General features: G+C 73.4%; 98 protein-coding genes, 4 tRNA genes and 2 pseudogenes (2 of these 104 cut by a window edge). 61 read left to right on the top strand and 43 right to left on the bottom strand.

The features are described from left to right. A protein-coding gene (locus tag IE332_RS02435; RefSeq protein WP_189913347.1) for a YciI family protein crosses the window boundary here: on the top strand, positions 1-325 show its 3' portion. Its footprint begins 35 nt before the window's first position; only the last 325 of its 360 coding nucleotides appear in the window; the start codon falls outside the window, past its left edge; it ends in the stop codon at positions 323-325. Positions 326-332: 7 nt separating this feature from the next. Here the strand turns inward: IE332_RS02435 and IE332_RS02440 are convergent, their stop codons facing one another. After that, the gene (locus IE332_RS02440; protein ID WP_189913348.1) at positions 333-1,013 is read right to left on the bottom strand and encodes a DUF4386 domain-containing protein; all 681 of its coding nucleotides are present in this window, start codon (positions 1,011-1,013) and stop codon (positions 333-335) included. Between the two features lie 104 nt (positions 1,014-1,117). Here IE332_RS02440 and IE332_RS02445 point away from each other — a divergent pair, with 104 nt between their 5' ends. The 22 genes and pseudogenes from IE332_RS02445 to IE332_RS02550 all read left to right on the top strand — a co-directional run bounded on the left by IE332_RS02445 (position 1,118) and on the right by IE332_RS02550 (position 30,978). Further along, positions 1,118-1,843 carry a TetR/AcrR family transcriptional regulator gene (locus IE332_RS02445; RefSeq protein WP_189913349.1) on the top strand — a complete coding sequence of 242 codons (726 nt, stop codon included), beginning with the start codon at positions 1,118-1,120 and terminating at the stop codon, positions 1,841-1,843. A 146-nt stretch (positions 1,844-1,989) separates the two neighbouring features. Beyond that, positions 1,990-3,297 (top strand): aspartate--tRNA(Asn) ligase, encoded by a 1,308-nt coding sequence (gene aspS, locus IE332_RS02450; RefSeq protein WP_189913350.1) that lies wholly within the window; start codon positions 1,990-1,992, stop codon positions 3,295-3,297. Between the two features lie 351 nt (positions 3,298-3,648). Beyond that, positions 3,649-4,113, top strand: a pseudogene (locus IE332_RS02455) (sigma factor); the annotation flags it as partial. Between the two features lie 245 nt (positions 4,114-4,358). After that, positions 4,359-5,147: a response regulator transcription factor gene (locus IE332_RS02460; RefSeq protein WP_229928230.1), complete on the top strand. Its 789-nt coding sequence runs from the start codon at positions 4,359-4,361 to the stop codon at positions 5,145-5,147. Positions 5,148-5,162: 15 nt separating this feature from the next. Next, the gene (locus IE332_RS02465) at positions 5,163-6,716 is read left to right on the top strand and encodes a sensor histidine kinase (protein ID WP_308437513.1); all 1,554 of its coding nucleotides are present in this window, start codon (positions 5,163-5,165) and stop codon (positions 6,714-6,716) included. Positions 6,717-6,889: 173 nt separating this feature from the next. After that, on the top strand, positions 6,890-7,840 hold the full coding sequence (locus IE332_RS02470; protein ID WP_189913352.1) for an LAETG motif-containing sortase-dependent surface protein: 951 nt from the start codon (positions 6,890-6,892) through the stop codon (positions 7,838-7,840). Between the two features lie 237 nt (positions 7,841-8,077). Beyond that, the gene (locus tag IE332_RS02475) at positions 8,078-8,689 is read left to right on the top strand and encodes a Uma2 family endonuclease (RefSeq protein WP_189913353.1); all 612 of its coding nucleotides are present in this window, start codon (positions 8,078-8,080) and stop codon (positions 8,687-8,689) included. Continuing rightward, positions 8,682-10,058, top strand: coding sequence for an EF-hand domain-containing protein (locus IE332_RS02480; RefSeq protein WP_229928231.1), 1,377 nt, complete (start codon positions 8,682-8,684; stop codon positions 10,056-10,058). The genes IE332_RS02475 and IE332_RS02480 overlap by 8 nt, the downstream gene beginning before the upstream one ends. A gap of 386 nt (positions 10,059-10,444) precedes the next feature. Beyond that, positions 10,445-11,989, top strand: coding sequence for a cytochrome ubiquinol oxidase subunit I (locus IE332_RS02485; protein WP_189913354.1), 1,545 nt, complete (start codon positions 10,445-10,447; stop codon positions 11,987-11,989). 35 nt (positions 11,990-12,024) lie between these two features. Further along, a complete protein-coding gene (gene cydB / locus IE332_RS02490; RefSeq protein WP_189913355.1) occupies positions 12,025-13,059 on the top strand; it encodes a cytochrome d ubiquinol oxidase subunit II in 1,035 nt (344 codons plus the stop codon). Positions 13,060-13,063: 4 nt separating this feature from the next. Then, the gene (gene cydD / locus IE332_RS02495) at positions 13,064-16,624 is read left to right on the top strand and encodes a thiol reductant ABC exporter subunit CydD (RefSeq protein WP_189913356.1); all 3,561 of its coding nucleotides are present in this window, start codon (positions 13,064-13,066) and stop codon (positions 16,622-16,624) included. A gap of 190 nt (positions 16,625-16,814) precedes the next feature. After that, a complete protein-coding gene (locus IE332_RS02500; RefSeq protein WP_308437517.1) occupies positions 16,815-18,482 on the top strand; it encodes a sensor histidine kinase in 1,668 nt (555 codons plus the stop codon). Between the two features lie 237 nt (positions 18,483-18,719). Further along, a complete protein-coding gene (locus IE332_RS02505) occupies positions 18,720-19,133 on the top strand; it encodes a YegP family protein (RefSeq protein WP_189913358.1) in 414 nt (137 codons plus the stop codon). Then, on the top strand, positions 19,123-19,527 hold the full coding sequence (locus IE332_RS02510) for a hypothetical protein (RefSeq protein ID WP_189913359.1): 405 nt from the start codon (positions 19,123-19,125) through the stop codon (positions 19,525-19,527). The genes IE332_RS02505 and IE332_RS02510 overlap by 11 nt, the downstream gene beginning before the upstream one ends. A gap of 437 nt (positions 19,528-19,964) precedes the next feature. Next, positions 19,965-20,999, top strand: coding sequence for a PstS family phosphate ABC transporter substrate-binding protein (locus IE332_RS02515; RefSeq protein WP_189913360.1), 1,035 nt, complete (start codon positions 19,965-19,967; stop codon positions 20,997-20,999). A 170-nt stretch (positions 21,000-21,169) separates the two neighbouring features. Further along, positions 21,170-21,766: a hypothetical protein gene (locus tag IE332_RS02520; RefSeq protein ID WP_189913361.1), complete on the top strand. Its 597-nt coding sequence runs from the start codon at positions 21,170-21,172 to the stop codon at positions 21,764-21,766. 296 nt (positions 21,767-22,062) lie between these two features. Continuing rightward, positions 22,063-24,747, top strand: a complete 2,685-nt coding sequence (locus tag IE332_RS02525; protein WP_189913362.1) for a hypothetical protein — start codon at positions 22,063-22,065, stop codon at positions 24,745-24,747. Between the two features lie 149 nt (positions 24,748-24,896). Then, positions 24,897-25,928 carry a phosphate ABC transporter permease subunit PstC gene (pstC, locus tag IE332_RS02530; protein ID WP_189913363.1) on the top strand — a complete coding sequence of 344 codons (1,032 nt, stop codon included), beginning with the start codon at positions 24,897-24,899 and terminating at the stop codon, positions 25,926-25,928. Positions 25,929-25,995: 67 nt separating this feature from the next. Then, complete coding sequence (pstA, locus tag IE332_RS02535; protein WP_189913364.1) at positions 25,996-27,225, top strand: phosphate ABC transporter permease PstA; 1,230 nt, start codon at positions 25,996-25,998, stop codon at positions 27,223-27,225. A 38-nt stretch (positions 27,226-27,263) separates the two neighbouring features. Beyond that, on the top strand, positions 27,264-29,111 hold the full coding sequence (locus tag IE332_RS02540) for a phosphate ABC transporter substrate-binding protein PstS (protein ID WP_229928232.1): 1,848 nt from the start codon (positions 27,264-27,266) through the stop codon (positions 29,109-29,111). Further along, the gene (locus IE332_RS02545) at positions 29,108-30,022 is read left to right on the top strand and encodes a class E sortase (RefSeq protein ID WP_189913365.1); all 915 of its coding nucleotides are present in this window, start codon (positions 29,108-29,110) and stop codon (positions 30,020-30,022) included. Before IE332_RS02540 ends, IE332_RS02545 begins: the two co-directional genes overlap by 4 nt. Positions 30,023-30,045: 23 nt before the next feature. Beyond that, positions 30,046-30,978 (top strand): phosphate ABC transporter ATP-binding protein, encoded by a 933-nt coding sequence (locus IE332_RS02550; RefSeq protein ID WP_189913366.1) that lies wholly within the window; start codon positions 30,046-30,048, stop codon positions 30,976-30,978. Between the two features lie 51 nt (positions 30,979-31,029). Here the strand turns inward: IE332_RS02550 and IE332_RS02555 are convergent, their stop codons facing one another. Continuing rightward, positions 31,030-31,875, bottom strand: a complete 846-nt coding sequence (locus tag IE332_RS02555) for an HAD family hydrolase (protein ID WP_189913367.1) — start codon at positions 31,873-31,875, stop codon at positions 31,030-31,032. A 177-nt stretch (positions 31,876-32,052) separates the two neighbouring features. On the opposite strand from IE332_RS02555, the gene IE332_RS02560 reads away from it, so the two are divergent. Continuing rightward, entirely contained in the window at positions 32,053-32,247 is a 195-nt protein-coding gene (locus tag IE332_RS02560; RefSeq protein WP_189913368.1) for a hypothetical protein, read from the top strand. Positions 32,248-32,342: 95 nt separating this feature from the next. Here the strand turns inward: IE332_RS02560 and IE332_RS02565 are convergent, their stop codons facing one another. The 3 genes from IE332_RS02565 to IE332_RS02575 all read right to left on the bottom strand — a co-directional run bounded on the left by IE332_RS02565 (position 32,343) and on the right by IE332_RS02575 (position 36,330). Next, positions 32,343-35,012, bottom strand: coding sequence for a S53 family peptidase (locus tag IE332_RS02565; protein WP_189913369.1), 2,670 nt, complete (start codon positions 35,010-35,012; stop codon positions 32,343-32,345). A 162-nt stretch (positions 35,013-35,174) separates the two neighbouring features. Continuing rightward, a complete protein-coding gene (locus tag IE332_RS02570; protein WP_189913370.1) occupies positions 35,175-35,567 on the bottom strand; it encodes a DUF4267 domain-containing protein in 393 nt (130 codons plus the stop codon). Between the two features lie 97 nt (positions 35,568-35,664). Next, on the bottom strand, positions 35,665-36,330 hold the full coding sequence (locus IE332_RS02575; RefSeq protein ID WP_229928233.1) for a hemerythrin domain-containing protein: 666 nt from the start codon (positions 36,328-36,330) through the stop codon (positions 35,665-35,667). A gap of 93 nt (positions 36,331-36,423) precedes the next feature. Here IE332_RS02575 and IE332_RS02580 point away from each other — a divergent pair, with 93 nt between their 5' ends. Further along, positions 36,424-39,852, top strand: coding sequence for an ATP-binding protein (locus tag IE332_RS02580; protein WP_229928234.1), 3,429 nt, complete (start codon positions 36,424-36,426; stop codon positions 39,850-39,852). 142 nt (positions 39,853-39,994) lie between these two features. Here the strand turns inward: IE332_RS02580 and IE332_RS02585 are convergent, their stop codons facing one another. The 3 genes from IE332_RS02585 to IE332_RS02595 all read right to left on the bottom strand — a co-directional run bounded on the left by IE332_RS02585 (position 39,995) and on the right by IE332_RS02595 (position 42,164). Further along, positions 39,995-40,666, bottom strand: a complete 672-nt coding sequence (locus IE332_RS02585) for a hypothetical protein (RefSeq protein WP_189913372.1) — start codon at positions 40,664-40,666, stop codon at positions 39,995-39,997. A gap of 95 nt (positions 40,667-40,761) precedes the next feature. After that, positions 40,762-41,622 (bottom strand): hypothetical protein, encoded by an 861-nt coding sequence (locus tag IE332_RS02590; RefSeq protein WP_189913373.1) that lies wholly within the window; start codon positions 41,620-41,622, stop codon positions 40,762-40,764. Continuing rightward, on the bottom strand, positions 41,619-42,164 hold the full coding sequence (locus IE332_RS02595) for an RNA polymerase sigma factor (RefSeq protein ID WP_189913374.1): 546 nt from the start codon (positions 42,162-42,164) through the stop codon (positions 41,619-41,621). Before IE332_RS02595 ends, IE332_RS02590 begins: the two co-directional genes overlap by 4 nt. Positions 42,165-42,251: 87 nt before the next feature. Between IE332_RS02595 and IE332_RS02600 the strand changes: the two genes are divergently transcribed. The 7 genes from IE332_RS02600 to IE332_RS02630 all read left to right on the top strand — a co-directional run bounded on the left by IE332_RS02600 (position 42,252) and on the right by IE332_RS02630 (position 48,636). Further along, positions 42,252-43,163 (top strand): serine/threonine-protein kinase, encoded by a 912-nt coding sequence (locus IE332_RS02600; RefSeq protein WP_189913375.1) that lies wholly within the window; start codon positions 42,252-42,254, stop codon positions 43,161-43,163. Between the two features lie 42 nt (positions 43,164-43,205). Then, complete coding sequence (locus IE332_RS02605) at positions 43,206-44,093, top strand: LLM class flavin-dependent oxidoreductase (protein ID WP_189913376.1); 888 nt, start codon at positions 43,206-43,208, stop codon at positions 44,091-44,093. A gap of 163 nt (positions 44,094-44,256) precedes the next feature. After that, positions 44,257-44,868, top strand: a complete 612-nt coding sequence (locus IE332_RS02610) for a hypothetical protein (RefSeq protein ID WP_189913377.1) — start codon at positions 44,257-44,259, stop codon at positions 44,866-44,868. A gap of 107 nt (positions 44,869-44,975) precedes the next feature. Further along, positions 44,976-46,007: an ABC transporter ATP-binding protein gene (locus IE332_RS02615; RefSeq protein ID WP_189913378.1), complete on the top strand. Its 1,032-nt coding sequence runs from the start codon at positions 44,976-44,978 to the stop codon at positions 46,005-46,007. Continuing rightward, positions 45,991-46,920, top strand: coding sequence for an ABC transporter permease (locus tag IE332_RS02620; protein WP_189913379.1), 930 nt, complete (start codon positions 45,991-45,993; stop codon positions 46,918-46,920). The genes IE332_RS02615 and IE332_RS02620 overlap by 17 nt, the downstream gene beginning before the upstream one ends. Positions 46,921-46,931: 11 nt before the next feature. Continuing rightward, entirely contained in the window at positions 46,932-47,849 is a 918-nt protein-coding gene (locus tag IE332_RS02625; RefSeq protein WP_189913380.1) for an ABC transporter ATP-binding protein, read from the top strand. A 70-nt stretch (positions 47,850-47,919) separates the two neighbouring features. After that, positions 47,920-48,636, top strand: coding sequence for an ABC transporter permease (locus IE332_RS02630; protein WP_189913381.1), 717 nt, complete (start codon positions 47,920-47,922; stop codon positions 48,634-48,636). A gap of 93 nt (positions 48,637-48,729) precedes the next feature. Here IE332_RS02630 and IE332_RS02635 read toward each other — a convergent pair whose 3' ends face one another. The 11 genes from IE332_RS02635 to IE332_RS02685 all read right to left on the bottom strand — a co-directional run bounded on the left by IE332_RS02635 (position 48,730) and on the right by IE332_RS02685 (position 61,184). Then, entirely contained in the window at positions 48,730-49,968 is a 1,239-nt protein-coding gene (locus tag IE332_RS02635; RefSeq protein WP_189913382.1) for a CynX/NimT family MFS transporter, read from the bottom strand. Between the two features lie 65 nt (positions 49,969-50,033). Continuing rightward, positions 50,034-50,765, bottom strand: a complete 732-nt coding sequence (locus IE332_RS02640) for a FadR/GntR family transcriptional regulator (protein WP_189913383.1) — start codon at positions 50,763-50,765, stop codon at positions 50,034-50,036. 160 nt (positions 50,766-50,925) lie between these two features. Then, the gene (locus tag IE332_RS02645; RefSeq protein WP_189913384.1) at positions 50,926-51,783 is read right to left on the bottom strand and encodes an HAD family hydrolase; all 858 of its coding nucleotides are present in this window, start codon (positions 51,781-51,783) and stop codon (positions 50,926-50,928) included. Positions 51,784-51,901: 118 nt separating this feature from the next. Then, the gene (gene serS / locus IE332_RS02650; protein WP_189913385.1) at positions 51,902-53,176 is read right to left on the bottom strand and encodes a serine--tRNA ligase; all 1,275 of its coding nucleotides are present in this window, start codon (positions 53,174-53,176) and stop codon (positions 51,902-51,904) included. A 563-nt stretch (positions 53,177-53,739) separates the two neighbouring features. Further along, the gene (gene pheA, locus IE332_RS02655) at positions 53,740-54,675 is read right to left on the bottom strand and encodes a prephenate dehydratase (protein WP_189913386.1); all 936 of its coding nucleotides are present in this window, start codon (positions 54,673-54,675) and stop codon (positions 53,740-53,742) included. Between the two features lie 135 nt (positions 54,676-54,810). After that, positions 54,811-56,082: an iron uptake transporter deferrochelatase/peroxidase subunit gene (gene efeB, locus IE332_RS02660; RefSeq protein ID WP_189913387.1), complete on the bottom strand. Its 1,272-nt coding sequence runs from the start codon at positions 56,080-56,082 to the stop codon at positions 54,811-54,813. A 29-nt stretch (positions 56,083-56,111) separates the two neighbouring features. After that, positions 56,112-58,136 carry a copper resistance CopC/CopD family protein gene (locus IE332_RS02665; RefSeq protein ID WP_189913388.1) on the bottom strand — a complete coding sequence of 675 codons (2,025 nt, stop codon included), beginning with the start codon at positions 58,134-58,136 and terminating at the stop codon, positions 56,112-56,114. Between the two features lie 13 nt (positions 58,137-58,149). After that, positions 58,150-58,641 carry a copper chaperone PCu(A)C gene (locus IE332_RS02670; RefSeq protein ID WP_189913389.1) on the bottom strand — a complete coding sequence of 164 codons (492 nt, stop codon included), beginning with the start codon at positions 58,639-58,641 and terminating at the stop codon, positions 58,150-58,152. Continuing rightward, positions 58,641-59,309, bottom strand: coding sequence for an SCO family protein (locus IE332_RS02675; protein WP_189913390.1), 669 nt, complete (start codon positions 59,307-59,309; stop codon positions 58,641-58,643). Before IE332_RS02675 ends, IE332_RS02670 begins: the two co-directional genes overlap by 1 nt. Positions 59,310-59,391: 82 nt before the next feature. Next, positions 59,392-60,156 (bottom strand): YcnI family copper-binding membrane protein, encoded by a 765-nt coding sequence (locus tag IE332_RS02680; RefSeq protein WP_189913391.1) that lies wholly within the window; start codon positions 60,154-60,156, stop codon positions 59,392-59,394. A gap of 185 nt (positions 60,157-60,341) precedes the next feature. After that, the gene (locus IE332_RS02685) at positions 60,342-61,184 is read right to left on the bottom strand and encodes a hypothetical protein (protein WP_229928235.1); all 843 of its coding nucleotides are present in this window, start codon (positions 61,182-61,184) and stop codon (positions 60,342-60,344) included. A 230-nt stretch (positions 61,185-61,414) separates the two neighbouring features. On the opposite strand from IE332_RS02685, the gene IE332_RS02690 reads away from it, so the two are divergent. Further along, complete coding sequence (locus IE332_RS02690; protein ID WP_189913392.1) at positions 61,415-62,053, top strand: ATP-binding protein; 639 nt, start codon at positions 61,415-61,417, stop codon at positions 62,051-62,053. Positions 62,054-62,116: 63 nt separating this feature from the next. Here IE332_RS02690 and IE332_RS42160 read toward each other — a convergent pair whose 3' ends face one another. Beyond that, positions 62,117-63,088, bottom strand: a complete 972-nt coding sequence (locus IE332_RS42160; protein WP_308437515.1) for an LAETG motif-containing sortase-dependent surface protein — start codon at positions 63,086-63,088, stop codon at positions 62,117-62,119. A 181-nt stretch (positions 63,089-63,269) separates the two neighbouring features. Between IE332_RS42160 and IE332_RS02700 the strand changes: the two genes are divergently transcribed. From IE332_RS02700 to IE332_RS02715, 4 genes are all read left to right on the top strand, one after another. Next, complete coding sequence (locus IE332_RS02700) at positions 63,270-63,500, top strand: hypothetical protein (protein WP_189913393.1); 231 nt, start codon at positions 63,270-63,272, stop codon at positions 63,498-63,500. Positions 63,501-63,520: 20 nt separating this feature from the next. Next, positions 63,521-64,828 carry an amidase gene (locus IE332_RS02705; RefSeq protein ID WP_189913394.1) on the top strand — a complete coding sequence of 436 codons (1,308 nt, stop codon included), beginning with the start codon at positions 63,521-63,523 and terminating at the stop codon, positions 64,826-64,828. Between the two features lie 73 nt (positions 64,829-64,901). Beyond that, positions 64,902-65,507: a TIGR03086 family metal-binding protein gene (locus IE332_RS02710; protein ID WP_189913395.1), complete on the top strand. Its 606-nt coding sequence runs from the start codon at positions 64,902-64,904 to the stop codon at positions 65,505-65,507. Positions 65,508-65,873: 366 nt separating this feature from the next. After that, on the top strand, positions 65,874-66,695 hold the full coding sequence (locus IE332_RS02715; RefSeq protein WP_189913396.1) for a protein phosphatase 2C domain-containing protein: 822 nt from the start codon (positions 65,874-65,876) through the stop codon (positions 66,693-66,695). Positions 66,696-66,804: 109 nt separating this feature from the next. Here the strand turns inward: IE332_RS02715 and IE332_RS02720 are convergent. Together IE332_RS02720 and IE332_RS02725 are read right to left on the bottom strand one after the other, a co-directional pair. Beyond that, a pseudogene (locus IE332_RS02720) lies at positions 66,805-67,561 on the bottom strand (pirin family protein). A 225-nt stretch (positions 67,562-67,786) separates the two neighbouring features. After that, positions 67,787-68,290 (bottom strand): SseB family protein, encoded by a 504-nt coding sequence (locus IE332_RS02725; RefSeq protein WP_373313668.1) that lies wholly within the window; start codon positions 68,288-68,290, stop codon positions 67,787-67,789. Positions 68,291-68,503: 213 nt separating this feature from the next. Here IE332_RS02725 and IE332_RS02730 point away from each other — a divergent pair, with 213 nt between their 5' ends. Both IE332_RS02730 and IE332_RS02735 read left to right on the top strand, forming a co-directional pair. Then, on the top strand, positions 68,504-70,333 hold the full coding sequence (locus tag IE332_RS02730; protein ID WP_189913397.1) for an acyl-CoA dehydrogenase: 1,830 nt from the start codon (positions 68,504-68,506) through the stop codon (positions 70,331-70,333). 349 nt (positions 70,334-70,682) lie between these two features. After that, positions 70,683-71,990, top strand: a complete 1,308-nt coding sequence (locus tag IE332_RS02735) for a M18 family aminopeptidase (RefSeq protein ID WP_189913398.1) — start codon at positions 70,683-70,685, stop codon at positions 71,988-71,990. Between the two features lie 106 nt (positions 71,991-72,096). On the opposite strand, the gene IE332_RS02740 is transcribed toward IE332_RS02735, so the two are convergent. Both IE332_RS02740 and IE332_RS42165 read right to left on the bottom strand, forming a co-directional pair. After that, positions 72,097-73,911 carry an NHL domain-containing thioredoxin family protein gene (locus IE332_RS02740; protein ID WP_189913399.1) on the bottom strand — a complete coding sequence of 605 codons (1,815 nt, stop codon included), beginning with the start codon at positions 73,909-73,911 and terminating at the stop codon, positions 72,097-72,099. 97 nt (positions 73,912-74,008) lie between these two features. Further along, positions 74,009-74,767, bottom strand: coding sequence for a GNAT family N-acetyltransferase (locus tag IE332_RS42165; RefSeq protein ID WP_189913400.1), 759 nt, complete (start codon positions 74,765-74,767; stop codon positions 74,009-74,011). 182 nt (positions 74,768-74,949) lie between these two features. Between IE332_RS42165 and IE332_RS02750 the strand changes: the two genes are divergently transcribed. Together IE332_RS02750 and IE332_RS02755 are read left to right on the top strand one after the other, a co-directional pair. Next, the gene (locus IE332_RS02750; protein WP_189913401.1) at positions 74,950-75,438 is read left to right on the top strand and encodes an LURP-one-related/scramblase family protein; all 489 of its coding nucleotides are present in this window, start codon (positions 74,950-74,952) and stop codon (positions 75,436-75,438) included. Between the two features lie 139 nt (positions 75,439-75,577). Continuing rightward, positions 75,578-76,000: a DUF350 domain-containing protein gene (locus IE332_RS02755; RefSeq protein WP_189913402.1), complete on the top strand. Its 423-nt coding sequence runs from the start codon at positions 75,578-75,580 to the stop codon at positions 75,998-76,000. Between the two features lie 25 nt (positions 76,001-76,025). On the opposite strand, the gene IE332_RS02760 is transcribed toward IE332_RS02755, so the two are convergent. After that, positions 76,026-76,373 carry a winged helix-turn-helix transcriptional regulator gene (locus IE332_RS02760; RefSeq protein WP_189913403.1) on the bottom strand — a complete coding sequence of 116 codons (348 nt, stop codon included), beginning with the start codon at positions 76,371-76,373 and terminating at the stop codon, positions 76,026-76,028. A 141-nt stretch (positions 76,374-76,514) separates the two neighbouring features. Between IE332_RS02760 and IE332_RS02765 the strand changes: the two genes are divergently transcribed. The 4 genes from IE332_RS02765 (at position 76,515) to IE332_RS02780 (ending at position 80,523) form a co-directional block, all read left to right on the top strand. Beyond that, on the top strand, positions 76,515-77,390 hold the full coding sequence (locus IE332_RS02765) for an imine reductase family protein (protein ID WP_189913562.1): 876 nt from the start codon (positions 76,515-76,517) through the stop codon (positions 77,388-77,390). A 23-nt stretch (positions 77,391-77,413) separates the two neighbouring features. Next, complete coding sequence (locus tag IE332_RS02770; RefSeq protein WP_189913404.1) at positions 77,414-77,983, top strand: GNAT family N-acetyltransferase; 570 nt, start codon at positions 77,414-77,416, stop codon at positions 77,981-77,983. Positions 77,984-78,440: 457 nt separating this feature from the next. Continuing rightward, positions 78,441-79,391: a hypothetical protein gene (locus IE332_RS40585; protein ID WP_229928236.1), complete on the top strand. Its 951-nt coding sequence runs from the start codon at positions 78,441-78,443 to the stop codon at positions 79,389-79,391. A 169-nt stretch (positions 79,392-79,560) separates the two neighbouring features. Further along, complete coding sequence (locus tag IE332_RS02780; protein WP_189913405.1) at positions 79,561-80,523, top strand: class I SAM-dependent methyltransferase; 963 nt, start codon at positions 79,561-79,563, stop codon at positions 80,521-80,523. A 65-nt stretch (positions 80,524-80,588) separates the two neighbouring features. Here IE332_RS02780 and IE332_RS02785 read toward each other — a convergent pair whose 3' ends face one another. Then, entirely contained in the window at positions 80,589-80,900 is a 312-nt protein-coding gene (locus tag IE332_RS02785) for an ArsR/SmtB family transcription factor (protein WP_189913406.1), read from the bottom strand. Positions 80,901-80,951: 51 nt separating this feature from the next. Then, complete coding sequence (locus tag IE332_RS02790; RefSeq protein WP_229928237.1) at positions 80,952-81,833, bottom strand: TIGR03620 family F420-dependent LLM class oxidoreductase; 882 nt, start codon at positions 81,831-81,833, stop codon at positions 80,952-80,954. A gap of 149 nt (positions 81,834-81,982) precedes the next feature. Here IE332_RS02790 and cutA point away from each other — a divergent pair, with 149 nt between their 5' ends. Continuing rightward, a complete protein-coding gene (cutA, locus tag IE332_RS02795; RefSeq protein WP_189913407.1) occupies positions 81,983-82,312 on the top strand; it encodes a divalent-cation tolerance protein CutA in 330 nt (109 codons plus the stop codon). A gap of 52 nt (positions 82,313-82,364) precedes the next feature. On the opposite strand, the gene metG is transcribed toward cutA, so the two are convergent. From metG to IE332_RS02810, 3 genes are all read right to left on the bottom strand, one after another. Further along, the gene (gene metG / locus IE332_RS02800; RefSeq protein ID WP_189913408.1) at positions 82,365-84,098 is read right to left on the bottom strand and encodes a methionine--tRNA ligase; all 1,734 of its coding nucleotides are present in this window, start codon (positions 84,096-84,098) and stop codon (positions 82,365-82,367) included. Positions 84,099-84,295: 197 nt separating this feature from the next. After that, positions 84,296-84,496, bottom strand: coding sequence for a DUF397 domain-containing protein (locus tag IE332_RS02805; RefSeq protein ID WP_189913409.1), 201 nt, complete (start codon positions 84,494-84,496; stop codon positions 84,296-84,298). Continuing rightward, positions 84,493-85,341, bottom strand: coding sequence for a helix-turn-helix domain-containing protein (locus IE332_RS02810; protein WP_189913410.1), 849 nt, complete (start codon positions 85,339-85,341; stop codon positions 84,493-84,495). Before IE332_RS02810 ends, IE332_RS02805 begins: the two co-directional genes overlap by 4 nt. 628 nt (positions 85,342-85,969) lie before the next feature. Here IE332_RS02810 and IE332_RS02815 point away from each other — a divergent pair. Further along, positions 85,970-88,144, top strand: coding sequence for a serine/threonine-protein kinase (locus tag IE332_RS02815; protein WP_189913411.1), 2,175 nt, complete (start codon positions 85,970-85,972; stop codon positions 88,142-88,144). 7 nt (positions 88,145-88,151) lie between these two features. Here IE332_RS02815 and IE332_RS02820 read toward each other — a convergent pair whose 3' ends face one another. Together IE332_RS02820 and IE332_RS02825 are read right to left on the bottom strand one after the other, a co-directional pair. Continuing rightward, on the bottom strand, positions 88,152-88,754 hold the full coding sequence (locus IE332_RS02820) for a GNAT family N-acetyltransferase (protein ID WP_189913412.1): 603 nt from the start codon (positions 88,752-88,754) through the stop codon (positions 88,152-88,154). Positions 88,755-88,901: 147 nt separating this feature from the next. Beyond that, positions 88,902-90,185, bottom strand: coding sequence for an adenylosuccinate synthase (locus tag IE332_RS02825; protein WP_189913413.1), 1,284 nt, complete (start codon positions 90,183-90,185; stop codon positions 88,902-88,904). Between the two features lie 126 nt (positions 90,186-90,311). Here IE332_RS02825 and IE332_RS02830 point away from each other — a divergent pair, with 126 nt between their 5' ends. From IE332_RS02830 to purM, 3 genes are all read left to right on the top strand, one after another. Then, positions 90,312-91,157, top strand: coding sequence for a diacylglycerol kinase family protein (locus tag IE332_RS02830; RefSeq protein ID WP_229928238.1), 846 nt, complete (start codon positions 90,312-90,314; stop codon positions 91,155-91,157). A 326-nt stretch (positions 91,158-91,483) separates the two neighbouring features. Then, complete coding sequence (gene purF, locus IE332_RS02835; protein WP_189913414.1) at positions 91,484-93,067, top strand: amidophosphoribosyltransferase; 1,584 nt, start codon at positions 91,484-91,486, stop codon at positions 93,065-93,067. A 96-nt stretch (positions 93,068-93,163) separates the two neighbouring features. Further along, a complete protein-coding gene (gene purM / locus IE332_RS02840) occupies positions 93,164-94,249 on the top strand; it encodes a phosphoribosylformylglycinamidine cyclo-ligase (protein WP_189913415.1) in 1,086 nt (361 codons plus the stop codon). Between the two features lie 153 nt (positions 94,250-94,402). Here purM and IE332_RS02845 read toward each other — a convergent pair whose 3' ends face one another. Both IE332_RS02845 and IE332_RS02850 read right to left on the bottom strand, forming a co-directional pair. Next, positions 94,403-94,660 carry a DUF3073 domain-containing protein gene (locus IE332_RS02845; protein WP_189913416.1) on the bottom strand — a complete coding sequence of 86 codons (258 nt, stop codon included), beginning with the start codon at positions 94,658-94,660 and terminating at the stop codon, positions 94,403-94,405. A gap of 386 nt (positions 94,661-95,046) precedes the next feature. Further along, on the bottom strand, positions 95,047-96,204 hold the full coding sequence (locus tag IE332_RS02850) for a Glu/Leu/Phe/Val dehydrogenase dimerization domain-containing protein (RefSeq protein WP_189913417.1): 1,158 nt from the start codon (positions 96,202-96,204) through the stop codon (positions 95,047-95,049). 207 nt (positions 96,205-96,411) lie between these two features. Between IE332_RS02850 and IE332_RS02855 the strand changes: the two genes are divergently transcribed. Next, the gene (locus IE332_RS02855; protein WP_229928239.1) at positions 96,412-97,386 is read left to right on the top strand and encodes a DUF8083 family protein; all 975 of its coding nucleotides are present in this window, start codon (positions 96,412-96,414) and stop codon (positions 97,384-97,386) included. 487 nt (positions 97,387-97,873) lie between these two features. Beyond that, complete coding sequence (gene bldC, locus IE332_RS02860; protein WP_014137253.1) at positions 97,874-98,080, top strand: developmental transcriptional regulator BldC; 207 nt, start codon at positions 97,874-97,876, stop codon at positions 98,078-98,080. A 350-nt stretch (positions 98,081-98,430) separates the two neighbouring features. On the opposite strand, the gene IE332_RS02865 is transcribed toward bldC, so the two are convergent. Next, positions 98,431-98,504 (bottom strand) — tRNA-Asp (locus IE332_RS02865). Positions 98,505-98,637: 133 nt separating this feature from the next. After that, positions 98,638-102,624: an ATP-dependent RNA helicase HrpA gene (gene hrpA, locus IE332_RS02870; RefSeq protein WP_189913419.1), complete on the bottom strand. Its 3,987-nt coding sequence runs from the start codon at positions 102,622-102,624 to the stop codon at positions 98,638-98,640. 301 nt (positions 102,625-102,925) lie between these two features. Between hrpA and IE332_RS02875 the strand changes: the two genes are divergently transcribed. Next, positions 102,926-103,090, top strand: a complete 165-nt coding sequence (locus IE332_RS02875; RefSeq protein WP_189913420.1) for a hypothetical protein — start codon at positions 102,926-102,928, stop codon at positions 103,088-103,090. 40 nt (positions 103,091-103,130) lie between these two features. On the opposite strand, the gene IE332_RS02880 is transcribed toward IE332_RS02875, so the two are convergent. Then, positions 103,131-104,090 (bottom strand): LysR family transcriptional regulator, encoded by a 960-nt coding sequence (locus IE332_RS02880; protein WP_189913421.1) that lies wholly within the window; start codon positions 104,088-104,090, stop codon positions 103,131-103,133. 164 nt (positions 104,091-104,254) lie between these two features. On the opposite strand from IE332_RS02880, the gene IE332_RS02885 reads away from it, so the two are divergent. Next, positions 104,255-105,175 carry a zinc-binding dehydrogenase gene (locus IE332_RS02885; protein WP_189913422.1) on the top strand — a complete coding sequence of 307 codons (921 nt, stop codon included), beginning with the start codon at positions 104,255-104,257 and terminating at the stop codon, positions 105,173-105,175. Between the two features lie 40 nt (positions 105,176-105,215). Next, the gene (locus tag IE332_RS02890) at positions 105,216-106,328 is read left to right on the top strand and encodes an alpha/beta hydrolase family protein (RefSeq protein WP_229928240.1); all 1,113 of its coding nucleotides are present in this window, start codon (positions 105,216-105,218) and stop codon (positions 106,326-106,328) included. On the opposite strand, the gene IE332_RS02895 is transcribed toward IE332_RS02890, so the two are convergent. The 6 genes from IE332_RS02895 to IE332_RS02920 form a co-directional block, all read right to left on the bottom strand. After that, a complete protein-coding gene (locus tag IE332_RS02895; RefSeq protein ID WP_189913423.1) occupies positions 106,314-106,835 on the bottom strand; it encodes a DUF3995 domain-containing protein in 522 nt (173 codons plus the stop codon). The genes IE332_RS02890 and IE332_RS02895 overlap by 15 nt on opposite strands. A 90-nt stretch (positions 106,836-106,925) precedes the next feature. Next, positions 106,926-107,471 carry a Uma2 family endonuclease gene (locus IE332_RS02900; RefSeq protein ID WP_189913424.1) on the bottom strand — a complete coding sequence of 182 codons (546 nt, stop codon included), beginning with the start codon at positions 107,469-107,471 and terminating at the stop codon, positions 106,926-106,928. Positions 107,472-107,588: 117 nt separating this feature from the next. Further along, a tRNA-Phe gene (locus IE332_RS02905) sits at positions 107,589-107,662 on the bottom strand. 27 nt (positions 107,663-107,689) lie between these two features. Continuing rightward, positions 107,690-107,763, bottom strand: a tRNA-Asp gene (locus IE332_RS02910). Between the two features lie 63 nt (positions 107,764-107,826). Further along, positions 107,827-107,899, bottom strand: a tRNA-Glu gene (locus tag IE332_RS02915). A 160-nt stretch (positions 107,900-108,059) separates the two neighbouring features. Continuing rightward, positions 108,060-108,401, bottom strand: a complete 342-nt coding sequence (locus IE332_RS02920) for a metallopeptidase family protein (protein WP_189913567.1) — start codon at positions 108,399-108,401, stop codon at positions 108,060-108,062. Between the two features lie 70 nt (positions 108,402-108,471). Between IE332_RS02920 and crcB (IE332_RS02925) the strand changes: the two genes are divergently transcribed. The 6 genes from crcB (IE332_RS02925) to IE332_RS02950 form a co-directional block, all read left to right on the top strand. After that, entirely contained in the window at positions 108,472-108,996 is a 525-nt protein-coding gene (crcB, locus tag IE332_RS02925; protein ID WP_189913425.1) for a fluoride efflux transporter CrcB, read from the top strand. Beyond that, positions 108,993-109,394, top strand: a complete 402-nt coding sequence (locus IE332_RS02930; RefSeq protein ID WP_189913426.1) for a DUF190 domain-containing protein — start codon at positions 108,993-108,995, stop codon at positions 109,392-109,394. The genes crcB (IE332_RS02925) and IE332_RS02930 overlap by 4 nt, the downstream gene beginning before the upstream one ends. Further along, entirely contained in the window at positions 109,391-109,765 is a 375-nt protein-coding gene (gene crcB, locus IE332_RS02935; protein ID WP_189913427.1) for a fluoride efflux transporter CrcB, read from the top strand. The genes IE332_RS02930 and crcB (IE332_RS02935) overlap by 4 nt, the downstream gene beginning before the upstream one ends. A 188-nt stretch (positions 109,766-109,953) precedes the next feature. Continuing rightward, a complete protein-coding gene (locus tag IE332_RS02940; protein ID WP_189913428.1) occupies positions 109,954-110,691 on the top strand; it encodes a hypothetical protein in 738 nt (245 codons plus the stop codon). 195 nt (positions 110,692-110,886) lie between these two features. Then, entirely contained in the window at positions 110,887-113,136 is a 2,250-nt protein-coding gene (locus IE332_RS02945; protein WP_189913429.1) for a DEAD/DEAH box helicase, read from the top strand. Between the two features lie 188 nt (positions 113,137-113,324). Further along, positions 113,325-113,705: the start of a TIGR02452 family protein gene (locus IE332_RS02950; protein WP_189913430.1), read on the top strand. 453 nt of this gene lie beyond the right edge of the window; 381 of the gene's 834 nt are visible here — the first part of the coding sequence; the start codon lies at positions 113,325-113,327; its stop codon lies beyond the right edge, outside the window.

Raw genomic sequence — 113,705 nt, forward strand, 5'->3', positions numbered from 1 at the left:
GGCGACGGCGGCGATGACCGGGGAGCAGCGGGCGGAGGTGTTCCGGCGGCACGAGGCGCTGCACCGGGACCTGGAGGGCTCGGGGGAGATGCTGAACGGGGCGGGGCTGGCGTTTCCGGCGGACACGACGACGCTCCGGTGGACCGGGGAGGGGGTCACGTCCTCGGGCGGGCCGTTGGTGGCGGCCGATGAGCACCTGACGGCGTACTACGTCGTCGAGTGCGCGAGCCCCGGGCGGGCGCGGGAGATCGCGGAGCGGGTGCTGGACTTCCATGTGGTGGCGGTCGAAGTGCGGCCGGTGCACGACCACTTCGGGATGGAGTGACACATGGTCAGGCGGTCGCGGTCGCCGTCGGGGTGAATCCCTTGGTGAGGAGCCGGACGGCCAGGCAGAGTTCCCAGGCGAACACCGGGACGGCGGCGAGCATCCCGGGTCCCGAGACCTGCTCGTAGGCCCCGAACAGGACGGCGATCGCGGAGGCGAAGATCAGCGCGCCGCCCGCCAGGCCGAGGACGGCGATGGGGCGCGGGACGAGCCGGCTGCGGTACAGCAGCAGGGCGAGGAGCGCGGTGTTGGCTCCGCAGATGAAGTTGGGGCCGAGCAGGAACGTCCAGTCGTGGACGGCGGCCAGGGCCTTGCCGGTGGTGAGGAGCGCGCCCGGATCGGCGCCGGTGGGTGGCTTGCGGCGGAGGGTCACGACGGCGAGCAGGCTGACGATGCCGACGGCGATGACGGCGGCTTCCAGGGTGCGGAGGGCGACGTAGCCGGTGGCGAGGGCTTCGTGGCGGCGCCGGGTGACGGGGTGCAGGGTGACCGCGGTGCCGACGACGGAGAGCGTGAGGAGCACTTCGAGCAGGGCGCCCAGGAGGATCCGGCTGTCGGTGCCGGCGCCGGTCACGTAGTCGGCGGTCTTCAGGAGCGGGCCATACAGGATGAGCCCGCCGATCGAGGTGACGTGGGTGGCGAGGAAGCACGCGCCCGCTGCTGTCGCGAGCGTTCTCGGTGTGGCCATGGGGGGCTCCTTGGATGCCGGGGCGAATGAGGTGTACGCCGTACACCTTCGTCGAGGACGCTAGGGTGTACCCCGTACACCTGTCAAGGGAGATCGGCGGGACCATGGCCCAACAGGCAGACACCGAGCGCCGGAAGCCGCTCAACCGGGACCGCGTGCTGCGGGCGGCCGTCGCGCGCGCCGACCAGTCCGGGTACGAGGGGCTGAGCATGCGCGGCCTCGCCCAGGAGCTGGGCGTCGTGCCGATGGCGCTCTACAAGCACGTGGCGAACAAGGAGCAGCTGCTCGACGGCATGGTCGAGCTGGTGGTGGGCGAGATCGATCCGCCGGCCGAGGGCCCCGACTGGCGGTTCGCGGTCCGGGCGCGCGTCCTGTCGGCGCGGCGGGCGCTGCTGCGGCACCCGTGGGCGCTGCGGGTCATCGAGTCCCGGGGCACTCCGACACCGGCCGTGCTGGACTACCTGGACTCGGTGATCGGGACGTTCCGGCGCGGCGGCCTGTCCGTCGACCTCACCCACCACGCGATGCACGCCCTGGGCAGCCGGGTCTGGGGCTTCACCCAGGAGCTGTCCGTCGCCTCTCCGGGGGCCGGCGGCGGCAGCGAAGGCGGCGACGTCGACGTCGACGAAAGGGCGTTGGCGGCCATGGCGGCGATGGCGGAGCGGTACCCGCACATCGTCGAGATCGCCACGGCCGGCCGGGCCCACGACGGGGCGTCGGTCGTCGGTGGCGGCTGCGACGACCAGTTCGAGTTCGAGTTCGCCCTCGACCTCCTCCTCGACGGCGTCGCACGGCTCCACGCGCAGGGCTGGACGTCCGAGCGGGGGTGAGCACCGGGCTGCCGGGAGAAACCGCCGGGAGAAATGCGGGCGACTGCGGCGAGCGGGACCGCCTAGGGTGGGCGCGTCCCCCGGGCGGCCGTTTACCGCCCGTCGTCGGCGCGACCAACGCGCCCGCAACCCAGGGAGTTGCCGCTATGTCGCGCACCCTCGTCGCAGACCTCCAGGCCCGGATCGAGGAGACGGTCACCGTCTACGGCTGGGTGAACACGCTGCGGCTGCAGCGGCGCATCCAGTTCGTCCTGGTCCGCGACCACACCGGCCTCGTGCAGGTCACCCATCCGCGCGGTGGTGAGGGTGACGCCATCGAGGCCGCCTTCGAGCGCGTGACGGTCGAGTCGGCCGTGAAGATCACCGGCAGGGTCGTCGCCAACCCGCAGGTCAAGCTGGGTGGTCTGGAGATCGTCCCGTCCCGGGTGGAGATCGTCTCGCTCGCCGAGCCGAAGCTGCCGATCGACGAGAAGACCGGCATCGACCAGCGGTTGGACTGGCGCTTCCTCGACGTCCGGCGCCCCGCCCAGCACCTGGTGTTCGACGTCCAGACGACCGTCGAGCGCGCGATGCGCGAGGTGGCCGCCGAGGAGGGGTTCACCGAGCTGCACACGCCGAAGCTCATGGGCACGGCCTCCGAGTCCGGCGCCGAGGTGTTCGAGGTCGGCTACTTCGGCCGTACCGCCTACCTGGCCCAATCCCCCCAGTTCTACAAGCAGATGGCGATCGCCGGCGGCATCGACAGGGTCTTCGAGATCGGGCCGGTGTTCCGGGCCGAGCCGTCCTTCACCTCCCGGCACGCCACCGAGTTCACCGGCGTCGACGTCGAGATCGCCTGGGTCGACGGCGTCGAGGACGTGATGGCCTTCGAGGAGCGGATGCTGCACCGCGTCCTCGCGGCCGTGGCCGAGCGCCACGGTGCGGCGGTCGCCGAGCACTTCGGCACCCCGGTCGTCGTTCCGGAACTGCCGTTCCCCCGGATCACGATGGCGGACGCCCTGGCCCGGCTGCGGGCCGCGGGCTGGGACCCGGCGGGGGTGAAGGAGGACCTCGACCCGGAGGGCGAGCGCACGCTGTGCGCCCTGATCGCGGAGGAGACCGGGCACGAGTTCGTCTTCGTCACCCGCTTCCCGGCGTCCGTCCGGCCGTTCTACCACCTGCGGCCGGAGGACGACCCGACCGTCACCGAGTCCTTCGACCTGCTCTGGAAGGGCGTGGAGATCACCACCGGCGCCCAGCGCGAGCACCGCTACGACCGGCTGGTCGCCCAGGCCCGGGAGAAGGGCATGGACACCGGGCCGCTCTCCGGCTACCTGGACTGCTTCCGGTACGGCACCCCGCCGCACGGCGGTCTGGGCCTGGGACTCGGCCGGCTGCTCATGCTCGCCCTGGGCCTGCCGTCGATCCGCGAGGCGACCTTCCTCTTCCGGGGGCCGCACCGCCTGGAGCCGTAGGGCCGCGGGTACGGATGGCTCGGCGCAGGAAGTCGGCCCGGCCGACTTCCTGCGCTCTCCGCGTCCCTGGCCTTCCTCGGTGTTTCTCAGTACCTGACGGCCTCGCGCATCGTCACGGCGTCGGTGAACTCGGCCTGCGGCGCCTGGATCTCGTGACGCGGTGGCCGGAAGCCGTCGGATCGGGCCGGATCGGGACGCGCCGGAACGGGGTGCGGCGTCCAGGGCGTCACACTCCGGTGTGCTGTCCTGTCGCATGGGTGAGGGGACCACCGAGGGCGAGGCGAAGGGGTGGGGAGCGCGGTGCGGAGCGACGGAGTGAACGGGCTGCCGGAACAGGGTGTGGGCGCGATCATGGGCGAGCGGCGGCGGTTGATCAACCTCGCGTACCGGTTGCTCGGCTCGTCGGCCGACGCCGAGGACGTGGTGCGGGAGACCTACGCCCGCTGGTACGCGATGCCCCGGCGGGAGCGGGAGGCGATCGGTTCGCCCGGCGGCTGGCTGACGACGGTCGCCAGCCGTATCTGCCTGAACGTCCTGGGCTCGGACCGGGTGCGGCGGGAGTGGGCGGGCGCCGGGCCGGTCGCGGCGGCGGATCCGGCGGACGTGATCACCCTGGACGAGTCGGTCGGCATGGTCTCCCTCGTCGTCCTGGAGTCGATGGCGCCGGCCGAACGCGTGGCCTTCGTCCTGCACGACGTCTTCCAGTACCCGTTCGCCGAGGTGGCCGCGGTCGTCGGACGGTCGTCGGCGGCCTGTCGGCAGCTGGCCTTCTCGGCGCGCCACCGGATCCGGGTCGCGCAGGAGGCGGCGACGCCGGTGGAATTCCTGCCGGTCCGGGGGTGAGGTAGGTCATACCGCTCGGGGCGTGGGGGCGGGCACTGTTTCCCGGGGGCGTACTGGGCGTGTTCACGCCCGTCCGCACACCATCGAGCGCCCCTCTATGGCCTTGTCGTCGTAAAACCGACCGATAAGGTGTTAATCCAACATTCATCCATGCCGCATAGCCTCCGAGGGCTAGCCTCATGCTCAACGTCATCGTCCGACCAGGAGGCGAAAGCCCCGTGCAAGGCACTGTCACCACACCAGGCGGCTCCACGGTGGCCGGGGGCCAGGGCGAGGCGTTCCTGCTCGTCGTGGACGACGAGCCCAACATCCGCGAACTGCTCTCCGCCTCGCTGCGCTTCTCCGGATTCCGGGTCGCCTCCGCCGCCAGCGGCACCGAGGCGCTCGAACTGATCGCCACCGAGCGCCCCGACCTGGTCGTGCTCGACGTGATGCTCCCCGACCTCGACGGGTTCACCGTCGTCGAGAAGCTGCGCGAGCGCACCAGCCGCGGCCAGATAGCCGGGCCGGCCCACGGGCACCCCGGCGACCACCTGCCCGTCCTCTTCCTCACCGCCAAGGACGGCGTCGGCGACAAGGTGCAGGGGCTCGCCGCGGGCGCGGACGACTACGTCACCAAGCCGTTCAGCCTGGAAGAGCTGATCGCCCGGATCCGGGCCATCCTGCGCCGGGCCGGCGGGCCCGCCGAGGACGGCCGGCTGCTCGTCGCCGACCTCAGCCTCGACCCGGTCGCCCACGAGGTCACCCGCGCCGGTACCCCGGTCTCGCTCTCCCCGACCGAGTTCAAGCTGCTGCACTACCTGATGGCCAACGTCGGCCGGGTGGTCTCCAAGGCGCAGATCCTCGACCACGTCTGGGCCTACGACTTCGGCGGCGACCTCTCCATCGTCGAGTCGTACATCTCCTACCTGCGCCGCAAGCTCGACTCCGGCCCGGCGCACGGCCCCAAGCTGATCCACACCGTGCGCGGCATCGGCTACGCGCTGCGCCGCCCCCCGCAGGGCTGACCGGTACCGGCCCACGTGTTCGCCCGCTCCTCCTCACGACCGTCGTCGCAGCGCTCGTCCTCACGACGGCTGTCCCTGCGCCGGCTGTCGCTGCGCGCCCGGCTGCTGGTGCTCGTGCTCGCCCTGGTCACCACCGGTCTCGCGGTCAGCGACGCCTTCGTGCTCGGCACCGTCCGGGCACAGCTGGTGGAGCAGCTGGACGAACAGCTCCAGCGGTACGGGCCGCCGCTCTCCCGCAAGCCCCCGGGCCGGATGGCCACGCCCGACCCCAACCGGCCCGCCGTCACCGGGCGGCGGGTCAGCCTGCCCAGCCAGTACCTGGTGCAGTACCTGTCCTCGGACGGCAAGGTGCAGGCGGTGATGCGCCAGCCCGTCTCGGACAGCGACCCGGCGCCGCAGCTGGCCGGCCTGGACCCGGCCCGGACCGCCCCCGACGTCCCCTTCGACCTGCCCGACCAGCGCGGCAACCACAACTGGCGGGTGCTGGTGCTGCCGCTCCAGGCGCCCCGCCAGCCCGCCGGCGGCACCAGCGTGTTCGCCTCGCCGGTCACCCCGGCGTACGTCATGGTGGCCGTCTCCCGCGAGGACATCGACGCCACCCTGGGCAAGCTGAACACCTCCTTCCTGGCGATCGGCGGGGCGGTGCTGGTGCTGATCGCGGCGCTCGGCTTCTTCGCCGTCCGGGCCGGGCTGCGGCCGCTGCGGCGGATCGAGGAGGGCGCCGAGCGGATCGCGGCCGGCGAACTGTCGCACCGGATGCCCGAACTCTCCCCGGGCACCGAGGTCGGACGGCTGTCGAACGCGCTCAACGGGATGCTCACCCAGATCGAGGCGGCCTTCGCGGCCCGCGCCGAGTCCGAGGCCCGGATGCGACGGTTCGTCGCGGACGCCTCGCACGAGCTGCGCACCCCGCTGGCCGGGATCCGCGGCTTCGCCGAGCTGTACCGGATGGGCGCGCTGCCCACCGAGTCGGACGTCACGCGCACCATGAGCCGGATCGAGAGCGAGGCTGACCGGATGGGCGCCCTGGTCGAGGACCTGCTGGTGCTCGCCCGGCTGGACGAGGAACGGCCGCTCGACCTCGCCCCGATGGACCTGCGCACCCTCGCCGCCGACGCGCTGCACGACCTCACCGCGCTCGACCCCAGCCGGCCGGTCGCGCTCACCGGCCCCGCCGGCCAGGGGTCGCCCGGCGCGGCGCCCGTCCTCGGCGACGAGGCACGGCTGCGGCAGGTGGTCACCAACCTGGTCGGCAACGCGGTCAAGCACACCCCGACCGGCACCCCCGTGCGGATCGGCGTGGGGGCCGGGCCCGACGGAGTCTGCCTGCTGGAAGTCGCCGACGCCGGCCCCGGCCTCACCGAGGAACAGGCCCAGCGGGTCTTCGACCGGTTCTTCCGGGTCGACGCCTCGCGCAGCCGGGACAACGGCGGCGGCGCCGGACTCGGCCTCGCCATCGCCACCGCCCTCACCCGGGCGCACGGCGGCACCCTCACCCTGGACACCGCGCCGGGCGAGGGCGCGACATTCCGGGTCGAACTGCCCGATCACGGCGACCGGGATTCCTGAGGAAATGTCGACTCGTCAATTCTGTTGCCGAACAGGAGAATTCGGGGCGCGCTCATTGCCGGAATCCGGCATGGAGCGTCAAGAAAGCGTCTGCCTATGATCGGCTCTGCCCGGCCGGCACGACCTGTCCGGACCGAGGCTTCTGCTTTCATTCCGACCCGAAAGAGGTCATCGTGAAACTCCGCCGTTCCCTGGTTTCGGCCGCCGTCCTCGCCGCCGTGCTCTCGCCCGCCGCCGTGTTCTCCGCGGCACCCGCCTTCGCGGGGACGGCCCCGGTGGCGCGGGCCCAGAGCGACAGCGGCTCGATCGCCGAGCTGGAGAAGGCCGCCGCCGACGCCGCGAAGGCCTACGAGGCCGCCGTCGCCAACGAGGCCAAGGTCAAGGCCGAGTCCTCCGCCTTCATGGACAACCCGGAGCCCTACCTCGGCAAGTTCAAGGCGGCCAAGGAGGCCGCGGCCAAGGCCGCCACCGCCAAGGCCGCCACCGACAAGGAGGCCGAGGAGGCGGCCCAGGCCTACGGCACCGCCAAGGAGGAGGACCTCCCCAAGGCCAGGGAGCGGATGCTGAAGGCGTTCGACGCCGCCAACGCCGCCCTCGCCGTGGTCGAGAAGGCCAAGGCCGCCGTGACCGCGGCCGAGACCGCGATGGACGACGCCAAGGTCGCGGCGTTCATGCGCGGCGTCGACGCCCAGGAGGCCACCAAGGCGGCCCTGGCGGCCAAGACCGCCGCCGACAAGGCACTCGCCGACGCGAAGGCGGCCGCCGAGAAGCCGGTGGAGACGCCGGTCGAGAAGCCGGTGGAGACGCCGGTGGAGAAGCCCGTCGAGCAGCCGGTGCAGAAGCCGGTCGAGCAGCCCGTGGAGAAGCCCGTCGAGAAGCCGACCACCGTCACCCCGGCCTCGGACACCACCAAGGCCTCGACCACGACGGCCACCACCACCTCCGCCACCCAGGCGGCCACCACCACCCAGGCGGCCACCACCGGTTCGACCACCGAGCTCGCCGAGACCGGCTCCGGCCCGGCCACCCCGTACCTCGCCCTGGGCTCCGGCCTCGCCATCAGCCTCGGCGCCGCCGCCCTCTACGTCTCCCGCCGCAAGCCGGCCGCCCGCACCACCCGCTGACCCACCCCGGTTCGCGCCCGCTCGGGAGGAGGCCGCGAACCGCCCCGCACCCCACCGGAACCGCAGGACAGGCCCCGCCCGTCCTGCGGTTCCGCCGTTCCCGGCCCCGAAACTCCTCGATCGGGTGAACCGGACCCCGTTCACCCGGTCGGCCCCTCGGTCGTGTGCGACCGTGCAGCCGTTGCTTGTGCGGACTCGCACGGGCTGATCACACTGGACGGGAAGAGGGGTGTCCCCATGAGCGCGCTCGTTGCCGAGAGGACCGTCGTGAACCTGGACCAGCAGCTGTGGCAGGCGTGGAAGTCCATGGACGTACCCGAGGGCTTCCACGCGGAGATCATTGAGGGGACGATCACGTTGTCACCCACCGGCGGAGTTCGTCACTTCACTGTCAACAGGCGGCTGGGGCGGGCTCTGTACGACCATCTGAGGGGTTCCGGGTACGGGCCTGCGCAGGACGGCAACGTCATTGCCGGCCTCAAGGTGTTCATTCCGGATGTCTTCGTGGCGCCGGACGATGTCGATGAGATCGAGCACCCCGAGGGCGTGGGGGTACTGGCTTCCGGTGTACCGCTGGTCGTCGAGACCGTTTCTCCCGGTGCTGAGGCCCGTAAGCGCGACCACGTCCTCAAGGTTCGCGCCTACGCCGCCGCAGGCATCCCGGTGTACGTGATCATCGATGACCATGATGACGGTGGCATCGTGACCATCCTCACCGGACCGGACCGCGAGCGTCGCGCCTACGAGTACTCCGCCCGCATCCCCTACGGCAAGGAGGCCGTGATCCCCGAGGGCCCCGCCAAGGGCTTCGTGATCGGCCCCGAGATCACCGGCGAGCGCCGTGACTGACCGCGCAGTGGCCGACCGCTCGGTGTCGTTCAAGCGGGACCTGTCCGAGTGGCGGATCCTGCTGGTGGCATGGCGGCTGCTGGTGCTGCAGGGGGCGGATCCGGTGGTGGGGGCCGGGATGGCGGAGCACTCGACGTACCGGGCGCATCCGTGGCGGCGGGTGGAGCACACGCTGGGGAGCGGGCGGCGGCTGTTCTACCAGGACGCGGAGTCGCTGGCGCGGGAGGTCGCCCGGCTGGAGCGGGCGCACAAGCGGATCCGGGGGACGGCGCCGGACGGGCGGTCGTACGACGCCCGGGACGCCGGGACCAGGGCGTGGGTGCTGCTGACGCTCTTCGAGTGCGTGGTCGAGATGCGGCGCCGCGGCGGGGACCCGTACGACGCGGGGCAGTTGGAGGAGGCGTACGCGCAGTTCACCGAGGCGGTCGCGGCCTTCGGCCTGCCGGAGGGTGAACTGCCCGCCACGGCGCAGGACTTGCCGGCCTACTTCGCCCGGTACGCCCGGGAGAGGCTGGAGTTCACCGACGCGGGGCGCTACCTGCTGGGCGACCTGCTGCGGGAGGCGCCCCGGCCGCGGCGGCTGTGGTTCCTCGGGGACGCCGGGTGGCGGGTGGTGCGGGTCGTGGTGGCCCGGGTGATCCACGACCTGACGGTGGCGGACCTGCCGCCGGCGGTGCGGGAGCGGTTCGGGCTGGCCGCCACCCGGCGCGGCGCGGTGCTGTCCTTCGTGCTGCACCGCGGGGCGGGGGCGCTCGTCCGGCTCCTGCCGGACCGGCTGCGCTACCGCTCCGCGGAGGAGGAGCGGCCGCCCCGCCGCTACCGTCCGGACCGGGACACCCGCGGGCCCCGGCTGGACCGGTTCTTCCGCGAGGTGCTGGACCAGACCGGCGACGGCTCGATCACCGTGCACGACCTGCGGGCGATGGCGCACAACGTGTGCTGGCAGCTGGAGCTGGACGAGGCGGGGGAGGCCCGGGTGCACGGGGCCTTCGAGGGCTGGTGGGAGCAGTTGCGCGCGGCGATGGACGCCGACGGTGACGGGAGGGTCAGCCGGGAGGAGTTCGTGGCGGCCACCCTGGCCGGCTGCGACCGGGACGAGGCCTACCTGGAGCAGGGGCTGCTGCCCGCGTTGCGGGCGGTGTTCACCGCGGCGGACACCGACGGCAGCGGCTTCCTGGAGTTCGACGAGTACCGCGTGGTGTTCGGCGGCGCGCGGGTGCACCCGGCCGAGCTGTCGCACGGGTTCCGCCAGTTGGACGCGGACGGGGACGGGCGGATCACCCGGGAGGAGTTCCTGCACGGCTTCACCGAGTTCTTCACCGCCCGCGCCGGCTCCACCTCGGGCACCCAGCTCCTCGGCCGCGCCTGACCGGAGCTGTCAGGCAGTAGCACGCCCCGCCCGCCGACGCGAGCGGGGCGTCGGCCTGTCAAGCGCCGGTTCGGCCAAGAGCGGGACGGCATCCGCCCGGTCGTTCGTTGCCTCCGGCCGGGCCGGTCCGCAGACTGTGCGCACCGCCCGCGAGCCGCCCGCGCACCGCGACGCGAACCGTGACGTAAACCGTGACGCATCGCACAGGACCGTGTACGCCACCCCACCTGCGGTTCCCCCGTAAGGATGGTGGATACTGAGCCTTGTGAACGTGTTCACGTTCACAAGCGGACAAGCTTGCGTGGCTCGTCGGCGGTCCACGGCTATAGAAGATGTTTGTCCGGAATGCGCCCGTCATCACACGGGCAGGCTGGAGAGAGGGCGACGTGGAACTGGCAATCGCTCACGAGACCATCGCGCGATGGCAATTCGGCATCACCACCGTCTACCACTTCCTCTTCGTTCCGCTCACGATCAGCCTGGCCGCCGTGGTGGCCGGTCTGGAGACCGCCTGGGTGCGGACGAACAAGGAGAAGTACTTCCACGCGACGAAGTTCTGGGGAAAGCTCTTCCTCATCAACATCGCGATGGGCGTGGTCACCGGGATCGTCCAGGAATTCCAGTTCGGCATGAACTGGTCCGACTACTCCCGCTTCGTCGGTGACGTCTTCGGCGCCCCGCTCGCGATGGAGGCGCTGATCGCCTTCTTCTTCGAGTCCACCTTCATCGGCCTGTGGATCTTCGGCTGGGACAAGCTGCCGAGGAAGATCCACTGCGCCTGCATCTGGATGGTCGCCCTCGGCACCGTGCTCTCCGCCTACTTCATCCTGGCCGCCAACTCCTGGATGCAGCACCCGGTCGGCTACGCGATCGACCCGGCCACCGGCAAGGCGCAACTGACCGACATCGCCAAGGTGCTGTTCCAGAACACCACCCTCACCGTCGTCGCCCACACCCTGACCGCCGCCTTCCTCACCGGCGCGGCGTTCATGGTCGGCATCTCCTCCTTCCACCTCTGGAAGGCCAAGCGCAAGCCCGAGACGGCCGACCCGAAGAGGACCGCCTCGATGCGCACCTCGCTGCGGCTCGGCCTGGTGCTCGCGGTGGTCTTCGGCGCCGGCACCGCGCTCAGCGGCGACGAGCTGGGCAAGGTCATGTTCGAGCAGCAGCCGATGAAGATGGCCGCCGCCGAGGCCCTGTGGGACACCCAGGCGCCCGCGCCGTTCTCGATCTTCGCGGTGGGCGACGTCAGCAAGGGCCACAACTCGGTCGAGCTGGAGATCCCCGGGATACTGTCCTTCCTCGCCCACAGCGACTTCAGCTCCGCCGTCCCCGGCATCAACGACACCGCGGCCGCCGAGGCCGCCGCGCACGGTGGGGACCCCAAGGACTACATCCCGAGCATCTTCGTCACCTACTGGGGCTTCCGCCTCATGATCGGCTTCGGGATGACCTCCTTCCTGGCCGGCCTGATCGGCCTCTGGACCACCCGGAGGAAGCTCTTCCTGCGCCCCGAGTTCCGCACCGGCGACACCGAGGTGCCCCGGCTGATGCTCACCCCCGGGCGCGAGCTCAGCCCGCTGCTGACCAGGTGGAGCTGGCGGATCGGCATCCTGACCATGGGCTTCCCGCTGATCGCCAACAGCTTCGGCTGGATCTTCACCGAGATGGGCCGTCAGCCCTGGGCCGTCTTCGGCCTGATGACCACGGCCAGCGCGGTCTCCCCCAACGTGGGCGTCGGCACCCAGATCGGGGCGCTGGTCACCTTCACCACGCTGTACGCGATCCTCGCGGTCGTCGAGGTCCGGCTGCTGGTCAAGTACGCCAAGGCCGGCCCGGTGGTGACGGAACAGCCGCCCACCAAGGACCCCTCGCTGCGCGGACCGTCCCCGGACGAGGACGCCGACAAGCCGCTCGCCTTCGCCTACTGAGGACCACTGCGGAACTGCGGAACTGAGGATCTGACATGCAACTCCACGACGTCTGGTTCGTGCTGATCGCGGTCCTGTGGATCGGCTACTTCTTCCTGGAGGGCTTCGACTTCGGGATCGGCATCCTGACCAAGCCGCTGGCCCGGAACACCACCGAGCGGCGGGTGCTGATCAACACCATCGGCCCGGTCTGGGACGGCAACGAGGTCTGGCTGCTCACCGCCGGCGGCGCCACCTTCGCGGCTTTCCCGGACTGGTACGCGACGCTCTTCAGCGGCTTCTACATCCCGCTGCTGGTGATCCTGGTCTGCCTGATCGTCCGCGGCGTGGCCTTCGAGTACCGGGCCAAGCGGGACGGCGCCCGCTGGCAGCGGAACTGGGAGGAGGCCATCTTCTGGACCTCGCTCCTGCCGGCCTTCCTCTGGGGCGTGGCCTTCGCCAACATCGTGCGCGGCGTGGACATCGACGCGCAGAAGAACTACGTCGGCGGCCTCGGGGACCTGCTGAACCCGTACGCGCTGCTCGGCGGCCTGGTGACGCTCTCCCTGTTCACCTTCCACGGCGCGGTGTTCGCCGCGCTCAAGACGGTCGGCGAGATCCGTGAGCGGGCCCGCCGGGCCGCGCTGCGGGCCGGGCTGGCCGCCGCGGTGCTGGCGCTGGTCTTCCTGGTCTGGACGCAGGGCCACAGCGGCAACGGGCGCAGCCTGGTCGCCCTGGTGGTCGCCGTGCTCGCCCTGGTCGGCGCCCTGGCCGCCAACCAGCTGGGCCGCGAGGGCTGGGCGTTCGTCCTCTCCGGGGCGACCATCGTGGCCGCCGTCGCGATGCTCTTCCTGGCGCTCTTCCCGAACGTCATGCCGTCCACCCTGAACGACGGCTGGAGCCTGACCGTCACCAACGCGGCCTCCTCGCCGTACACGCTGAAGCTGATGACCGTCGTGGCCGCGGTCTTCACCCCGCTGGTGCTGCTCTACCAGGGCTGGACGTACTGGGTGTTCCGCAAGCGGATCGGCGTCCAGCACATCCCCGGGCACGCCCCCGCCGCCCCGGCCGCGCCGCTCGACCGGGGATGACGCGATGAAGCCGGTCGACCCCCGACTCCTCGGGTACGCCCGCACCACCCGGGTCTTCCTCGCCGGATCCGTGCTCCTCGGCGCGGCCGGCGCGGCCCTGGTGGTCGCCCAGGCGAGTCTGCTCGCCGAGATCGTCGTCCGCGCCTTCCAGCGCGGGGCGACGCCCGGCGAACTGACCACGCCGCTGCTGCTGCTCGCCCTGACGGCCGTCGGGCGCGGGCTGGTCGGCTGGCTCACCGAACTCACCGCGCACCGGTCCGTCGCCCGGGTGAAGTCCGTCCTGCGGCGCCGGCTGCTCGACCACGCCACCGCGCTCGGCCCGGCCTACCTGGCGGGCCGGCGCACCGGCGAACTCACCACCCTCGCCACCCGCGGCGTCGACGCCCTGGACGACTACTTCGCCCGCTACCTGCCGCAGCTGGCGCTGGCCGTGGTCGTGCCGGTGATCGTGCTGCTGCGGATCGTCGGCGCCGACTTCACCTCGGCCGCGATCATCGCCGGCACGCTGCCGCTGATCCCGCTGTTCATGGTGCTGATCGGGCTGGCCACCCAGGCCCGGATGGACCGGCAGTGGAACACCCTGGCCCGGCTCTCGCACCACTTCCTCGACGTGGTCGCCGGGCTGCCCACCCTCAAGGTGTTCAACCGGGCCCGCACCCAGGCCGCCACCATCGCCCGGATCACCGCCGACTACCGCCGCGCCACCCTGCGCACCCTGCGGATCGCCTTCATCTCCTCCTTCACCCTGGAACTGCTCTCCACCCTCTCGGTCGCGCTGGTCGCCGTCACCGTCGGCTTCCGGCTGGTGGACGGCACCCTCGACCTGGAGACCGGGCTGCTGATCCTGGTCCTCGCCCCCGAGGTGTACGTCCCGATCCGCCAGGTCGGCGCGCTCTACCACTCCAGCGTCGAGGGACTGACCGCCGCCGACGAGCTGTTCCGGGTGCTGGAGACCCCGCTGCCCGCCGCCGGCACCGTCCCCGCCCCCGCCCTGGCCGGGGCGCGGATCGACGCCGAGGGCCTGGTCGTCCGGCACCCCGGACGGACCGAACCCGCCCTGGACGGCGCCGCGCTGACCCTGCGCCCGGGCACCACCACGGCGCTCACCGGCCCCAGCGGCGCCGGCAAGTCCACCCTGCTGGCCGTCCTGCTCGGCCTCACCGCCCCCGGCGCCGGCACCGTCCGGATCACCGCCGCCGACGGCCGGTCGTACGAGCTGGCCGAGCTGGAGCCGGAGAGCTGGCGGCGGCAGATCGCCTGGGTGCCGCAGCACCCGCACCTGTTCGCCGGGACGGTCGCCGACAACCTGCGGCTCTACCGGCCCGGCGCCACCGACGCCCAGCTGTGGACGGCGCTGCGGGCCGCCCACGCGCTCGACTTCGTCACCGACCTCGCCGCCGGGCTCGGCGAGGACGGCGCCGGGCTCTCCGCCGGGCAGCGCCAGCGCCTCGCCCTCGCCCGGGTGCTGCTCGCCGACGACCGGCCGCTGGTGCTGCTGGACGAGCCGACCGCCAACCTGGACGGCGCCTCCGAGGCGGCCGTCGTGGACGCCGTCCGGGCGCTCGCCGAGGACCCGGCGCGCACCGTGCTGATCGTCGCGCACCGGCCGGCGCTGCTGGCCGTCGCGGACCACCGGGTCCGGCTCGCCGGGGCCCCGGCTCTTCCGGCCACCGCCGTACCGGCCACCGCTCCGCTCACCCCGCTCTCCCACAGCGGCCGCCCGACGCCCGCCCCCGCCGTCCCCGAGGAGCCCGAACCCGAGACCGGCGCCACGCCCCGGCTGGCCCTGTCCGTCCTGCTCGGCGCCCTCGCCCTCGGCTGCGCCGTCGCGCTGATGGCCACCTCCGGCTACCTCATCTCCCGCGCCTCCGAGATGCCGCCGGTGCTCTACCTGATGATGGCCGTCACCTCGGTACGGGCCTTCGGCATCGGCCGCAGCGTCTTCCGCTACGCCGAACGGCTGGTCTCGCATGACGCGGTGCTGCGCACCCTGGGCACCCTGCGGGCCGCCGTCTACCGGCGGCTGAGCGAGCTCGCCCCGGCCGGGCTGCCCGCCTTCCGGCGCGGTGACCTGCTCTCCCGGCTGGTCGCCGACGTGGACGCGGTCCAGGACCACTACCTGCGCTGGCGGCTGCCCGCCGCCGTCGCGGGCCTGGTCGGGCTGGCCTCGACGGTGGCCCTGGCCGCCTTCCTGCCCGCCGCCGGGGCGGTGCTCGGCCTCGGGCTGCTGCTCGCCGGCGTCCTGGTGCCCGCGCTGGCCGCCCGCTGGTCGGCCGGTGCCGAGCGGCGGCAGGCCCCGGCGCGCGGCCGCCTGGCCACCGCCGTGGTGGACGCCCTCACCGGCACCGCCGAACTCACCGTGGCCGGCGCGCTGCCCGGCCGGCTGGCCGCCGTCCGCACCGCCGACGCCGCGCTGACCAGGCTGGCTGCCCGCTCGGCCGCCACCACGGCGCTCGGCACCGGGCTGATCGCGCTGCTCACCGGGCTGACGGTGGCGGCCGCGGCGGCCGTCGGGGTCCAGGGGGTGCGCGCCGGGGCGCTGGCGCCGGTCTGCCTGGCCCTGGTGGTGCTGACCCCGCTGGCCGCCTTCGAAGCGGTCACCGGGATGCCGCTCGCCGTCCAGGCCCGCCAGCGCGGCCGCGCCGCGCGGGCCCGGCTGGACGAGGTGCTCGACGCCCCCGCCCCGGTGGCGGAACCTCAGGGCCCGGCCGAGCTGCCCGAGCAGCCGCTGCCGATCGCGGTGCGCGGGCTGACCGTCCGGTACCCCGGACAGGCGGTGGACGCGCTCGCCGGGGTCGACCTCGACCTCGCGCCCGGCCGCCGGATCGCCGTGGTCGGCCCGTCCGGCTCCGGCAAGACCACCCTCGCCCAGGCGCTGCTGCGCTTCCTGGAGCCGGGCGCGGGCACCGTCACCTTCGCCGACGGTCGTCCACAGGCTGTGGACAGTCGCGCGCTCGCGGGCGAGGACGTCCGCCGGGTGATCGGGCTCTGCGCGCAGGACGCCCACGTCTTCGACAGCTCGCTGCGGGAGAACCTGCGGCTGGCCCGGCCCGGAGCGGGGGAGGACGAGCTGCGCGCCGCGCTCGCCGCCGCCCGGCTGCTGGACTGGACCGAGGGCCTGCCGGACGGCCTGGACACCATGGTCGGCGAGCACGGCGCCCGGCTGTCCGGCGGCCAGCGCCAACGGCTCGCACTCGCTCGGGCGCTGCTCGCGGACTTCCCCGTCCTGGTCCTGGACGAGCCCGCCGAACACCTCGACCTGCCCACGGCCGACGCGCTCACCGCCGACCTGCTGGCCGCCACCGCGGGCCGCAGCACCGTGCTGATCACCCACCGGCTGGCCGGTCTGGGCGACGCCACGGTGGACGAGGTGCTGGTGCTGGACGGCGGCCGGGTGGTGGAGCGGGGGCGCTGGTCCGAGCTGGTCGCCGACCCGGACGGGCGGCTGCACGCCATGTGGCGGCGGGAGCGGGAGGCGGACGGGCTGCTGGAGGCGGACGGCTTGGCGGCGGACGGGCTGCCGGCGGCCGGGCCGGTGGCGGCCGTCGCGCCAAGCTTCATCTGAAAACCGTACAAACTAGGCTTTCTGCATGGACCCCACGCCGGACCTCTCCGAGGCCGCTCCCGAGCCCGAGCCCGAGGCCGCTCCCGAGCAGACACCCCACCGGGTGCCCGAGATCGCCTCGCTCGGCCTGGACACCCTGGTCACCGAGGTCGCCGAGCGCCTGCAGTCGGCCGCCGCCGTCACCGACCGGATGCAGCGGCTGCTGGAGGCGGTGGTCTCCATCGGGGCCGGCCTGGACCTGCACGCCACCCTGCACCGGATCGCCACCGGCGCCGCCGAACTGGTCGACGCCCGCTACGCGGCGCTCGGCGTGATCGCCCCCGGCGGCACCGGACTGGCCGACTTCATCCACGTCGGCGTGGACGACGGGACCGCCGCCGGGATCGGCGAGCTGCCCGCCGGCCGGGGCATCCTCGGGGTGCTCATCGACCGCCCCGAACCGCTGCGGCTGACCGACCTCGGCGCCGACCCGCGCTCCTCCGGGTTCCCGGCGCACCACCCGCAGATGAACACCTTCCTGGGCGTGCCGATCCGGGTCCGCGAGGAGGTGTTCGGCAACCTCTACCTCACCGAGAAGAAGGGCGGCGGCGCCTTCACCCCCGAGGACGAGCAGGTCGTGCACGCGCTCGCCGCGGCGGCCGGCGTCGCGATCGAGAACTCCCGGCTGTACGAGGAGGGCCGCCGCCGCGAACGCTGGATCGCCGGCGCCGCCGCCGTCACCACCGCGCTGCTCTCCGCCGAGCAGGCCGAGACGGCGCTGACCGTCGCCGCCGAACAGGTGAGGGAGCTGGCGAACGCCGCGCTCGGCATGATCCTGCTGCCGACCGGCCCGGAGGGCGAGGGGGACGGGCAGATGCGGGTCGCCCACGCCTCCGGCGAGGTGGCCGAGTTCGTCCGCGGCGAGCTGCTGCCCAAGGAGAGCTTCGCGGCCCGGCTGCTGGAGGGGGAGAGCGTCCACCTCGACGACATGTCCAGCGACCCGACCGTGGTGATGCGGCTGGCCCGCCGCTTCGGCCCGTCCATGGCGGTGCCGATGGTCGCCGCCGGGCGGGTGCTCGGCGGGCTCTGCGTCTGGCGCCCGTGCGGCGCGCTGCCGTTCACCGACGGCGAGAAGCAGCTCGCCGAGACCTTCGCCTCGCAGGCCGCGCTCGCCCTGCGGCTCGCCGAGGGCCAGCGCGACCAGCAGCGCCTCGCCGTCTTCCAGGACCGCGACCGGATCGCCCGCGACCTCCACGACCTGGTGATCCAGCGGCTGTTCGCCACCGGGATGATGCTGGAGAGCGCGGCCCGGCGGGCGGTCGTCCCCGAGGTGAGGACCGGCATCGGCAAGGCGGTCGACGAACTGGACGCCACCATCCAGGAGGTCCGCACCACCATCTACGCCCTCCAGCACGACAACCACGGCGACGCGCCCGACACCCTGCGCACCCGGGTGCTGCGGGAGGCCAGCCAGGCCGCGGCGGCGCTCGGCTTCAAACCCTCGGTGAGCTTCGTCGGGCCGGTGGAGAGCCTGGTCGGCGACCAGACCGGACGTCAACTCCTCGCCGCCCTCAGGGAGATGCTCTCCAACACGGCGCGCCACGCCCGGGCCTCCCGGGTCGGCGTGGAGATCGACGCGACCGTCCACCTGGGCGACGACGGCCGGCCGGTCGGCGGCGACCCGGAGTCGCTGGACCGGAGCGGGCGGCCCGGCGTGCTGCTCTCCGTGACCGACGACGGCGTAGGCATCCCGGCGGGCGGCCGGCGCAGCGGACTGCTCAACCTGACCCGCCGCGCCGAGGCGCTCGGCGGCGACGCCTGGCACGAGCGCGGGCCCTACCGGAAGGGCACCACGGTGCGCTGGACGGCCCGGCTCTGAGCGCGGTCGCGATTCCCTCCTTTACCAGCGCTTTGATCTCGGCACTTTCCGTCCGGAACCCGCCCGGGGAGGACCGAGGAGGGTTTCGGACAAGAACAAGTGAAAGTTAAACGAGGGAGAACTTCCCGACCAACAGCGCAAGTTGTGAACGTTCTGGGCTTTCACCGGCTCCGTGTGCACACATAGCTTTGCTCCGTCTCGGAGGGGAACCGGAGGGGCGACCGGACGGAGGGGGCAGTGGAAGCTGCCGGCCGCGGGTACACCGCAGCAGGGGCAAGTCGAGGGGGGTTCCGCACCGAACGGGCCGCGGACGGGCGCTACCGCTGGCAACTGAAGGCGCCCAACGGCCGGGTGGTCGCGATCACCCCGGCCGCGTTCGAGACGGCCGCGGAGGCCGAGCGCGGCTTCGACGGCCTGCGGACCGGGGCGGTCGAGCTGACCGCCCGCATCACCCACGTCCGGGACGGCATCGGCTGGGTCTGGGTCATCCCGGAGTCGCGCGAGCTCCCCGAGGTGCGGTCCAGTCGCGCGTACGAGCGGTACGCGACCTGTCAGAACGCCTTCCGGCGGTTCGTGGTGCTGCTGTCCAAGCAGCAGCCGCGCGAACTGCCCGACCGTGCCGCGCCGTTGAGACGCACCGATGGCCGCTGAACGGCGCGGTCCGCGGCTGCTGATCGTTCCGGCGGCCGACCGCTGCCTCGGCTGGGCGCTGCGCGCCGCCAACGGGCGGCCGCTCGGCGTGGGCGCGCGGACGTACCGCAGCGAGGACGAACTCTCGGAAGCGGTGAGAGAGTTGCTGATCGAGCGGGCCGCGCTCCGCTGCTCGATCGGGCAGTCCGAGGGGCGCCAGTGGGTCTGGGCCGCCTACCTGCCGGTGCGAAGCACCCGGCCGGGGGCGGCCTCCGCCGTTCCGGTCGCCCGCAGCGCCCGCGGCTACCTGCGCCGCGACCAGTGCCAGGCGGGGATCGAGGGGTTCCTGGCCGGACTGCGGTGGGTGGGGCAGGAGTCGCGCCGGTCCGGGCGCGACGGCCGCCGGCCGCTGTAGTCCGTCACCGTCGTTGCCGGGCCGTCGCTCCCGAGCCGTTGTCCCCGGCCGTGATTCGTCGTGCCCCGCGCCGTGGTTCGCCGCCGTAGTGCGGTGGTTCGCCGGCCATGCGTCGTGGACGCTGCTTCGTTCGTGCGTTTCCGGTGAAGCCGAGGTTTCCGGCAACACCCCGAGCAGCTTCCTGGAGAAGAACGTCGACGCTGTTCGGAGGCCCGGTTCCGACCCGGTCGCGTCCGCGCTGACCAGTGCCTAAACCTCGCTGAACCGATGAGTCGACAATCCCCGGCCGGGCTCGGCCTCCCTTCCGGCGGAACCCGCCCGGCGGACAGGATCTGCACTGCCGGACGGGCCGCAGCGGACGCGGTCACCGGCCCCGGACTCCCGACCGGAGTACGGGTTCACGCGATGGACGTCTCTCCCACCGGAGGAAGAGAAACATGCGTAAGACCGCTGCCAACCTGCTTGCCGCCGCCGCGCTGGCGACCTCGCTCGCCACCGTCTTCGCGGGCACCGCCACCGCCGACCCGGCCGTCCTGCCGAACTCCCAGGACATCGTGGGCGTCGGCTCGGACACCACCCAGGCCGTGCTGAACCAGCTCTCCGCCGACTACAACGCGACGGTCACCAACCCGAGCGCCCCCCACCTGTACAGCTGGGACGCGATCCCGGCCGGCACCATCACCACCAAGTCGGGCGCCACCCCGATCACCCGCCCGAACGGCTCCGGCGCCGGCATCACCGCGCTGAACGCCAACACCAGCGCCACCGTGGACTTCGCCCGCTCCTCGCGCGCCCCGCAGCCGACCGACCCGACCACCGACGACTTCGTCGCGCTGGCCAAGGACGCCGTCTCCTGGGCCGCCCCGTCCGGCGGCAACGCCCCGGCGAACCTGACCACGCAGAACCTGAAGGACATCTACACCTGCACGGTCACCAACTGGACCCAGATCAACGCGTCGCTCCCCAACGCCACGATCAAGCCGTTCCTGCCGCAGACCGGCTCCGGCACCCGCTCCTTCTTCCTGACCACCATCGGTGGCGGCACCGCCGTCAACCCGGGCGCCTGCGTCACCAGCGGCACCCAGGAGAACCAGGGCAGCGACCCGGCCCTGGCCGACGTCAACGCGCTGGTCCCCTACTCCGTGGCCCACTACATCGGCCAGGTCTACTTCGGCAAGGGCAGCGGCGCCGACGTCCAGGGCCCGCTGACCATCCGCTCCGTCGACGGCACCGCGCCGGTCGACACCGTGAACAAGACGATCAGCTCCGCGTTCGCGGCCACCCCGTACGCCCGCGTGGTCTACAACGTCTTCCGTGACGCCGAGTGGACCGCGACCGACGTCCACGGCACCACCCTGCGCGCCATCTTCGGCCGCGGTGGCTGGATCTGCGCCAACGGTGCCACCACCATCAAGAGCTTCGGCTTCCTGCCGCTGTCCTCCTTCGCCTGCGGCAGCGTCACCCACTCCTGAACCACCCGCACCACACCGGCGGCCGCGGGGGCCTCGTCCCCGCGGCCGCCGGCCCGGTGGGGCGCCGGAACGGGGGCCCGCGGCGGCGTCAGCCGCGCATGAGCTCCTCCCGAGCTCCGTCGAACCGCACGACCGGCCATCACCCCTCTCCCTCTCCCAAGGAGTTCGGCATGACCCGCATCAGCGCCCGCCTGGCCTCGACCGGCGCCGCCGTCGTCCTCGCCCTGACCGCCGTGAGCGGTGCGGCCGTCGCGGACACCCCCGCCACCGCGCCGGCCGCCGGCCAGGCCGTGATCACCACCGACGTGAACTTCCTGTCGGCCGCCGCGCTCAAGGGCATCGTGGTCATCCCGCTCCAGCCCGCCAACCCGACCTTCGACCCGAACGCCGGGCTCACCGTGACCCTTCCGGTGAGCGGCGGCGCCGCGAACATCCCGGCCTTCTACGGTGACGTGCAGTTCGGCGGCGGGCTGCTCTTCCTGAACCTCTCCACGGGCAGGAGCGTGACCTTCAAGCAGTTCGACTTCTCGGTCGCCAACGGCTACTTCACCGCCGTGCCGAACGGCTCCACCACCCCCGTCCCGCTCCTGGACCCGGCCGGGGACAACGTGATCAACCGCAACGGCCTCACCCAGAACCTGAACTCCTCCAGCTTCCAGGTGGACGCCGAGGGCGCCACGTACCTCGACGCCAAGCTCGGCACCACCTTCTTCACCGCCGGCCAGCAGGTCGGTTCGCTCGCGCTCTCCTACACCCCGGCGCACTGAACCCCGGCGCTGTCCCGCACCCCGGCGCACTGAACCGCGCCGCACCGAAACCGGCGCACTGAACCGCGCCGCACCGAGCCGTTGACCGGCGGGCCCGTGCCTCGGCGCGGGCCCGCCGCTTGCGGATTTCCCAACTCCGGTACGGAGTCGCCGCGTTGTGGTCTCGTACATCTGGCCGACCGGATCCCGCCATGTCCGGCTGGCCGAATAGTACGCACGGAATGGTCCGTCCCCAGCGCGATCGACGCCCTCGCGCCGCCTCTCCTCGGCGGCCCGCACCTCCCGGAGGCCCCGCCATGAGAAACCGCGTACCCGACCCGAGAGGCCGAGGGCGGTGGCGTCGCCGACTACCGGCGCTGGCGCTCGTCAAGGCCGTGGTGGCGGCGCTCGCCGTCGTTCCGATCGGGTTGGGCGCGGTGCCGCAGGCACACGCCGACTCGGCCATGACGGTGAAGGGCCCGAAGGTCTGGATCCCGGCCACCAAGACGTACGGTCCCGAGGGCAGCGTGTCGGTCTCCCAGACCGCCAACCTGACCAACCAGGTGCTCCAGGTCTCCTGGAGCGGCTTCACGCCGACCGTCTCGCTGGGCTCCAAGGCCCCCGTCCAGGTGGCGGTCAAGGAGTCGAACTTCATCCTCTACGCGGTGCGGATCTACCAGTGCCGCGGCACCGACCCGGCGGTGACGGACTGCTACGGCAGCACCCTCTACGGCGGCGACCCGGCGAAGGGCTTCGAGCAGCCGCCCCGTCCGACGCACCTGGAGACGCCGGAGTGGCCCACCAACCAGGTGATCGCCGCGACCGGGCCGGACGGCTCGGGCACCGCCTCGATCGAGGTGTGGAGCGCCAAGGAGAGCGCCACGCTGGGCTGCGACGCGACCCACCCGTGCTCCCTGGTGGTCGAGCCGAACTACGGCGGCGACCCGCTGGACCTCTTCCAGGTCCAGAACGGCGGGGCCGACTGCGAGTTCCACGACCTGGACGACGATCCGGACGGCTACACCGCCGCCGACGGGATCATGAAGCCCGGCCCCGCCTTCCAGAACTGGAAGACCGGCAACCGGACCAGCGAGCAGTGCGCCTGGAAGCACCGGACCGTGGTCCCGCTCAGCTTCGCCCCCACGGCGGACTCCTGCGCGGCCAGCGACCAGGCCTTCGGCGCGGCCGGACTGGAGCTGGCCAACCGGGCCATGCAGCAGTGGCGGGCCGGGCTCTGCCTGGGCAGCTCGCCGATGACCGTCGGCTACGTCCCGGCCGGTGGTGAGCCGCAGGCCCGCGCCGCCTTCCTGGGCGGCAGCGGCAGCACCGAGGTCGCGCTGACGGCGCGGCCGGACCGCTCCCCGCCCCCGCGTCCGTACGTCTACGCCCCGCTCGCCACGACCGGGATCTCGGTCGCGTTCGTGGTCGACGACCCGGCGACCGGCCGGCAGATTCGCGACATGAGGCTGAACGCCAGGCTCCTGGCCAAACTGCTGACCCAGTCCTACGCGTCCCCGGGCTCCACGATCCCCTCCGTGGCCGGCAACCCGACCTGCCTCTTCACCGACCCCGAGTTCCAGCAGCTCAACCCGGAGACCGCGGCCAACGGGATCCACTGGCCGAAGAGCTGCGGCGGGATCCTGACGATCTACCCCGGCGTTCCCGGCGGCACCACCGACTTCACCTACCTGGTGACCTCCTGGGTGGCCGCCGATCCCGACGCGGCCCGCTTCCTCGACGGTGAGCGCGACCCGTGGGGCATGCGCGTCGACAGCTTCTACCTGAAGCCCAAGTTCGCCGGTTACCCCTCTGAGGCCTTCCAGACCCAGGACTTCACCGGGCCCGACCGGGACGGCACGGCCGTGGACCTCCGGCACTGGAAGCAGTACGAGTGGAACCCCTCCCTCGACGGCATCGGGCGGGTGGCCCGCAACCTGATGCAGAGCCAGCCCAACTGCCAGGACCCGAACATCGACCCGGTCACCAACGGCCACAAGCCCTGCGCGGTGCAGGCCGTCGGCCAGCGCGCGATGCTCGCCATCATGGACACCGCCCAGGCCAAGGCGTTCTCGCTGCCCGAGGCCGCGCTGCTCAACCCGGCCGGCTCCTACGTGTCGCCCTCCACGGCCGGCTTCCAGGCCGCCGTCGCCGACATGCCGACCGACCCCGCCACCGGGGTCCAGCAGCTGCCGTACGGCACGCCCGACACCGCGTTCTCGCGGGACCAGCGCGCCTACCCGCTGAGCGTCGTCCAGTACGCGATGGTGCCGACCGGCGGGGTGCCCGCCGCGAAGGCCGCCTCGATCGCGCAGTTCCTCAGGACGGTGACCACCGACGGCCAGACCTACGGCCTCGCGCCGGGCCAGCTCGCCCAGGGCTACCTGGCCCTGAACGGGGCCCAGCGGCAGCAGGCCCAGGAGGCGGTCCAGCACGTCGCCGCCCAGGACGGCAAGCTGCCCGGCAACCAGACCGCGCCCCCGGCCCCGGGCACCGACCCGGGCACCCCGGAGAGCGGGAACGGCGGCTCGGCCACCGGCGGCACGACCGGCGGCACCGGCCCGGTGAACACCGCCGGCACCGACACCGGTACCGCCGGCAGCGGCGGCGGCTCGGCCTCCGGCGGCACCGGCCTCGGCTCCTCCGACGGTTCCTCCGGTGGCTCGTCCGGTGGCTCGTCCGGCGGCCTGTCCGGCACCGGCTCCACCGGCACGGGTACGGCCGGCGGCGCCGCGGCGCCCGGCACCCCGGCGGCCGGCGGCAAGCCCGGCGCGACCGCGGCCCCCTCCGCCGCTCCCTCCGGCGGCCCGCTCGCCGCGGCCCCGGTCGGCAGCCCGGTGCCCGACCGGCCCGGCACCGCCCGGCTGCTGCTGCCGATCGCGCTGATCGCGGGCCTGGTGCTGCTGGTCGGCGGACCGGCCGCGCTCTTCCTGGGCGGCACCCCGGCCGGCGCGAAGGTGCTGGCCGGAGCCCGCACCCAGTGGTCGCGGCTGCGCCGCAAGTAGCGGAGCGCGCTCGGCGGGGCCGTCCGTTCCGGCCCCGCCGAGCGCTTCCCTCCCGCCGAGCGCTTCCCTCCCGCCGAGGCAGCGCCCCGGACCCTCACCGAGCACGCCCGTTCCCGAGCACGTCCGTTCCCGAGCACGGAGAGCACACCATGACATCGGCCGCTCAGCCCGCGGCACCGTACGCCGGGGCGCCACGCCAACCCGGCCACGGGCCCGACCAGGACGTCCCGCGCACCGTCACCGCCCCCGCGACCCCGGGTGACCGGGTGTTCCGCGGCGTGCTGCGGCTGGCCGGCCTCTCGGTCTTCGCGATCATGGGACTGATCGCCTTCTTCCTGATCCTGCGCGGCACCGACGCGCTGCGCACGGTCGGCTGGTCCTTCCTGACCGAGCAGAAGTGGCAGACCGCCGCCCACAACTTCGGCATCGCCGCCGTGCTGCCCAACGGCCTGCTGATCGCGGTGATCGCGCTGGTCATCGCCGTCCCGGTGGCACTCGGCACCGCGATCTTCATCTCCGAGTACGCGCCGGTGCGGCTGCGCGCCGCGCTGATCTCGCTCGTCGACCTGATGGCGGCGATCCCCAGCATCGTCTACGGCCTGTGGGGCCTGTTCTTCCTGCAGCCGCGGATCATCGGCTTCGTCCGCTGGATGGCCAACCACCTGGGCGACACCATCCCCTTCCTCAAGGTGCGCATCGGCGACATCGGCACCTCGTACACCTCCTCGACCTTCATCGCCGGCGTGGTGGTCTCCCTGATGATCATCCCGATCGTCACCTCGCTCAGCCGGGAGGTCTTCTCCCAGGCCCCGCAGGGCGAGCGGGAGGGCGCGTACGCGCTGGGCTCCACCCGCTGGGGGATGGTCCGCGCGGTGGTGCTGCCGTTCGGCAAGGGCGGCGTGATCGGCGCGGTCATGCTGGGTTTCGGCCGGGCGATGGGCGAGACCATCGCCGTCGCGCTGATCATCTCGCCGAACTTCAAGGCCATCACGCACATCCTGGAGAACGGCGCCAACTCGATCTCCGCGCTGATCGCGCTGCGCTTCGGCGAGTCGGACGCGCTGTCGCTCTCCGCGCTGATGGCCGCCGGTCTGGTGCTGTTCGCGCTCACCCTGCTGGTCAACGTGCTGGCCGGGATCGTCATCAACCGCTCGCGCTCCGGCGCCGCGACGGCGGACTGACCGTGACGGACCGTCAGCACGACGACGCCCGGGCGAGCCGCCGACCGAACCGTGAAGGGACCAACCGATGACCACGCTCGACCTGCCGCCGGTCGCGGCGTCCGGGCCCGCCGGTGCGCCCGCGCCCGCCGCGGTCGACCCGCCGCGGCCCGAGAAGAGGATCCGGATCGGCGGCGTCACCCGCGACGACGTCCTCACCGTGGCGGGCGCCGCGACCGGCTCGCTCGCGCTGGACTGGGTGCTGTACGAGCGGGTGCTGCCGTTCAGCGGCGCCTTCGGCTTCCTGATCTGCTGGTACCTGCTCTTCCTGGCCGGCTACTACCTGCTCGGCCGGCTCCAGTGGAACCCGATGATGGTGCGCGACCGGCTGATCGCCGTGGTCGCCTGGAGCTCCGGGCTGCTGGTGGTCGGGCTGATCGCCGACCAGATCGGCTACGTCGGCAGCCGCGGCTGGGAGGCGGCCCAGCACCTCAACTTCTTCACCGAGTCGATGGAGCACACCGGCCCGCTCGACCCGCTCACCTCCGGCGGCGCCCTCAACGCGATCGTCGGCTCGCTCGAACAGCTGGGTCTGGCCACCCTGTTCGCCGTTCCGCTGGGCATCGCGGCGGCCGTCTTCATGTCCGAGGTCGGCGGCCGGCTGGCCCGCCCGGTGCGCACCCTGGTCGAGGCGATGACGGCGCTGCCGTCCATCGTGGCCGGCCTGTTCATCCTCGGCGTCGTGATCATCACCTTCGGCTTCGAGAAGAGCGGCCTCGCGGCCTCGCTCGCGCTCACCGTGATGATGATGCCGATCGTCACCCGGGCCGCCGAGGTGGTCATCCGGCTGGTGCCCGGCACGCTGCGCGAGGCCTCGTACGCGCTCGGCGGCAGCCAGTGGCGCACGGTGTGGAACGTGGTGCTGCCCACCGCCCGGCCCGGCCTGGTGACCGCGGTGGTGCTCGGCATGGCGCGCGGCGTCGGCGAGACCTCGCCGGTGCTGCTGACCTCCGGCTTCACCTCGCAGTTCAACGGCAGCCCCGTGGACGGGCACCAGGTCTCGCTGCCGCTGTACATCTGGAACTACGTCAAGCAGCCGTACGACGGGATGATCGCGCGCGGCTTCGCGGCCGGTCTGACCCTGATGGGCGTGGTCCTGATCCTCTTCGTCACCGCGCGCGTGCTCGGCGGCCGCAGGCCCGGGCAGCTGACCCGGGCGCAGAGGCGCCGGTTCGACCGGGAGGCCCGCCGGCAGAGGGCGGCCGCCGCCGGCGGAGTGGCCCGCCCGTACGCGCTCCCACCGCGGGCCGAGCGCTGATGTCCCGTCCAACCACCCTCCGTACCAGAGGAGTTCACATGTTCCGGGAGGCCGCAAGGCGCTCCATGGCCCGGCTGCTGGCGGGGACGATGTCCCTGTCGCTCGCCACGGCCTCCCTGCTGCTCGGGCAGACCCCGGCCCACGCGGCCTCCGTCTCGCTGAGCGCGGACGGCTCCAGCTGGGCCGGCCCCGCGATCGACCAGTGGCGGCAGGACGTGTCGCCGCAGGGCATCCAGATCAACTTCAACCCGGTCGGCTCGGCGGCCGGCCGCACCCAGTGGTCGATCGGACAGGACGACTTCACCGCCTCCGACGTGCCGTTCCGCTCCGCGCCGGACACCGGCCTCGGGCAGAACGGCCACGCGAACGGCGGCGGCGACCGGGAGAACCCGGTCTACGGCTTCTCCTACGTCCCGATCACCGCGGGTGGCACCACCTTCATGTACAACCTGGTGGTCGGCGGCAAGCAGGTCCGCGACCTGCGGCTGTCCCCGCAGACCATCGTGGACATCTTCACCAACAAGATCACCAACTGGAACGACCCGAAGATCACCGCCGACTACGGCAAGGCCCTGCCCAACCTGCAGATCACCCCGGTGATCCGCTCCGACGGCTCCGGCGCCACCGCGCAGTTCACCCGCTGGATGGAACACACCCACAAGGACCAGTGGGACGCCTACTGCAAGTCGGTCAACGGCGTCAGCTGCGGCGACTACACCGAGTTCTTCCCGCCCTCCGGCCGGATGACCGCCCAGAACGGCTCCGACGTGGTGGCCGGCTACATCAAGTCCCCCGGCAACCAGGGCACCATCGGCTACGACGAGTACGCCTTCGCCAAGCGCAGCAACTGGCCGGTCGTGAAGGTGCTCAACGCGGCCGGCTACTACTCGCTGCCGACCGCCTCCAACGTCGCCGTCGCGCTCACCGCCGCCAGGATCCGCGGCGTGGACGACGGCACCCCGGCGGACGACCCGAACTACCTCCAGCAGAACCTCGACGGCGTCTACAGCATGAACGACCCGCGGGCGTACCCGATCTCCAGCTACAGCTACCTGATCGTGCCGCGCGCCGGAGCGGCGCAGCCCCCGCCGCCGCGCTTCAACAACGACAAGGGCTCCGCGCTCAGCCGCTTCCTCTCCTACGTGCTGTGCGAGGGCCAGGGCAAGGCGGACGACCTCGGGTACTCGCCGATCCCGCGCGGCCTGGTCCGCGGCGGACTGCTGCAGACCAAGTCCATCCCCGGCAACGCCAGCCCGGTCGACCCCAACACCCTCTCCAACTGCGCCAACCCGACCTTCAACGCGGCCGGCGAGCTGACCGTCCTCAAGAACGCCCCGATGCCCAGCGAGTGCGACAAGCTGGGCGCCCCGCTCAACTGCGTGGTGCAGGGCGGCAAGGCGACGCCGGCCGGCTCCGGCAGCGGCGCGGGCTCCGGCGGTGCCGGTGGCTCGGGCGGGTCCGGCGGCACCGGTGGTGCGGCGGGCGGTTCCGGCGGCACCGGCGGCTCGGGCGGATCCGGCGGCGGCACCGGGAACGGCGGCGGCACGGGCGGTGCCGGCACGGGCGGCACCGGTGGGGCCGACGGCGCGGCCGGCGGCGACCCGAACGCGGCCGGCGCCGGCGGTGCCGGTGACCCGAACGCGGCCGGCGACGCCGGTGACGGCGCCGGGGACGTGATCGACCCGCAGACCGGCCAGGTGGTCGCCCGCGGCCGCGGCGCCGCCGCCACCGAGGTGGCGGCCAACGTGGTCGAGGTCAGCGGCAAGCCCGAGGACTGGACGCTGTCCACCCTCACCGCGCTCGAACTGCTCGCCGTGGTGCTCGTCCCGCCGCTGCTCGGGCGGCGCCTGCTGCGCCGCCGCAACGGCTCGGGCGGCACCTCGTGACCGCCCCGGTGCTGGAGAAGCCGGCCGGGCGGCCGGCGCCGACCGCCGCGCCGGAGCCCACGGCCGACGGGCCGGCGCCCGCCCGGCCCGCCGTCCCGCCCGGGCGGCGGCGGTTCCTCCAGGGCGCCTGGGCGGTCAGCCTGGCGGCCGCGCTGGTACTGGGCTTCGTCGGCTACCTGTTCACGCTCTCGCACGTGCAGGAGCGGCACTACCAGTCCACCGCCTACAAGACCTTCCGGGACCAGCTGGCCCGGGCCGTCGCCCCGACCGGCGCGGCCGCCGACGGCGACCCGGTGGCGCTGCTGGACATCCCGGCGATCGGCCTGCACCAGGCCGTCGTGGTCGAGGGCACCACCGGCCGGGACCTGATGCGCGGCCCCGGCCACCGCCGGGACACCGCGCTGCCCGGCCAGCGCGGCGTCGCGGTGGTCTTCGGCCGCGGCGCCACCTTCGGCGCCCCGTTCGCCGAGCTGTCCAAGCTGCGGGTCGGCGACAAGATCGAAGCCACCACCGGGCAGGGCAGGTTCACCTACACCGTCAACGTGTACGGCGACGGCGACCACCCGATCGCCGACCCGGCCCGCAACCGGATGGTGCTGGTCACCGGGGACTCCGACTGGATCCCCGGCTCCACCGTCATGATCGGCGCCCGGCTGGAGGGCGAACCCGAGCAGAACCCCGGCGGCCGGCCCGCGACCGTCCCGTACGACAAGGCGCTGGCCGCCGACAAGGGCGCGCTGGCCACCCTGCAGCTGTGGTCGCTCGCCCTGCTGGGCGCGGTGCTCGGCGCGCTGGTGCTGGCCCGGTACTGGCGGCGCTCGGCCGCCTACCTGAGCCTCGCGCCGGTGGTCGGCGCGCTGCTCTGGGCGGTCTACGAGAACGCCGCCGCCCTGCTGCCCAACCTCTACTGACGCGCGCCCGGAGGACCGTACCGATGACCGACGCACCACTGAGCTCTGCCCCGCCGGCCGACGCCCCGCTGGCCGGCCCCTCGCCGGCCGACCCCGTCGCCGACACCATCACCCTCCCCCCGGTCGCCCCCGCCCCGTACGCCGACCCGCGGCACCCGCAGGGCCACCCCGGCGGGGGGTCGCTGGCCGGCCTGGAGACCCGGGACGTCTCCGCCTGGTTCGGCACCCGCAAGGTGCTGGAGCGGGTCTCGCTGGCGATGCCGGCCGGCGGGGTCACCGCGCTGATCGGCCCGTCCGGCTGCGGCAAGTCCACCTACCTGCGGATCCTCAACCGGATGCACGAGATGGTGCGCGGCGCCGCCCTCGCCGGCGAGGTGCTGCTGGACGGCGACGACGTCTACCGGCCCGGCCGGCGCCCCGCCGAGGTGCGGCGCCGGATCGGCATGGTGTTCCAGCGGCCCAACCCCTTCCCGGCGATGTCCATCCAGGACAACGTCGCCAGCGGGCTCAAGCTGGCCGGGATCAAGGTCTCCAAGGAGGAGCGCCGGGACCTCGTGGAGACCAGCCTGCGCCGGGCCGGGCTCTGGGACGAGGTCTCCACCCGGCTGCACACCCCGGGCGGCGCGCTCTCCGGCGGCCAGCAGCAACGCCTGTGCATCGCACGGTCGTTGGCCGTCTCTCCGGACATCCTGCTGATGGACGAGCCGTGCTCCGCGCTCGACCCGACCTCCACCCGCCGGGTCGAGGAGACCATCGCCGAACTGCGGGGGCGGCTCACCATCGTCATCGTCACCCACAACATGCAGCAGGCCCAGCGTGTCTCGCAGAGCTGCGCGTTCTTCCTGGCCACCCACGACACCCCGGGCCGGATCGTCGAGGCCGGGCCGACCGAGCAGATCTTCGGCAGCCCGCGCGACCAGCGGACCTCGGACTACGTCAACGGCCGCTTCGGATAAGGCGGTTGCCGCAACCTGTCGGAGTTGCGGCCGGGGGAGCTAGCGGCCCGGTCAGCCGAGGCCGAGCAGCTCCTCCAGGACTGCCGCGACGCCGTCCTGCTCGTTGCTCACCGTGTGCAGCGGCACCGCCGCCAGCACCTGCGGGTGGGCGTTGGCGACGGCGTACGCGGTGCCGGCCCAGGCCAGCATCTCCAGGTCGTTCGGCATGTCGCCGAAGGCCACCACCTCGCCGCGGTCGATCCCGTGCCCGGCGCACCAGCGGGCCAGCGTGCTGGCCTTGGTGACGCCGGGCGCGCTGATCTCCAGCAGCGGGATCGGCGCCGAGCGGGTGATCTCCGCCAGGTGCCCGGCGGCCGACCGGGCCTCGGTGAGGAAGGTGTCCGGGTCGAGCTCCGGATGCTTGGCCAGCAGCTTGAACAGGCCCCGGACCGGTCCGCCGGCCCCCAGCAGCTCCTCCGCCGGGCCGATCGCGTGCTCCAGGTCGTCGCCCCACATCGGCACCACGTAGTCGGGCTCGCGGGCCCAGCCGTCCGGGTACTCGAAGGCGAACGCCGTCCCGGGCAGCTTGGCCCGCAGCACCTCGACCACCGCCAGCGTGGTCTCCACCGGCAGCGGGAACGACTCCAGCAGCTCCCCGCGCCGCACGTCCACCACCGCGCCGCCGTTCGAGCAGATCGCCACCCCGTGGCCGCCGATGTGCGGGCTCACCTGCTGCATCCAGCGCGGCGGCCGCCCGGTCACGAACACCACCTGCACCCCGGCCGCCTCGGCCGCCGCCAGCGCCGCGGCGGTGCGGTCGGTCACGGTGCCGCCGGAGCAGAGCAGGGTGCCGTCCAGGTCGGTGGCGATCAGGCGGGGAGCGGTACGGGGTTCGGTCACCGGTCCATCTTCGCCCATCGGCGCCGCCGGGTCACCGGCACGGTCGGGGACCGGCCGAGGGTCCGCGCCGGGCGCCGGGCGGGGCCGATCCGGCCCTTCGTGCGCCGTTTCCGGCCGAACCGCCCCGGCCCGGGGTGTCCCGGCCCCGTACGGCGGGCAGGACTGCCCACGGCCACCCCGTCGGCAGGAAGAGCCATGCCCACTCGCCAGCTCCGTGCCCAGCCGCCCCCGACCGCCCGCCCCGGCCCCGGCTCCGGCGGCCCGGACGCGACCGACACCTCACGCGACCCGGTCCTGCTCGGTGACGTCCTCTTCCACACCCTCGCGGACCTCGCCCGCCGCACCGAGGCCCCCGCCCTCCCGGCCCAGCGCACCCGCCCGCACCCGTAGCGGCGTGGTGATCGGCACCGGGAACGCCGAGGGCCTCCCGGCAGCTCGCGGTGCGAGCTCCCGGGAGGCCCCTTTCACGGATGCCGGGCGGTGTCCTAGCGGAGCGCCAGCGACAGGGCCGTCGCGTTGTAGCTGTTGACGGGCAGCGCCGCGTCGTACCAGACGCCACCGGCGCTGTGCACCTCGTGCACCTGGTTGTCCTCGACCGCCTCGATGACGCGCTCGCCGGCCTTGGTGATCTTCGCCGACAGGGCGGTGATGCCCGTGACGCCGGGGATCACGCCGTCGTGCCAGCCGTCGGAGGCGCTGTAGACCTCGTGCAGCTGGTTGTTCTTGACGCCCGCGATGACGCGGTCACCGTTGCCGTTGAAGTTGAAGCTGAGCGCGGTGATGCCGCCCAGGCCCGGGATCACGCCGTCGTGCCAGCCGTCGGCCGCGCTGTAGACCTCGTGCAGCTCGCCGCCCTTGATGGCCTCGATGACGCGGGCGCCGGAGGGGCTGTAGGAGAAGCTGAGCGCGGTGATGCCGTCCAGACCGGGGATCACGCCGTCGTGCCAGCCGTCCGGCGCGCTGTACACCTCGTGCAGCTGGCCGTTCTTGATGGCCTCGATGACGCGGTCGCCCGAGGGGCTGTAGGAGAAGCTCATCGCGGTGATGCCGTCCAGGCCCGGGATCACGCCGTCGTGCCAGCCGGTGGCGTCGGTGTAGATCTCGTGCAGCTGGCCGTTCTCGATCGCCTCGATCACCCGCGCTCCGGAGGAGTTGTAGGTGAAGCTCAGCGCGCTGACGCCGGTGACGCCGGGGACGATGCCGTCGTGCCAGCCGGTGCCGTCGGTGTAGACCTCGTGCAGCTGGCCGTTCTCGGCGACCTCGATGGTCCGGTTGGTGCCGGAGGCCGGCGGGCAGAGCAGGCCCATCACCTTGCGGGCGTCGGGGGTGCCCATGCCGGTGGCCATGTCGTAGCCGGAGCCGGCCTGGTACAGGCCGCCCTGGATGCCGATGTCGTTGTTGCCGGAGGTGACGTCCCGGAGCGGGTTGAGGCCGTTCTTCGCGGCCCAGTAGAACGCCGGGGCGATGAAGCCGACCCGGTCGGAGCAGCTGCCCGGGCCGTTCTGGTGCGCCACGATGGCGGCCCAGAGCGGGGCGGAGGCGCTGGTGCCGCCGAGGATCGTCCAGGTGTTGGCACCGGTGGCGATCATGTAGCCGGTCGACGGGTCGGCGTCGGCGGCCACGTCGGGGACCTGGCGGCAGGCGGTGCCGGCCGCGGCCTGGCAGTTGGTGGTGGTGTACCCGGGGCCGGTGAAGCCGGCCTGGTACGAGCCGTTGCTGCCGAGCGACCAGCGGGAGACGCCGCCGCCGCTCGCACCGCCGTGGCTGTTCCACACCGACTCGGAGATGGTGCCGGTGGTGTCGCGCAGGGTGGTGCCGCCGACACCGGTGACGTACGGCTGGCTGGCCGGGTCGGAGGTGCTCAGCGCGTTGGTGATGTTCGTCGGCGCGCCGGCGTTCTTCAGGTAGTTGCAGCCGCTGGAGCCGTCGTCACCGGAGGCCGCCAGCACGGTCTGGCCCTGCGTCGCGGCCTGGACGAAGATGTCCGACTCCGCCTGCAGGTCGCTGGTGGCCATCACCTGGTCGCAGACGCCCCAGCTGGTGGTGACCACCTGGGCGAGGTTGTCCGTGACGATCTTGCGGTAGGTGTTCTGGATGTCCGCCTGGGTGGCCTTCGCGGCGTCCGGGCCCTGGTAGACCAGCACGTTCGCGCGGGGCGCGAGACCGATGACGGTGTCGAGGTCCAGCGCCGTCTCGACGCCGACGCCGGTGTCGGTCGGCGCGGCCTGGACACCCGCGTTGACCTTGACCCGCTGCACCGAGGCGTTGGTGCCGACGCAGGACTGGTAGGTGTTCAGCGCCGCGTCGGAGTACTCCTCCAGCGCGAAGACGGCGACCGTCGTGCCGGCGCCCCCGTCGGCCATCGGCTCCAGGCCGTAGGCGCTGGCGAGCATGTGGGGGCTGAAGTAGTCGTGGGCGTCGACCTTGCCCGGGAACTGCGACGTCGCGCCCGCGCACAGCGCGGGGTAGTTCATGGGCATCCCGGTGCCGTTCGGCACGGGAGCGGTGAGCGGGCCGGGCTTGCCGGTGGCCCCGACCACGTGGTTGCTGTGCGCCTGGGCCAGCGTGTTGAAGCCGACGACGCCGGTGATCGCCCCGGCCACGTCGGAACGCACCGAGGGGGCCGTGGTGTTCAGGAATCCGGTCCGGCCGTCGGCCGTCCGGTAACCGGCCAGGTCCACGTCGAAGGCCTGCTTGGCCTGGGCGACGGTGGTGGAGACCGGGATGGTCAGGCCGTCGTCCTCGACGCCCCCCGGCTTCAGACCCTGGGCCGTCAGAGCCTGCTTGACCTTGGCGACGGTGGCCTGGTCGGCACCGAAGCGCTGCGCGAACTCACCGGTCTTCAGGAAGCGGTGGTACAGCGGCGAGGTCTTGTCGGTCACCGCCGCGGCGAGCGCCTTGGCACCGGCCTCGTCGCGGGGCTTCAGGTGCACGCTCAGCTGCACCGGGGTGTCGTCCGCCGGGGCGCCGGTCTTGACGGCGTCGCTCGGCGCGGTCGGCACGGTGCCGACGCGCTGGGTCGTCGGTGCGTCGGCCTGAGCCGCCGGCAGGCCCGCGCAGGTGACCAGGGCAGCGGTGGCTATGGCCAGGATGGCCGTCCTGGACAGCGGATTCGCCGTCCAGGACAACCGGGCGTGTGGCGTCGGATGGGACATCCGCGCTCCCCCCAATTTGATGATCCGATGGACTCTCGAACGACAGTCCGACGGGTGTTCTATCAGGCCCTGCCGACAGCTCCGAAATCAATTACCCGCACCGCTCCGACCAGGGGTCGGCGGTCCTTCCCCGGACCGTCCGCGGTCGCGTGCACCGCCCGCTCAGGCGGCGGCCGGGGCGGGGCGCTCGCGCAGGAGGAGGACGGCGTTCAGGGCGACCGCCGCGGCGGTGAGGCCGTGCACGCCGAACGCGGTGGCGGCAGACCCGTGGTTGCCCAGGACCGTCAGCATGTCGGTGACGGGCGCGAAGGTGAGCCCCAGCAGCATCCAGCCGGCGGCCCTGCGGTGACCGGTCAGCAGGAGGGCGAGGAGGCCCAGGCCGGTCGCGACGTCGCGCCCGCCCTTGACGGTGAGGAAGCCCGTGCCCTCGTGCCGCGGCCAGCTCGGCAGGCCGAATCCGGCCGCGGACCCCTGGGGGTCCAGCAGGTAGATGACGCCGATGTACAGGACGAACAGGACGCTCAGGACGGTGAGGACGGTGGTGAAGCGCTTCATGGCTTTCCTGTCTTTCAGTGCGGAGGGGTTGGTCCGGGCGGAGGGGCGGTCGGGGCGGTTCGGGCGGGGGCGGTCGGGGCGGTTCGGGCGGGGGCGGTCAGCCGCGGACACGGCGGGTGGCGCGGGCGTACCGCGCGCGGCCGACGGCGTGCCAGAGCAGTCGGGCGGGGAGCGGCAGGCCGCCGAGGAGCGCCGAGCGTTCGGCCGGACCGGCCTCCTCCAGGACCATGCCGAGGAAGAACAGCAGCTTGGGCTTGGGCGTGTGGGCCAGGAAGTGCTCGCCCATCGCGTTCCACTCGTGCGGCCACAAGTGCCGTGCCGCGAGCGGGAGCAGCGAGGTCTCCTCCTCGTCCAGGTGCTCGACGAGGACCGCGTGGTGCTCGGCGAGGGCAGCCGTGAGCGTGTCGCGTTCCGCCTCTCCGGCCGCCGGCTCCCAGGCGGCCAGGGCGGTGCCGGCCGCCGCGAGGGTGGCGGCGACGCGTTCGTGCTGGGCCTCCATCCGCAGGACGAGGTCGGCTTCGAGGTCGACCCTGGCCAGCAGGGGAGGCCACAGGAACGCGTCCTCGCCGTGGTGGTGGTTGGTCAGGCCGAGCCGGTAGTCGCGGAAGTGGTCCGCCAGCACGCGGGCGCGGGCGGTGTCCCCGGGGGCCACGGCGGCGACCAGCTCGACCAGCAGTCGTGACTCGCGGCGCAGGCCGCGGTGGACGACCACCATCTCCCGGGTGTTCGGGCGGTTCTGTACGGGTGCGTTCTCGGTGTCCATGCGAGAAGGCTCGCCAGGGGCTCCTGGAGGGCGTTTGGAAGCGACTTGGAGGAAGGCCGTCCGGCGGCGGGCGGGCCGTCTACGATGTGCCCGGTGACGGTCTCCCTACGCGTGCTCGGCTCCTTCGCGGCCGAGTGGAACGGCGGCCCCGTCCCGCTCGGCGGCCGGCGGCAGCGCGCGGTCCTGGCCCGGCTGGCGGTGGCACGCGGCGCGGTCGTCTCGGTCGACCGGCTGGTCGAGGAGATCTGGCAAGGAGCCCCGCCCGCACGGGCGGTGACCTCGCTCCAGGCGTACGTGTCGAACCTGCGACGGCTGCTCGAGCCCGGCAGGGCACCGCGCACTCCGGCCACCCTGCTGGTCAGCGCACCGCCCGGGTACGCGCTGCGCCTGCCCGAAGGCGCCGTCGACGCCTGGCGGTTCGAGCGGCTGCTGCGCGAGGCGCGCGAAGTCCCGCCGTGGCGGCCGGAGACCGCGCGGAGCCTGCTCGGCGAGGCGCTGTCGCTGTGGCGGGGCACGGCGTACGCCGAGTTCGTCGACGACTCCTGGGCCCGGGCCGAGGTCGCCCGGCTGGACGAGCTGCGGCTGGTCGCACGCGAGCTGAACGTGGTCGCCGGACTGAGGTCGGCGGATGCCGCGGTGACCGTTCCCGAGGCCGAACTGCTCACCCTCGACGAGCCGTTGCGGGAGGAGGGCTGGCGGCTGCACGCGCTGGCGCTGTGGGCGGAGGGCCGGCAGGCCGACGCGCTGGCGACGCTGCGCCGGGCCCGCGCGGTCCTGGCGGCCGAGGTGGGCCTCGACCCGGGGCCCGCGCTGAGCGGGCTCGAAGCGGCCGTCCTGGGCGGTCGCACCGAGGTGCTGCGGGCCGCGACGGAGGTTCCCCGGCACCGGCCGCCGACCCGGCCCGACGTCCGGAGCGCCCCGGCCCCGGCGGACCGGCCCGCCACCGAGGCGCACCCCGCCACCGAGACGAGCCCTGCCGCCGACACCCGCACCGCCACCGACACCCGCCGACCCGCCACCGACACCCGCCCGTTCGTCGGCCGCGACGCCGAGCTCGCCCGGCTGGTGGAGGCCGCCGGCCGGGCGGCCACCGCCGGGCCCGGGGTCGCGCTGGTCACCGGAGAGGCGGGCCTGGGGAAGTCGGAGCTGCTGGAGCGGTTCGGCGAGCGGCTCCGTGGAGACGGCTGGCTGGTCGCCGTCGGCCACGCCACCGACGACGAGGGCGCGCCACCCGCGTGGCCCTGGGTGGCGGCACTGCGGACGATCGCCGCCGCCGTGCCGCCGCCGGCCGGGTCCGCCGAGGTCCTGGCCCCGCTGCTCTCCGACCGCGCGTCCGGCCGGGGCCCCGACGAGGACGTGGCCGCCGGCCGGTTCCGTCTGAACCGCGCGGTGTCGCGGTGGCTCGCGGCGGTGGCCCGCGAACGGCCGCTGGCCGTGCTGCTGGACGACCTGCACTGGGCCGACGCCGAGACGCTCGCCCTGCTGACCGGCCTGACCGACCTGCCCCAGGGGACACCGGTCCTGGTCGTGGCCGCCTACCGTCCGAACGAGGTCGAGGGCCCGCTCGCGGACCAGCTCGCCGTGCTCGCCGGGCGCTCCCCGCTGCGGCTGCCGCTGCCGGGGCTGCCCGGGCCGGCCGTCGCCGAGGTGATCAAGGCCGCCGGTGCCGGGCCGGTGGACGCCGGAACGGTCGCCGCGCTCGCCGAACGCACCGGCGGCAACCCCTTCTACGTGTGGGAGAGCGCCCGGCTGCTGGGCAGCGAAGGCGCGTTGGTCGCCCTGTCCGAGGTGCCGGAGGGGGTACGGGACGTGGTGCGCCGCCGGCTCGGGCGCCTCCCCGAGGCGGTGGTGGCAGTGCTCCGGCTGGCCGCCGTCGTCGGGCGCGAGGCGGACGTCGAGCTGCTGGTCGGCGCCGCGGACACCGACGAGGACGGGGTCCTGGGCGGGCTGGACGCCGGCCTGGTCGCCGGACTGCTGACCGAGCCCGCCCCCGGCCGCGTCCGGTTCACCCACGCGCTGGTGCGCGACACGCTGCTCGCCGATCTGAGCGGCCTGCGGGCCAGGCGGATGCACGGGCGGATCGCGGCCGGTCTGGAGCGGCTCGGTTCGAGCGACGTGTCCGCGCTGGCCCACCACTTCGCGAGGTCGGCGGCTTCAGCCACGGCTGCCCAGGGCGTGCACTACTGCCTGCGCGCGGCCGACCTGGCGGCCGCCAGGTACGCCCACGACGCGGCGGCCGATCTGCTCGCGGCCGCGCTGGACTGCTTCGACCGGACCCCGGCCGGCCCGTCGGAGGACCGGGAGGCGGAACGCGTCGACCTGCTGGGCAGGCTGCTGCGCGCCCAGGTGCGGGCCGGGGCGGTCATGTCCGCCCGCGCGACCCGGCAGCGGGCGATCGACTGCGCGGTCGGCACCGGCCGCAGCGAGCTGCTGATCCGCGCGCTCACCGCCTGGTCCGAGCCCACGCCGTGGCAGACCCGGCCGTACGGCGCGGTCGACGAGCCCGTGGTCGCGCTGCTCGGCCGGTCCCTGGACCTGCCGGACCTGGCACCCGCCGCCCGGTGCGGGCTGCTGCTCGCCTACTGCGCCGAACTGTCCGACGAGCGGAACCCGCGGGTGCGGGCCGCGGCCGAGGAAGCCGTCGGACTCGCGACGGCCCTGGGGGACCCCGGCCTTCGCGCGCGGGCGCTCGCGGCGCTGCTCCGCGAACTCGACACCGAGCTCGACACCGAGCGCGAGGGCGGCGAGCTCGCGCCGCGGAGCGAGGAGCTCGTCCGGCTCGCCACCGAGCACGACCTGCCGGCCTTCCGCTGGTTCGGCCTGCTCAGCCTGTCGACCGCCGCCGCAGCCGCAGGCGACGTCGCCGCCGCGTACGCCCACATCGACACCTGCGTCGAACTGGCCCGGACCTACCGGATGCCGGGGCCCGTCGTGGTCGGTCAGACCGCGCTGGCGACCCGGGCGCTGATCGAAGGGCGCGCCGAGGACGCCGAGGAGCTGTACGCCGAGGCCACCGCCGGAATGGCCAGGCAGGGCTCTCCGCACGCCGACGGCTTCCTGCAGGTCGCGCTGGCGACGATCCGGGCCGCGCAGGGACGGCTCGGCGAGTTCGTCCCGCAGGCCCGGCGGCTGACCGAGGAGTTCGGCCCGCTGGTGGCGGACCTGCTCGCGGCGGCCCTGTGCGCCGCCGGCCGGCCGGACGAGGCCCGCGCCGTCCTGGCCCGGGTCGGGCCGCTGCGCACCGACTACCTCCTCACGGTCCTCGCGACCTTCCGCGCGATGGCCGTGGTGGCGCTCGGCGAGCGGCAGCGGGCCGACGAGCTGTACGCCACCCTGCTCCCCCACCGTGACGCGCCGCCGCCCGCCGCGGGCTTCACCCTGGCGATCCGCCCGGTCGCGTACACCCTCGGCGAGCTCGCCCGCCTGCTCGGCCGCGACGCCGAGGCCGCCGCGCATTTCGCGCATGCCGCCACCGTCGCCGACCGGTGGGGCACCGCCCTGGGGCGCGGCGTCAGCGGCTGACCGGAAGGGCACGCCCGTGACCTCGGTCAAGCCTCGTTCGCCCGTCGCCCGTCGCCCGTCACCCGTCGCCCCTGGGCGGGCGAGCCGCTTCGGCGTCCGGGGCCGGCTCCGCCCGGCGGTGCGGGCGGAGCGGGGCCGCCGTTCAGGAGGCGAGGCGCTTCAGTGCCGCGGTGGCGGTGCCTTCGACGGAGGCAGTCTGGCCGGGGACCTCGACGATGGCGACCTTGGTGCCGCTGCGCAGGACCGCGACCCCGCCGGCGGCGGCGCCGTCGCCGTTGTAGGCCGGGTACCAGCGGGCGGTGCCGCCGGTGACGGTCAGGGTGTGGGCCGCGCCGTAGTGCCAGTGGCCGGCGGGCTCGTCCTGGCAGTCCTCGACGAGCGCGACGAGCTGCTTCTCCCAGGCGGCGGCGGTGGACCCGGTGGGGGCGCTCGCGGCGGACTCCCTCAGCATGCCGTGGTTGTCGAGGGTCCAGTTCACGGACGCGTACGCGGTGGCCTGGCCCTTGGTCAGGTCGCGCATCGTCGCCTCGCCGGAGCACGCGGACAGCGCCTCGCGTCCGGCCAGCTCGACGGTCGCGCCGACCGGGTTCAGGCCCTGCGGGATGTCCTCGCTCTGGACGAGGCGGGCGGAGCCGAGTCCGGGCGCGGTGGCCGCGGCCGGGCGGGCGGCGGCCGCGTCGCGCTGCGCGGACCCGTCGGCGGCGGCCGACTGGGTGCCGACGACGCCGGCCGTGATCAGTGCGGCGGCGAAGCAGGCCGCGGCGGCGAGCCGGTTGCGGCGGACGGACTTCTGGACGGTCTGGTTCTCGGTCATCTGGTCCCCCTGTTGGTCGGGACGCCTGCTGCGTCCTCGTACAACTGGGGAGATGCCGCCGCCGGAGGGAAAGTCGGAGCCCCTGACCGGCTGTTTCACAGCTGTGACAGAGCGGTCCTGACGACGCGGTCCATCGCGGCCGTCCCCAGGCAGGCCTCCACCTCCAGCACCCCGTAGTGGCTGCCGCTGCGCAGTACGGCGATGCCGCCGCAGGGTTCCTTGCCCTCGGGCGCGGTGCCGGTGGTGTTGAGCGATCCCTGGTACATGCCCATCCATCGCGCGGTGACGTCCGGGCCGAGCTGCAGCGTCGTGGTCTTTCCGTAGACCCAGTGCCCTGGTGTCGACTCCTGGCAGGGCACCTCCTCCAGCAGCAGGCGTTCGCTGTAGTTCTGCGCCAGGGAAGGGCTCTGGGCCTCGGCGGCGACCTCGCGGGCGACCTGGCCGCCGCTCTCGCCGGCCACGGTGGGGTCGTCCGGGCTGCTGCGGCTGGTGATCAGTCCGCGGAAGTGGGCGCCGCGCCCGCCCAGGGTCTGGGTGAGGGTCTTCTCGCCGGTGCAGGCCGCGTTGGCGTAGTTCCCGTCGCCGTACCGGTCGGTGACGTGGATCCGCTCGACGCCGACGTCCGGGCCGAAGGCCGCGGGCTCCAGCAGGTTCGCGGCCGTCACCGGCCCGGTCGCACCGGTCGCACCGGTCGGTGAGGCGGAGCCGGAGCCGGAGGCCGAGGACGCGGGCGTCGGGACGGACCCGCCGGGCGTCGCGGGAGCGGACGCGCTCTGGGACGCCCCGCTGACCGCGGCACCCGATGGTGCCGCCGGGTGCGCGGTGGTTCCGGGGGGCGCCGGCAGGACGAACCGGCCGGCCGCCAGCCCGAGCGCGGAGGCTGCCACCAGGGCGGCGACGGCGGACCGGGGCCGGACGACGACGCGGCCGCCGCCCGCCGCAGGACGGCCGGTCACAGACCGGTGACCAGGCGCTCGCGCATGAAGCTGCGGGCCTTGTGGATGCGGTCCTTGACGGTGCTCAACGGGGCGTCCAGCATCTCGGCCACCTGGATGTAGGTCAGGTCGCCGAGGTCGCGCAGCACGAAGGCCTCCACCACGGCGGGGTGCCGCTGCTCCAGCGCGGCCAGCGCCTCCATCACGTCGAGCCGGGTCCCGGCGATGACGCTGGTGGTGCGCGGGTCGACGGACTCGGGGAGGTCGTCGTGGCTGTCCTCGGCGCGCCGGCGCATCGAGCGGTAGGTGGACCGGGCGGCGTTCGAGGCGATCACCGTCACCCAGCCCAGGAAGGAGCCGCGGCCGCCGTACTCGCCCAGGTGCCTGCTGATGGACAGCAGCGCGTCCTGCGCGGCCTCCTCCGCGTCGGCGTGGTGGGGCAGGAAGCGCGAGCAGCGGCGCAGCACCACCGGCCGCAGCTTGGCCAGCAGGTGCTCCATCGCCGCCGGGTCCCCCGCCTGAGCGGTCGCCACGAGCCGTTCCAACTCGGCCTCTTCGAACATCCGGATCCCCCCGTTTCGTCCCGCCCGGCACCCCGCCCGTCGAGCGGGAGTTCCGCACTCCCGCCGACTCCGGCAGAATGCTGCCACATGCGCAAGCTCGGCCGTTACCTCCTCCTGGAGCGGCTCGGAGCCGGCTCCTTCGCGACGGTCTGGAAGGCCTACGATCCGGAGCTCGACACCGAGGTCGCGGTGAAGGTGCTGGCCGAGAACTGGGCCGCCAACGCCGATGTGCGCGAGCGGTTCCTGGCGGAGGCGAGGCTGCTGCGCCGGATCGCCAGCCCGCGGGTGGTCCGGGTGCACGACGTCGGGGTGCAGGAGGAGCGGCCCTACTTCGTCATGGACTACGTGCGCGGCGGCACCGTGGCGGACCGGGTCGGGCAGTGCGACCCGCAGGAGGCGCTGCGGCTGGCCGCGGAGGCGGGCTACGCGGTCCAGGTCCTGCACGAGGCGGGCGTGGTGCACCGCGACGTCAAGCCGTCCAACCTGCTGCTCGACACCGGCCCCTCACCCGCCGCGGTGCTGGTGGCGGACCTGGGCAGCGCGAAGCAACTGGCCGACGCGTCCGGGCTGACGGTGACCACGGGCACGCCCGCGTACATGGCGCCGGAACAGGCCTTCCAGACCGGCGGGTTCGACGGGAGGGCCGACGTGTACGCGCTGGCCGTCGTGGCCTACGAGCTGCTGACCGGGCAGAAGCCGTTCGGCCCGGGCGGGCGCGCCACCGCCCTGATGACCGGCCAGCCGGCCGCCTCGACGCTGCCGGCGCTCCCGTCCGGAACGGAGCTCCCGCCGAACGTCGCCCTGCTGCTCCGGGCCGCGATGTCCGTCGAGCCGGCGGACCGACCGCCGACCGCCCAGGCCTTCGCGGACGCGCTGCTGGCTCCGGTCCCGCAGTCCCGGCCGCTGGAAGGCCCGAGGTGGCTGACCCGGCGCGCGGTCTGGCTGGCGTCGGGCACGGTGTTCACGGCGGCGACCCTGCTGAGCTGGCTGCGGCGCTGAATCGGCCGGGGAGCCGCTGACGGCTGCCGTAGGGTCGGCGGTATGCGACTGAGCACGGTGATCCTCCCCATCCACCGGTGGAGCGAGGGGCAGAAGATCTGGCGGCGGGCCGAGGACCTCGGGTTCCACGCCGCGTACACCTACGACCACCTCTCCTGGCGGTCCTTCCGGGACGAGCCGTGGTTCGGATCGGTCCCGACGCTGACGGCCGCCGCGACGGCGACCGAGCGGATCCGGCTCGGCACGCTGGTGACCTCGCCGAACTTCCGGCACCCGGTGACCCTGGCGAAGGAGCTGATCACGCTGGACGACGTGTCCGGCGGGCGGCTCACGCTGGGCATCGGGGCCGGCGGGACGGGGTTCGACGCGACGGCGATGGGCCAGGAGGCCTGGTCGCCGAAGGAGCGGGCGGACCGGTTCGGCGAGTTCCTGCCGCTGCTGGACGAGCTGCTGCGCACCGACGCCACCACCCGGGAGGGCACGTACTACGAGGCGGTCGAGGCCCGGAACATCCCCGGCTGCGTGCAGACCCCGCGGGTGCCGTTCTACGTGGCCGCGACCGGCCCGCGCGGGCTGAAGCTGGCCGCCGAGTACGGGCAGGGCTGGGTGACGTACGGCGATCCGCGCGGCCCGGCGGACGTGCCGGTGGAGCAGGCGCCCGAGGTGATCGCGAAGCAGATCGAGAAGCTGACGGCGGCCTGCGAGGCGCAGGGCCGGGACGTCGCCACCCTGGAGAAGGTGCTGCTCCAGGGCTCCACGGCGGAGAAGCCGCTGGCCTCCCTGGACGCCTTCGTCGACTGGGCCGGCCGCTACCGGGAGCTGGGCATCACCGAGCTGGTGATCCACTGGCCCGTCCCGGACTCGATCTTCGAGAACGACCTCGCGGTCTTCGAGCGGATCGCCACCGAGGGCCTCGCCCAGCTGGGATGACCCCCTCCCGCCGGAGCGCCCGACGCCCCGGGCGCTCCGGCGTCCGGGGCGTCGGGCTTTGGGCTTCGGGTGCCAGGGTTCCCGGGAGGGTGTCGGGGCGAGGCGCTAGTCTGTCCGCCGCACCGTCCAACTGATCATGCGTCACCACGGGGGTTCGTTCACCATGTCTGCTTCCAGGAGACTGCTCGCCACCGCTCTGGTCGCCACCGCCGCGCTCGGTCTCGCGGCCTGCGGCCCGGACGACTCGTCGGACCAGGGCGCGGGGAGCGGGTCGGGCACCGCGACCGCCGCCCCGACCGCCGCGGCCCCGACCACCGCCGCCCCGGCCGGCACCGGGAAGCCCGCCGCCCCGGGCGGCACCGCGAAGCCCGCGCCGAGCGGCACCCCGGGCGCCTCCGGTGAGCCCGAGGAGGGCTTCTGCACCCACGGGCCGCTGCCGGCCGGCCAGAAGTGGATCTACCCGGGGAAGGGCACCACCGCGGCCACCCTGGTGTACAAGGACACCAAGGACGTCTGCGGCGTCAACGACGTCGGCTTCGACCCGGTGGGCGCCGACAAGACCGCCGCGTTCGCGCCGACCGCCAAGGGCCACCTGAGCTCGGTGCTGGCCCCGCCGAAGGACGTCAACGTGGCCGACCTGGTGAAGCACATCAACGAGTGCATCGCCAACCCGCACAACGAGAAGGGCTCGTACCCCTGCTCGACGGGCGACTACAAGGTCGCGATCGACGCCTCCGGCAAGGTCACCGAGCTGTGGGAGCGCGCGCACTCCTGAGCCGCGACCCCTAGGGGGGCGGGGCCCGGGCGTCATACCGCAGCAGCAGACCGGCTCGTCATTCCAGCTCATGTCCCCCGCCGGGCAAGGCCGTTACGTTGGTCGGCGTGTCCACAGCTGTCATCAAGACGGACGGCCTCACCAAGAGGTTCCCCCGGGTCACCGCCCTCGACCAGCTCACCGTCGAGGTGCGGCCCGGGGTGGTCGGCCTGGTCGGGTCCAACGGAGCGGGCAAGTCCACACTGATCAAGATCCTGCTCGGGCTCGCCCCGGCGACGTCCGGCCGGGGCGAGGTCCTCGGCCTGGACATCGCCACCCGGGGCTCCGAGATCCGCGAGCGGGTCGGCTACATGCCCGAGCACGACTGCCTGCCGCCGGACGTCTCGGCCACCGAGTTCGTCGTGCACATGGCCCGGATGGCGGGCCTGCCCGCCACCGCCGCCCGTGAGCGCACCGCCGACACCCTGCGGCACGTCGGCCTGTACGAGGAGCGGTACCGGCCGATGGGCGGGTACTCGACCGGCATGAAGCAGCGGGTCAAACTCGCCCAGGCCCTGGTGCACGACCCGAAGCTGGTACTGCTGGACGAGCCGACCAACGGCCTCGACCCGGCCGGCCGGGACGAGATGCTGGGCCTGATCCGCCGGGTGCACACCGACTTCGGCATCTCGGTGCTGGTCACCACCCACCTGCTCGGCGAGCTGGAGCGCACCTGCGACCACCTGGTCGTCATCGACGGCGGCAAGCTGCTGCGCTCCTCCTCCACCGCCTCCTTCACCGAGGCGACGGCCGTCCTCGCGGTCGAGGTCACCGACTTCCCGGAGGACCACTTCCCGGAGGACCACGGCCGCGCACCGGGCGAGGCGGTCCGCGAACGGCTGGCCGCCGCCGGCGTCGAGGTCCAGCCCGAGGGCACGCACCTGCTGCTGGTCCGGCTCGCGGACGAGTCGACGTACGACACCATCCGCGACACCGTGGCCGGCCTCGGCCTCGGCCTGGTCCGGCTGGAGCAGCGGCGGCACCGGGTCGCCGAACTCTTCACCGGTGAGCGGGACTCCGGCCGGAACGACCAGGACGGCGGAGACGACCAGGACGACCAGAGCAGCAGGGGAGGTTCGGACGATGGCGCAGCCTCCTGACACCAGGTCCGCCGACACCAGGTCCGCCGACACCGGGTCCGCCGACACCGGCGTCATCCACGACATCGGCTACCGCGGCTACTCCGGCCCCCGGCTCGGCCGCGGCTACGCCACCCGCTCGCTCTTCACCCAGAGCCTGCGCGCCGCGTACGGCCTCGGCCGCTCCGGCAAGTCCAAGGTGCTGCCGATGCTGGTGCTGGCCGTGGTCACCGTGCCCGCCGCGATCGTGGTGGCGGTCGCGATCACCATGAAGCGCGACCAGCTGCCGGTCGAGTACGCCGGCTACCTCGCCAGCGTCAACCTGGTGATCGCGGTCTTCCTCGCCTCCCAGGCGCCGGTGCTGCTCTCCCGGGACCTGCGGTACCAGACCGTGCCGCTCTACTTCTCCCGCCCGATCACCCGCACCGACTACGTCCGGGCCAAGTTCGCGGCCATGGTCTGCGCCCAACTGCTGCTGATGGCGGCCCCGTTGCTGGTGCTGTACCTCGGCGCGCTGCTCGGCGGGATGGACTTCTCGTACAACACCGGGCACTTCCTGTACGGCCTGGTCGCGGCCGTGCTGTACGCCCTGGTGCCGACCTCGGTGGCGCTGGTCATCGCGGCCGCCACCCCGCGCCGGGGCTTCGGGGTGGCCGCCATCATGGGCTACCTGGCGGTCAGCGCCGCGGTGGCCGCCGTCGCGGTCGGCATCAGCGACCCGGGTACGACCGGCTCCGACGCCGCCCAGTGGACCTCGCTGATCTCGCCCACCGAGCTGGTGGAGTCGCTGGTCAACGAGGTGTTCGACCTGGGCGTCGGCCTCGACCGCCGGTACGCGCCGGGCGGGCTCGGCATCGCGGTGTTCGCACTCGTGGCCCTGGCGCTGGTGGTCGGCTCGTACCGGCTGCTGCTGACCCGCTACAAGAAGGTGTGAGGGAGGGCGGCATGGCCACCATCAGCATCGACAAGGTCTCCCGCTGGTTCGGGAACGTGGTCGCGGTCAACGACGTCACCATGGCCATCGGCCCGGGCATCACCGGCCTGCTGGGCCCCAACGGCGCGGGCAAGTCCACGCTCATCCACATGATGAGCGGCTTCCTCGCCCCCTCCAGCGGCTCGGTGACCCTGGACGGCGCGCCGATCTGGCGCAACCAGCAGGTGTACCGGCAGATCGGCCTGGTTCCCGAGCGGGAGTCGATGTACGACTACCTGACCGGCTGGGAGTTCGTCCTCGCCAACGCCGAACTGCACGGCCTGCCCCAGCCTGGCGCCGCCGCCCGCCGGGCACTGGACCTGGTGGAGATGGACTACGCCAAGGACCGTCGTACCGGCACGTACTCCAAGGGCATGAAACAGCGGGTCAAGATGGCCTCCGCGCTCGTCCACGACCCGGCCGTCCTGCTCCTGGACGAGCCCTTCAACGGCATGGACCCGCGCCAGCGGCTCCAGCTGATGGACCTGCTGCGCCGCTTCGGCGCGGACGGCCGCACGGTGCTCTTCTCCTCCCACATCCTGGAGGAGGTCGAGCAACTGGCCCGGCACATCGAGGTGGTGGTGGCCGGGCGGCACGCGGCCTCCGGCGACTTCCGCAAGATCCGCCGGCTGATGACGGACCGCCCGCACCGCTACCTGGTCCGCTCCAGCGACGACCGCCGGCTTGCCGCCGCCCTGATCGCCGACGGCTCCACCACCGGCATCGAGGTCGACGAGCGCGAACGGGCGCTGCGGATCGAGGCGGTCAACTTCCAGGGCTTCACCACCCTGCTGCCCAGGGTCGCCCGGGAGGCCGGCATCCGGCTCTACACCGTCTCCCCGGCCGACGAGTCGCTGGAGAGCGTCTTCTCGTACCTGGTGTCCGCGTGACCGCCGCCGTGACCATCGCCGTGGTGACCGCCGCCGTCACCGTCGCTGCCCAGGAAGGGGCCGTCCGACCATGAACCCCACCGTCGCCAGGTTGACCCTGCGCGGGCTGCTGGGCCGCCGTCGCGGCCTCCTGCTGCTGGTGGTCCCCGCGCTGCTGCTGCTCGTCTCCGCCATCGCGAGCGGATCGAGCGCCGACGCGCACGGCCTCACCGTCAAGATCCTCGGCCAGCTCGGCCTCGGCACCCTGGTCCCGATCCTCGGCCTGGTGGTCGGCACCGGGGTCATCGCCACCGAGATCGACGACGGCTCGATCGTCTACCTGCTCGCCAAGCCGCTCCCGCGGTGGCGGATCATCACCACCAAGCTGGCCGTCGCGATCGGCGTCACCTGGCTGTTCTCGGTCGTCCCGACGCTGCTGTCCGGGCTGCTGCTGTACGGCACCCGGGACGGCATGGTGCTCGGCTACACCGTGGCGGTCCTGGTCGCCGGCGCCGCGTACAGCGCGCTGTTCCTGCTGCTCGGCGTGGTCACCCGGCACGCGGTGGTGGCCGGGCTGGCGTACGCGCTGATCTGGGAGTCGATGGTCGGCAACTTCGTCGAGGGCGCCCGGACCCTGAGCGTCCAGCAGTGGGGCCGGGCGGTTGCCGAGGCCGTCGCCGGGGACACCGCGATCGGGGCCGACGTCTCGTTCGGCGCGGCCGTCCCGCTGCTGCTGGTGGTGACCGTCGGGGCGACGGTGCTGGCCTCGGTGAAGCTCGCCGGGCTGACGCTCGCCGGCGAGGAGTGAGCCGTACGGCGGGAGGCCGCACGTAGAGCGAACCGAAACGGCGCTCCGGACCACCGCTGGTGGTCCGGAGCGCCGTTCGCCGTACGGAGGGCCTCAGAGCACCCGGTTGCGGCCCGCGCCCCAGCCCGCCGCGCCGACCATCAGGACCAGCACCAGCATCAGCACCAGAGTTGTCTCCCAGCCGCCGGTCAGCTGGTGCAGCGCGCCGGCGCCGACCGGTCCGGCCGCCGCGACCAGGTAGCCGATCGCCTGCGACATCCCGCCCAGCTGGGCGGCGCCGGCCGCGCTGCCGGTGCGCAGCACGATGAACGCCAGGCCCAGGCCGAGCGAACCGCCCTGTGCCACGCCCAGGATCGTCGCCGAGACCCACGCGGCGGACACCGGCGCGACCAGCAGCATCGCGATGCCGAGCCCGTTCAGGGCGGCCATCGTCACCGCCAGCCCGCGCTGGCTGGTCATCCGGCCGGCCATCAGCGGCACCAGGAAGGCGCCGGCCACCTGCACCAGGTTGGAGAAGGCGAAGACCAGGCCGGCCTGCCCACGGTCCATGCCGTGGTCGGCCAGGATGGTCGGCATCCAGGCCACCAGGGTGTAGACCAGCAGCGAGGAGATGCCCATGAAGAGGCTGATCTGCCAGGCCAGCGGCGACTTCCAGAGGCCCTCGATCGGCTTGCCCGGCACGGCCGCCGCGGCCGCCGCACCCCGCTCCTGACGGCTGCGCAGCACCTGCGGCAGCCAGGCCACCGCCGCGATCAGCGCCAGCAGCGACCAGGCGCCGAGCGAGGCCCGCCAGCCGCCGCCGAGCACGTGCTCCAGCGGGACGGAGGTGCCGGCGGCGAGGGTCGCGCCGACCAGCATGGTGGTCGAGTAGACGCCGGTCATGGTGGCCGCGCGGTCCGGGAACTCCCGCTTGACCAGGCCCGGCATCGACACGTTCAGGACCGCGATGGCCACGCCGATCACCACGCAGCCCGCGTACAGGGCCGCCACCGAGGGCAGCACCCGCAGCAGCACGCCCGCGCCCAGCACCAGCACGGCGCCCAGGACGACCCGCTCGGCGCCGAAGCGGCGGGTCAGCCGGGGGGTGAGCGGGGCGCCGACGCCCTGGAACAGCACCGGCACGGTGGTGATCAGGCCGCTCGCGGTCGCGGAGAGGCCGAAGGTCCGCTGGATCTCGCCGACCATCGGGGAGATCGCGGCCAGGCAGGCGCGCATGTTCAGCGCGACCAGCACGATGCCGGTCAGCAGCAGGGCCGGATGGGCCAGCCGGGCGCGGACGGGGAGCGGGGCAGGGGTGGTGACAACCGGCTGCGGGGCACGGGTGACGGCCATGGGGGTGCTGTTTCTTTCCTGGATGTGCGTGGATGCGGGCGGGAAGGGCGGAGGCTCGCGCCGTCCTACTTCCGGGCCGCGATGGCCGCGAGCAGCTGCTCGACGGCCGCGGTCGGGCCGGCGAGCAGCGCACGGCACGCCGCCTCGGCCCGGTCCGGGTCACCGCTCTCGATCGCGTCGACCAGTGCCTCGTGGGTGGCCACGACCGCCTCGGGCATGTCGTGGTCGCCGAAGGCGGACGTCATGGCCTCGCGCACGGAGGCGCCGAAGTAGCGGTACACCTCGGCCAGCGCGGGGTTGTGCGCGGCCTCGACGACGGCGGTGTGGAACTCCAGGTCGTGCTCGACGGTGGCCTCGCGGCTGGCCCGCTCGGGGTGCGCCGCGAACACCTCGGCCTCACGGGCCAGCGCGGCCCGCATCCGCCGGACGTCCTCCGGGGTGTGCCGCAGCGCGGCCAGCCGGGCGCCCTCGGTCTCCAGCGCCGCGCGGACCTCCAGGACGTCCCGGATGCCCGAGCGCTGGACGCCGCGCAGTACGGACGCCGGGTCGCTGGTGGAGCGGACGAAGGTGCCCTCGCCCTGCCGGGAGACCAGCATGCCGGCGTGCACCAGCACCCGGATCGCCTCCCGTACGGTGTTCCGCCCGACCTGCAGCCGCTCGGCGAGCTCGTGCTCGGTGGGGATCCGGGACCCGACGGGCCACACCCCACCGGCCAGTTGCTCGCGCAGCTGGTCGATCGCGGTGTCGACCAGGGATCGCCGCCCGGCCGCCTGCAGACCGTTGCCGTCGCCGCTCATTCCGGGCCTCCCTTCGCCACGCACGTACCGGACCAGTCATCGGTCATCCTACAACCGCTTGCCCGGTCATCCTACAACTGGGGGAAGAACACTCCGTGAACGCCCGACCACCGACCCGCCGCGCCGTCCGTCGGGTCCGGCGCCCGGGGCGCGAAGGCGGTCAGCGGGCGGGGTAGAGCCGCTCCAGGACGACCGCGACGCCGTCCTCGTCGTTGCTGGTGGTGACGGCGTCGGCGACGGCGAGGAGTTCCTCGTGGGCGTTGGCCATGGCGACGCCGTGGGCGGCCCAGCCGAACATCGGGACGTCGTTGGGCATGTCGCCGAAGGCGATGGTGTCGGCGGCGCGCAGGCCGAGGCGGCGGGCGGCGACGGCCAGGCCGGTGGCCTTGGAGAGGCCGAGCGGGAGCAGTTCGACCACGCCGGGGCCGGCCATCACGACGCCGACCAGGTCGCCGGCGGCCCGGCGGGCGGCTTCGGCGAGGGCGTCGTCGGTCAGGGCGTGGTGCTGGATGTAGAGCTTGCTGACGGGGGAGGCGAGCAGTCCGCCGCGGTCGACCCGGACGACGGGGAGGTCGGAGCCGATCAGCAGTTCGTAGCCGGGACCGGCCAGGACCTGGCCGTCGAGGCCGTCCTGGTTGGCGGCGACGGCGAGCGGGCCGGTCTCGGCCTCTATCTTCTCGATGGCGAGGGCGGCGAGCCGCCGGTCCAGGGTGAGCGAGGTGAGCAGCTTGTGCGCGCCCGCGTCGTAGACCTGGGCGCCCTGGCCGCAGACCGCTATCCCGGTGTAGCCGATCTCGTCGAAGACGGGGCGGGCCCAGACGGCGGAGCGGCCGGTGACGACGATGTGCACCGCGCCCGCGCCGGTGGCGGCGGCCAGGGCGGTGCGGGTGCGCTCGGAGACGGTCTCCTCGCTGGTGAGGAGGGTGCCGTCGAGGTCGGTGGCGACCAGCCGGTAGGGCAGGTCGCCACCGTTCCGGGTGTCCTCGGGGGAGACGGGGCTGGGGCTGGTGGTGCTCATGGGCCGGACGTCTCCCGGGAGTTGCGGGTGGAGCGGGTGGAGCGGGTGGAGCGGGTGGTACGGGTCGAACGGGTGGAGCAGGTGGCGCGGGTGGCGAGGTGCCGGCCCGGGACCGGTCCTACTTGACCGGCTCCAGGACGGAGCGTCCGCCGAGGAAGGGCCGCAGCGCCTCCGGGACGACGACCGAGCCGTCGGCCTGCTGGTGGTTCTCCAGGATCGCCACGATGGTGCGCGGGATCGCGACCAGGGTGCCGTTCAGGGTGGCGAGCGGGCGGGTCTTGCCCTCCTCGCGCATCCGGATGGAGAGCCGGCGGGCCTGGTACTCGGTGGTGTTGGAGGTCGAGGTGACCTCGCGGTACTTGCCCTGGGTGGGGATCCAGGCCTCGATGTCGAACTTGCGCGCGGCCGAGGCGCCGAGGTCGCCGGAGGCGACGTCGATGACCCGGTAGGGCAGTTCGAGGGCGTTGAGGAAGTCCTTCTCCCACTGGAGCAGGCGGCGGTGCTCGTTCTCGGCGTCCTCGGGAGTGGTGTAGACGAACATCTCCACCTTCTCGAACTGGTGGACGCGGATGATGCCGCGGGTGTCCTTGCCGTAGGTGCCGGCCTCGCGGCGGAAGCAGGACGAGTAGCCGGCGTAGCGCAGCGGCAGCTTGTCGGCGTCGAGGATCTCGTCCATGTGGTACGCCGCGAGCGGGACCTCGCTGGTGCCGACGAGGTACCGGTCGTCCTCGGCGAGGTGGTACACGTTCTCGGCGGCCTGGCCGAGGAAGCCGGTGCCGTCCATGGCGGCCGGCCGGACCAGCGTCGGGGTGATCATCGGGGTGAAGCCGGCCGCGGTGGCCTGGGCGATCGCCATGTTGACCAGGGCGAGCTCCAGCAGCGCGCCGACGCCGGTCAGGTAGTACGAGCGGGCACCGGCGACCTTGGCGCCGCGCTCGGTGTCGATCGCCTTGAGGATCTGGCCGAGCTCGACGTGGTCGCGGGGCTCGAAGCCCTCGGCGGCGAAGTCGCGCGGGGTGCCGATCTCCTCGATGGTGACGAAGTCCTCCTCGCCGCCGATCGGTGCGGCCGGGTCGATGAGGTTCGCCAGGGAGCGGAGCAGGCGGTCGGCCTCCTCCTTGGCGGCGCTCTGCTCGGCGTCCGCGGCCTTGACCTCGGCGGCCAGTTCCTTGGTGCGCTGGAGCAGGGCGGTCTTCTCGTCACCCTTGGCCTGGGCGACCTGCTTGCCGAGCACCCGCTGCTCGTTGCGCAGTTCGTCGAAGCGGCTGCCCGAGGACCGGCGCCGTTCGTCGGCGGAGAGGAGGGCGTCGACCAGGTCGACGTCCTCGCCACGGACGCGCTGCGAGGCGCGCACTCGGTCAGGGTCCTCACGGAGCAGGCGAAGGTCAATCACAGGGCAAGCGTACCGGGCGGGCGTTCCTCCACCGGTACCGGTTTTCCCCTGGGGATAACCACCCGGATCCTGTGGATAACTTCTGTGGGGAACGCGCGGGGAGCGGGTTATCCACAGGTCGGGGGCCGGGCCTGTGGATCGAAGGGGAGGATCACCCTCCGGGCGGCCGAACCAGGGAATTGAGGTTTCAAACCTCAATCAACCTTCTCGACTGAGGGAATTGAAGCACTCAGACGGGTGATTTGCTGGCAAGCGGGTGACTCTGGTCGGATTAGTCATCTCTGCGACGCAAACCGATGATCCGACCAGTTCTGGGCAATGGCTATACCGGTTTGTCGACTCGTCCCCAGGTCTGTGGATAACTTCCGGCTGTGGACAGCGGAGGGGCCTGTGGACAGCGGCCCCAATGCCGGGCGGCCCTGTGGACGACGGGTGGGGTCACCCGCCCCCGCCCGATCGGCCCGGTCCAAAACGGTCGGAAAAGGTCAGAAAGACAACAGATGTCGTCCGGATGAAGCACCGGCCCGGGTCACTCAGATGCCCCGGGCTCAGAAGTCCCGGGCTCAGATGTCCCCGCGCCCGTCGAGCGCGCGCGAGAGCCAGTCCGCGGCCGAGGTGAAATCCGTGTCCGAGGTCCCCGGCCGCCGGTGGGTGGACACCTGCCGGTCGGCGCGCGGATAGGAGCCCAGGAACCGCACCTGCGGACAGATCCGCTTGAGCCCCATCATCGCCTCGCCCACCCGGCGCTCGGACAGGTGGCCCTCGCAGTCGATCAGGAAGCAGTAGTTGCCCAGGCCCTCGCCGGTCGGCCGGGACTCGATCCGCATCAGGTTGATCCCGCGCACCGCGAACTCCTGCAGCAGCTCCAGCAGCGCGCCCGGGTGGTCGTCCGGCAGCCAGACCACCATCGAGGTCTTGTCGGCGCCGGTCGGCGAGGAGACCCGGCCGGGGCGGCCCACCAGGACGAAGCGGGTGGCCGCGCTCTTGGCGTCGGCGATGTCCTTGACCAGCGGGTCCAGCCCGTAGATCGGCGCCGCGAACTCGCCCGCGAACGCCCCGTCGTAGCGGCCCTCGGCGACCAGCCGGGCGCCGTCCGCGTTGGAGGCGGCCGACTCCCAGGTGGCGTCCGGCAGGTTGGCGGCCAGCCAGCGGCGCACCTGCGGCTGGGCCACCGGGTGGCTGGTCACCGTCTTGACCTCGGACAGCTCGGTGCCCGGCCGCACCAGCAGCGCGAAGGAGATCGGCAGCAGCACCTCGCGGTAGATCATCAGCGCCGCGCCGGCGGCCAGTTCGTCGTTGGTCGCGGTGACCGCGCCCTCCACCGAGTTCTCGATCGGCACGAACGCCCCGGCGGCCTCCCCGCCGCGCACCGCGTCCAGCGCCAGCGCCACCGAGGACAGCGGCACCAGCTCCCGGGTCGCCGCCTCGGGCAGGGTGTGCAGCGCAGCCTCGGTGAAGGTGCCGGCCGGGCCGAGGTAGGTGTAGCGGGTGGCCGACATGACGCCTCCGGGGTGCTCGGTGCTGCGCTTGCGGGGTGGTGCCGAAGCAGTCCACCCTAACGATTCCGCGCCCCCGGCAGGAAAGCGTTCCACTGGCCGGGACCGCCTGTGCTACGGCCCGTCTCCGGGCCGCTGCTACCCCTCCAGCAGCTGCTGCCCGAGGTAGCCGCCCGTCGGCGCGGCCGGCGGCAGCGCGTACAGGCCGCTCGCCTCGTGCCGGAGGAAGCGGGAGAGGCCGTCGCCCCGGGAGAGCTTGCGCTGCACCGGGGTGAAGCCCTTGCGCGGGTCGGACTGGAAGGCGAGGAAGAGCAGTCCGGCGTCCGGTGAGCCGTCCGGCAGCAGCCCGTCGTGGTACGAGAAGCCGCGGCGCAGCATGGCCGCGCCGCCGTTGGCCGCCGGAGCGGCGACCCGGACGTGGGCGTCGGCGGGGATCGCCAGGGTGCCGTCGGGGCCCTGTGCGGACAGGTCGACCGGGGCGTGCTCGCCGGCCCCGGCGGGTGCGCCGAGCGGGGCGCCGTCCGCCTTGCGCCGTCCGATCACCCGCTCCTGCCGGTCCACCGGCAGCGCCTCCCAGTGGTCCAGCAGCATCCGGATCCGCCGGAACACCAGGTAGGAGCCGCCGGCCAGCCAGGCCGGCTGGTCGCCGCCGGGGGCGCAGAAGACCTTGGCGGCGAAGCCGTCCTCGCCGGGCTTCGGGTTGTTGGTGCCGTCGATCTGGCCCATCAGGTTGCGGCCGGTGACCGGCCGGGCGGCGGCGCCGGGGGTCCGGGCGAAGCCGGCGGACTGCCAGCGCAGCGCCGCCGTACCGGTGGCCAGCCGTTGCAGCACCCGCAGGGCGTGCACGGCCACCAGCGCGTCGTCGGCGCCGATCTGGACGAGCAGGTCGCCGTCGCCGCGGGCCGGGTCGAGCGCGTCGCCGGGGAAGGCGGGCAGCGGTTCGAGGCCGGGCGGGCGGTGGTCGGCCAGGGCGGCCTTGTCGAAGAGCGCGGCGCCGAAGCCGATGGTGAGGGTGAGCGAGCAGGGCCCGGCGTCCAGCGCGACCTGGTTGTCGAACTCCTCGGCCGGTTCGCCGGCGGTCAGCCGTTCGGCGGCCCTGGTCCAGCGTTGCAGCAGGGCGCGCAGCCCGTCCCGGCCGGCGCCCTCGGCCAGGTCGAAGGCGGCGAGCTGGACCCGGGCCTGCTGCGGTTCGAGGATCCCGGCCTGGTGCTCGCCGCGGAACGGCACCCGGGCGGCGCCGAGCGCGCCGGCGGCGGGTGCCGCACCGGCGGGGCGGTCGCCGCGGTCCAGGGCGACCGCCCCGGCGACGCCCGCGCCGGCGCCGGCCAGCAGCCCGGCGCCGGCGGTGCCGAGCAGCGCCCGGCGGGTGACCCCGCTGCCGCCCGCGGCGGCCCGGTCCGTCGTCGTCATGTCGTCCGTCGTCACATCGCCCACCGCCGTCAGCCGATCTTGAACTGCTGGGTCGGCGTGGTCTGGTCGATGTCGGAGGAGCGGACCTGCACCGACACCACCCAGGTGCCCGCCAGCGGGAGCTGCGCGGTCCCGCTCCAGCGGCCGGTGCCCTCGGGGGTGAGCGCGACCGGCAGCGGGCCGAGGTCGCGGTCCGGCAGGGTGAAGGCCAGCTGCACCTCGGGGACGTCCACCGGCTGTCCGTCCGGGCCGTCCAGGGCGAGCTTCACCTCGTTCGGGCCGGTCCGGGCCGGGTTGAGGGTGACGGTCGCGGTGCCCTTGGCGTTCGGCGTCCGGCCCTTGGTGTCGTACGGGAGCTTGAGCTCGACGGTGCGGCCGGGCTCGGTCTGCGGGGCCGGTGCGGCCCCGCCGGCGGCCGGCGCGGCGGCCCCGGCCGTGACCTCGCTCGCCACCCGCCCGGGCGGGGAGTTGGTGAGCATCGTGGTGACCACCAGCACCGCCACCGCGACCAGCGCCTCGACCAGCACCGAGCGGCGCAGCCCGGCCCGGGTCGGGGTGAGCCCGCGGTCGCGCCCGGCGCTCTCCCGGGCGGCCCGCTGGCGGGCCAGCTGGGCCCGGCGGACCGGGTCCTCGCCGTGGGCCGCGACGCCGACCGGCTCCGGCACCTCGGCCGGTTCGGTCTCGGCGCGTTCGACCTCGGCGGCCTCGGCCGGTGCCGACCGCAGCCGGGCCAGCCAGGAGCGGGACATCCACGCGACGCCGAGCATCACGGCCACGCAGCCGCTCTTCACCAGCAGCAGCCGCCCGTACTCGGTGCCGGTCAGCGCGCCCCAGCTGCCCAGGCCGCGCCAGGACTGGTAGATCCCGGTCGCGGCCAGGACGGCCACCGAGGCGAAGGCGATCCGGGAGAAGCGGTCCACCACCTCGGCGCCGACGCCCTCGCGCAGCCCGACCAGCAGCGCGGCCAGCCCGCCCAGCCAGAGCGCCATCGCGATCAGGTGCAGGATGCCGAGCGGCAGCGCCAGCCAGACCTGGATGCCCACCGAGGCGTGGTCGGCGCCGACCCAGGTCGCCGCGAGGGCGACCGCCAGCACCAGCCCGGCCACGCCGAGGCCGAGCCGGGCCTCCCGCTGCGGCCGTTCGGCGGCCCGCAGCTCCAGCGCGCGCAGCTCGGCGGCTTCGGGGTCCCCGTCCCCGACGGCACCGCCGTCGTCCTCGGCGGGCTTCGCGGGGAGCGGCCGCGGCGGTTGCCCCAGCTGCCCGACCAGCAGCGACAGGAACACCCCGCCCGCCGCGAGCAGCAGCAGCCGGGCGGCCAGCGCGGTGCCGATCCGCTCGTCCAGGGTGGCGCGCACCAGCGACAGGTCGAGGGCCTGCCCGACGCCCGAGCCGCGTTCGTACGGGCCGCGCAGCATCAGCACCGCGACGGTGGAGACCAGCAGCGCCGTCCAGCCGGTCATCAGCAGCCGCTGCACCGGGCGCCGGGCGGTGCCGGCCGGCCAGCAGATCAGTACGAAGGCGGCGACGCCGGCCAGCAGCGCGAAGGCCGCGTAGGCGACGGTGCGCCCGGTCCCGTACAGCGCGGCGACCAGGCCGTCGGCCTTGGCGCCCTGCAGCGCGGTGGCCGACACCGAGGTGTCCGAGGGCGCGCCGATGGAGAAGGTGAACGCCCCGCCGACCGGGTGCGAGTCGTCCGAGACGGCCCGCCAGGCGACGGTGTACGTGCCGTTGGCGAGGCCGCCCTTCAGCCCGACCCGGGCGGTGTTGCCCTTGCCGTCGGCGTGCCCCGGGTCGCCGGTGTCCACGGCCTTGCCGGCCGGGTCGAGCACCCGGACGGAGTCCGAGGAGAGCGAGACGGACTCGCTGAAGGTCAGCGTCACCGCCTGCGGCGCGGTGGCGACCACCGAGTTCTGCCGCGGGTCGGTGGAGTCCAGGGTGGCGTGGGCGGAGGCCGGTCCGGCGCCCGCGAGCATCAGCGCGAGCAGCGCGCCGAGCACTCCGAGCACCCCGGCGATCCGGCGGTGCGAGGCCTTCTCCAGGCCGGCCGACTGCATGGTGGCGGTCCCCTTAACTCTGGCCGGGGCGGTAGGTGAGCTCCTTGACCGGCACCTTGACCGAGATGGTGCCGGACTTGGCGAAGGTGAGGTCGAGCTCCAGCTCGTCGCCGAGGGCGGGGGCCTTCTGCCAGCCCATGATCATGAGGTGGGTGCCGCCGCGGGCGAACTGCAGCGCGCCGTGCGCGGGCACGTCCAGACTGGCGACCTGCTCCATGCTGGACGGGGTCGAGCGGTGCATGGTGACCGATTCGGCGCCCGGGCTGCTCACCTTGACCAGCTCGTCCTGCCCGCCGTCGTTGCGGACGGTCAGGTAGCCGGCCGCCATGCCGCCGGCCGGGGGCAGCGGGATGTAGGAGTCGGCGACGCTGAGCCTGGCCGGCCCGGCGGCGGCACCGTCCTGGCCGCCCGTCCCGCAGGCGGCCAGGAGGGCGCCGCCGCCGAGGACGGTGGCCAGCACCGCGCCGGTGAGGGCCGTCCGCCGGAAGCGCGTCCCGGTCACCATCACGCCGCGACCCCCTTGGCGAGCAGCGGCAGGTCGTGCTCGTAGGTCTTCTCCTCGGTGCCGCTCATGTAGAGCACGTGCGCCTTGTCGTCCGAGGGGAGGAAGGCCAGCACCTGCGCGCCGTGGGTCGAGGTGACCGTGCCGTCCGGGTTGACCACCGGGTCCTCGATCATGATGCCGAGCGACTTGGCGGCGGTCTTCACCTTGGCCAGGTCGCCGGTGAGGCCTATGAAGTCGCTGCCCATCGAGTCCAGCCAGGTGCGCAGCACCTTGGGGGTGTCGCGCTGCGGGTCGGTGGAGACGAAGACGACGTTGACCTTCTGCCGGTCCTCCGCGGGGAGCGCCTTCATCGCGACCCCGATGTCGCCCATGGTGGTCGGGCAGACGTCCGGGCAGCTGGTGTACCCGAAGAACAGCAGGGTGGCCTTGCCGTTGGTCTGCTGCCGCAGGTCGTACGGCCGGCCGGAGGTGTCGGTCAGCTGGAGGTCCGGCTTCTCGAAGTTCTTGGCCAGCTTGGTGCCCTGGTACGGGGTGTCCTCCTTCTGCCGGGTGACCTTCGCGGCGTCGGAGCCGCCGCCGGAGGAGCCGCAGGCGGACAGCGTCAGGGCGGCGGCCAGCGCGAGGGCGGCCGCGCCGGCCAGACGGGTGGTGCGGGTGGTGCGGGACATGCGGGGATCCGATCCGATCGTGCGCGGTGGACCGCCGGCGGGGCCGTACCGGGGTGCGGGTACGGCCCCGCCGGGGCTGGGGTCAGGAGGCGGAGCCGGCGTTCTTGCGGCGCAGGCCGAGCACGCCGACGGCGGTGCCGATCACGCCGACCACGATGCCGACCACGCCGAGGGTGCGGGCGGTGGAGTCGCTCGCCTTGCCACCGCCGTCGGAGGAGGCGGCGTGGTCCGAGCTGTCCCCGTGGGCGGCGACGGTCGGGGAGGCGGCGGCGCCGTGGCTGTCGCCGTGGCCGTCGCCGCCCTCGGCCTTGGTGAGCTTCAGGACGGGCGCGGGCTTGGCCGGCTCGGGCTGGCCGTCCTTGGACTCGTCGATCCAGCGGACGACGTCGCCGTTGTCGTAGGTCTGCAGGGCCTTGAAGACCATGCTGTCCGTGTCGGTCGGCAGCGGGCCGAGCGAGACCCGGAACTCCTGGAACTGGCCGGGGGCGATCTTGGTGCCGGCGTCGGCGGTCCAGGTGATCTTGGAGACGGCCTCGTTGACGTCGTTGCCGTGCACCTTGATCGGCTTGTCGAGCTTCGACTTCTCGACCGTGGCGGTCCAGCCCGGCAGCGGCAGGGTCCGGACCGAGGCCAGCGGGTGGTCCAGCGGGAGGTTGACCTCCAGCTTCACCGTGCTCGCGGCGTCGCTCTCGTTCGGCACCCGGAAGTCGACGGCCGTGTAACCGCCCTGGGCGGCCGCACCCGGGTTCACGGTGACGTGCGCGAAGGCGGGGCCGGCCAGCGCCACCACGGAGGCGGCGGCGGTGAGGGCGACGGCGGCGAGACGGCGGGTGGGAAGGGAACGCATGATGCGGGGTCTCCGATCGGAGCTCGGTGGCAGGCCGGGACCGGGCGGCGGACGGAGCCGCGCCTCGGGGGCCGCGCGTGGGGATGTGGGGGGCAGAGCCTCGGGGCCGGACCCGGTGGTCGGGGGAACGGCCCGGACGGTGCGCACGGCCGCGACCCGGCCCGTAGACGGCCGGGAGAGGCGGATCAGTACGCGAAGGCCCCGCGCGGCGGCCCGCGCCGCACCACGCTGTGCCGCAGCACGGCACCCGCCGGGAGCGGGCTCTCCCCGCCCCTGGCGCCGAACCGGCGGACCGGACCGGCCACCCCGAACAGACCGCGCAGCAACGCGGCCACCAGCACGAACACCGACCGCAGCGGCGCCGCCCACTGCTCCCGGGCCACCGACGCGGCCACCCGCAGCAGCCGCCACAGCGCCGCCTCGCCGCGCCGCAGCCACCAGCCCGCCACCAGCGCGGCGGCCAGGTGCCCGGCCAGCATCGACGGCGTCATGCCGAGCACGCCGCCCTGCCACCAGGGCGCGGCGGCGAACGCGTGCGGATCCAGGCCCGCCGAGGAGACCAGCTGCTCCGGCGACGGGCTGCCGGGCAGACCGTCCAGCGTGCCGGGCCGGGCCTCGTTGCAGATCAGCCGGCCGGCCACCTGCGGCACGGTCAGCGGGCCGGAGCCGCCGTGGTGCATGCCCGCCATGCCCGCTGTGCCCGGCACGGAGCCGCTGAAGCCGCTGAAGCCGTGGAACAGGCAGTGCAGTCCGAGCTGCCCCGCGCCCAGCGCCCCGGCGATGGCCGCCAGCGAACGCTCCCGTCCGCCGCAGACCGCCGCCAGCGCCAGCACCGCGGCGAAACCCGCCGCCAGCGCGGTCGGCGGCACGTTCCCGCCACCGGCCAGGGCGTGCCCGGCGGCCGCTATCAGCGTGCAGACCAGCGCGAACGGGACGGCCCGGGCAAGCCGCAGGTCCCAGGCGGCGGCCCGTACCGGCTGGGCCGGTCCTGGGGCGCCCGGGAGCGGGGCGGCGGCGAGGGCAGTCATGGCCGGGCCATCCTCTCATTGCGTACGACGCCGACACGGGCAGGGTGGGAAATCCCTACGAATGCCTCTTTCGGCGGCGGCGTGCGGGTTCCGGTACGCGCCGCCCGGCACAGACCCCGTCCCCCAGTCCATCCGCCGAACGGGCGGTAGCGCCCCCCGGGCACGGTTCACCGCCGAATCGCCCGGAGATACCTAGTTGTATGTGGAGCCGCAGCCAGGAGGGACCTCCCGTGGACATCTGGTGGACTCTGCACCTCAAGCGCGACCCGGCCAGCGTCCCGCTGGCCCGGCGCATCCTGCTCGGTGCCATGGCGACCGCGGGCGTCGACCCGCAGATCGCCGACGACCTCGGCGTCGCCCTCAGCGAGGCCTGCGCCAACGCCGTCGAGCACGGTGCCGCCGGGCGGCCCGACGACGGCTTCCAGGTCACCGCCTCCATCAGCGGGGACAGGCTGCGGATCGAGGTCACCGACTCCGGCCCCGGCCTGCCCGCGCCCACCGCCCCGCCGGTCCGCCGCCCGGCCGCCGCCGCCCCGGCCCGTCCGGTCCCGAGCGGCCGGGGGCCGCACCGCTCCCGCCGGGGCCGCGCCACCGTCCCGGCCCGCGTCCTCACCGCCCACCGCCCCCGCCGCGACGGCCACCCGTACGACACCCACGTGCTGCCCTGCCGGCCCACGGCCCCCACCCTCCGCCCGGTCGACCTGGACACCCTCCCCGACCTCACCGCCGAATCCGGCCGCGGCCTCTTCCTCATCCACGCCCTCACCGACCACGTCCAGCTCCGCAACCACCCCCTGCGGGGGGCGATCGTCAGCTTCGACAAGATCCTCAAATGGCAGGACGGTGCGCTGTTGCGGGCCGCCTCCTGAGGAGCCGGGAACGCCGAAGGGGCGCGGGCCGTCGGCCCGCGCCCCTTCGGGTTACCCGTGGGGTCAGCTCTGGGCGGCCGACTTGCGGCGGCGCAGCGCGACCAGGGTGCCGGCGCCGACGGCGAGGACGGCCGCGCCGCCGAGGGCGATCGGCAGGGTGTTGGAGCTGGAGCCGGTCTCGGCCAGGTGCGGGCCGCCGGAGGGCGACGGGGCGGCGGTGCCGACCGGCGCGGTGGTGGTCGGGGCGGTGGTGGCCGCGGTGGCGTCGGCCACCTTGAAGAGGTCGTCCACGCGGTAGTCGCCGCCGTAGGACAGGCAGAGGTCCGCGGGGGCGCCCGGCACGTCCTTGCCCTCGAACGTCTCGGAGGAAGCCCCCAGCTGGGCGAAGTAGTTGCCGGTGACGGCCTTGGCGGTGGCCGCGAGCCGGACCTGGAAGGTGAGCTTCCCGCCCTTGGCGATCTTGTTCTCGCCGAGGTTCACCATCAGGTACGACGAGCTGCCCGTGACCGTGCTCGGCTCGGGAGCCTTCCACTCCCCGCCGGGCAGCTTCACCTGGATGGTGAAGGACTCCTTGCCCCAGGTGACCGGGTTGGTCACCGGGGCCTCGACCACGTCGGTGAAGAAGAAGTAGGCGCTGACCTTCTTGAGGTCGACCGGGCTGTCGTTCTCGAAGGTCACCGTGGCCTCCTGCGCGGCGCCGCCCTTGACCAGGGTGGTCTTCGCGAGGCCGCTGCCGGTGACCTTGATGTCCTTGTGCAGGTTGCTGCGGCACGGTCCGCCGCTGGGCGCCGGCACCGGCGGGGTCGGCAGGTTGGTCGGCTTGGTGGTGGCCGTCGGGGCCGGGGTGGTCGCGCCGGCGCTCGGCGAGGCCGAGGTCGGGGCCGGGGCCGACGGGGAGGCGGCGGTGGCCGTGGCGCTCGGCGGCGGGGTCGGCGTCGGGGTGACGCTGACGGCGCCGGCGGTGGCGGCGCCGACGGTGGTGCCGAGCGAGAGCGCCACCAGCGTGGACGCGGCCAGGAGGCGGGAAGTGCGCACGGTGAAAGTCCCCCACTTAGGATGAAATATGGCCGAAATCGGACGACTTGGGACCTCGGCGTAGGCCGTCGGCACTGGTCGCGACCGCGCACCCTACCCTGCCGTGGTGGCCGGATTTCGACGGGGGGAGCGTTCCCGCCCTCCGGTTGCCGGGGGTGGGAGGGGGCCGGACGATGGGGGCATGATGCACCAGATGCGAGCCGAGTACGGCGCCGGCGGTGAGGCCGAGGGGGTGCGGCTGTGGCACGTGGTCCGGGGCGAGCAGAGCGTGGCGATGTGCGGGCGGGAGCTCGATCCGGGGGCGCGGGTGCGCGAGGCGGTGGACTGGGGGAAGACCCCGGAGCTGTGCTGCCACACCTGCGGGGCGTACTTCCTGCGTGAGGCGCCGTACCTGGCGGCCGAGCACCCGTAAGCCCGTCTACTGTGCTCGGCATGGATGAACCCCTCGTCCGGCCACGGTCGTTGACCCGCGAGGCGGCCGCGCTGCGCGCGGGGGAGCCGGGGCTGCCGGAGTACGTCGACCGCCTCTGCGGGGCGGTGGAGCGGGTGGACCCGCTGATCCACGCGTTCGTTCCGGAGCCCGGGCGGCACGACCGGCTGCTGGCGCGGGCACGGGAGCTGGCCGCCCGGTACCCGGAGCCGGCCGGGCGGCCGCCGCTGTACGGGGTGGCGGTGGGGGTCAAGGACATCGTGCACGTGGACGGGCTGCCCACGCACGGCGGTTCGGCGCTGCCGCCGGGGGTGCTGGCCGGGCCGCAGGCCGCGGTGGTGGACCGGCTGCTGGCGGCGGGGGCGCTGGTCGCGGGCAAGACGGTGACCGCGGAGTTCGCCGCGACCGCCCCGGGCCCGACCCGGAACCCGCACCATCCCGGGCACACCCCGGGCGGTTCCAGCAGCGGTTCGGCGGCGGCGGTCGCGGCGGGCCTGGTGCCGCTGGCGGTCGGCACCCAGACGGTCGGCTCGGTGATCCGCCCGGCCGCGTACTGCGGGGTGGTGGGCTTCCGGCCGACGTACGGGCGGATCCCGTTCGACGGCGTGCTCCCGAACGCGCCGAGCTTCGACACCCTGGGCCTGTTCACCGCCGACCTGGCGGGCGTCGCGCTGGCGGCCCCGCTGCTCTGCGACGACTGGCGGCCGGTGCCGGAGGGCCCCGGGCCGGTGCTCGGGGTGCCGGAGGGGACGTACCTGGAGCAGGCGGAGCCGGCCGCGCTGCGCGCCTTCGAGGAGCGGCTGGACCGCTTGGCGCGGGCCGGGCTGACGGTGCGCCGGGTCGAGCTGTTCCCCGATTTCGCCGAGGTGAGGCGGCAGTTGCAGGCGATCAACCGGTTCGAGCTGGCCCGCAGTCACGCGGACTGGTTCGCCCGGTTCGGCGGCCTCTACCGGCCGGAGACGGCGGCGAGCATCCGGGTCGGCCGGGGGATCGCGCCCGAGGACCGGGCGGCGGCGCTGCTGTTCCGGGAGCGGCTGCGCGAGCGGGTGGCCCGGGCGGGCGCGGCGGCCGGGGTGGACCTGTGGCTGGCGCCCTCGGCGACCGGCGGCGCGCCGGAGGGCCTGCACAGCACGGGGGACGCGGTGATGTCGCTGCCGTGGAGCTTCCTCGGGCGCCCGGCCCTGAGCCTGCCGGCCGGGTGGACCCCGGCGGGGCTGCCGCTGGGGCTGCAGGTGGTCGGCGCGGAGGGCGGGGACGAGCTGCTGCTGGCCCAGGCGGCCGTGCTGGAGCGGGTGTTGACCGAGCCTTAGACGAGTGCCCCGGGCCGGTGGGATTCCCCGGTGCGGGCCTGTAGGTGGCGGCCGGATGGGTACTGTCGGTCGGATGGACCTCATCGAACTGCACGCACGCTCACTGGAGTTGGCCGCCGAGGTGGTGGACTCCGTACGGCCGGACCGGCTGGACCTGCCCACCCCGTGCGCGGGCTGGACGCTGCGGCACCTGCTGGAGCACGAGATCGGGCAGCGCCGGGGCTTCGCGGCGGCCGCCCGAGGGGCCGGCCCGGACCTGGCACTGTTCGCGCCCGCCCCGGTCGGCGCGGACCCGGCGGACGCCTTCCGGCGGACCGGCGCCGACCTCACCGCCGCGTTCCGGGAGGCGGCCGAGGCGGGCCGGGCGCTCTGGCTGCCGGAGATCCGGGACGGCCGTCCCTTCCCGCTGGCGCAGGCCGTCGGCTTCCACCTGCTCGACACCCTGGTGCACGGCTGGGACGTCGCCGCCGCGCTCGGTGCGCCGGACGGGCTGGTCGCGGCGGTGGAGGGCGACGAGGAACTGCTGTCCGCCCTGGTCAGGGTGACCGAGGCGGTCCCGGACACCCCGGAGGCCCGGGCACCGGGCGGCGCGTTCCGCCCGGGTCTGCCGACCGGCGGGGCCGGCCGGTTCGAGCGGGTGCTGGCGCTGCTCGGCCGCGACCCCGCCTGGAAGGCGTAGGGCCCGCCGCGCCGGGGCCGCTCAGGCCGTTCGCCGCGCCGGGGGCCGCTCAGGCCTGGTCGCGCCGCTCGTCGGGGAAGCGCGGCCCGCCGATGAAGAAGAGCAGTGCGGCGGTCGGAAAGCCGAGCGAGGCGGCCAGCACCACGATGAACTGCCAGAACATCTTCCGCTCCTCGTCAGTCGCGGGCCGTCCGGCCACCCGAAGGTGGTCCCAAACCCAACCCGCCCCGATTGGCCGAATTGTCCGGTCACTTCCCGACGGTATGGCCGAATCGCCCCGGCTGCCACCGGGCGCCGGGCCCTGGCCCGCGCCGCACCGGCGCACGGGTCTGGGCGCGGGCCGGGGGCGGCGTTCACACTGTCGGGATGCAGCTACAGCTCGCAGGGGAAGCACGGCGGCCCGACCGCGAGAGCGAGGACTTCGCGGCGGCCTCGCCGGAGGCGCTGGTCCTGCTGGACGGCGCGAGTTCGCCGGCCGGCCTGGATTCCGGGTGCCGGCACGGAACGGCCTGGTACGTGCGCCGCCTGGGCGTGCACCTGCTCGCCCGGCTCACCGACCGGGCGGACCGCTCGATCGCCGAGTGCCTGGCCGACGCCATCGTGGAGACGGCCGCGCTGCACGGCGGCCGTTGCGACCTGGCCCATCCCAACACGCCCGCGGCGATGGTGGTCGCGGCCCGACGGCACGGCGAGGCGCTGGAGTACCTGGTGCTCGGCGACTCGCTGCTGGTGCTGGAGTTCAAGGACGGCCCGCCCAAGGTGATCGGGGACAACCAGCGCTTCCCGGGCGGGGAGGGGCTGCGCCGGCAGGTCTGGTCGACCGTCCCCGGCTCGGCCGAGCGGGCGGCGCTGCACATGGAGTACGCGCTGGCCGTCCGCGCGGCCCGCAACCGGGGCAACGGCCCGTGGATCGCGGCGGCCAGCCCGCGCGCGGCCGAGCACGCCGAGACCGGCTTCGTCCGGCTGGAGCGGCTGCACGCGCTGGCCGCCCTCACCGACGGCGCCTCGCGCTACACCGAGCGCTTCGGGCTGGGCAGTTGGGGCGACGTGCTGCGGTTGCTCGCCGAGTCGGGCCCGGGCGAGCTGATCGCCCAGGTCCGGGCGGTGGAGCGGTCGGACGCCGGCTGCGAGCGCTGGCCGCGCGGCAAGACCCACGACGACGCCTCGGCCGTGTACGCGCTGTTGTAAGGGGAGAGTCGTCAGGGCCGTTGCAAGGGGAGAGCCGGACGAACGGACGGCGGGGGCGGTCACGGGTCGGGACCCGTGACCGCCCCCGCCGTCGTGCCGGAGTCCGGACCTACTTGGCGTCGGCCGGGACGGTGCCGAGCCGGCCGGCCTGGAAGTCCTCCATGGCCTGCTGGAGCTCGCGGTGGCTGTTCATCACGAACGGCCCGTACCAGGCGACCGGCTCGCGGATCGGGAGGCCGCCGAGCAGCACGACCTCGAAGTTGGCGTTGCGGGAGTCCTGGCTCTCGTCGGCGCGGATGGTGAGGGAGTCACCGTCGCCGAACAGGACCGCCTGGCCCATGTGGAACGGGCGGCGCTCCTGGCCCGCCGAGCCCTTGCCCGCCAGACCGTACGCCAGGGCGTTGAAGTCGGAGCGCCAGGGCAGGGTGATCTGGGCGCCGGGGCTGATCGAGGCGTGGATCATGGTGATCGGGGTGTGGGTGGCACCGGGGCCCTGGTGGCCGTCGAGCTCGCCGGCGATGACGCGCAGCAGGGCGCCGCCGTCGTCGGTGCTGAGAAGCTTGACGCTGCCGCCGCGGATGTCCTGGTACTTCGGGGCGATCATCTTGTCCGAGGCGGGCAGGTTCACCCACAGCTGGAGGCCGTGGAAGAGTCCACCGGACATCACCAGCGACTCCGGCGGGGTCTCGATGTGCAGCAGACCGGAGCCGGCCGTCATCCACTGGGTGTCGCCGTCGGTGATGACACCACCGCCGCCGTGCGAGTCCTGGTGGATGAACGTTCCGTCGATACTTGGTGTCGATCTTGGCGAAGGCCCGGCGGACGGGGAAGCCCTCGCCCTCGTAGCCCTCGGGGGCGGTGACCACGGTCCGAACCGGCCGGGCGCTCGTGACGGCGGGGTCCGGCGTGGTGACGCGCGGGAGGGCCTCCTTCGAGGGGGTGTCTGCGGCCTACGTGCACGAGGTTAGTTCAATTCTCAACAACAAGCAAGTTGAAAGTTGAACTATATGGGGACGGAGAAGCGCGGGGCTCCTCTCTCCAGTGTGGCCCGGCCGCCCACGGGGCACCGGCCGACGGCCGCGAGGCGGTCGTCAGCCGTACATCCGGCGCATGGTGAAGTCGACCATCTGCTCGACGGCCTTGGCGTCGAACACCATCCGGTGCTCGCCCTCCATGTCCAGCGCGAAGCCGTAGCCGGTCGGCAGCAGGTCCAGGACCTCGGCGCCGGTGACGGTGAAGTGCTTGGAGTCCTTGCCGGCGTAGCGGCGCAGCTCCTTGAGCGAGCTGAACATCGGGATCACCGGCGTCGGGGTGTTGTGCAGCGCGAGGAAGCCGGGGCGTTCGCCGCGCGGGCAGTGCACCTTCGAGGTGATGAAGATGGCCTGGAAGTCCTCGACCGCCATCGACCCGGTGGTGAAGGCCCGGACGGCGTCCGCCAGTGACGGCGGGGAGGGTTCGGGATAGAGCGACTGCTGGTTCGCCTGCGACTGCGCGCCGTAGGCGTCCGGTCCGGGCATGCCGTTCATGCCCGGCTGCGGTCCCGCCTGCTGCTGGTAGGGGTCGCCCGGGTATGCGTTCTGGTCATATCCGTACACACGGACAGGCTAGCGGGAGCGCACCCGCCCGCGCTGGCGCGGATCCTGACAAGGAGTGGTCGCCCGGACTGTGGGACGTGACCACGTTCATAGCGGATTCACCGCCGAGGGCTTGCCCAAGTTACCGCTGGGTAGCATCATGATGCCTACTGGTGGGTACGGGACGCCCGAACGCGGCGGTCTCCCGGAAGCGACGAACCGGAGAAAACGGCCATGGGTCACTACAAGTCCAACCTGCGGGACGTGGAGTTCAACCTCTTCGAGGTGTTCGGTCGCGAGCAGGTCTACGGCACCGGACCGTTCGCGGACATGGACGTCGAGACCGCGAAGAACATCCTGAGCGAGATCGCGCGCCTGGCCGAGAACGACCTCGCCGCTTCCTTCACGGACACCGACCGCAACCCGCCGGTCTTCGACCCGGAGACCAACACCGCGCCGATCCCGGCCACCTTCAAGAAGAGCTACCAGACCTTCATGGACGCCGAGTGGTGGCGTCTGGGCATCCCGGAGTCGATCGGCGGCCAGGTCACCCCGAACTCGCTGATCTGGGCCTTCGCCGAGCAGATCCTGGGCTCGAACCCGGCCATCTGGATGTACTCCTCCGGCCCGGCCTTCGCCGGCGTCATCGCCGAGGAGGGCACCGAGGAGCAGCTCGAGGTCGCCAAGCGGATGACCGACCGCCTGTGGGGCTCCACCATGGTCCTCACCGAGCCCGACGCGGGCTCCGACGTGGGCGCCGGCCGCACCAAGGCGATCCAGCAGGAGGACGGCTCCTGGCACATCGAGGGTGTGAAGCGCTTCATCACCTCGGGCGAGCACGACATGTCCGAGAACATCATCCACATGGTGCTGGCCCGCCCCGAGGGCGGCAAGCCGGGCACCAAGGGCCTGGGCCTCTTCATCGTCCCGAAGTTCGACTTCGACTGGGAGACCGGCGAGCTCGGCGAGCGCAACGGCGTCTACGCCACCAACGTCGAGCACAAGATGGGCCTCAAGGCCTCGAACACCTGCGAGATGACCTTCGGTGCCAAGCACCCGGCCAAGGGCTGGCTGCTCGGCGAGAAGGTCGACGGCATCCGCCAGATGTTCAAGATCATCGAGTTCGCCCGCATGATGGTCGGCACGAAGGCCATCGCCACCCTCTCCACCGGCTACCTGAACGCGCTGGAGTACGCCAAGGAGCGCGTGCAGGGCGCCGACATCTCGCAGTTCCTGGACAAGAGCGCCCCGCGCGTCACCATCACCCACCACCCGGACGTGCGCCGCTCGCTGCTGACCCAGAAGGCCTACGCCGAGGGCATGCGCGCGCTGGTGCTGTTCACCGCGTCCACCCAGGACGACATGATGGCCGCCAAGCTGCGCGGCGAGCGCGACGAGGCCGCCGAGCGCCTGAACGACCTGCTGCTGCCGATCGTCAAGGGCTACGGCTCGGAGAAGTCCTACGAGCAGCTCGCCCAGTCCCTGCAGACCTTCGGTGGCTCCGGCTACCTGCAGGAGTACCCGATCGAGCAGTACATCCGGGACGCCAAGATCGACACCCTGTACGAGGGCACCACCGCCATCCAGGGCCAGGACTTCTTCTTCCGCAAGATCGTCAAGGACGGCGGCCAGGCGCTCACCGCGCTGTCCGAGCAGATCCAGAAGTTCATCGGCTCCGCCGCCGGCGGCGACGCCCTGGCCGCCGAGCGCGAGCTGCTCGCCAAGGCCGCCGGTGACCTGGAGGCCATCATCGGCAAGCTCCTGGCCGACCTCTCCTCGGTCGAGCAGGACGTCAAGAACATGTACAAGGTGGGCCTCAACACCACCCGCCTGCTGATGGTCTCCGGCGACGTCGTCGTCGGCTGGCTGCTGCTGCGCCAGGCCGCGGTGGCCCTGGCCAAGCTGGAGGCGGGCGCCTCGGAGAAGGACGTCCCCTTCTACCAGGGCAAGGTCGCGGCGGCCCGCTTCTTCGCCAAGAACGTCCTGCCGACCGTCACGCCGCAGCGCGTGATCGCCGAGGGCATCGACAACGAGATCATGGAGCTGGCGGAGGAGGCCTTCTAAGGCCCGCTGCTCCTCCTGACCGCCTGACGAAACCCTCACACCGAAGGGCCCGGCTGCCACCGGGCCCTTCGGTGTCCTCCCGTGCTGTTCCGTGCTCTCCCGTGCTTTTCCATGGCGTTGCGTGGTGTTCCGTGGCGTTTCCGGAGCGCTGCCGGATCGCCCGTCCGCCGCCCCGGCAGGCGGTGCCCGACCAGGGCTGATCCGCCGTCCGGGCGGCGTGTGTCGCGGGTGGTTCACGGTTGTGTCCGGGTTGAGAGCTTCCGAATGCCCTGTCCGTGTACGGGCATATGCTCAAGGTGCGAAGCCGACTCCCCATCCGGCTTCGGCCCTCCCTCGACCCAGGAGCAGTATGTCGACCGCCGCCCGCCAGGCATTCTTCGACCGGACGCACAGCGACGATCTGATCGCGTTCCTCGGCACCTCGCCGTCCCCGTACCACGCGGTCGCGAGCGCCGCGGAGCGGCTGGAGAAGGCGGGCTTCCGGCAGGTCGCCGAGACGGACGCCTGGGACGGCGCCGCCGGCGGACGCTACCTGATCCGCGGCGGCGCGCTGATCGCCTGGTACCTGCCGGAGGGGGCGGGCCCCGAGACCCCGTTCCGGATCGTCGGCACCCACACCGACTCGCCCAACCTGCGGGTCAAGCCGCTGCCGGACACCGGCTCGGCCGGCTGGCGCCAGGTCGCGGTGGAGATCTACGGCGGCGTGCCGCTGAACACCTGGCTGGACCGGGACCTCGGCATCTCCGGCAGACTCGCGCTCAAGGACGGAACGGCGCGGCTCGTCCAGCTGGACGAGCCGCTGCTGCGCGTGCCGCAGCTCGCCATCCACCTGGACCGCCAGGTCAACGACGGCATGAAGCTCGACAAGCAGCGCCACCTCACCCCGATCTGGGGCCTCGGCCCGGTCGACGAGGGCGCGCTGATCGCCTACGTCGCCGAGCGGGCCGGCCTGGCCGCCGACGACGTGGTCGGCTGGGACCTCATGACGCACGACGTCCAGCCCGCCTCTTACCTGGGCCGGGACCGCGAGTTGCTGGCCGGCCCGCGCCTGGACAACCTGCTCTCGGTGCACGCGGCCACCGCCGCGCTGGCCGCCGTCGCCTCGGCCGAGGGCGCCGCCGGCCTGCCGTACATCCCGGTGCTGGCCGCCTTCGACCACGAGGAGACCGGCAGCGAGTCCGACACCGGCGCGCAGAGCCCGCTGCTCGGCAACGTCCTGGACCGCACGATCCACGCGCGCGGCGGCACCACCGAGGACCGCGCCCGGGCCCTCGCCGGCACCGTCTGCCTCTCCTCGGACATGGGCCACGCCGTCCACCCGAACTACACCGAGCGGCACGAGCCGGGCCACCACCCGATGCCGAACGGCGGGCCGATCCTCAAGGTCAACGTCAACAACCGCTACGCCACCGACGGCGTCGGCCGGGCGGTCTTCGCGGCCGCCTGCGAGCGGGCGGGCGTGCCCTGGCAGAGCTTCGTCTCCAACAACGCGATGCCCTGCGGTACGACCATCGGCCCGATCACGGCGGCGCGCCTCGGCATCAAGACGGTCGACTGCGGCATCGCGGCGCTGTCCATGCACTCGGCCCGCGAGCTGTGCGGCGCGGAGGACCCGTACCTGCTGGCCAGCGCGCTGAAGGCGTTCCTGGAGGGCTGAGGCCTCGGCCCGACGCGACGGGCGCGCCGTTACGGGCCTGACGCGACGGGGCCCGGCGGACGAACGGTCGTCCGCCGGGCCCCGTCGTTATCGCGGGCCGCGGGGGCTACTCCATCCCGGCCAGGACCAGCGGCAGCCGGCGGGCGCCGTCGGCGACCAGCTTCACCGGCACGCCCCAGTCCTGCTGGTGCACGTGGCAGGCCGGGTACTCGATCTCCGGGTCGTCGTCGCAGGAGGCCGCCATCGCCGAGACGTGTAGCACGCCCTCGGTGACCTCGTCGGAGAGCACCAGCTCGCGGGAGAGGTCGCTGTCCGCGCCCGCGCCGGAGACCAGCAGCTCGGGCGGGGTCGAGCTGACCAGCAGCCGGGTGGACGGGCCGTAGCGCTCGTCCAGCTTCTGGCCGCTCGGCGCCGAGAAGACCACGTCCAGCCGGAAGGCGCCCGGCGCGACCTCGGTGGCCGCGCGCTGGGTGCGGTGCGCCACCGACTCGACCCGGACCGCCTCCTCCGGGAGCCGCAGCCTGGTCAGCCGGTGCCGGGCCGACTCGACCACCACGATGTCCTCGTCCACCAGCACCGCCCCGGAGGGCTCGCGCAGATCGGTGGCCAGCGTGCTGACCTCGCCGGTCGCCGGGTCGTAGCGGCGCAGCGCGTGGTTGTAGGTGTCGCTGACGGCCACCGAGCCGTCCGGCAGCACGGTGACGCCCAGCGGGTGCTGGAACAGCGCCTGCTCGGCGGCGCCGTCCCGGTGGCCGAAGTCGAACAGGCCGGTGCCGACGGCGGTGGTGACCGCCCCTGTTTCACGTGAAACCGAGCGCAGCGCGGAGGTCTCGGAGTCGGCGACCCAGAGCCGCTCGCCGTCCGCGGAGACCGCCAGACCGGACGGCTGGGCGAACCAGGCCTCGGCGGCCGGCCCGTCCACCAGGCCCTCGTTGGTGGTGCCGGCCGCGACGCCGACCATGCCGGTCGCCGGGTCGTACGCCCACAGCTGGTGCACGCCCGCCATCGCGATCCACACCCGGCCGTCGAACCAGGCGACGTCCCACGGCGAGGACAGGTCCACCTCGCGGGCCGGCCCCTCGGTGGCCGAGCCCTGCCACCACTGGCGGCCGGTGCCGGCCAGGGTGGTCACGCTGCCGTCCGCCAGCCGCAGGCCGCGCAGGGCGTGGTTGACGGTGTCGGCGACGACCACGTCGTACTCCGAGCCCTCCGGCAGCAGCGCGAGGCCCTGCGGCTCGCTGAACCGGGGGCTGGTGCCGTCCACCAGACCGCGCTCCCCGTCACCGATCCGGCGCACCACCGTCTCGCCGTCCTCGGCCAGCTCGACCAGCGAGTGGTGGCCGGAGTCGGCGACCAGGAAGTGGCCGTTCGGCAGCCGGACGGCCTTGCCCGGGAACTTGAGGTCCCCCGCGGTCGGCTCCGGCGCCACGTACGGGCCGTCGCCGCGGCGCAGCGTGCCCTTCGCGGCGTGCTCGGCCTCCAGCTCCTCCACCAGCCGGGCGATCGCGTGGGCGTGCCCCTCACCTGCGTGCTGGGCGACCACGTAGCCCTCCGGGTCGATCACCACCAGCGTCGGCCAGGCCCGTACGGCGTACTGCTTCCAGGTGACCAGCGCCGGGTCGTCCAGCACCGGGTGGTGCACCTCGTACCGGGCGACGGCGTCCACCACGGCCTGGTGGTCGGCCTCGTGCACGAACTTCGGCGAGTGCACCCCGACGATCACCACGGTGTCGCGGTGCTTCTCCTCCAGCTCCCGGAGCTCGTCCAGGACGTGCAGACAGTTGATGCAGCAGAAGGTCCAGAAATCCAGGATGGTGATCTTGCCCCGGAAGTCGGCGAGCGTGAGCTCCTTGCCGCCGGTGTTCAGCCAACCGCCTGCCCCGACCAGCTCGGGGGCGCGTACACGTGCACGAGATGCCATAACCCCATCAAACCGCACGCCCGGTGTCCGCATTCCTGGCGTACCGGGTTCCTGACGTACCGGGTTCCTGACGTACCGGGTTCCTGGCGTACCGGGTTCAGAAGGTCGGTGTGCGGGCCTCGCTCAGCTCGACGATCTCGCGGGCCGTACGGAGGGAGGTCCCGGCCCAGCCGAGCAGGGCCTTGGTGACCATGATCGCGGGGATCATGCCCACCCCGCGCTCGGCCAGCAGCGACTGGACCGCGGCCATCCCCTCGTCCGCGAGCACCGGGTGGCACTCCTCGACCAGGGTGGTCAGCCGGGCGGCGTGCTCGGCGGTCAGACCGGCGACGTTCGGGAAGAAGTCCGGCCGGGTGAGGTCGGCCTGCCAGCGGGTCTCGCCGTCCTGGGTACGGGCGGTGGGGCGCAGGCCGAGGGTGCGGGCGACGGCGGCGGAGGCGCGGTGGTCCGGGTGGATGTGGGCGACGGCCGTGGTGACGCCGGCGGCGGTCAGGTGGTCGAGCAGGGCGCGGGCGGCCTCGACGGCCAGGCCGCGGCGCTGCCACAGGGTGCCGACCACCCAGGCCAGCTCGGTCTCCTCGGGGCCGACGGTGGCCTGCACATAGCCGGTGAGGACGCCGTCGGCGCGCAGCCGCAGCACCCAGTTGCCCCACCGCTCGGCCGGGTCGGGGGAGCCCGCGGCCAGCCGGGCGCAGCGGGCGCGCATCTCCTCCGCCGTGGCCGGGCGGCCGCCGGTGAAGGCGTGCAGGGCCGGGTCGGCGAGCGCGGCCGCCAGCTCCTCGGCGTGCCCGGGGGCGATCGGCAGCAGGTCCAGGCGCTCGCTGCGCAGCGGGGCGGTGGTGGGGTCGGGGCGCATGGCGGTATTGAACGCCACCGGGGGCGGCCGCGCGACGGGCTTTCCCTCGGGTGGGCGGCGGCGGTGGTTGGTAGCGGTGCTCCGGGGCGGTGCTCGGCGGCGATGCTTCGTGGCGGTGCTTTTCGGCGGGTGGGGGCTCGGGGTCGAATGGGGGTCGACGCCAACACGGAGGAGGTCCCGCGGTGCGGTATCTGGTCAGGGAGAAGCTGTTCGCGATCGGCGACGACTACTGGATCGAGGACGACCGGGGGCACAAGGCCTACCTGGTGGACGGCAAGGTGCTGCGGCTGCGGCACACCTTCGAGCTGCGGGACGCCCAGGACCGGGTGGTCGCGGTGGTGAAGGAGAAGATGCTCACCGTCCGCGACGCGATGAAGATCGAGGACGCCGACGGCGAGGTGATCGCGACCGTCCGGGAGAAGCTGTTCACCCCGTTCCGCGACAAGTACCTGGTGGACCTGGCCTCCGGCGGCGAGCTGAAGATCCACGGCAACCTGATCGACAAGGACTACCGGATCGAGGACGACCACGGCGACGAGCTGGCCCGGATCAGCCGCAAGTGGTTCCGGATTCGGGACACCTACGGGGTGGAGATCGCCGACGGCGCGGACACCGGCCTGCTGCTGGCCGTCGCGGCCTGCGTCGACCACCTGACGCACGAGGAGGACTGACCCGTCCCCGGATTCCGGATCCCGGTCCCGCTCTCACCCGCGTGGGGTATCTTTTGCCAACCCTTGACCAGGCCGGTCGAGGGGCCCTGACCAGCCGGTCGGGGTGCACGGCGAGAGTGGACCGGGGGCTGGAACCACGATGAACGACATCCTGCACGGGCTCGGCGCGGCAGCGGCGTACGGCGCCCTCGGGGTGGTGCTGCTGCTCCTCGGCGTCGGCCTGGTGGACCTGCTGACGCCCGGCAGGCTCGGCCACCAGATCTGGGTCGAGCGCAACCGCAACGCCGCCGTCCTGCTGAGCTCCGCACTGCTCGGCATCGGCGGCATCGTCTTCACCGCGATCGTCTACACCTACGCCGACTTCGCCAAGGGCCTTGTCTCGACGGCCTGTTACGGCGTGCTCGGACTGGTGCTGATGGCCGTCGCCTTCTGGCTGGTGGACCTGCTGACGCCGGGCAAGCTCGGCGCGATCCTGGTCGAGCCGGAGCCGCACCCGGCGGTGTGGGTGTCGGCCAGCTGCAACATCGCGGTGGCCGCGGTGGTCTCGGCCGCGATCGCCTGACGCGCGTCACGACCGGGTGGGCGCCTCACGCCGGGTGGGGCGCGCCGCCCAGGACGTGCTCCCGGCCCCACGCGCCCAGCGGCCCCAGCGCCGCGTTGAGGTGCCGCCCCACCTCGGTCAGCGTGTACTCGACCCGGGGCGGGACCTCGTCGTACGCCTCCCGGTGCACGATGCCGTCCGTCTCCAGCTCGCGCAGGTGCGCGGCCAGCACCTTCTCGGTGATCCCCGGCACCTGGCGGCGCAGTTCGCCGAACCGGCAGCTCCCGTGCTCGTCCAGCGCCCAGAGGATCAGCACCTTCCACTTGCCGCCGATCACGTCCATCGCGGCGTCGATCCCGCAGACGTACGCCCCCGGCCTCGGCACGGTCGCCATGCCCACCCCTCCCGACGCTCCGACCTGGATACTGACCCCAGGGTAACCACCCACTTCGAAGTGCGTACTTGATCGTTTCCGGGGGCGGCGCGGAGGCTGATTCCCGTGACGAACAACCGTGTTGAGAACGCAGCCGAGAACGTGACCGAGAACCCGCCCACCCCGCTGACCCTGCTCGGACTCGGCGCCATGGGCGCCGCCCTGGCCGGGGCCTGGCTCACCGCCGGGCACCCGCTGACCGTCTGGAACCGCACCGCCGCCCGCGCCGACGCGCTCGTCGGCCGCGGCGCCGTCGTCGCCGCCACCGCCGCCGAGGCCGTCGCGGCGAACCGCCTGGTCGTCGTCTGCCTGCTCGACGACGACTCCGTGGCCGAGGCGCTGGCCGACGTCGACCTGACCGGCAAGGACCTGGTCAACCTGGTCACCAGCACCCCCGACCAGGCCCGCGCCCGCGCCGCCTGGGCCGAACGGCGCGGCGCCCGCTACCTGGACGGCGGCATCATGGCCGTCCCGCCGATGATCGGCGTCCCGGCGGCCGGACCGTACGTCTTCTACAGCGGCTCGCCCGCGCTGTTCGAGGAGCACCGGACGGCCCTCGCCGCCCCGGCCGGCACCCGCTACGTGGGCGAGGACGCCGGGTACGCGGCCCTGCACGACGTGGCGCTGCTCAGCGCGATGTACGGCATGTTCGCCGGCGTCTCGCACGCCTTCGCGCTGGTCCGCGGCGAGGCGGTCGCGCCGGGCGACCTCGCGCCGCTGCTCAGCGACTACGTCACCGCGATGACCGGGTTCATCGCCGGCACCGCGGCGCGGCTGGAGAGCGGCGACTACACCAAGGGCGTGGTGTCCAACCTGGCGATGCAGGTGGCCGGCAAGGGCACCCTGCTGCGCACCGCCGAGGAGCAGGGCGTGAGCGCCGAGCTGCTGGAACCCTACTTCCGGCTGATGGAGCGTCGGCTGGAGGTCGGCAGCGGCGAGGAGGACCTCACCGGGGTCGTCGACCTGCTGCGACGGTGAGGGCCGGCCGGTAACGTACCGGCATGGCAGACCTAGAAGAACGCGCCGACGTCGTCGCGTCCGGCTCTCGACAGGCCCGGGCGGGAGTGCTGGTCAGACCGCGCCGCGGCGACGACCTCGCCGACTGCGTCCGGGTGCTGGGCGACGTCCACCGCGCCGACGGCTACCCCGCCGACTGGCCCGACCGCCCCGCCGACTGGCTCACCCCGGGCGGCCTGCTCGCCGCCTGGGTCGCCGAGTCCGAGGGCCGGCTCACCGGACACGTCGGCCTCGCCCGCAGCGCCCCGGACGACCTCGCCCCCGCCCTGTGGAGCCACCGCACCGGCGGCCGTCCGGAGCTCACCGCCGTGATCGGCCGGCTCTACGTCGCCCCCGGGGCGCGCGGCCACCACATCGGCGCGCGACTCCTCGCGGACGCCGTGGCGCACGCGCGGGCGCTCGGCCTGCACCCCGTCCTCGACGTCCTGGCCACCGACACCGCGGCCGTGGCCCTCTACCGCCGCCTCGGCTGGACCCACCTCGGCAGCGGCGACCAGCGCTGGCCCTCCGGCCGCACCGTCACCGTCCACTGCTTCGCCGCCCCCCGGGGATAGCACCGGCCCCGGCCTTCCCGCCCGCCCGGCCACCCCGGCCGGGCGGGCGCGCTCCCACGGGTCGTCGCCGCCGACCCGGTCGTCGGAGCCGTAGAAGGCGTCGGCCTCGGCCCGCAGCTGCGCCCCGTCGACCGTGGGTGCGCTCTGCCACGTGCGGTGCAGCTCGTCCACGGGGACGAATCGTCGGCGGTTGCTCATCGGCCGGTCGCTCATCGGCCGGACCTCGGCGATCTCGGTTCCGTTGCGGGTGATGCGGTAGATCTCGCCGGCTTCGACGTCGTCGAGGACGGCCTCGGACCGCGCCGCGAGTTCGCGCCGCGTGATGGTCTTCATGGCGTCAGTGTGGTGCGCCGCATCGCCTCGTGCCGTGCCGTTCGCCCCGGATCCCTCGCGTGGGGGAGCGGGATCGTCGTGGGGGCTGAGGCCGGGGGCGGGTGGGGCGGGTGAGCCTGGGGCCATGGTGAAGCGCGGGTGGGTGCGGGACGGGCGGGCGGTGGCCGGGTGGGGCGTCGGCTACGCGGGGTTCGGGCTGGGGTGCGCGGGCAGTGGGACGGCGCTGTTCGGTGCCGGCTGGCTGGGGTGGGTGGTGGCCGGGGTGGGGCTGGCGGCGGCCGGGTCCGGGTGGGCGGCGGGGCGGCCGCGGGTGTCGGCGGGGCTGCGGCGGAGCCTGTGGGGGTTGTGCGGGCTGACCGTGGTGGCGGCCTGGGGCCTGCTGATGGACACGGTGACGCTGCTGTTCGGGCAGGCGGTGGACAGCGTCCCCGACACGGTGCTCCGGGTGCTGGCGGCGGTCGGGGCGGTGCTGCTGGCCGGTGCCGCCCGGGGCGAGCGGCCGGGCGGCCGGGCGAGGCGAACGGCGCCGGCCCCCTCGGCGGCCCCGGCCACCGTCCAACTCGCGGCCTGGGCAGGCACCTTGGCCTTCCTGCCGTACGTCGTGATGAAGCTGATCTGGGCGCTCGGCGGCAGCTTCGCCGGGATCAGCGGCGACCGGATGTACGCCGACTACGTGCGCAACGGCTCCTCCGGGCTCTGGCTGGCCCTGGAGCGCTGGGGGCTGGACGGCACCGTGCTGCTCGCGGCGGTCGGGGTGTTCCTGCTGTGGGGGCTGGTCCGGCCGTGGGGGCAGGTCTTCCCGCGCTGGACCCTGCCGCTGCGCGGCCGCCGCGTCCCGCGCTGGCTGCCGCTCACCCCGGCGCTGTTGGGCGCGGCCACCCTGGCGCCGTACGGGCTGGTCGGGATCGGCTACCTGGCGCTGTGCACGACCGGGGTGATCCGGATCAGGGCGGGCGAGCTCGCCACGGCCGAGCAGGCGCTGCAGATCTCCTGGGTGGGGATGTTCGCGTTCGCCGGGTACGGGGTCGCGCTGGTGGTGGCGACCCGCTCGTACTGGCGGCGCACCGGCGGGTGAGCGGCAGCTGTTTGCTGGGGTGGCAACAAAGCTTGCCGTTGTTTCGCGGTCGGACGCAGCCTGGCGGTGGAGGATCTCGGACGGGCGGTCGCCGCCCACCGCGCGTCCGGCGCCGGGGTGCCCGCCTGAGGCGGCAGGCTTTCGTCAACCACGAACGGAGACAAGGGACATGACCTCTCACCACCACCACCAGCAGCAGCACGGCGCCGGCCACCAGCACGGGCACGGCCACGTCCCGGCCGCCGACTTCGACTGGGACGCGCTCGCCGCGCACCTGGAGCACGAGGCCGACCTGCGCGCCGACGCCGTCACCGAGGCCGCCCGCTGGCTGTCCGGCCTGTACGGCGCCGGGGCGAGCGGGACGGGCGTCGCGGACGGCACGAGCGGCACGGACCGTACGGACGGCGCGGCCGCCGGCGTGCGGCGGGTCCTCGACGTCGGCAGCGGACCGGGGGTGATCGCCGAACTGCTGGCCGGGGTCTTCCCGGCCGCCGAGGTGGTGGCCGTCGACCAGTCGGCCGCCCTGCTGGAGCGCGCCCGGACCCGCTCGGGCGGTCGGCTCGGCACCCAACAGGCCGATCTGCCCGCCGAGTTCGACAAGCTCGGCGAGGCCGACCTGATCTGGTCCGGCAACGCGATCCACCACCTGGGCGACCAGCAGGCCGCGCTCACCTCGCTCGCCGGGGTGCTGCGGCCGGGCGGCCTGCTCGCGGTCGCCGAACGCGGCCTGGCGACGCGCTTCCTGCCGCGCGACTTCGGCCTCGGCCGGCCCGGCTTCCAGGCCCGGCTGGACGCGGTCCACGAGGACGGCTTCAGCACCATGCGGGCCGAACTGCCGGGCAGCACCGAGGAGATCGAGGACTGGCCGGCCATGCTGGAACGGGCCGGCCTGACCCCGAGCGGCACCCGTACCTTCCTGGTCGACCGCCCCGCGCCGCTGGACCGCGGCACCCGCGAGTACCTGCGCACCCAGCTCAGCCGGCTGCACGACCAGCTCGCCGACAGCCTCCGGCCGGAGGACCGCGGCACCCTCGAAGCCCTGCTCGACGAGGACGCCCCCACCGGCATCCTCCACCGCCGGGACGCCTTCTACCTCTCCGCGATGACCGTCCACACGGCCCGCAAGGCCTGAGTCACCGCACCCGGCCCGGCGGCCGAGGCCGCCTCGGCCGTGGGGCCGACGTGGGGCCCCGGTGGTCAGAGGGTGTGGCCGAGGGTGCTGAGCAGGGTGGCGATGGCCGCCTCGTCGCGGCGGTAGTGGGTCCACTTGCCGATGCGGGTGGCGCGGACCAGCCCGGCCCGCTGGAGTTCGGCGAGGTAGGCGGAGACGGTGGACTGGGCCAGTCCGGCCTTGGCCTGGATGTGGCTGACGCAGACGCCGACCTCGTGCGGGTCGGCGATCGCGCCGTCCAGCGGGAAGTGGCGTTCGGGGTCGCGCAGCCAGGTCAGCAGCTGCAGTCGCGTCGGGTTCGCGATCGCCCGCAGGGCGGTGACCAGGTCGGCATCCATGTCAGGAAGGGTACCGGCGGTGGTGCGGGGCCCGGGGTCCCGGAGCGGCGCTCAGACCAGGGCCTCGGCCAGCCGGCGCCAGTGCGGGAGGGCGGAGCCGCCGGGCGGGGTGCCGATGACCTGGACGGCGACGTGGTCCGCGCCGGCCGCCAGCTGGCCGTGGAGCTTCGCGGCGACGGTGTCGAGGTCGCCCCAGTACACCAGGTCGTCCACCAGCCGGTCGCTGCCGGCGTCGGCGAAGTCCTCGTCGGTGTAGCCGAGCCGGCGGAACTTGGCGGCGTTGTACGGGGACGCGAGGTACGGCGCCAGGTGCTCGCGGGCGGTGGTGCGGGCGATCTCGGGGTCGGCTTCGAGCAGGACGGCGTGCTCGACCGCGAGCAGGGCGTCCGGGCCGAGGATCTCCCGGGCCTGCGCGGTGTGCGCGGTGGTGACGTGGTACGTGTGGGCGCCGAGCGAGCGGTCGCGGGCGAGTTCGAGCATCTTCGGGCCGTACCCGGCGAGGACCCGTCGGACCGGGGCGGCCGGGGCCGGGTTGTGGGGGTCGGCGTCGAGGGCGTCGAGCTCGTCCAGGTACCCGGCCATCACGGCGAGCGGCTTGACCCCGGGCCGGGCGAGGCCGCCGTAGCCGAGACCGAGCAGGTGGCGGTCCGGGTGGGCGTCGGAGAGGAGCAGTGCGGCGCCGTGGGTGCGGCGGGCCTCGCGGCCCCAGACCTGGGCGATGCCGTTGGCGATCCGGATCCGCCGGGTGGCGGAGAGCAGCAGGGCGGCGTGGGTGAAGGCCTCGCGCCCGATGCCCTCGGGGACCCAGAGCGCGGGCCAGCCGAGCTCCTCCAACTCCTGGGCGTGGTCCCTGATCCGGCTCGCGCGCAGGCCTTCGAAGTCGAAGGTGTAGATCCCGAACCGGCCCAGCCCCAGGCTCTCGACGTCACTCACGCGGCTCCCCTTCCGTCGTCCGTCCGACCCGAAGCGTCGAACGTATCGAACTATCGCAGATTTACGATGTGACGCGCAACGGAGAACCGCCCGGGAAGCCCGACTCCCGGGCCGCCCCGGCAGCCCGACTTCCGGGATACCGTCGGAACATGACAGTCGGTGAGCAGCGCTTCGTCGTGGTGACGACCACCCACGAGAGCGAGGAACTGGCGCGGGCCCTGGCGTCCGCCGTGGTCCGGGAGCGCCTGGCGGCCTGCGCCCAGGTGTACCCCGTCCGGTCGGTGTACTGGTGGGAGGGCGAGGTGCGGGACGCCGAGGAGTGGCGGATCGACCTCAAGACCCGGGCCGAACTCGCGGACCGGCTGGGCGCGTTCGTCGCCGAGCGGCACTCCTACGAGACGCCCGAGGTGATCGCCGTGCCGGTGGTGGCCGGCAGCCCCGGCTACCTGGACTGGGTGGCCGGGGAGACCGCTCGATAGCGAGCGGGGCCCGGGGGATCGCCTCCCCGGGCCCCGCTTCCGTCCACGGACCTCAGCCCTCCGAGCCGCCGAAGCGCGTCGCCCAGGCGGCCAGGTCCTCGTCCGTGATCTTGGCGAACAGCACCGGCGGCACCGTGAACGCCGTCCCGGCCGGCACCAGGTCCAGCGCGCGCGCCTCCTCCGGGCCGACCCAGCGGCAGGTGGCGGCCGCGGAGTCCGCGGGCAGCGCGAAGGCCCCGCGCATCGCCGCCGCCGCGGTCGGGATGAACGGCTCGGACACGACCGCGTACAGGTGGATCAGGTTCATCGCGGTGCGCAGGGTCAGCGCCGCCGCGTCCTGGTCGGTCTTCACCTGCAGCCAGGGCGCCTTCTCGTCCAGGTACGCGTTGCCCGCGCTCCACAGCGCGCGCAGCGCCTGCGCGGCCTTGCGGAAGTTGAGCGCGTCCAGCTGGGCCTCGTACTCGGCGAGCAGCCCGGCGACCTGCTCGCCGAGGCGCTGCTCGGCCTCGCCCGCCGGGTGGCCGCCGGGGACGTCGTCGCCGAAGCGCTTGCGGCTGAAGGTGAGCACCCGGTTGACGAAGTTGCCGAGGGTGTCGGCGAGGTCCTTGTTGACCACCGAGGCGAAGAGGTCCCAGGTGAAGCTGGAGTCGTCGGACTCGGGGGCGTGGGCCATCATGAAGTAGCGCCAGTAGTCGGCCGGGAGCAGCTCCAGCGCGACGTCGCTGAAGATGCCGCGCTTCTGGCTGGTGGAGAACTTCCCGCCGTAGTACGTCAGCCAGTTGAAGGCCTTGACGTAGTCGACCTTCTTCCACGGGCGGCGCGAGCCGAGGATCGTCGCCGGGAACATCACCGTGTGGAACGGGACGTTGTCCTTGCCCATGAACTCGGTGTAGCGGACGGTCGCGTCGGCCTCGTACCACCAGGACTTCCAGTCCCGGGGCTGCCCGGCCGGGGCCGCGTCCGCCCACTCCTTGGTGGCGCCGATGTACTCGATCGGGGCGTCGAACCAGACGTAGAACACCTTGCCCTCGGCGGCCAGTTCGGGCCACACGTCGGCCGGCACCGGGACGCCCCACTCCAGGTCGCGGGTGATGGCGCGGTCCTGCAGGCCCTCGGTCAGCCACTTGCGGGCGATCGAGGAGGCCAGCACCGGCCAGTCGTCGCCGTGGGCGGCGACCCACTCCTCGACCTCGTCGGTCAGCTTCGACTGCAGCAGGAACAGGTGCCGGGTCTCCCGGACCTCCAGGTCGGCGCTGCCGCTGATCGCCGAGCGCGGCTCCAGCAGGTCGGTCGGGTCCAGCACCCGGGTGCAGTTCTCGCACTGGTCGCCGCGGGCCTTGTCGTAGCCGCAGTGCGGGCAGGTGCCGACGATGTAGCGGTCCGGCAGGAAGCGTCCGTCGGCGTTGGAGTACACCTGGCGGATCGCGCGCTCCTCGATGAAGCCGTTGCGCTGCAGCTCGCGGGCGATCTCCTGGGTGATCTCCCGGTTCTGCGGCGAGGAACTGCGGCCGAAGTGGTCGAAGGAGAGCCCGAAGCCGTCGTACACCGCCTTCTGCGCGTCGTGCGCCCGGGCGCAGAACTCGGCGACCGGCAGCCCGGCGTCCTTCGCGGCCAGCTCGGCGGGGGTGCCGTGCTCGTCGGTGGCGCAGATGAACAGCACCTCGTGGCCGCGCTGTCGCAGGTAGCGGGAGTAGACGTCCGCCGGGAGCATGGACCCGACCATGTTGCCCAGGTGCTTGATCCCGTTGATGTAGGGAAGGGCGCTGGTGATCAGGTGCCGAGCCATCCTCGGATGCTCCGATTTCTCCCGCACGCGCACCCCACCCGGAGTGCTGTGCCAGGCGCAGGGGTCCACTGTGGGCTGCCAAGCCTACCGCCGCCGCGGGCCGGGACGGTCGCCGCCGGGCGGGCGTCGGGGGCCGCTTCCGGGGCCGGTGTCTCAGCTGCCGCCGGGCCGGTGCCCGGCCGCCGCCGGGGCCGGTGTCACGGCCGGGTGAGGTCGCCGTACCGGTCGAACTCCCCGGCTTTCACCCCGCGGACGAAGGCGGCCCACTTGCGCGGCGTGGTCCGTACGACCACCTCGGGCCGGTCCGACTCGCGGATCTCCACCAGCCCGCCCGCGGCCCTGACCTCGACGCAGTCGGCGCTCTCGCCGCTGGCCGAGGCCTTGCGCCAACTGCTCATGAGAAGTCTTTCCGTAAGGTCCAGATGAACTCCCGGGACTCGTCCGGCTCCAGCGAGATCATCGCGGTCCTCTCCTTGATCCGGCGGTAGGAGTCCAATTCCGCTTCGGAGTGCACGAACTTCGGCCCGTGGGAGAGGTCGATCTGGACGGTGTCGAGCTCCGGGACCGGCCCGCGGGCGAGGTACAGGCTCTCCCCGGATCCCGTGTAGGTGGGGACGCTGAACGGGATCACCCGGATCTCCACCCCGGGCCGCTCGGAATTCTCCAGCAGGCTCAGCAACTGTTCGCGCAGCACTTCCGGACCGCCGAACTGCATGCGCAGCGCGGACTCGTGGAGGAATGCGCTGTACGGCTTCGGACGGTCGTCGAAGATCTGCTGGCGCCGAATCCGGAATTCCCTCCGGGCCTCCGCCTCCTGCTGGTACTGCGGGGGGAGGCGTTCGAACACCGCGGCGGCGTACTCCGGGGTCTGCAACAGGCCGGGGATGAAGGTGCTGTTGAGGATGGACAGGGAGGAGGCGTGGTGCTCCATCTCCGCGATGTCGATGATCTCGTTGGGCAGCCGGCCCCGGTAGCTGTCCCACCAGTACTTGCGCCGGTCCTGCGTCATCGCGAGCAGTGCGTCCAGGTACGGGCCGTCCTCGCAGCCGCAGGTGCGCGCCCAGGTCCGCAACCGGTCGGCGCTGATGCCCGACTTGCCGTTCTCCATCTGGGAGATCTTGGGCAGGTCGGTGCCGATGGTCGCGGCCAGGGTCTTGGGCGTCACGCCCACGCGTTCGCGCATCTTGCGCAACTCGATTCCGAGGCGCTGCTGGCGCACGGTCGGCGACAAGCGGGGTGGCATGACTCTCTTCTCCGGGTCGCGGCTGCGGTCGATGCTTCCGGTGAAGTGTGCCGCGCATACCGGGCCCTAGCTACCGAATTGGGGGATACCCCACGATGGAGTGAACGTTCTCTCGCTCGGTAGCAACTCTGGCACCCTGACCCTATGGTCGTCGTGTCACTCGCTGACTTGTTGCCGCCTAAACAGTCGTCAATCAGCCGTAATTACACACCAGATGCATGGTCACGGCGCCCGAACATCAACGACCGGAGACAGCCATGCCCCTTCCCACGCCTCTCCGCCTTCCCCACCATCCCCGTCCTTCCCACCGCATTTCCGCATCCCGGTGAATGCGCTTCTCGTCGCCGCGTTGTCCGCACTCCTCCTCGCCGTCCTTTTCGTCGGCTGGCTGGTCTGGCTGGTCAACCTCCAGCCCCGGGAACACCGCCCGGCGAAGCGCGGTATCGCGGCGGGCCATTCCGTCACCGGAGAACGGAAATAGCGGCGCCCCCCGATTGATTGGGCCCACCCCGGGCGGTGACGGCGGAGGCGGCGACACCCCACCCGGGGGTACGGCCGCGGGCTCCCGTACCATCACCGGCGATGCCGACCGGTGCCTTAGCCGGGGGACTCTCGCCGGGGGGAACAGATGGAGCCGCTGTACGACGCAGACCCGGAGGCCATCGGCCCGTACCGGCTCTTCGCCCGGCTCGGGGCGGGCGGCATGGGGGACGTGTACCTGGCCCGCTCGGCGGGCGGGCGTACGGTCGCGGTGAAGGTGGTCCGCTCCGAACTCGCCCGGGACACAGTGTTCCGGACCCGCTTCCGCCGAGAGGTGGCCGCCGCCCGGGCGGTGGACGCCGTCCACACCGCCCCGGTGACCGACGCCGACCCGGACGGCCCGGTGCCCTGGCTCGCCACCGCGTACGTCCTCGGCCCCTCGCTGGCCCAGGCGGTCCGGGACCACGGCCCGCTGCCGGAGGCGTCGGTGCGCGCGCTCGGTGCCCGGCTGGCCGAGGCGCTGGAGGCGATCCACCGCGCCGGGCTGGTCCACCGTGACCTCAAGCCCTCCAACGTCCTGCTCGCCGCCGACGGCCCGCGGGTGATCGACTTCGGCATAGCCCGGGCCCTGGACGACGACGACGTGACCAGGACCGGCGGGGTGGTCGGCTCTCCAGGCTTCATGTCCCCGGAGCAGGCCGGCGGGCTGCGGAGCGGCGCCCCCGGGGACGTCTTCTCGCTGGCCTCGGTGCTGGTCTTCGCGGTGACCGGGCACGGCCCTTTCGAGAGCGCCTCCGGTGTGGCCGCCCAGCTCTACAAGGTCGTGCACGACGAGCCCGACCTCGCCGCCGTGCCGGCCGGACTGCGCGGGGTCCTGGAACGGTGCCTGCGCAAGGACCCGGAGCGGCGCCCGACCCCGGCCGAACTGCGCGCCCTGCTCTCGCCCGGCGCCGCCGGCGCCGACTGGCTCCCCGCGCCGGTGGCCGCCGGCCTGGCCCGCCACGCGGCGGCGGTGCTGAACCTGGAGGCCCCGCTGCGCGTCGGCCGGGGGCCGTCCGAGGCGCCGACGATCGCGCAGAACCGCACCCGGGTGGACCCGGCCGGACCGGCGGAGCCACCGGTGACGGCGGAGGAGGGGACGGTTCCCCGCAGTGGCGCGTTCTCCCGCCGCCGGCTGCTGCTGTCCGGCGGTGCCCTGGCCGTCACGGCCGCGGCGGGTGCCGCCGCCTGGGCCCTGACCCGCTCGGACTCCCCGGGCGACAAGGCCGGGGCGGCGCCCAAGCCGGTCTGGACCGTCACCACCGAGGGCACCGACCCGGGCGCGCGCCGGGCCCTGGTGGTCGACGACCTCGTCCTGCTCCACGCGGACACCCTGCTCGCGGTGGACGCCGCCACCGGCGAGGGCCGCTGGGAGAACAAGGGCGCCAGGAGCAGGACGTACCTGGCGGGCGGCAGTGACCTCTACGAGCTGTCCGGCGAGCTGCACCGGCTCGTGCTCGCCGGCGGTTCGGCGGGCCCCGCCGCGATCGGCATCCTGGGCGACGGCAGGAAGCCCGTGTACGAGTGCCTGCTGGCGGCGACCGACCAGCGGCTCTACGTCAAGATCGCCGTCGGGCCGGCCGACGGCGGGGGTGCCACCACCACCGGGATCCTGTGCATGGGCCGGGAGTTGAGCAGCCGGTTCTGGTTCCAGGAGGACCGGGACTCCTCCGACCTGGTCACGCCCGGGGCGATCGGCGGCAGCACGCTGCTGCACCTCGACAACAGGAACGACGTGGTCGCCCGGGACACCGAGGACCACGGCACGGAACTGTGGCGGGTACGGACCGGGAGCGGGACGCCCTGGCCGGTCCGGTGCGACGACCAGCGGGCCTATCTCCCGGTGGACGGCGCGGGCCTGCAGGCGGTCGGTCTGGAGGACGGCAAGCAGGTCTGGCGCCTGGACCCGAAGGCCGGGCGGATCGGCGACCTCGCGGTGGCCGACGGCATCCTCTACCTGACTCTCGGCACCCCGTCGGTCTCCGCCGTGGACGCTGAGACCGGGCAGGTCCGCTGGACCTGCCCGCTGCCCGGCCACCCGGCCGAGGCCGAGGCGCCGGTGCCGGTCGCGGGCACCGTCTTCGTCCCCGGCACCGTTCCGCACGCGGCGGGCCCGCTGCCCTGCGTCCACGCCGTCGACGCCGCCACCGGACGCCTCAAGTGGACCTTCACCGACCCGGCGTACCGGCCGGCCGGAGAGAACGCCGACTGCCGGTTGAGCACCGACGGCAAGCTCGTGTTCGCCTGGATCGGGAACACGGTGTCCGCCCTGCCCGCCGCCTGAGGCGTCCTCAGCCGCGGGAAAGGCGGTCCACCAGGCGGGACTTGGCGGCCGGCCACTCGTCGGCGAGCATCGCGAAGTAGGCGCTGTCCCGCCAGGTGCCGTCGGGGCGGAGGCGGTCGCGGCGGTGGATGCCCTCGAATCGGGCGCCGAGGCGCAGGACGGCGTTGCGGGAGCGCTCGTTGAGGGCGTCGGTCTTCCAGAAGACGCGGCCCATGCCGAGCTCCTCGAAGGCGTGGGTGAGCAGCAGCAGCTTGGCCTCGGTGTTGACGGCGGTGCGCCAGACCGAGCGGGCGTACCAGGTGCCGCCGATCTCCAGGTACTCGTTCTCGGCGCTGAAGTCGTGGTAGCCGGTGATGCCGACGGCCCGGCCGGTGGTGAGGTCGACGGCGGTGAAGTACACCGACTCCCCGGCCGCCGCCTCGGCGGTGCGGACGTCGAGGAGCGCGCCCAGCTCGTCCTCCGAGGTGGGGACGTGGACGAGGATCCAGCGCCAGACCTCGGGGTCGGAGCCGACGGTGGCCCAGAGGTCGGCGAGGTGACGGCGCTCCAGCGGCTCCAGGCGGATGTGGCGGCCGGTGAGGGTGACGGGGGAGGGCAGCTTCGCGGTCATGGGCCGAACGTAGCGCCGCTCTGCACTAGACGCAAGAGATATCTGCACTAGTACAAAATGCCCGGCCGGGGCAGAGCAAAGGCCCCGCGGGACGGATCCCACGGGGCCCTCGAAGCGCCCGGCCTACGACGTGCCTGGCGGCCTGGCTCAGATGAACGAGTTGATCTGGATCGTCTCGTCACGGCCCGGGCCGACGCCGATGGCGGAGATCGGCGCGCCGGACATCTCCTCCAGCGCCTTCACGTACGCCTGGGCGTTCTTCGGCAGCTCGGCGAAGGACTTGGCCTTGCTGATGTCCTCGGTCCAGCCCGGCAGCGTCTCGTAGATCGGCTTGGCGTGGTGGAAGTCGGACTGGTTGTAGGGGAGCTCCTCGACCCGCTTGCCGTCGATCTCGTACGCGACGCAGACCGGGATCTGCTCCCAGCCGGTCAGCACGTCGAGCTTGGTGAGGAAGAAGTCGGTGAGGCCGTTGACCCGGGTCGCGTAGCGCGCGATCACGGCGTCGAACCAGCCGCAGCGGCGGTCACGGCCGGTGGTGACACCGCGCTCGCCGCCGATCCGGCGCAGGGCCTCGCCGTCCGCGTCGAACAGCTCGGTCGGGAACGGGCCGGAGCCGACGCGGGTGGTGTAGGCCTTCAGGATGCCGATAACCCGGTCGATCTTGGTGGGGCCGATGCCGGCGCCGGTGCAGGCACCGCCCGCGGTCGGGTTCGACGAGGTCACGAAGGGGTACGTGCCGTGGTCGACGTCGAGCAGGGTGCCCTGGCCGCCCTCCAGCAGGACGACCTTGTCCGCCTTCAGCGCCTCGTCCAGGACGAGGGTGGTGTCGGCGAGGAAGGGCTTGATCTTCTCCGCGTAGCCCAGGTACTCCTCGACCACCAGGTCGGCCGGGATGGTGCGGCGGTTGTACAGCTTGACCAGGACCTGGTTCTTGTCGTGCAGCGCCGCCTCGATCTTCTGGCGCAGGATCGACTCGTCGAACAGGTCCTGGACCCGGATGCCGACGCGGTTGATCTTGTCCGCGTAGGTCGGGCCGATGCCGCGGCCGGTGGTGCCGATCCGGCGCTTGCCGAGGAAGCGCTCGGTGACCTTGTCCAGGGTGCGGTGGTACGGCGTGATCAGGTGGGCGTTGCCCGAGACCAGCAGCTTGGAGGTGTCGATGCCGCGCTCGTTCAGGCCGGCCAGCTCGGAGAGCAGCACGGCCGGGTCGATCACGACGCCGTTGCCGATCACCGGCGTGACGTTCGGGCTGAGGATGCCGGAAGGGAGCAGGTGCAGGGCGTACTTCTGGTCGCCGATGACCACCGTGTGACCGGCGTTGTTGCCGCCCTGGTAGCGGACGACGTAGTCCACGGAGCCGCCGAGGAGGTCGGTGGCCTTCCCCTTGCCCTCGTCCCCCCACTGAGCGCCAACGAGCACGAGTGCCGGCACAGGCGTACACCCCTTCCGGTTGGGGCATCCTGCGTAGGCCGCAGTCTGCCCCGAGATAGACGAAGCCCCTGGCGCAATGGCGCAAGGGGCTCTTGCACCGAGAGATTACCTGAGGAAGGACCGGTCGTGTCGTCCCTGTCCACGCCTGCTACCGGCGGCCCCGAGCCGCTCCTGCTGCTGCTCGACCCGGTGGCCCGGCGGACCGACGGCGAGTCGGTGCGGATCGCGAAGGACGTGCTCTGCGGGGGTGCGGACGTGAAGGTGGTCTATCCGGAGAGCACGTCCGAACTCGACCGGGTGCTTTCGCACCGGGGTCGGAGGCGACCGGTGGTGATCGGTTCTGATCTTGCCCTGCAGCGGGTGCTGCAGGCGCTGCACCGGCAGCGTGAGCTGGGCACGGAACCGGTGGGGATGGTTCCGGTCGGCCGCGCGGAGGAGCTGGCGACGGCCCGCGCGCTGGGTGTGCCGGGGGAGCCGGTCCGGGCCGCGCGAGCGGTGCTGTCGGGTGCGGCCCGCCGGCTGGACCTGCTGGTCGACGACGGGGGCGGGGTGGCCCTGGGCGGGGTGCGGATCACCGGCGGCGGGACGCGCTGGACGGGGGGCCGTACGAGTGGCTGGCGTTCGCTATGGGCGAAACTGGCTGCGGCCGAGCAGGCGAACGCACTCACCCCGGAGAGCACCGACCACAACCCCAGGGTCCGGGTCGAGGCCGACGGCCGGCTGCTCGCCGACGTCCACCGGCCGGTCCGGCTGGTCCAGGTCACCCTGCCGTCCGGCGCCTCGGACGGGACCGGGGAGATGGAGGTCGTGGTCCGGGCCTCCGGCGCCCTGGTGCGCGCCCGGGCGGCGAGCGTCTCGGTGGTCGGCCGCGGCTTCGGCTACGAGGCGGACGGCCACCCGGTCGGCCCGGTCCGCGCCCGGACCTGGACGGTGCACCCGGCGGCCTGGGGCCTGCTCCTTCCGGCCGCGTGAAGCCGCCTGAGGCCGCGCGAGACGGCGCGAGGCCGCGTGAAGCCGCTTGAGGCCGCGCGAGGCCGCGCGATTCCGACCGCGTGAAGCCCGCGTGAACGCCGGGTGAGCAGGCTCACGTTCGTCCGCCCGCCGACACCCCCCGCTCCGCACACGGAACTCCCCAACAGGCGCGAACCACAAGGCCAACCGCCGCCGGGGGGAATTCCGGCCGGCCGAAATCCCCGCCCCGTAAGGGGTTTTGTCTACGCGCGTTACTCACCGATCGTCCGACAAACCCGGCATCCCGGGTTCCGGAAGCCTGTGCCAACTGCCCTAGACTCGAAGGCGTGCCACGTGGTGACGGAAGACTCAACCACGATCTTCTTCCCGGTGAGAAAGGCCCCCAGGACGCTTGCGGCGTCTTCGGTGTCTGGGCTCCCGGCGAGGAGGTCGCCAAGCTCACGTTCTTCGGCCTTTACGCCCTGCAGCACCGCGGTCAGGAATCCGCGGGCATCGCAGTGAGCAACGGCTCCCAGATTCTCGTCTTCAAGGACATGGGACTCGTCTCCCAGGTCTTCGACGAGGCCTCCCTGGGGTCGTTGCACGGGCATATCGCCGTCGGACACGCCCGCTACTCGACCACCGGTTCCTCGGTCTGGGAGAACGCCCAGCCGACCTTCCGGGCGACCGTCCACGGTTCGCTGGCCCTCGGGCACAACGGAAACCTGGTGAACACCGCCGAACTGGCGGCCATGGTCGCCGAACTGCCCGGCGAGGAGCACGTCTCGCGCTCCGGCCGGACCGCGGCGACCAACGACACCGACCTGGTGACGGCCCTGCTCGCCGGCCACCCGGACCTCTCCATCGAGGAGACGGCCAAGCTCGTCCTGCCCTCGGTCAAGGGCGCGTTCTCGCTCGTCTTCATGGACGAGCACACGCTCTACGCCGCCCGCGACCCGCAGGGCATCCGCCCGCTGGTGCTCGGCCGGCTGGAGCGCGGCTGGGTCGTCGCCTCCGAGACGGCGGCGCTCGACATCTGCGGCGCCTCCTTCATCCGCGAGGTCGAGCCCGGCGAGCTCATCGCCATCGACGAGAACGGCATGCGCACCTCGCGCTTCGCCGAGGCCAAGCCCAAGGGCTGCGTCTTCGAGTACGTCTACCTGGCCCGCCCCGACACCTCCATCGCCGGCCGCAACGTCCACCTCTCCCGCGTGGAGATGGGCCGCCGCCTGGCGAAGGAGGCCCCGGTCGAGGCCGACCTGGTGATAGCGACGCCCGAGTCCGGCACCCCCGCCGCGATCGGCTACGCCGAGGCCAGCGGAATCCCGTACGGCTCCGGCCTGGTGAAGAACGCCTACGTGGGCCGCACCTTCATCCAGCCCAGCCAGACCATCCGCCAGCTCGGCATCCGCCTCAAGCTCAACCCGCTGCGCGAGGTCATCCAGGGCAAGCGCCTGGTGGTCGTGGACGACTCGATCGTCCGCGGCAACACCCAGCGCGCGCTGGTGAAGATGCTGCGCGAGGCCGGCGCCGCCGAGGTCCACATCCGGATCTCCTCCCCGCCGGTGAAGTGGCCCTGCTTCTTCGGCATCGACTTCGCCACCCGCGCGGAGCTGATCGCCAACGGCATGACCATCGAGGAGATCGGCCGCACCCTCGGTGCCGACTCGCTCTCCTACATCTCGATCGACGGCATGATCGAGGCCACCAAGCAGCCCAAGGACAAGCTCTGCCGGGCCTGCTTCGACGGCGAGTACCCGATGGAGCTGCCGGACCCGGCGCTGCTCGGCAAGCTCCTGCTGGAGGCCGAGATCAAGGGCGGCCAGCAGCCGCCGGCCGTCCGCGGCAAGCCGACCAGCGGCAGCGACCTGGACGGCGTCCAGTCGCTGCTCGGCGGGGCGGGCGCGGCCGACGCGCTGCGCCGCCCGTAACGAATCCACGGTGGGGTCCCGCGAACCGGGGCCCCACCGCCGTTCCGCCCCCGCTCTTCCCGAACCACCCCCCTGACCCGAGAGGGCCGCACCGCAGTGACCAGCAACCAGAACGGCGCCACCTACGCCGCCGCCGGTGTCGACATCGAGGCGGGCGACCGCGCCGTCGAGCTCATGAAGCAGTGGGTGAAGAAGGCCAACCGCCCCGAGGTGGTCGGCGGTCTCGGCGGCTTCGCCGGGCTCTTCGACGCGTCCGCCTTCAAGAACTACGAGCGGCCGCTGCTGGCCTCGGCCACCGACGGCGTGGGGACCAAGGTGGCCATCGCGGCCGCCATGGACAAGCACGACACCATCGGCCACGACCTGGTCGGCATGGTCGTGGACGACCTGGTGGTCTGCGGCGCCGAGCCGCTGTTCATGACCGACTACATCTGCGTCGGCAAGGTCGTCCCGGAGCGGGTCGCCGCGATCGTCAAGGGCATCGCCGAGGGCTGCGCCCTGGCCGGCTGCGCCCTGGTCGGCGGCGAGACCGCCGAGCACCCCGGCCTGCTGGGCCCGGACGAGTACGACGTGGCGGGCGCCGGCACCGGTGTCGTCGAGGCCGACGCGCTGCTCGGCGCGGACCGGGTCCGGGCCGGCGACGTGGTGATCGCGATGGCCGCCTCCGGCCTGCACTCCAACGGCTACTCGCTGGTCCGCCACGTGCTGCTGAACGAGGCCGGCTGGAAGCTGGACCGCAAGGTCGAGGAGTTCGGCCGCACGCTCGGCGAGGAGCTGCTGGAGCCGACCCGGATCTACTCGCTGGACTGCCTGGCGCTCACCCGCGCCACCGAGGTCCACGCCTTCTCGCACGTCACCGGCGGCGGCTTGGCGGCCAACCTGGCCCGGGTCGTCCCGGCCGGCCTGCACGCCCGCCTGGACCGCGGCACCTGGACCCCGCTGCCGGTCTTCCGGACCGTCGCCGAGGTCGGCAACGTGGCCACCCTGGAGATCGAGAAGACGCTCAACATGGGCGTCGGCATGGTCGCGGTCGTCCCGCCGCACTCGGTGGACGCCGTGCTGTCGATCCTGGAGGACCGCGGCGTCGAGTCCTGGCTGCTCGGCGACATCGTCGAGCGCACCGACGAGCACGAGGGCGGCGCGGCCCTCTACAACGCCTACGAGGGCTTCCGGACGGTCTGACCCGGACCTGACGACGAGAGGGCCCCTCCGGCACATCCGGAGGGGCCCTCCCGCGTACGGGCGAGCGGCCCGGAGGTGAGCTGGGCGAGTAGCAGGGCACGCCGAAGACCGGTCCGGCGCCTCGGGCGCCGGACCGGTCCGGTGGAGCTGCTGTTACGAGCGGCGGGAGGCCTGCGAGGCCCCGGTGCCCGGCTCGTTGTCGTCCTCGTCGTCGAGGTCGGCGTAGCGGGCGGCGTACTCCGCGTACGGGTCGTCGTCCTCCTCCTCTTCGATCGGCTCCGGCTCGATCGAAGGAGCGGACGGCGATACGCCCAGCTCGTTGGACAGACGGTTAGCGTCGAACCCGCCGCTGTTGTACTTCAGCTCGCGGGCGACCTTCGTCTGCTTGGCCTTGGCCCGGCCGCGCCCCATGGGTCGACCCCCTCAACGATGGGGCTCACGGCCCCGAGTCTGACACGTGTTCATGATCAGGACCGGCCTGCCCGAATGGGAGAAGCCGTCCCTTGGAGCATTAACGGTACCTGTTTCCGCCGCTGGACGGTACGTCGTTGGTGTGACGTGGCGCGCACCGACCGCACCCGAGACCAGGTCTTTCCAGGTCAAGGGAGGTTTTGCGGCGATTTTCGCGCTGTCCGGAGGTGTCTTGGGTCCGTCGTTCCAGGACTGATTATCCCCCCTAGGGGGACCCCGGATCACCCGTTCGGCCGGAGAAGTGAGAATCCGGTTCCACATCGTGATGCGCGGGGGGCCACGGTGGCGGCCCCCCGCGCATCCGGGGTCGGGTGGCGACGGCCGGATCAGCCGCGGCGGGCACCCGGGAGCAGCACCGTGCGCAGCGCGCTGATCTCGCGCATCCGCTTCTCGGCCAGGCGGTCGGCGGCGACCGCCGGCGGGACGCCGTCGGTGGCGGCCCGGGTGAAGATCTCCAGGGTGGTGTCGAAGATCTTGGTGGCCTTGTTCTTGGCCCGGTCGAAGTTGAAGCCCTCGATCTCGTCGGCGACCTGGATGACGCCGCCGGAGTTCACCAGGTAGTCCGGCGCGTAGAGGATGCCGCGGTCGGCGAGGTCCTTCTCGACGCCGGCGTGGGCCAGCTGGTTGTTGGCCGCGCCGCACACGATGGAGGTGCCGGCCTCGCCGAGCGCGGCGACCACGCCGTCGGTCAGGGCGCCGCCGAGGGCGCAGGGGGCGTAGACGTCCAGCTTGGCCTGGAGCAGGGCGGCGGTGTCGGCGACCACCTCCACGTCCGGGTGGGCGGCGCGCACGCGGTTGACGGCGGCCTCGAAGGGGTCGGTGACGACGACGGTGGCGCCGTCCGCGACCAGGTGGCCGACCAGGTAGTGGCCGACCTTGCCGACGCCCGCGACGCCGACCCGCTTGCCGCGCAGGGTCGGCTGGCCCCAGCGGGCCTGGGCGGAGGCGCGCATGCCCTGGAAGACGCCGAAGGCGGTCAGGATCGACGAGTCGCCGGCGCCGCCGTGCTCGGGCGAGCGGCCGGTCACGAACTCGGTCTCGCGCGCGATGACGTCCATGTCCTGCACGTAGGTGCCCACGTCGCAGGCGGTGATGTAGCGGCCGCGCAGCGACTCCACGAAGCGGCCGTAGGCCCGGAGCATCGCCTCGTTCTTGTCCTTGTTCGGGTCGCCGATGATGACGGCCTTGCCGCCGCCGAGGTCCAGCCCGGCCAGCGCGTTCTTGTAGGACATCCCGCGGGACAGGTTCAGCGCGTCCTCCAGCGCCGCCTCCTCGGAGGCGTACGGGAAGAAGCGGGTGCCGCCGAGGGCCGGGCCCAGCGCGGTGGAGTGGATGGCGATGATGGCCTTCAGGCCGGAGCTGCGGTCGTGGCAGAGGACGACCTGCTCGTGGCCGTCGCCGGGGGCGCCGTCCTGTTCGGTACGGAAGATCCTGCTGAGCACGCCGGGTGCGGGGTGCGTGGCGGGGGTCTGTACGTCGGTCACTGTGGTGACTCCAGTATCGAAGGCCCGCTGCTGTGGTGCGGGCGCCTAAGGGGAAGCGTAGTCGGGTGGGCGCCGCCGATAGGCCCTCTTGTCCGAGCTTGTGCCGGTTGTCCGAGGGGTGAGACGGGAGGGGGTGCGCGGTGCGGGCGCGAACGGTTCGTGGCCGCGCCCTCCCGGGCCCGGTCGGCCCGTGCGACCATGCAGGACGTGACCGCCGTACGCACCTCCGTACAACCGCCCTACGCCGCCCACCTGCGGGTCTACGAGCCGTTGGCGGCCTACCCGGAGCCCGAGCGGGCCCGCTGGCAGGCCTACGCGGCGGAGCACGGGCCGGACGCGGGGGAGGCGGCGCAGCCGGTCGCGGCGGCGGTGCTGGAGGAGCAGCGGGAGGCGCTCGCGGAGCTGGCCGCCCGGACGCCCCGGGCGCTGCCGGAGCGGGAGAGCGGGCGGGCCTACCTGCGGGTGGTGGACGGCGTCCTCTACGTCTGCCCGTGGGCGACCAGGCTGCGCAGCTGGCAGGCGCTGGAGGAGCTGCGGGCCGGGGCGCCGGTGGCGCTGCTGGACACCGCGCTGCCGCCGGCCGTCCGGGAGGCCGCCGAGGCGGACCGGGAGCGCTGGCGGGCCGAGCACCCGGACGCCCGGCCGTGGATCCTGACCAGCCGGTGGGAGGTGCCGGTGCGCTGGTTCCTGCCGTTCGGGGACGAGGACCGCTGCTTCGTCCCGGGCGGTCGGGCGGAGGGCGGCGGTCCGGCGGAGGGCGGGGGCCTGTCCGGCGGCGGGCCGTCCGGCGGGGAGCCCGGGAGGGAGCCGTCGGGGGGAGGGGAGCGGGACGGCCGGCCGGCGGCGCTCTTCTACCTGGTGCCGATGGCGCAGGCGCGCCGGCGGGTGGCGCGGGCCTACCGGGCGCTGCGCGAGGCGGTGCCGGACGGGGAGCTGGTGCGGGGGGCGGAGCTGATCGGGCGGTGGCTGGAGGAGTTCCATCCGCGCTCGCTGGTGGAACTGGACTACGGGGGGCTGGTGCACCTGATGGGGCCGGAGCGGTTGCTGGCGGACCGTTCGGCCGGGGAGCTGGAGGAGGGGCTGCGCGCGCTGCGGGCGGGGGACACCGCGGAGGCGCTGCGGGTGTACGGGGAACTGACGGTGCGCTGGCGCCGGGTGCTGGCGCTGCGGTACGCGAACTGACGTCCGACCACCCGTGTATGACTGTAAGGGTCCTTGGGACCGGAACACCGATGACCAAGGTCCTGGTTCGGGTCAATAGCCGTCGAACGTGACACTACTCACCGTTGACGCGAACTTACCCCTATGTGCAAAAATGGGACAACCAGCCCAACTTCACGTGAGCGTGCCCACTTTTGGGTGGTTCTGGAGTCGATGCGCGCTTTGCGGGGAAACGGAGGGTCTGGTCCCTTCGTAACCGGATGTCATCGCCGTGTGACTGTCCGTTATGGGGTGGTCCATCGCCATCCGTCAGCCTTGAACCCGTGAGGGGTCAATTTTGGCGGTTTGGTCGATAGGGCTGGACGGATGGTGTAGTTGTAGACACCAGGACAAGCCGTTCGTCCTATAACCGACTCGGCCCGTCTATGCCATTTCGGGCATCGCGGGCCAAGGTGCAGAATTTGAAGGATAGAACCGCCCTGGTTCGGTTCTCCCGAGGAGGCCGCTCATGACCGCTCGTACCCCTGATGCTGAGCCCCTGCTGACGCCGGCAGAGGTCGCCACCATGTTCCGCGTGGACCCGAAGACGGTCACCCGCTGGGCCAAGGCGGGCAAGCTGACGTCGATTCGCACGCTCGGCGGTCACCGCCGTTACCGTGAGGCGGAGGTGCGCGCTCTGCTGGCCGGGATTCCCGCTCAGCGCACTGAGGCCTGATAGGCCAAAGGCTCTTTCAAAGGGGCCGCTTACCGGACTCCGCCGGGTCCGGTAAGCGGCCCCTTTGTCATGCCACGGGGCGGCGGGCCGGTCCATCGGAATGCTGAACTCCGGATAACGATTTGGTGTTCATGGGGCGGGGGGGATTTACAGTGAATAGAAGTGCAATTTTACATATTAAATTAGCGGGTCCTTGGGAAGGGTGTGCCACGCCCGGTTTCGAGGAAGGATGCGTGGTGACCGTCACACGGTCCGTCACTTGTGGTCCGGACCCGGTTCGGGATAGTGGCGGCGGCGTGGAAACGCGAGAGGCCCGGAACCTTGACGATTCCGGGCCTCTCGCACTGCGGCGATCCTGACGGGACTTGAACCCGCGACCTCCACCTTGACAGGGTGGCGAGCTAACCAACTGCTCCACAGGACCAGATTGTTCTGATCTCGTTCACTCGCTTGCCGCGCTGCGAACAAGACAGACTGTAGCCCATGGTGGGCCCCCAGGTCGAACTGGCTCCTGAAGGCCCACCCGCAGCTCAGGGCGGTGACCCGCGGCCCCGGGGTCAGAGCGTCGCCCGGGCCGCCTCCATCGCCTTCATGATCCGCTTCTCGGAGACCGGGCTCGGCGTGCCCAGCGACTGGGCGAAGAAGCTGACCCGCAGCTCCTCGATCATCCAGCGGATCGCCCGTACCTCCTCGGACGGCTGCCGGCCGGCCGGCACCGCCGCCAGCAGCTCCCCGTACGCCTGCTGCACCTGCTGCACCTTCAGCAGCTGCTGGGCGTCCCGCTGCGGGTGGTTGGGCAGCGCCTCCAGGCGGCGGTCCACCGCCAGCAGGTAGCGCTTGAGGTCCGGCAGTCGCCGCCAGCCGGTGGCCGTCACGAAGCCCGGGTGGACCAGCGAGGCCAGGTGCAGCCGGACGTCGTTCACCGCGTTCAGCAGCACCGGGCTGCTCACCGACTTCAGCCGGGTCGAGGCCTTGTGGAAGGCGATCAGCGCGGTGGCCGTCTTCAGCGTGGTGTCCGCGGACAGGTCGTACAGGTCCGCGCGCACCTTGTCGTGCAGCTTGCCGAACGCCGCCTCGTCCCAGGCCGGCCCGCCGGCCAGGGTCATCAGCCGGTCCGTCGCGGCGGACACCACGTCCTCGAAGAGCGCGGCGATCGAACCGTGCGGGCTGTGCGAGAGCGCCAGCTTCGCCTGGTTGCCCAGCCGGCCCTGGATCGACTTGGCCGGGGAGGTGGTGGTCAGCATCAGCAGCCGCCGGGTGCCGTCCCACATCGCCTGCGCCTGGGCCTCCGGGGTGTCGAACAGCTTGATGCCGACCGCGGCGCCCTCGTCCACCAGCGCCGGGTAGGCGCGCAGCGAGTGGCCGCGCGAGCGCTGCTCGAAGGTGCGCTGCAGCACCGGCAGGGACTCCGGCCAGGCGGTCAGCCCGCCCTGCTCGATGCCCTGGCCGGAGGCGGCCGAGGAGAGCGTCTCCTTGAGCTTCGGCTTGAGCTTCAGCCGCAGCTCCTCCAGGTCCTTGGACTCGGCGAGCTTGCGGCGCCCGTCCACGACCCGGAAGGTCACCTTGAGGTGCTCCGGCACCCGCTCGTCGTCCCAGGCCTCCGGCGGCACCGTGACGGCCGTCAGCCGCTTCAGGGCGTGCTCCAGCGACGGCAGCAGCGGCTCCTGGCGGTCCTTCACCGCGCGCAGCGCCGCCTTGGCGAAGTCCGGGGCCGGCACGAAGTTGCGCCGGATCGCCTTCGGCAGCGACTTGATGTACGCGGTGACCAACTCCTCCCGCAGGCCGGGGATCTGCCAGTCGAAGCCCTCCGCGGTGACCTGGTTGAGCACCGGCAGCGGGATGTGGACGGTCACGCCGTCCGCGTCGCTGCCCGGCTCGAACTGGTAGGTCAGCTGGAAGCGCAGCTTGCCCTGCTGCCAGTGGTCCGGGTAGTCGGCCTCGGTGACGCCGCCGGCGGCGTCGTTGATCAGCATCGACTTCTCGAAGTTCAGCAGGTCCGGCTGGTCGTGCCGGGCCTTCTTCCACCAGGAGTCGAAGTGCCGGGTGGAGACGACCTCGTCGGGCAGCCGGGCGTCGTAGAACTCGAACAGGGTCTGGTCGTCCACCATGATGTCGCGGCGGCGGGCCCGGTTCTCCAGCTCCTCGACCTCGCCGAGCAGCCTGCGGTTCTCCGCGAAGAACTTGTGGTGGGTCTCCCAGTCGCCCTCGACCAGCGCGTTGCGGATGAACAGCTCGCGGCAGAGCTCCGGGTCGATCCGCCCGTAGTTGACCTTGCGCTGGGCGACGACCGGCATCCCGTAGAGGGTGACCTTCTCGTAGGCCAGCACCGCGCCGGCCTTCTTCTCCCAGTGCGGCTCGCTGTAGCTGCGCTTGATCAGGTGGCCGGCCAGCGGCTCCACCCACTCCGGCTCGATCTTGGCGTTGATCCGGGCCCAGAGCCGGGAGGTCTCCACCAGCTCGGCCGACATCACCCAGCGCGGCGGCTTCTTGAACAGGCCGGAGCCCGGGAAGACCGCGAACCGGGCACCGCGGGCGCCGCCGTACTCGCGCTTCTCCACGTCGAACAGGCCGATGTGGGAGAGCAGGCCGGCCAGCAGCGACTGGTGGATCCGGTCGGCGTCCGGCTCGGCGTCGGGGTGGGGCTCCTCGATCGTCACGCCCAACTGCTTCGCCACCGTGCGCAGCTGGGTGTAGATGTCCTGCCACTCCCGTATCCGCAGGTAGTTGAGGAACTCCGTCTTGCACATCCGGCGGAAGGCCGAGGAGGAGAGCTCCTTCTGCTGCTCGCGGACGTAGCGCCACATCGCCAGGTAGGACATGAAGTCCGAGGTCTCCGAGGTGAACCGGCGGTGCCGGTCGTCGGCGGCCTGGCGCTTCTCCGCGGGGCGCTCGCGCGGGTCCTGGATGGAGAGCGCGGCGGCGATCACCATGACGTCGCGGACGCAGCCGTTGCGGTCCGCCTCCAGCACCATCCGGGCCATCCGCGGGTCCACCGGGAGCTGGGCGAGCTTGCGGCCGAGCTGGGTGAGGCGCTTGCGCGGGTCCTTCTCCTCCGGGTCCAGCGCGCCCAGCTCGTGCAGCAGGTGGACGCCGTCCTTGATGTTGCGCGAGTCCGGCGGGTCCAGGAACGGGAAGGCGGCGATGTCGCCGAGACCCGCCGCGGTCATCTGCAGGATCACCGAGGCCAGGTTGGTGCGCAGGATCTCGGCGTCGGTGAACTTGGGGCGGGAGAGGAAGTCCTCCTCCGAGTACAGCCGGATGCAGATGCCGTCCGAGGTGCGGCCGCAGCGGCCCTTGCGCTGGTTGGCGCTGGCCTGGCTGATCGCCTCGATCGGCAGCCGCTGCACCTTGGTGCGGTGGCTGTAGCGGGAGATCCGGGCGGTGCCCGGGTCGATCACGTACTTGATGCCGGGGACGGTGAGCGAGGTCTCGGCCACGTTGGTGGCCAGCACGATCCGGCGGCTGCTGGAACGCTGGAAGACCCGGTGCTGCTCGGCCGAACTGAGCCGGGCGTACAGCGGCAGGACCTCGGTGTTCCTCAGCTTCAGCCGGTTCAGGGCGTCGGCGGTGTCGCGGATCTCGCGCTCGCCGGAGAGGAACACCAGGATGTCGCCCGGGCCCTCGTCCTGCAGCTCCTGGGCGGCCTCGCAGATCGCCTGGACCTGGTCCCGGTCGCGGTCGGCGGCGTCCTCCTCCGCGCCGTCGGCAGTGTCTTCGGCGATTGGCCGGTACCGGACCTCGACCGGGTACGTCCGCCCGGAGACCTCGATGATCGGGGCGTCGCCGAAGTGCCGGGAGAAGCGCTCCGGGTCGATCGTCGCGGAGGTGATCACGACCTTGAGGTCGGGACGGCGGGGCAGCAGCTGCTTGACGTAGCCGAGGATGAAGTCGATGTTGAGGCTGCGCTCGTGCGCCTCGTCGATGATCAGGGTGTCGTACTGGCGGAGATCGCGGTCGGTCTGGATCTCCGCGAGCAGGATGCCGTCCGTCATCAGCTTGACCAGGGTGTCCTGGCCGACCTGGTCGGTGAACCGGACCTTCCAGCCGACCGCCTCGCCCAGCGGGCTGTTCAGCTCCTCCGCGACCCGCTCGGCCACCGTACGGGCGGCGATCCGGCGCGGCTGGGTGTGACCGACCAGACCGCGCACCCCGCGGCCCAGCTCCAGACAGATCTTCGGGATCTGGGTGGTCTTGCCGGAGCCGGTCTCGCCCGCGACGATCACCACCTGGTGGTCCCGGACCGCCGCCAGGATCTCGTCCTTCTTCTGGCTGACCGGCAGCTCGGCCGGATACGTGATCGTCGGGACGGCGCTCCGGCGCTGCGCCACCAGCAACTCGGCGCGGTCGATGTCGGCGGCGATCTCGGCGGCGACCTTCTGCCGGGCCTCGGGCTTGCGGACCCGGCGGGCCCCCTCCAGCCGGCGCCCGATCCGCACCTCGTCGCGCAGGGTCAGCTCGGGCAGGCGGGCGGCCAGCTCGCCGATTCCGGGGCCCTCGGAGGGCGCGGGGGCGGACTGGACTGCGGGAGAACTCACTGCGGGCATCCCTCTAGGTTCGCAAGGAGGCACGGCGGAGCGCACCTCGGTTTTCGAGCCCCTCCAGTGTCACAGCCGCCGGTGGCGAATCGCGAACGCCGGGCAACGGTTCGCGGCCGGCCTGGGCGCGCCCTGGGCTCCTCGTGGGCTCGTCCTGGGTTCGTCCTGGGCTGGATTGTCGGTGCCGTGCGCCACAGTGGTTCCCGGACGACATGACCGACGGTCAAGGGGTGTCGACCGAACGTCACGGGCCGCCACGGGCCGTCGAGGATCGTCACGGACCGCCGAGGACACGGGAAGGTGCTCACCGATGGGCAACACGGCAGGGTTCCACGCCAAGCGGCTGAGCCGGGTCCCCGACCCGGCCGAGCGCCTCACCGGCCTCCTGCTCACCCAGCGGATGTTCGAGACCGCCACCCCGCCGCCCGTCGCCCGGGACTTCGAGACCCTGGCCTACCAGGCCCTGGCGGGCTGAGCGGGCCTCCGACCGGGGTGGTACTACGGCCGGGGTGGTCCTACGGTCGGAGCGCGGCCTCGTCCGCGTCCGGGAGCCAGTCCCGGGCCGGGTCGTACTCCAGCCACCGGCCGCGGGCCGCCTCGGTGGTGAACGCCTCGACCAGCCGGTCGAGTTGGGGGTTCGGGCCACCGGAGGCCTCCTCCCGCCAGAGCAGCGACCAGGCGTACAGCGGGGTAGGGTCGGCCAGCGGCACGGTCCGCACGCCCGGGTGGTCGGGCAGCGGAGTGTCCGCCGGGACGAGGGAGAAGCAGGACGGGTCGTCCCGGACCTCGTCCAGGAAGTGCTCCAGCCCCAGATTGGTCGAGCCGACCCGGTCCTGGACGTCGAACCGGTCGGCGAACCGGGTCAGGAAGTCCAGCCGGTCCACCGCCGCCGGAAAGCGCAGCACACCGCCGCGCAGCTCCGCCGGCCGCAGCACGTCACGGCCGGCCAGCGGATGGGCGGCGCTCAGCAGCGCGTCCACCGGCTCCAAGCGGACCAGACGGTGCGTCAGCCCCGCGTCACCGCCGTCCGGCAACGGATGCACCCGGCCGAACCCGGCGTCCGACTCCCCGCGCAGCAGCGCCGCCGCCACCGACGGCAGGTCCCGGCCCGGCACCGGCTCCACCGACAGCCCCGGCGCCGCGTCCACCGCCCGCGCCAGCGTCCGCATCGGCGCGTACAGGTGCCCCCACACGTCGATCCGCAGCGGCCGCGCCGCACACCCCACGGCCGCCACCGCCCGCTCCCCCTGCGCCAGCACCCGCCGGGCCGGCTCCAGGAACCGCCGCCCCGCCCCGGTCAGCGCCACCCCGCGCGCGTCCCGCTCCAGCAGCCGCACCCCCAGCGCCCCCTCCAACCGCGCCACCCGCTTCGACAGCCCCTGCTGGCTGATCCCCAACCGCCCCGCCGCCCGCCCGAAGTGCAACTCCTCGGCGACGACGACGAACCCCCGCACCTGCGCCAGATCCAGATCCACCCGGGCACCCTAGGGCCTGCCGTCGTGCCCCGGCCCACCGGCCGCCGGCTGCCCGGCGTCCGAGCTGCCACCACAGCCGTGGGTTGTCGTGGGCGGGCGGTGGTTGTTGGACCGGGGGGTGCGGGGCCGGGTGGGGTGTGGGGGTGACCGACGGAGGAGTGGGGATGAAGGCGCTGGTGGCGACGGGTCGGGCGGCGGAGCCGGTGCGGTTCGCGGAGGTGGAGCAGCCGCGGCCGGGGCCGGGGGAGGCGCTGGTGAAGGTCGAGGCGTTCTCGGTGAACCGGGGCGAGACCTTCCAACTGGAGGCGCCCCGGGTCGGGTGGCGGCCCGGGAAGGACGTGGCCGGGCTGGTGGTGCAGGCCGCCGCCGACGGGTCGGGGCCCGCCGTGTGCCGGCGGGTGGTGGGGCATCCGCCGGCCGGGGGGTGGGCCGAGTACGTGTGCGTCCCGACGTCCTCGCTCGCCGAACTGCCCGACCGTCTGGACGCCGTCCGGGCCGCCGCGCTGCCGCTCGCGGGCCTCACCGCGCTGCGGCTGCTCCGTACGGCGGGCGCGCTGGCCGGGCGGCGGGTGCTGCTGACCGGGGCCTCCGGGGGCGTCGGGCACTACGTCACCGAGCTGGCGGCCGCCGCCGGGGCCGAGCTGACCGCCGTCACCGCCTCCCCGGAGCGCGGCCGGCGCCTCACCGAGCTGGGCGCCGCCGAGGTGCTCCACGACCCGGCCGAGGCGCGCGGACCGTACGACCTGGTGCTGGAGTCCACCGGCGGCGCCGCGCTGCCGGTGGCGCTGGCCCGGCTGGCCCGGCGCGGCACCCTGATCTGGTTCGGCCAGGCCTCCCGGACGCCCGCCACACTCGACTTCTTCGACTTCTTCAAGGGCCCGGAGTCGGCGGTCGTCCGGCACTTCCACTACGCCGACTCCGACGTGCCCGACGGCGAGGACCTGGCCACCCTGGTGCGCCTGGCGGACGAGGGCCGGCTGACCCCGGAACTCGGCCGGGTCGTGCCCTGGGACGAGACCGCCGCCGTGCTCACCGACCTGCGCGAGCGCCGGATCCGCGGCAAGGCCGTGCTGACCGTCTCCTGAAACCCCCGCCCCCACCCCGGAGCCCTGAAGGGACCCCACCGTGCCCGACCCGTCCTTGCCCTCCCTCCCCTCCCTCCTCGACACCCCCGGCCTGCTGGCCGCCTTCGTCGCCGAGAACCGCCCGCGCGCCCACGGCGCCGGCCTCGACCCGTACGAGTACGCCCGGGTCACCGACCCGCTGACCTCCCTGCACGACTGGCCGGCCGCCTGCCGCGCCGCCGGCCGCCGGTACACCGGGGCGGCCGGGAGGGCGGCCGCCGAGGGCCGTACGGTCACCGCCGGTGAGGCGTACCGCAGCGCCGCCCGCTGGTTCCACCTCGCCGGGCTGCTCCCGCACCCTGACCGGGCCGCCGCCGCGGAGGCCGCCGAGGAGGCGGACGAGGCGATGCGGCGGGCGCTGGAGCTGTTGGACCCGGGGGCGGAGCGGGTGGCCGGCGAGGGCTTCGCGGGCTGGCTGCGCCGCCCGGCCGCTGCGGCCGGCACCGGGGCGGACGGCACCGGCGCGGACGGCCTCCCCGTGGTCGTGGTGGTGCCGGGGATGGACTCCGGCAAGGAGGAGTTCCACGCGGTCGTCGAGGCCCTGCTGGCCCGCCGGGTCGCGGTGCTCGCCGTCGACGGGCCTGGGCAGGGCGTCCTGGCGGCCACCAGCGCGCCGGAACCGGAGTACCACCGGGTCGTCGGGCGCGCCCTCGACGCGCTGGCCCGCCACCGGGACCTGGACCCCGCCCGGACCGCCGTGATCGGCCTCAGCCTGGGCGGCTACTACGCCGCGGAGGCCGCCGCCCACGAGCCCCGGCTGCGGGCCGCGGTGACGGTCAGCGGTCCCTACCGGCTGGACTGGGACGGCCTGGTCCCGTTCGTCACCGAGACCCTGGCCCAGCGCTGCGGCGGGTACGAGGCGGCCCGCGCCTTCGCCGGCCGGGTCGACCTGACCGCGCTCGCGCCGCGGATCGCCGTCCCGCTGCTGGTGGTCGAGGGCGGCGAGGACCGGATCCCGGGCGTCACCGCCGCCACCGCCCTGGCCGAGCACGCCCCCGACGCCGAACTCCTCCTCGTCCCGCACGGCAACCACCTGCTCGGCACCGCCCTGCCGGACTGGCTGCCCGCCACCGCCGACTGGCTCACCGCGCGGCTCGACTCAGCGCGCGGCTGAACCCGGGACCGAGGCCGAGGCCGAGCGCGAGGCGGACCGGAGCGACGCCCGGTGGCCGAGCGAGGTGAGGGCGAAGAGGAGGCCGCCGACCAGGAAGAACGGCTCGTAGCCGAAGGTGGCGAACCGGGCCATCGCGTCCAGGTCGGCTCCCGAGCGGCTGCCGAAGGCCAGGGCGAACCAGTCCGGCACGGACGGCGCGGCGTGCAGCACCAGCAGCGCGGTGGTGCCCCACAGCGCCCCGGTCAGCAGCCGCGCCGGCACCCGCCGGCCCCACCGCCGCAGCGGCGCCAGCGCCACCGCCGCGGCCACCACGCACAGCGGGACCGCGATCACGTCGATCACCAGCAGCGGGGTGCTGCTCCACACCGACCGGCCCTCCGGCAGCCCGAGCCGCCCGTCGGCCAGCCAGTACAGGTGCACCAGGGCGAAGGCCACCGCCCATCCCGCCGCCACGTACCCGGCCCGCCCCGCCACCCGGTTCCAGCCCGTGTCCCTCGTCGTCTCCATGCCCCAACGGTCCCGCCCCACCACCCCCCGCCGGATCCCCCCGCGGTCGCGTCCCCCTCCCCCCGCAGGGGGATCCGCCGCGTCCTGCGGTCAGTACGGCAGCAGCCCGTCGGTGGCCAGTTCGAAGTCGAAGGGCTCCGGGATGTGCAGCGTCTCGCCGAAGCCGACGTCCTCGCGCCGGTGGTACCGGGTGGCGTCCGGCCTGCTGAAGAGGGTGACGGACTTCTCCCGGGCGTCGACCAGCAGGTAGAGCGGGATGCCCATCAGCGGGTAGTCGCGCAGCTTCCCGACCCAGTCGTTCTCGGGGTTGGAGGGCGAGACCAGCTCGACCGCGATCGTCGCCAGCTCGGCCGGTACCTGGTTGTCGGTCGTGGACAGCGCGTCGTCCGGCAGGTACGTCAGGTCGGGGTTGCGGCTCTTGCCGACGTTGGGCGAGACCAGATCGGTGTTCTCGCTCGGCAGCAGTCCGGCCGGGGTGTGCGCGTCGAACTGGCGGCGCACCACCAGCAGGTTGCGCTGGTGGATCCCGGACGGGCTCACCATCATGGTGATGGTGTCGCCGGAGATCTCGACCTTGAAGCCGTCAGGCAGGCTTCTGCGGGCTTCCTCGAGGAGCTCGAAGTGTTCCGGGGTCATGAGCGCGAGGCCTCCTGAACCGAATCCGCCGGTGCCGGACACCCAGCGTAGTCGCCGTTCCGGCCGGTGGAACGACGAAGCCCCCGTAGCGAATTCGCTACGGGGGCTTCCTGGTTGTGGCCAGGGCCGGGGTCGAACCGGCGACCTTCCGCTTTTCAGGCGGACGCTCGTACCAACTGAGCTACCTGGCCGTACTGCACCGTCTCTTGCGAGACGAGCGATCCCGACGGGACTTGAACCCGCGACCTCCACCTTGACAGGGTGGCGAGCTAACCAACTGCTCCACGGGACCTGGTAGTGGCGAACCACTAAGGTCTTGCGGCACTGCACTTTACTACGGTCATGCGGTACTGCGTGCCCCCAACGGGATTCGAACCCGTGCTACCGCCTTGAAAGGGCGGCGTCCTGGGCCACTAGACGATGAGGGCTTGCGGCCTGTCCCGCTGTTTCCAGCGTTCGGGGACGTCGAGAAGCATATGGGATGCCGGGCGGATCGCCAAAACGGGTTTCGGCCGGGTGGGTGGGGCCGGTGCGGGGCGGGGTGCGGGAGGGGTGTCGGGTGGGGCTGCGGGCGGGTCCGGAGAGGGGTCAGGACCAGCCGAGTTCGTCGAGCTCGTGGTCGTCGAAGCCGAAGTGGTGGGCGACCTCGTGGATCACGGTGGTGCGGACCTCCTCGACCACCTGCTCGCGGGTGTCGCAGTGGCGCAGGGTGGGGCCGCGGTAGATCAGGATGCGGTCGGGCAGGACGCCCGCGTACCACTCGCCGCGTTCGGTGAGCGGGGTGCCCTCGTAGAGGCCGAGGAGTTCCGGGTCGCTGGGATCGGGTTCGTCCTCGACGAAGATCGCGACGTTGTCCATCATGGCCGCGAGCTGCGGGGGAATCTGGTCGAGGGCGTCGCTGACCAGTGTTTCGAACTCTTCCCGGGTCATCTCCACCGGATCATTGTCGGGTCTGGGGTGACGGTGTGCCAGGTGGCGGAGGCCGGTGTTTGATGGGGCTATGACGACCTCGGAGGACGCCCTGGGCGGCACGGTGGAGGGCCCTCCCCGGACGCCGCCGGTGGCGGCGCGGGTGCGCAGCCGACCGCCGGTGCTCCGCGGGCAGGGGCCGGCCGTGGCGGTGGTCGCGGTCGGCGGGGCGATCGGGGCGGTGGCCCGGTACGCGGCCGGGCTCGGCTGGACGACCGGGCCGACGGCCTTCCCGTGGACGACGCTGCTGGTCAACGTGGTGGGCTGCGCGGTGATCGGGGTGTTCCTGGTGGTGATCACCGAGGGGCGGCAGGCGCATCCGCTGGTGCGGCCGTTCTTCGGCACCGGGGTGCTGGGCGGGTTCACCACCTTCTCGACGTACGCGGTGGACGTCCGGCGGCTGCTGGAGGAGGGCCGGCTGGGGCCGGGGCTGGCGTACCTGGGGCTGACGCTGCTGGGCGCGCTGGTCGCGGTGTGGGCGGCGGCCGGGTTGACCCGGCGTCTGGTCCACCGCGCGGTGCGTGGCGGGGCCGAGGCGCGCGGGGGTGCGGGGTGAGCCGGCTGAGCGGGCCGGCGCTGCGGCTGACGGTGCTGGTCGGCGAGAGCGACCGGTGGCACCACCGCCCGCTGTACAGCGAGGTCGTGCACCGGGCGCGGGCGGCCGGGCTGGCCGGGGCGAGCGTGTTCCGGGGGATCGAGGGGTTCGGGGCGTCGTCGCTGGTGCACACCACGCGGCTGCTGTCGCTGAGCGAGGACCTGCCGGTGGCGGTGGTGATCGTGGACGAGGAGGAGCGGGTGCGGGCGTTCCTGCCGGAGCTGGACGGGCTGGTGGCGGAGGGCCTGGTGCTGCTGGACCGGTGCGAGGTGGTGACCTACGCCGGGCGCGGCCCGGCCGGGGGCGGCCCGGCCGGGGGCGGCCACTCGGCCGGGGGCCGGGGAGTGGCGGCGGAGTGAACTGGCTGCTGGTGGTGGTGGGTGCGGTGGTCGGCGCGCCGCTGCGGTACCTGACCGACCGGGCGGTGCAGTCCCGGCATGACTCGGTGTTCCCGTGGGGGACGTTCACGGTGAACGTGGTCGGCTGTCTGATCCTCGGGACGGTGACCGGGGCGGTGGCGGCGGGCGCGGCGTCCTCGAACCTCCAACTCCTGCTGGGGACGGGGCTCTGCGGCGCGCTGACCACCTACTCGACCTTCTCGTACGAGACCTTGCGGCTGGCCGAGACCGGCGCCGGGCGGTACGCGCTGGCGAACGTGGCCGGCAGCGTGGCGGCCGGGCTGGCCGCGGTGTACGCCGGGGCGGAGCTGGCCGCGGCGCTCTGGGGCTGAGGTGCTCCGGGGCTGAGGCGGCGCACCGGCGTACCGGCGGACCCGCGGACCGGCGGCCGAACGGGCCCGGACGGGGCCGGGGGCGAACTGCCGTGCTGCCCGTGTCCCGTCGGGCGGGCGCGCGTTGGGCACCGAAAGCGGCCGCGCGCGAGTGGGCGGCCCGGGTGGGGCGGTAGAGAGGGACCTCGGTGGCTTCGGTACGGGCGGTGCGGGCGGTTCGGGCAGTGCGGGCGGTACGGGCGGCGCGGGTGCGGGTGGAGGCGGCGGGGACGGCCCCGGTGCGGCGGGTGGCGGTCCTGCGCTCGCGCGCGGTACGGGCGGCGGCGGTCCTGACGGTGGCCGGGCTGGGGCTGACCGGGTGCATGTCGGTCGGTCCGGCGGCCGAGGAGAAGCACGGCGGGGTGACGCCGGTCGGGCAGGCCGGTCCGGCGGGCAAGCCGGGTGCGACGGGCGGGCCCTCGGCCTCGCCGGGGGCCGGGCACCCGGGCGGTGCCTCGGGGCGCCCGGAGCGGCCGGGGGGCCTGCAGGCCGAGAACGCGCCGGGCGGGGCCACGGCCTCGGCGCCGGGCGAGGTGGTGCCGGGGGCGAACGGCGCGGTCGCCGGGGCGGTGCCGGTGCCGGCGCCCGTGGACGGCGCGCCGGGCGGCGGTTCGGCGGGCGGGGCGAACACCAGCCCCGCGCCGCACCCGGGCGGCGGCGCTTCGGCCGGCCCGGGCGGTACGGCGGGCTCCGGCGGTGCGGGCGGCACCGGCGACGGCCGTTCCGGCGGTGCGGCGGGCACCCCCTCGGCCACCCCGAGCAGCCGCCCGTCGAGCACCCCCGAGCCCGAGCACAGCACGCCTCCCGCGACCGTCCCGCCGTCCCCGGAGCCCTCCTCGGGTAGTTCCGGTTCTTCGGCCCCGAGCCCGCACGCGGGTGCGCACTAGTGGCTTGGCCAGGGCATTTGCCTCGGATCCCGTGGTTCCTCTATGGTGGTAGATCGTTCGTTTGATTCATTTGATTGGCGCCCTATTCCCATCTGGCGCCCTTGGCGCGTTCCGGCGATCCGTGGCTGACCGCATAGAGGCGGTTGTGAAACAGAACCCCGGACTTTGGCGCGTGCCACTTCCGGAAGGTTTTGCATGTCTCTCGTTGACGACGCCCGCTTCGCCATGCCCGCGAACGAGGCCGCCGCCGATGTCACCGACACCATCGACACCATCGACACCGCCGCGGACGAGGTGATCGCCGAGGCCGTGGAGGCCACCGAGGAGGCGGCCGCCGAGCCGACCATCACCTTCGGCGACCTGGGCCTGCCGGACGAGGTCGTCCGCGCCCTCGCCAAGCGCGGCGTCACCACCCCGTTCCCGATCCAGGCCGCGACCATCCCGGACGCCCTGGACGGCAAGGACGTGCTGGGCCGCGGCCGTACCGGCTCCGGCAAGACCCTCAGCTTCGGCCTCCCGCTGCTGACCCGCCTCGCCGACGGCGAGCGCACCAAGCCCAAGCACCCGCGCGGCCTGATCCTCGTCCCGACCCGTGAGCTGGCCATGCAGGTCGCCGACGCCCTGGAGCCGTTCGGCTCGGTGCTCGGCCTCAAGCTCAAGGTCGTCTGCGGCGGCACCTCGATGTCGAACCAGATCTACGCGCTGGAGCGCGGCGTCGACGTCCTCGTCGCCACCCCCGGCCGTCTGCGCGACCTGCTGAACCGCGGCAGCGCCAAGCTCGCCGACGTCCGCACCGTCGTGCTCGACGAGGCCGACCAGATGGCCGACATGGGCTTCCTGCCCGAGGTCACCGAGATCCTCGACCAGGTCCCGGACGGCGGCCAGCGCCTGCTGTTCTCCGCCACCCTGGAGAACGAGATCGACACCCTGGTCAAGCGCTACCTGAAGAACCCGGTCACCCACGAGGTCGACCCGTCGGCCGGCGCGGTCACCACCATGACCCACCACATCCTCGTGGTGAAGCCCAAGGACAAGGCGCCGATCACCAACGCGATCGCCGCCCGCAAGGGCCGCACGATCATCTTCGTCCGCACCCAGATGGGCGCCGACCGCGTCGCCGAGCAGCTCATCGAGGCCGGTGTGAAGGCCGACGCGCTGCACGGCGGCATGACCCAGGGCGCCCGTACCCGCGTCCTCGGCGACTTCAAGGACGGCTACGTCAACGTCGTCGTCGCGACCGACGTCGCCGCCCGCGGCATCCACGTCGACGGCATCGACCTGGTCCTGAACGTGGACCCGGCCGGTGACCACAAGGACTACCTGCACCGCTCCGGCCGCACCGCCCGGGCCGGCCGCTCCGGCGCCGTCGTCACCCTGGTGCTGCCGCACCAGCGCCGTGGCGTGTTCCGCCTGATGGAGGACGCGGGCGTCGACGCCTCGCGCCACATCCTCGACCACGCCTTCGACGCCGAGGTCGCCAAGATCACCGGCGCCCGTTCGCTGACCGAGGTCCAGGCCGAGAGCGCGGCCGGCATCGCCGGTGCCGCCGAGCGCGAGCTCGCCGACATGACCCGCCAGCTGGAGCGCGCGCAGCGTCGCGCCACCGAGCTGCGCGAGGAGGCCGACCGTCTGGCCGCCCGTGCGGCGCGCGAGCGGGCCGAGCTGGGCATCGAGGACGAGGCTCCGGCCGCCGCCGAGGAGGCCGGCGATTCCGCCGAGGCCGCTCCGGCCGCCGAGGCCCCCGCCGCGTCGCAGACCGAGGACCGCGCTCCGTCGTACCGCGAGGCCCGCACCGAGCGCCCGGCGTTCAACCGTGACCGTGACGACCGCGGTGGCCGTTCCGGTGGCTTCAACCGTGACCGTGACGACCGTGGCGGCCGCTCCTTCGGCGACCGTGACGACCGTCGCTCGGGTGGCTTCAACCGCGACCGTGACGACCGTGGCGGCCGTTCCGGTGGCTTCAACCGTGACCGTGACGACCGTGGCGGCCGTTCCTTCGGCGACCGTGACGACCGTCGCTCGGGTGGCTTCAACCGCGACCGTGACGACCGTGGCGGCCGTTCCGGTGGCTTCAACCGTGACCGTGACGACCGTGGCGGCCGCTCCTTCGGCGACCGTCCGGCCCGCTCCGGCGGTTTCGACCGTGACCGCGGCGGCGACCGTGGCGGCTTCAACCGTGACCGTGACGACCGCGGTGGCCGTTCCTTCGGCGACCGTCCGGCCCGCTCCTTCGGTGGCGACCGCCCGGCCTTCAACCGTGACCGCGACGACCGCGGCGGCAGCAGCCGTCCGTTCGCGCGCCGCGACGACCACCGCGCCGGTGGCCGTCCGCAGGCCGACCGCGGTGGCTTCAACCGTAGCGGCGGCGGTTTCGACCGCGACCGCGGCGGCGACCGCGCCGGTGGCTTCAACCGCGACGACCGCAAGCCGCGCTGGAAGAACTGACCCCGTACGGGCGGTAGTCGACCGCCCGGCCGGCTGAACGTACGAAGGGCCCGCTCCGTCCCCCGGAGCGGGCCCTTCGCGTTCCCCCGATACCCCCCGACACCTCGTCGTGCTCCCCCCGAGGTGTTGTTCTGGAAGTGAGAATAACCTGTGGCGCCCGGACGCGGTAGTCCCGTACCGTCCACGACATGAGCAGCAGACTGCATGACGTGGCACGGGTGAACGAGGAGATCGCCGAGCGGGGGAGCTACCGGACGGCCGGCGGCGAACTCGTGCCGGTGGGGGAGCGGCTGACGGCGGCCCGGGCCGGCACGGTGTCGTACGCGCCGTCGGCGCTGGACGCCCTGGTGGCAGCCGGCGGGCCCGGGCCCGGCCCGCGCGGGAGCGTCGAGGTGACGGCCGAGGGGAGCGTCGAGGCCGCCCGGCGCCTGGTCGAGGCCGGGGCCGGCCCGGTCGGGGTGCTGAACTTCGCCTCCGCCCGCAACCCCGGCGGCGGGTACCTGCGCGGCGCCCGCGCCCAGGAGGAGGACCTGTGCCGCAGCGCGCTGCTGTACAGCTGCCTGCTGGAG

The sequence above is a fragment of the Kitasatospora xanthocidica genome, assembly GCF_014656195.1.
Lineage (GTDB): Bacteria > Actinomycetota > Actinomycetes > Streptomycetales > Streptomycetaceae > Kitasatospora > Kitasatospora xanthocidica.

What these genes read in the sequence shown, in the direction of transcription:
- IE332_RS02440 (WP_189913348.1), bottom strand. Translation starts at nt 1,013, where the DNA reads ATGGCCACACCGAGAACGCTCGCGACAGCAGCGGGCGCGTGCTTCCTC.
- IE332_RS02445 (WP_189913349.1), top strand. Translation starts at nt 1,118, where the DNA reads ATGGCCCAACAGGCAGACACCGAGCGCCGGAAGCCGCTCAACCGGGAC.
- aspS (WP_189913350.1), top strand. Translation starts at nt 1,990, where the DNA reads ATGTCGCGCACCCTCGTCGCAGACCTCCAGGCCCGGATCGAGGAGACG.
- IE332_RS02475 (WP_189913353.1), top strand. Translation starts at nt 8,078, where the DNA reads ATGAGCGCGCTCGTTGCCGAGAGGACCGTCGTGAACCTGGACCAGCAG.
- cydB (WP_189913355.1), top strand. Translation starts at nt 12,025, where the DNA reads ATGCAACTCCACGACGTCTGGTTCGTGCTGATCGCGGTCCTGTGGATC.
- cydD (WP_189913356.1), top strand. Translation starts at nt 13,064, where the DNA reads ATGAAGCCGGTCGACCCCCGACTCCTCGGGTACGCCCGCACCACCCGG.
- IE332_RS02500 (WP_308437517.1), top strand. Translation starts at nt 16,815, where the DNA reads ATGCAGCGGCTGCTGGAGGCGGTGGTCTCCATCGGGGCCGGCCTGGAC.
- IE332_RS02510 (WP_189913359.1), top strand. Translation starts at nt 19,123, where the DNA reads ATGGCCGCTGAACGGCGCGGTCCGCGGCTGCTGATCGTTCCGGCGGCC.
- IE332_RS02515 (WP_189913360.1), top strand. Translation starts at nt 19,965, where the DNA reads ATGCGTAAGACCGCTGCCAACCTGCTTGCCGCCGCCGCGCTGGCGACC.
- IE332_RS02520 (WP_189913361.1), top strand. Translation starts at nt 21,170, where the DNA reads ATGACCCGCATCAGCGCCCGCCTGGCCTCGACCGGCGCCGCCGTCGTC.
- IE332_RS02525 (WP_189913362.1), top strand. Translation starts at nt 22,063, where the DNA reads ATGAGAAACCGCGTACCCGACCCGAGAGGCCGAGGGCGGTGGCGTCGC.
- pstC (WP_189913363.1), top strand. Translation starts at nt 24,897, where the DNA reads ATGACATCGGCCGCTCAGCCCGCGGCACCGTACGCCGGGGCGCCACGC.
- pstA (WP_189913364.1), top strand. Translation starts at nt 25,996, where the DNA reads ATGACCACGCTCGACCTGCCGCCGGTCGCGGCGTCCGGGCCCGCCGGT.
- IE332_RS02540 (WP_229928232.1), top strand. Translation starts at nt 27,264, where the DNA reads ATGTTCCGGGAGGCCGCAAGGCGCTCCATGGCCCGGCTGCTGGCGGGG.
- IE332_RS02550 (WP_189913366.1), top strand. Translation starts at nt 30,046, where the DNA reads ATGACCGACGCACCACTGAGCTCTGCCCCGCCGGCCGACGCCCCGCTG.
- IE332_RS02555 (WP_189913367.1), bottom strand. Translation starts at nt 31,875, where the DNA reads ATGGGCGAAGATGGACCGGTGACCGAACCCCGTACCGCTCCCCGCCTG.
- IE332_RS02560 (WP_189913368.1), top strand. Translation starts at nt 32,053, where the DNA reads ATGCCCACTCGCCAGCTCCGTGCCCAGCCGCCCCCGACCGCCCGCCCC.
- IE332_RS02565 (WP_189913369.1), bottom strand. Translation starts at nt 35,012, where the DNA reads ATGTCCCATCCGACGCCACACGCCCGGTTGTCCTGGACGGCGAATCCG.
- IE332_RS02570 (WP_189913370.1), bottom strand. Translation starts at nt 35,567, where the DNA reads ATGAAGCGCTTCACCACCGTCCTCACCGTCCTGAGCGTCCTGTTCGTC.
- IE332_RS02575 (WP_229928233.1), bottom strand. Translation starts at nt 36,330, where the DNA reads ATGGACACCGAGAACGCACCCGTACAGAACCGCCCGAACACCCGGGAG.
- IE332_RS02585 (WP_189913372.1), bottom strand. Translation starts at nt 40,666, where the DNA reads ATGACCGAGAACCAGACCGTCCAGAAGTCCGTCCGCCGCAACCGGCTC.
- IE332_RS02595 (WP_189913374.1), bottom strand. Translation starts at nt 42,164, where the DNA reads ATGTTCGAAGAGGCCGAGTTGGAACGGCTCGTGGCGACCGCTCAGGCG.
- IE332_RS02600 (WP_189913375.1), top strand. Translation starts at nt 42,252, where the DNA reads ATGCGCAAGCTCGGCCGTTACCTCCTCCTGGAGCGGCTCGGAGCCGGC.
- IE332_RS02605 (WP_189913376.1), top strand. Translation starts at nt 43,206, where the DNA reads ATGCGACTGAGCACGGTGATCCTCCCCATCCACCGGTGGAGCGAGGGG.
- IE332_RS02610 (WP_189913377.1), top strand. Translation starts at nt 44,257, where the DNA reads ATGTCTGCTTCCAGGAGACTGCTCGCCACCGCTCTGGTCGCCACCGCC.
- IE332_RS02620 (WP_189913379.1), top strand. Translation starts at nt 45,991, where the DNA reads ATGGCGCAGCCTCCTGACACCAGGTCCGCCGACACCAGGTCCGCCGAC.
- IE332_RS02625 (WP_189913380.1), top strand. Translation starts at nt 46,932, where the DNA reads ATGGCCACCATCAGCATCGACAAGGTCTCCCGCTGGTTCGGGAACGTG.
- IE332_RS02630 (WP_189913381.1), top strand. Translation starts at nt 47,920, where the DNA reads ATGAACCCCACCGTCGCCAGGTTGACCCTGCGCGGGCTGCTGGGCCGC.
- IE332_RS02635 (WP_189913382.1), bottom strand. Translation starts at nt 49,968, where the DNA reads ATGGCCGTCACCCGTGCCCCGCAGCCGGTTGTCACCACCCCTGCCCCG.
- IE332_RS02640 (WP_189913383.1), bottom strand. Translation starts at nt 50,765, where the DNA reads ATGAGCGGCGACGGCAACGGTCTGCAGGCGGCCGGGCGGCGATCCCTG.
- IE332_RS02645 (WP_189913384.1), bottom strand. Translation starts at nt 51,783, where the DNA reads ATGAGCACCACCAGCCCCAGCCCCGTCTCCCCCGAGGACACCCGGAAC.
- pheA (WP_189913386.1), bottom strand. Translation starts at nt 54,675, where the DNA reads ATGTCGGCCACCCGCTACACCTACCTCGGCCCGGCCGGCACCTTCACC.
- efeB (WP_189913387.1), bottom strand. Translation starts at nt 56,082, where the DNA reads ATGACGACGACGGACCGGGCCGCCGCGGGCGGCAGCGGGGTCACCCGC.
- IE332_RS02665 (WP_189913388.1), bottom strand. Translation starts at nt 58,136, where the DNA reads ATGCAGTCGGCCGGCCTGGAGAAGGCCTCGCACCGCCGGATCGCCGGG.
- IE332_RS02670 (WP_189913389.1), bottom strand. Translation starts at nt 58,641, where the DNA reads ATGGTGACCGGGACGCGCTTCCGGCGGACGGCCCTCACCGGCGCGGTG.
- IE332_RS02675 (WP_189913390.1), bottom strand. Translation starts at nt 59,309, where the DNA reads ATGTCCCGCACCACCCGCACCACCCGTCTGGCCGGCGCGGCCGCCCTC.
- IE332_RS02680 (WP_189913391.1), bottom strand. Translation starts at nt 60,156, where the DNA reads ATGCGTTCCCTTCCCACCCGCCGTCTCGCCGCCGTCGCCCTCACCGCC.
- IE332_RS02685 (WP_229928235.1), bottom strand. Translation starts at nt 61,184, where the DNA reads ATGACTGCCCTCGCCGCCGCCCCGCTCCCGGGCGCCCCAGGACCGGCC.
- IE332_RS02700 (WP_189913393.1), top strand. Translation starts at nt 63,270, where the DNA reads ATGATGCACCAGATGCGAGCCGAGTACGGCGCCGGCGGTGAGGCCGAG.
- IE332_RS02705 (WP_189913394.1), top strand. Translation starts at nt 63,521, where the DNA reads ATGGATGAACCCCTCGTCCGGCCACGGTCGTTGACCCGCGAGGCGGCC.
- IE332_RS02710 (WP_189913395.1), top strand. Translation starts at nt 64,902, where the DNA reads ATGGACCTCATCGAACTGCACGCACGCTCACTGGAGTTGGCCGCCGAG.
- IE332_RS02715 (WP_189913396.1), top strand. Translation starts at nt 65,874, where the DNA reads ATGCAGCTACAGCTCGCAGGGGAAGCACGGCGGCCCGACCGCGAGAGC.
- IE332_RS02730 (WP_189913397.1), top strand. Translation starts at nt 68,504, where the DNA reads ATGGGTCACTACAAGTCCAACCTGCGGGACGTGGAGTTCAACCTCTTC.
- IE332_RS02735 (WP_189913398.1), top strand. Translation starts at nt 70,683, where the DNA reads ATGTCGACCGCCGCCCGCCAGGCATTCTTCGACCGGACGCACAGCGAC.
- IE332_RS02740 (WP_189913399.1), bottom strand. Translation starts at nt 73,911, where the DNA reads ATGGCATCTCGTGCACGTGTACGCGCCCCCGAGCTGGTCGGGGCAGGC.
- IE332_RS42165 (WP_189913400.1), bottom strand. Translation starts at nt 74,767, where the DNA reads ATGCGCCCCGACCCCACCACCGCCCCGCTGCGCAGCGAGCGCCTGGAC.
- IE332_RS02755 (WP_189913402.1), top strand. Translation starts at nt 75,578, where the DNA reads ATGAACGACATCCTGCACGGGCTCGGCGCGGCAGCGGCGTACGGCGCC.
- IE332_RS02760 (WP_189913403.1), bottom strand. Translation starts at nt 76,373, where the DNA reads ATGGCGACCGTGCCGAGGCCGGGGGCGTACGTCTGCGGGATCGACGCC.
- IE332_RS02770 (WP_189913404.1), top strand. Translation starts at nt 77,414, where the DNA reads ATGGCAGACCTAGAAGAACGCGCCGACGTCGTCGCGTCCGGCTCTCGA.
- IE332_RS40585 (WP_229928236.1), top strand. Translation starts at nt 78,441, where the DNA reads ATGGTGAAGCGCGGGTGGGTGCGGGACGGGCGGGCGGTGGCCGGGTGG.
- IE332_RS02780 (WP_189913405.1), top strand. Translation starts at nt 79,561, where the DNA reads ATGACCTCTCACCACCACCACCAGCAGCAGCACGGCGCCGGCCACCAG.
- IE332_RS02785 (WP_189913406.1), bottom strand. Translation starts at nt 80,900, where the DNA reads ATGGATGCCGACCTGGTCACCGCCCTGCGGGCGATCGCGAACCCGACG.
- cutA (WP_189913407.1), top strand. Translation starts at nt 81,983, where the DNA reads ATGACAGTCGGTGAGCAGCGCTTCGTCGTGGTGACGACCACCCACGAG.
- metG (WP_189913408.1), bottom strand. Translation starts at nt 84,098, where the DNA reads ATGGCTCGGCACCTGATCACCAGCGCCCTTCCCTACATCAACGGGATC.
- IE332_RS02805 (WP_189913409.1), bottom strand. Translation starts at nt 84,496, where the DNA reads ATGAGCAGTTGGCGCAAGGCCTCGGCCAGCGGCGAGAGCGCCGACTGC.
- IE332_RS02810 (WP_189913410.1), bottom strand. Translation starts at nt 85,341, where the DNA reads ATGCCACCCCGCTTGTCGCCGACCGTGCGCCAGCAGCGCCTCGGAATC.
- IE332_RS02815 (WP_189913411.1), top strand. Translation starts at nt 85,970, where the DNA reads ATGGAGCCGCTGTACGACGCAGACCCGGAGGCCATCGGCCCGTACCGG.
- IE332_RS02820 (WP_189913412.1), bottom strand. Translation starts at nt 88,754, where the DNA reads ATGACCGCGAAGCTGCCCTCCCCCGTCACCCTCACCGGCCGCCACATC.
- IE332_RS02845 (WP_189913416.1), bottom strand. Translation starts at nt 94,660, where the DNA reads ATGGGGCGCGGCCGGGCCAAGGCCAAGCAGACGAAGGTCGCCCGCGAG.
- bldC (WP_014137253.1), top strand. Translation starts at nt 97,874, where the DNA reads ATGACCGCTCGTACCCCTGATGCTGAGCCCCTGCTGACGCCGGCAGAG.
- hrpA (WP_189913419.1), bottom strand. Translation starts at nt 102,624, where the DNA reads ATGCCCGCAGTGAGTTCTCCCGCAGTCCAGTCCGCCCCCGCGCCCTCC.
- IE332_RS02875 (WP_189913420.1), top strand. Translation starts at nt 102,926, where the DNA reads ATGGGCAACACGGCAGGGTTCCACGCCAAGCGGCTGAGCCGGGTCCCC.
- IE332_RS02885 (WP_189913422.1), top strand. Translation starts at nt 104,255, where the DNA reads ATGAAGGCGCTGGTGGCGACGGGTCGGGCGGCGGAGCCGGTGCGGTTC.
- IE332_RS02895 (WP_189913423.1), bottom strand. Translation starts at nt 106,835, where the DNA reads ATGGAGACGACGAGGGACACGGGCTGGAACCGGGTGGCGGGGCGGGCC.
- IE332_RS02900 (WP_189913424.1), bottom strand. Translation starts at nt 107,471, where the DNA reads ATGACCCCGGAACACTTCGAGCTCCTCGAGGAAGCCCGCAGAAGCCTG.
- IE332_RS02920 (WP_189913567.1), bottom strand. Translation starts at nt 108,401, where the DNA reads ATGACCCGGGAAGAGTTCGAAACACTGGTCAGCGACGCCCTCGACCAG.
- crcB (WP_189913425.1), top strand. Translation starts at nt 108,472, where the DNA reads ATGACGACCTCGGAGGACGCCCTGGGCGGCACGGTGGAGGGCCCTCCC.
- IE332_RS02945 (WP_189913429.1), top strand. Translation starts at nt 110,887, where the DNA reads ATGTCTCTCGTTGACGACGCCCGCTTCGCCATGCCCGCGAACGAGGCC.